The sequence below is a fragment of the Vibrio sp. KUL70 genome, assembly GCF_059725515.1.
In genome coordinates this window covers 519,044-634,386 of record NZ_AP045834.1, presented here as the reverse complement: position 1 = coordinate 634,386, position 115,343 = coordinate 519,044, and the positions used below count along the sequence as shown (strand labels likewise).

Below are 115,343 nucleotides of genomic sequence, written 5' to 3'. Positions count from 1 at the left end.
AAGAGCAAGATTCCCGACTACGCTCCTCCGTCGCAATCGGGGATGACGCTGCAACTAACCCATTCTCTACTCGTCATTCCAGAATCGAGGAACGAGATGTCTGAAATCTCCAACTACGTAAAACCCACTTACAAAAAAGGCCTCACCGTAGTGAAGCCTTGAGAATCGCTAACCCAATGCTTATTCAGCAGGACGTGGGCAAATTTCAGATTCAGGGAAGAAGAACTCAATCTCGCGCGCTGCCGATTCTGGGCTGTCGCTGCCATGAACTGAGTTGTAACGCATGCTAATCGCGTAATCAGCGCGGATAGTGCCGCACGCCGCTTCTTCTGGGTTTGTTTTGCCCATCAGTTCACGGTAACGAGCGATTGCGTTTTCACCTTCTAGTACTTGAACCATGATAGGACCAGAAGTCATGAACTCTTTTAGTGGGCCAAAGAATTCTTTGCCTTCGTGTTCTGCGTAAAAACCGCTCGCTTGCTCTTCTGTTAGGTGCACCATCTTAGCTGCAACGATTTGTAGGCCCGCTTTTTCAATGCGGTGGTAAATTTCGCCGATCAAGTTTCGTTTAACAGCATCTGGCTTAACAATTGAGAACGTTCTTTCTAGAGCCATAGGGGGTTCCTTCACTTCATTTTTGTTGTTATCTAAAACGACACCTGCCCTCATTAATTGAGTTTAGGTAACAATCAGGCAGCCAATAGCTGCCTGATTTTTATAATTATTTTGCTTGCTCGATAAGCAGGCGTGCCAGAGTGCGAACACCCATGCCGGTTGCGCCTGCGGCCCATTTATCACTTGGTGATTTACGGTATGTACCCGCACAGTCCATGTGTAGCCAGCCTTTCTTGTAATCATCAACGAAGTAAGACAAGAATGCCGCTGCAGTGCTTGCACCTGGTGTGTAATCTCCCGAGCTGATATTTGAAAGATCAGCAAAGTTTGATGGCAGCATACCTCGGTGGAAATCAGCAAGAGGAAGTGGCCATAGACCTTCTTTCTCTTGATTTGCTGCTGTTAGCGCTTGGTGAGACAGCTCATCATCAAAACTCATTAGTGCGTGGTAATCGTTGCCTAGAGCATTCTTCGCAGCACCAGTTAGCGTCGCACAGTCGATGATAAGCTCTGGGTTTTGCTCACTTGCGTACATCAGACCATCAGCCAGAACCAAGCGACCTTCTGCGTCGGTGTTCATGATCTCTACGGTAGTCCCATTTTTGTAGGTGATGATATCACCAAGCTTAAGAGCACGACCCGAGATCATGTTCTCTGCACAACATAAAATCAGCTTGATACGCTTATTTAAGCCGCGCTCGATTGCTAGACCTAGACCGCCAGTAATGGTTGCCGCGCCGCCCATATCGGCTTTCATCGCAGTCATGAATTGGCCAGGTTTGATGCTGTAGCCGCCTGAATCGAAAGTAATACCTTTACCAACTAGACATGCAAACACCGGTGCGTTTTCGTCGCCTGTTGGGTTGAAGTCGAGCTGTAACATTGCTGATGTACGCTCAGAACCACGACCGACAGCGTAGATGCCTTCCCAACCTTCCGTAAGCAGGTCTTTGTCTTTAACGATTTTCGCTTTTACTGTGCCTTCTGGCGCAATAGATTTGATGTATTCAGCAGCCATTGTTGCCAGTTGACGTGGTGCAACCTCTTCCGCTGTTTTGTTGATGATGTCACGAGTCCAATCTGTCGCACGGATACGAGCTTCTAACTCAGATTGGTCGGCTTCTGGTAGCTCGCCCCACTCTAGCGTGGTTTGTTTTTTAGGACCACGATAACCTTGGTGGAAAGCCCAAACGCTTTCCAAATCCCAACCTTCGCCTTGCAGTGAAATGAAAGCAATACCTTGTCCGTCAAGTTTGCGACCTGCGCGCTGGATTGCGCCTAGATCGTGGCCTCCTGCTAGGTGGATTGTTGCACCTGCTTCTGAAAACGAAAGGATAGCCTTATCTCCCCACTGAGGCTGGGCTGGCTCTTGACTTAAAAATACTGACATCTGTGTAGACATGATTTCTCCTTGTCTTTGAACCACGTTACCTTAGTGATTCAGATTATTTTTTGTTTGCGAACTGATGTTAGCATTATGTAGGAGTAAAATGTCATTTTGATAAAAAAACGGACCATAAGGTCCGCTTTTTTTAGTAAGAATTGTTAACTTGGCTGTGTTTTCAGAGAGCTTACCTCTATCTCCAAGTCAAAAATGAGTGTAGGACGTTAGTCCATCTCATCCATCCAGCATAGAATGATGGCTTCAAGGATCTTCTCATTCGAGTGATTTGGTTCATCATCGAAGTCTTCAAGATCTAATATCCATTGGTGCAGATCAGTAAAACGTACCGTTTTTGGATCCGTATCAGGGTATAAGTCGCATAGTTCAATCGCGATATCTCGCGAGTCAATCCACTTTAAGCTCATATCATTTCCTTATTAGTTAAAGGCACTAATGCACCTCTAATACACTGTTATTCTGCGCCAGTTTTACTAAAATTTTCGCCATGTGGCTTGAGTTTTAGTGATCTTCAGAAGCTAGGTTTAGCGTGTATTTTGGAATCTCTACCACGAGATCTTCGTCTGCAACTTTCGCCTGACAACCTAAACGAGATTCCATCTCTAGACCCCATGCTTTATCTAGCATGTCATCTTCAAGATCGTCGCTCTCTTCTAATGAATCGAAACCTTCACGAATCACAACGTGACACGTTGTACATGCACACGACTTTTCACACGCGTGCTCAATACCGATGCCTGCTTTTAGTGCAACATCAAGTACTGTCTCGCCAGTTTCTGCTTCTAGCACTGCGCCTTCTGGACATAGATCTTCGTGAGGTAAAACAATAATCTTTGGCATGTTTATCTATTCTCTAACTATTAAATATTATCGACTGACTGACCTGACAGTGCAGCACGAATTGATTTATCCATACGACGAGAAGCAAAGTCTTGGCTCGCTTTGTCTGTATTCTTAATCTCTAATTCAATGGCATCAGCGTCATCACCGTTACGCTTTTCGATCAGTGACTCAATCGCTTGCAGCAACTGTTGTTTCTCTTGCTCGTTAAGCAGCTCGTCGCCATCGGCTTGCATTGCTGCAATTAGACCTTCAATCACGCGATCCGCTTCTACACGCTGCTCAGCTAGTGCACGAGCTTGCATGTCTTCTTTCGCATATGTCATTGAATCTTTGAGCATACTAGCCACTTCATCATCACTTAGACCGTATGATGGCTTAACTTGGATTTCCGCTTGGACACCCGTGCTCTTTTCCATTGCTGTCACAGATAATAGACCGTCTGCATCCACTTGGTAAGTTACGCGGATATGCGCTGCGCCTGCCGCCATCGGAGGAATACCTTTAAGAGCAAAACGAGCGAGTGAGCGACAGTCATCAACCATCTCACGCTCACCTTGAACAGTATGCACCGTCATTGCCGTTTGACCATCTTTGAAGGTAGTAAACTCTTGAGCACGAGCGACAGGAATAGTGGTGTTACGAGGAATAATCTTCTCGACCAAACCACCCATAGTTTCGATACCCAGAGACAGTGGGATAACGTCCAATAACAGCATCTCAGCATCTGGCTTATTGCCCACTAGGATATCAGCTTGGATTGAAGCACCAATTGCAACCACTTCATCAGGGTTGATGCTTGTCAGTGGTGTGCGACCAAAGAAGTCACCGACCATTTCACGAACAAGCAGGGTACGAGTTGAACCACCAACCATAACAACTTCAAGTACTTCATCGGCGTCTACATCAGCATCTTTCAGCGCTCGACGACAAGACATCAATGTTTTCTTAACCAGTGGCTTGATGATGTCGTTAAACTCATCACGAGTCAGTGTGCCTTTCCAACCAAGGACTTCGACGTCAACTTGCTCATCTGCTGACAAACGAATTTTTGCGTCCGTTGCTGCGTCTAGCAGAATACGGTTCTGTTCAGCCGTCAGCTCAGTCAAACCCGCTTGCTGTTGGAAGTGATTCGCGACTAAATGGTCGAAATCATCGCCGCCCAGTGCTGAATCACCACCGGTTGCCAATACTTCGAATACACCTTTTGACAGACGCAGGATAGAGATGTCGAACGTACCACCACCTAAGTCATATACAGCAATCACACCTTCTTGACCTGAATCTAGGCCATAGGCAATCGCAGCAGCAGTCGGCTCATTCAAAAGACGAAGAACATGAAGACCAGCCAGTTGCGCCGCATCTTTTGTACCAGCGCGCTGCGCATCGTCGAAGTATGCTGGAACAGTAATGACAGCACCTGCAAGCTCACCACCGAGCGTAGACTCTGCACGCTGACCTAGAGCACGCAAGATATCAGCCGATACTTGAATTGGGTTCTTGGTACCTTGTTTCGTGCGAATAACTGGTAAGCCGTTCTCGCTCTCTTCAAATTGATATGGCAGTGATGGGTAACGCTGCTTAATATCTGCCAATGAACGACCAATCAGTCGCTTCACTGAAATGATGGTATTCTGTGGATCAGTCTGTGCACAGCCACGAGCTTCTACGCCAACAGTGTGTGAATCAGCTTGATAATGAACCACAGAAGGCAAAATTGAGCGGCCTTGAGCGTCTACTAAGGTCGTCGCTTCACCACTGCGAACCGAGGCAACAAGAGAGTTGGTGGTACCTAGATCGATACCCACAGCCAGCTTATGCTCATGCGGTGCTGAGCTTTGTCCTGGTTCTGCAATTTGAAGTAATGCCATGAGGATTCCTTTTGTCTAGTCGCTAGTCGAGCAGGTGATCTTCGACTTGCTCTATTTCTTTCTTGAGTTTTGCGATGAATTTCAGCTTACGAACAGTGTCAGCGGCTTCTTCCCATGCTGCTTGTTCTAGCTGTTGCTCGATCTGCGCAAGGTGTTGTTTGTACATTTTGCCAACTTTAGTATCGAAGTCGTACAACTCGTCAGCACCATCTGGACTTGCTGCGATATGCTCTAACTCCTCACGCAGCTCCATCTGCTCCATAAGGAACATAGGATCTTGCATGGTTTGCTGTTCACCACGGATATCAACGCCGTTTTGCACTAGCAAGTGCTCTGCGCGACTAATTGGGTTCTTAAGTACCTGATAAGCGTCATTGATTTGAGAAGCTTTTTGCACCGCTAGCAAGCGCTCACGCTCTGAGGCAGTCGCAAAGTTGTCTGGATGAAATTGACGCTGCAGATCTCTAAACTGAGAAGCAAGAAGGCTACCATCCAGTTGAAACTGAAGTGGTAGCCCAAATAATTCGAAATGATTCATGTAAAGGTGGTCCTAATTTTAGGCCCTGATGCAGAGCCTAATTGTACGTTGCTTACAATCGATGCGCTTACAATAAATGCTTAGCCATTGAAGCACTTATACATTAAAGCTCTCACCACAACCACACTCGCCTTTCGCATTTGGGTTGTTGAATTCAAAACCTTCGTTTAGGCCTTCTTTTACGTAATCAAGCTCAGTACCATCTAGATAAACTAAGCTTTTAGGATCAATGATGACCTTAACACCTGAGTGCTCAAATACTTGGTCTTCCTCGTTAAGCTCATCAACGAACTCAAGTACATATGCCATACCTGAACAGCCAGTGGTTTTTACGCCCAAACGTAGCCCGATACCCTTACCTCGGTTATCTAGGAATGCTTGAACTCGGCTTGCCGCCGTCTCTGTCATGGTGATGGCCATACTACAACCTTGTTTTAATAATTTGAGAACTCAGTGGGAGTGCAAGACGCACTCCCTAATACTACTATTTTTTTGCAACGATTCGCTACGGGGTACGATTAACGTTTCTTTTTGTAATCCGCAACGGCTGCTTTAATTGCATCTTCAGCAAGAATTGAACAGTGAACTTTCACTGGTGGAAGCTCTAGCTCTTCTGCAATTTCAGAGTTTTTGATTGCTGCTGCTTCATCGATGCTCTTACCTTTTACCCACTCAGTAACTAGTGAGCTAGACGCGATTGCACTACCACAACCGTATGTCTTGAATTTCGCATCTTCGATAATACCTTCTGGTGTTACCTTGATTTGCAGTTTCATTACGTCACCACATGCCGGTGCGCCAACCATGCCGCTACCTACATTTGGGTCTTCTTTATCAAACGAACCTACGTTACGTGGGTTTTCGTAGTGATCAATTACTTTTTCGCTATATGCCATGATAGTTACCTCGTATCCTCTATATCCGTGAGATTAGTGATGTGCCCACTCAACAGTGTCCAGATCAATCCCTTCTTTATACATATCCCATAGAGGAGACATGTCGCGTAATTTATTTACTGCTACACGAATCTGTGCGATTGCGTAGTCAACTTCTTCTTCCGTTGTGAAACGGCCGAATGAGAAACGTACTGAGCTGTGTGCCAGTTCATCGTTCAGACCAAGAGCACGTAGAACGTAAGATGGCTCTAGGCTTGCAGATGTACATGCAGAACCTGATGATACTGCTAGGTCTTTTAAAGACATAAGCAGAGACTCACCTTCAACGAAAGCGAAGCTCACGTTTAGGTTGTGCGGAACACGCTGGTCTAAGTCACCGTTTACCGTCACTGCTTCAAGGTCTTGAACACCTTTCAGTAGACGCTCACGTAACGCTAGTGCGTGGTCGTAATCTTTTTGCATGTCTTGTTTAGCGATAGCACACGCTTCACCCATGCCAACAATTTGGTGTGTCGCTAGTGTACCAGAGCGGAAACCACGCTCATGACCACCACCGTGCATTTGAGCTTCAAGGCGAATACGAGGCTTACGACGAACGTAAAGTGCACCGATACCTTTAGGGCCGTACATTTTGTGAGCTGAAAGTGAGATTAGGTCAACTTTAGTCTCTTGTACGTCTAGTGGAATTTTACCCGCAGACTGAGCCGCATCAACGTGGAAAATGATCTTGCGTGAGCGACATAGTTCGCCGATTGCATTGATATCTTGGATAACGCCGATTTCGTTGTTTACGTGCATGATAGAAACAAGCACTGTGTCTTCACGCATTGCAGCTTGTAGCTTGTCTAGATCGATGATGCCGTTTGATTCTGGCTCTAGGTAAGTTACCTCGTAGCCTTCGCGCTCAAGTTGGCGGCATGGATCAAGAACCGCTTTATGTTCGGTCTTACACGTAATCACGTGCTTACCTTTCTTCTCGTAAAAGTGCGCTGCACCTTTAATCGCAAGGTTGTCAGATTCTGTTGCGCCAGACGTGAAAACAATTTCACGCGGATCTGCATTCAGGAGATCGGCAATTTGCTCACGAGCATTATCTACTGACTCTTCTGCTTGCCAGCCGTAACGGTGTGAACGAGATGCTGGGTTACCGAAGTTACCGTCCATCGTCATACACTGAACCATTTTTTCAGCAACACGAGAATCAACTGGGCAAGTAGCTGAATAGTCAAAGTAAATAGGCAGTTTCATTTTCTACTCCAATGTAAAAACTGACCGCTTAAGTGCGGGCATTAGCACCGTGAGGTGCTGCACTAATCGTTGTAGTGCTCGTATTTTTATGTGCAAAACCATTATTAACCGCAAGATCGATATCTTGACGATCAGAAATTTCTAAGACTTCGTTATCTTTCATTAGCTCACCGAGCGTAATGTCATTTAAGAAGCTGCTGATTCGGGAGCTTAAGTCACGCCATAAAGTGTGAGTTAAACAACGACTACCACCTTGGCAATCTGCTCGACCGTGACACTTAGTCGCATCCACTGATTCGTCCACTGCTGCAATCACAGTTCCGACAGCGATATCGCCCGCTTCAGCACCCAAACGGTAACCACCACCTGGGCCGCGAACACTAGCGACTAAGCCAGCTTTGCGTAACTTAGAAAATAGTTGTTCTAAGTAAGATAACGAAATACCTTGGCGTTCAGAGATGTCAGCCAGAGGTACAGGACTTTTTTGCGAATGCAGTGCTACATCTAGCATAGCTGTGACCGCATATCTTCCTTTAGATGTAAGTTTCATATCACACCGTATCCACATTGTTTATGTGGTTGGAATTTTCCCATACCCGACCAAATTGGTCAAGTATTTAGTTGACTATTTTAGTCAGGTATTCATCCTTACGGAATTTATGGGTACTTACTCACCCTTTCGAGACTTCTCAACCGAAGTCAAAATACCACGTAATGTATTAATTTCTTGGATTTCAGGACGTGCACGACTAAACAGGCGACGAAGTTTATTCATCACCTGACCTGGTTTGTCCTTAGAGATGAATTGGGTATCCGTAATCACTTTTTCAAGGTGCTCGTAGAACATTTCGAGCTCTTCGTGACGTGGGTACTCATCTTCAGCTTGTGGAGGGTACTGGCTCGCCTCTTGATTTAGGTGGGCAACACGAACTTCATAGCTCAATGTCTGAACCGCCATCGCTAGGTTTAATGAGCTGTACTCTGGGTTAGCCGGAATACAAACATGATAGTGACACTTTTGTAGCTCATCATTCGTTAACCCCGTACGCTCACGACCAAAGATAAGCGCCACCGGGTGTTTTTTCCCTTCGATAGCGAACTTCTCACCACACTCACGCGGTTCAAGCATCGGCCACTCTAATGTGCGAGAACGAGCACTAGAGCCTACAACCAAACCGCAATCTTTCACCGCTTCTTCTAACGTTGATACGATGATCGCATTCTCTGCAATGTCACCAGCACCTGCTGCCAAAGCCATTGTTTGCTCATCGACTTCACACTGAGGATCCACCAATACTAATTGGCTTAAACCCATAACTTTCATCGCACGAGCGGCAGAGCCGATATTACCCGAGTGAGAAGTACCAACGAGAACGACTTTTACATTGTCTAACATGCTATATGACACCACTTTAAAAATAATCGCGAGATATTAACACATCGCAAAGTAAAATGGTCAGACCCTAACAGGAATGTGATTTCAAGAGTTCAAAAAATAACCACTTCCCTTTTGCAAAAACTTTGGTATACTCGCCGCCGCTTTAAATCGTTCTTTAACATCTTGTGGGAATCTCCATATGCATCCAATGCTAAACATTGCTATTCGCGCTGCGCGTAAAGCAGGCAATCACATTGCTAAATCTCTAGAAACAACTGATAAGATCGAAACATCTTTGAAAGGCAACAACGATTACGTTGTAAATATTGCTAAAGAAGCTGAATACATGATTATTGAAACAATCAAAGCTTCTTACCCAGAGCACAGCATTGTTTCAGAAGAGAACGGTCTTACTGAAGGTAAAGACTCTGATGTTCAATGGATCGTTGACCCACTAGATGGCACCAACAACTTCGTTAAAGGCTTCCCACACTTCGCAGTATCTATCGCTGTTCGCATGAACGGCCGTACTGAAGTAGCGTGTGTTTACGACCCAATGCTAAACGAGCTATTCACAGCTCAACGTGGCGCTGGTGCTCAACTAAACAACGCTCGTATGCGTGTAACTCAGCTGAAAGACCTACAAGGTTCTATCCTAGCTGCAGGTTTCCCATTCAAAGCTAAGCAACACTCTGAATCTTTCATGAAGATCATCTCTGGTCTATTCGTAGATTGTTCTGACTTCCGTCGTACTGGTTCTCCAGCACTAGACCTATGTTACCTAGCAGCTGGCCGTGTTGACGGTTACCTAGAGTTAGATCTAAAACCGTGGGATATGGCTGCTGGTGATCTAATTGCTCGTGAAGCAGGCGCAATCCTAACTGATTTCGCTGGCGGTACTGACTACATGAAGTCTGGTAACGTTGTTGCTTCAAGCGCACGCGGTGTTAAAGCAATTCTTAAACACGTTCGTGAGAATGCAAACGAAGGCATGCTGAAGTAATTTAAGCCTTACGTTGATAGCCTCTATAAAATTAAGAGCTAAAAGATTCAAAGCCTCGCAATTGCGGGGTTTTTTAGTATCTGTGGTTCAGGGATGCGAGATGCGAGATGCGAGATGCGAGATGCGAGATGCGAGATGCGAGATGCGAGATGCGAGCAGAATAGCGCTTATGACATTAAGTGCAACTCACTTCGACCTTAATTTGTATTGAGTTTTCCTACAAAATTCAGGCATAAAAAAACCGCTAGCTGACTAGCGGTTTTTCTGGTTTAGCGAAACGTATTAAGCCAAGGCCTAAGGCATTTCGTCAAACTCTTCGCCTTCTTTTTCCACTTGAGGTGGCATTAGGTGCTCACGCGTGATACCCAACTTCATCGCGAGTGCCGAAGCAACATAGATAGAAGAGTAAGTACCTACTGTGATACCCAGTAGAAGTGCTGTAGCGAAGCCGTGAATCATCGCACCACCCTGAACGAATAGAGCGATAACTACGAACAAGGTTGTACCAGAAGTGATCAATGTACGGCTCAGTGTTTGAGTGATTGAGCTGTTCAGTACTTCAGGCGCTTCGCCTTTACGCATCTTACGGAAGTTTTCACGGATACGGTCGAATACAACTATGGTATCGTTGAGTGAGTAACCGACAACCGTTAGCAAGGCCGCGACGATGGTCAAATCCACTTCGATTTGCATCAAAGAGAAAACACCCAGCGTGATAATAACGTCGTGCGCCAATGCGAGTACCGCACCGGCAGCTAAACGCCATTCAAATCGTACCGATACGTAGATCAAGATACAGATAAGAGAAACAAGGATAGCCAAGCCACCCGCTTCTGTTAGCTCATCACCTACGTTTGGACCAACGAACTCGATACGGCGCATTTCAACTTGCTCACCTGTACCTTGTTCGATAGCTGATAGGATCTGATTGCCTAGCGTTTCGCCCGCTACACCTTCACGTGGACGTAGACGAACCATAACATCACGAGCAGAACCGAAGTTCTGAACGGTCGCGTCACCAAAGCCTTTTGCCTCTAGTGCCGAACGGATGTTTTCAAGGTTCGCTGGTTGCTCAAAACCAACTTCAATCAGGGTACCGCCAGTAAAGTCTAGACCCCAGTTCAACGACTTGGTTGATAGAGTAAAGATGGCTGTACCAATCATTAAGATAGAAAGAACAAAAGCTACCTTTGACCAACGCATAAAGTCGATCAATTTGTCTGCTTTTAGAATCTGAAACATATTAATTCCTAGCCTTAGATCGACAGTTTGTTTACACGCTTACCGCCATACATTAGGTTCACGATACAACGTGTACCTACGATAGCTGTAAACATAGAGGTCAGAATACCGATAGACAGCGTTACCGCGAAGCCTTTAATCGCACCTGTACCAACAGCAAATAGAATGATTGCCGTTAGTAGCGTAGTGATGTTGGCATCGGCAATGGTGCTGAATGCGTTCGCATAACCTTGGTGAATCGCTTGTTGTGGGCTACGACCTTCACGTAGTTCTTCTCGAATACGTTCGAAAATAAGTACGTTCGCATCGACCGCCATACCGACCGTCAGTACGATACCGGCGATACCCGGTAGCGTCATCGTCGCACCTGGGATCATCGACATCACACCGATAATCAACACCAAGTTCGCCATTAGCGCTACGTTAGCAATCAAGCCAAAGCGACGGTAGTAAACAAGCGTAAATAGCATTACTGCAGCCATACCCCAGATCATCGCCATGATACCCATATCAATGTTCTGCTGACCCATAGATGGACCGATGGTACGTTCTTCAACAATCGAGATAGGTGCAATCAGAGCACCAGCACGTAGAAGAAGTGCAAGGTTGTGTGCTTCAGCAGCAGAATCGATACCCGTAATACGGAAGTTACGGCCTAGCGCAGATTGAATCGTTGCTTGGTTAATCACTTCTTCGTGCTTACTTAGAATCACTTTGCCTTCAGGTGTCTTACGACCGCTGTCTTTGTACTCTGCAAATACGGTTGCCATTAGCTTACCGATATTTTGACGAGAGAATGCAGACATCTTGCTACCACCTTCGCTGTCTAGCGAGATGTTAACTTGAGGACGACCATATTCATCAACACTTGAGCTTGCATCTGTAATGCTCGAACCGCCTAGGATAACGCGCTTCTTAAGAACAACAGGGCGACCATCACGGTCTTGCTTAATTTCGCTACCTGCTGGTGCACGACCTGCCGCAGCTGCAGCCAGATCCGCAGAGCTATCAACTTCACGGAATTCAAGCGTTGCCGTCGCGCCAAGAATCTCTTTTGCACGAGCAGTGTCTTGAACACCTGGTAGCTCAACTACGATACGGCTTGCGCCTTGACGTTGAACTAGCGGCTCAGCAACACCTAATTCGTTAACACGGTTACGAAGGATGGTGATGTTCTGCTCTACAGCGTAGTTACGGATCTCTTGCAGACGCGTTTCAGTAAAGTTAGCAATCAGAGAGAAACGACCGTTCGACTCAGAATCAACGAAAGTCATATCTGGGTGCAGAGACTCTAGCAACGTTTTCGCCGCTGCAAGTTGCTCCTCGTTACGTAGCAGTACTTCAACCGCATCTTTACCAGATGGACGAATTGCACGGTAACGGATTTTCTCTTCACGAAGTTCGCTACGGAACGCTTCTTCTTGTTGGCCTACCAGTTTTTCCATCGCAGCGTCCATATCCACTTCCATCAAGAAGTGAACACCACCACGTAGGTCAAGGCCAAGCTTCATTGGTGCCGCACCAATTGATTCAAGCCAGTCTGGAGTTGAAGCCGCTAAGTTTAAGGCAACGATAACATCTTCATTTAAAGCTTCAGTGATCACATCACGCGCACTGATTTGAGTATCGGTATCGTTAAAGCGTACAAGAATAGAACCGTTTTCTAGAGCAACGGATTTAGTAGGAAGGCTCTCGGCTTCAAGAGCTTTGGTGACAGTATCCAGCGTAGACATATCTACAGAGGCGCCACGCGCCCCTGTAACTTGAACTGCCGGATCTTCACCGTATAGATTTGGAAGTGCGTACAACGCAGCGATGGCAATGGTAAACATCACCATCAAGTACTTCCATAACGGATAACGGTTTAGCACAGCGAGGATCCTCTAGCTGTTTATAGAGATTTCAGAGTACCTTTTGGTAGCACTGCTGTAACGAAGTCTTTCTTGATCACTACTTCGTTGTTTGGGTTCAGTTCGATTGCAACGTAGTCATTGTCTTCAGCGATTTTAGTGATCTTACCGATCAGACCACCGCTTGTTAGAACTTCGTCACCTTTACCCATCGAAGCCATTAGGTTTTTGTGCTCTTTAACACGCTTAGCTTGTGGACGGTAGATCATGAAGTAGAAGATCACCGCGAACATACCTAGCATGATTAGCATTTCAAAACCGCCGCCAGCTGGCGCACCTTCTGCTGCTGCATGTGCTTGAGAAATAAACATTAAAACATCCTCTATTTATATTTTCGTAATTGTTTGTCTTATTGGGTTGCATCCCTTTATTTTCAAGCCCCATCCCTATGAATAGAGACGGGGCTCGCAAAAGAAATACTAAGATTCTTTACCTAGTGGTGGAACTTCACGTCCCATTCTTGCGTAGAACTCTTCCACAAACTCTTCAAAACGGTCTTCATCAATCGCTTTACGGATATCAGACATAACACGTTGATAGAAGCGCAGGTTGTGAATCGTGTTCAGGCGCGCCCCTAGGATTTCGTTACAACGGTCTAGATGATGTAGGTAAGACTTGCTGTAGTTCTTACAAGTGTAACAGTCACACTCTGAATCTAGTGGCGTTGTATCCGTTTTATGCTTCGCATTACGGATCTTGATCACACCTTCAGTCACAAATAGGTGACCGTTACGTGCATTTCGCGTTGGCATTACACAGTCAAACATGTCAATACCACGACGAACACCTTCAACTAGGTCTTCAGGTTTACCTACACCCATTAGGTAGCGTGGTTTGTCTTCTGGCAGTTGAGGACATGTGTGCTCAAGAATGCGGTGCATGTCTTCTTTTGGTTCGCCTACTGCTAGACCACCAACCGCGTAACCGTCGAAGCCAATTTCAGTTAGACCTTTAACAGAGATATCACGTAGGTCTTCGTACACACCACCTTGAACGATACCGAATAGTGAGTTCGGGTTTTCAAGTTTGTCGAAGTGGTTACGTGAACGTTCAGCCCAACGTAGAGACATCTCCATAGAGTCTTTCGCTTCTTTGTGTGTCGCAGGGTAAGGCGTACACTCATCGAAGATCATCACGATGTCTGAACCTAGATCTTTTTGGATTTCCATCGACTTTTCTGCGTCCATGAAGATCTTGTCACCGTTTACAGGGTTACGGAAGTGAACACCTTCTTCAGTGATTTTACGCATCGCACCTAAGCTGAATACTTGGAAGCCGCCTGAATCAGTAAGGATAGGACCTTGCCAGTTCATGAAATCGTGCAAATCACCGTGCATTTTCATGATTTCTTGACCAGGACGTAGCCATAGGTGGAATGTGTTCCCCAGTAGGATCTCAGCGCCTGTGTCTTTTACTTCTTCAGGAGTCATACCTTTTACAGTACCGTAAGTACCTACAGGCATGAATGCTGGTGTTTCAACGGTACCGCGTTCAAACTGAAGTTGACCACGACGTGCACCAGCGTTTGTTTTCTTAAGTTCGTATTTTAATTTCACGAAGCCTCCAATATGCCAGAGAAACAATCTGACTGTTAATTCAGAGCTTAAGTTCGCCTTAAGACTCTATGAGGAGCGGTCGCGGATTCCTTGCGAGAAAGAAGCTGATGTTCAACCTCTCTCCTAGCCTACTGCTAGCACCCGTAAATTCTATGTATATCGCTTATTACTGGCTAAAATTAGCTTGTTTTCTTATTGATGAACATCGCGTCACCGTAGCTGAAGAAGCGGTACTCGCTCTTTACAGCATGATCATAAGCACCCATCACGTTATCATAACCAGCAAAAGCACTCACCAGCATGATCAGCGTTGATTCAGGCAGGTGGAAGTTAGTGATCAGACAATCCACCAGCTGGTACTCATAGCCAGGGAAGATAAAGATCTCGGTATCGCCAAAGAATGGTACTAATTCCGTACCGTTTTTCAGAGCGTCTTGTGCCGCACTCTCAAGAGAGCGAACTGACGTAGTACCAACAGCGATGATACGGCCACCGCGAGCTTTAGTTGCCGCGATCGCATCAACAACTTCTTGTGGTACTTCAACATATTCAGCATGCATGTGGTGGTCGTTGATGTTGTCCACTTTCACTGGTTGGAATGTACCCGCACCAACGTGAAGCGTCACATAAGCAAACTCAACACCTTTAGCTTTCATGTCAGCCATTAGCTTGTCATCAAAGTGAAGACCCGCCGTTGGCGCAGCTACCGCACCCGGTTTCTCATTATAGACGGTCTGGTAACGCTCTTTATCAGCATCTTCATCTGGACGATCGATGTAAGGTGGCAGCGGCATATGACCAACGCTGTTCAAGATATCTAGAACGCTCTCTTCAGAAGTAAAACGAATCTCAAACAGTGCATCATGACGTGCGACCATCTCTGCTTCATATTCATCGTTCTCACCCAAGAACAACTGTGTACCTGGCTTTGGTGATTTTGAACAACGAACGTGTGCAAGAATGCTTTTCTCATCCAACATGCGCTCGACAAGCACCTCTAGTTTACCGCCTGAAGCCTTGCGGCCAAAAACACGTGCAGGGATAACTCGAGTATTGTTGAAGACGACTAAGTCACCTGGTTCAACCAAGTCTAGAACATCTTTAAATGAGCCATCATTTAGGTTACCCGTATTGCCATCTAGCTTTAATAGGCGGCTTGCTGTGCGCTCCTCTTGTGGGTAGCGAGCAATGAGTTCATCGGGTAGGTCAAAGTGAAAATCTGAAACTTGCATTTTTCTAGTCTTGTTTAGTTGGATGAGGTCAATTTAGTAGACGACACAAAGCGGCGACTAAATTTTTCGCAGTGGGCTAGTATAGGCACACGTGACGCAATAGCAAGGTTTTGAGTACTGGATTATTGTAAATAGGCGTAAAAATTCGACGTCAAATCTGACATAACTTTAACGATATTTGTTGCATAAAAGTCACTCAATAATGAGTTAGCTCTCAGATATTTGGGGGAGATAAATCTATAGTGGAAGTAGTAAAACGGAATAATAAGGAGGTCTGTATGATCAAGGTTGAAGACATGATGACTCGCAACCCTCATACCCTATTGCGCTCACACTCACTCGCTGATGCTAAACACACCATGGAAGCTTTGGATATACGGCATATTCCAGTCGTAGATGCAGACAGAAAACTGCTTGGTGTCGTGACTCAACGTGATGTCCTTGCCGCTCAAGAATCCAGCCTACAAAATATCCCTCAAGCTCAATCTTATACTCTCGCCACACCACTCAATGACATCATGCACAAGAACGTCATGTCAGTTGAACCGAGGGCAGGGCTCAAAGAGTCAGCTATTTATATGCAGAAACACAAGGTAGGTTGTTTACCTGTTTTAGAGCACGGTGAGTTAGTTGGCATCATCACAGACAGTGACTTCGTGACCATTGCGATCAATCTACTGGAGCTGCAAGAAGAGAGTGAACCTGAAGAGATTGAGGTGTAGTAAACGCTCTTTAAAGCGGGCTTATTGTCCAAATCGAATTCAACAAGCTTGATTCCGTTCGTCTCGCTCGGTGAATTTTGATAGATGACAGACAAAAAAATGAGCGGCTGGATTGGGCCGCTCGAAGGTCAGGGTTTCATGCGTTCCTGTAAACAGTAAGGAATCTTGTTATAGCTCGATCTGGTTTCCACTCTTATATAGGTAGGCGGCCTTCCTACTTTTTGCTTATTTCTTTGCTTATCACAGCACTCCTTGATTTCGCATTTTGCACTCTTGTACATATAAAAAGGTTTGGGCTTCATTTCGGGAAAATAACTTAAGGGCTAGGTGAAAGGGTACCTAATCCCTCAAGCTTGCCTGTGGCGTAAGGTATGTCTGCTTTGGTTTTTATGTAGCAAACATACTTCCCTGTTTCGACACTATCTCTATCAATCTAAATACGAGCCATAACGCTAAAAACGTTTGTAACTCAAAAACGACATTTTGCATCGACAAGCTGATTAATATTATGGGGGATTGCTCGTCGATGTATGTCTGCTCCATGCTGCTTTCGCTTATTACCATCTCCAAATTTGAAATCGATTACAAGTAAGCTACAGCTAGACATAAGTCTTAATCTTCATGCAGTTAATCTAACCCAAACCAAGGTAGAGCAAAAGGTCTAAAGTTAATGGAAAGTTAAATTCAAAGCTTTATATCGTTGTGATCTGAGTGGCTTTTTCACAGCTTACTCTTCGAGGATTTACGTAATTTTATTACGTTAAAAAGTTGAGCAACGCCCAGTTTAAAACAACTGTTTAATTTGAAGTAACCGTGAGATTACCGTTAATCTTCAACCACGGTTGAGCCTATGCATCAAGGAAGTTAAACAAGGAGCAAAAAGAAATGTGTAAAATTCATCGTGTGAAATTTCACAATTGAATGAAAGCTATCTAACAAACCTTCCATTATTTGCCGTTGAACAAAAGCATTTCAACAGAACAAAATACTAAAAAGCACACTAAATGCAGTGTGCTTTTATTTGAGCTATTAGGAAATTTGACTTAATACTTATTGCTATCGTGAATACAAAAAAGATTAAAGTAATTCCGACACCACTTCTGCCAACTGATTGAATGTGCTTACTCGTGAAGAACTAGGACGCCACACTAAACCAATGTGACGGTGGGCTTGTTGCCCCGGCGCATCGACCACCACCAAGTTCTGGTTCTCAATCAAACCATGATCAATCGCCATCTGAGGAATGAATGTTGTGCCTAAACCATTGGCGACCATTTGCACTAACGTGTGAAGGCTGGTTGCAGAAAACGGATTGATCTTCTCTTTATCAGTCAATTGACAAGCCGACACTGCATGCTCGGTTAAACAGTGCTCTTTTTCTAAAAGGAACACCGACTCATCCGGAAGATCGGCATATTTGATTGGCGTGCGAATCGCGTCCGCTTGATTACGACTGATGATCATTCGAAACGGATCACTGCCGACAATTTGGCTTTCCATTCCATCAATATCGACAGGCAAAGCTAGTATCAAGACGTCTAGCTCACCTTGACGTAACGCAGCCAACAAATTCGTAGTGGTATCTTCACGCAACAACATGTTCAATTCTGGGAAGCGAACATTAACCTCTTGAACGAGATTACATAAAAGAAAAGGGGCAATCGTCGGAATACAGCCCACTTTAAGCTGCCCCTGCATATCACCGCCTTGGCATAGTCGCCCTAGCTCAACCAAGTCTTGCCCTTTGGCTAGCAGCTCACGCCCATGCTCTACCACCTGTTCACCTGCATGAGTAAACACCAGTGGGCTCTTCTTATCTTTCTTTTCATATAGAGGACACCCGATCAACTCTTCAAGATTTTGTATACCTTTACTTAGAGTCGATTGACTCACGAAACAACGCTCAGCGGCATCGCCAAAGTGACGTGTTTCATGGAGTGTCACCAGATAGTGAAGTTGCTTAAGACTTGGCCATTTATTCATGAAATTACTTTGTAATATGAGTAAGATAATTTGGAGTCTACGCTTCCTAAACGGTCGATAGACTTGGAAAGGACAAAGAGAAGGTTTATCGTTTTTTTCGATTAACTCAATCTATTTAATTCGCTTTTTTCTATAGTACCGATTGTACTATAGTTTGTCGCGTAGAAACGGAGCCCAATCAAAGAAGTATTGGGCCAACTAATTTTTTAGGAGATTCCAAAATGGTACTAGTAGGTCGTCAAGCCCCTGACTTTACTGCAGCAGCTGTTCTAGGTAACGGTGAAATCGTTGATAACTTCAACTTCGCAGAGTTCACAAAAGGTAAGAAAGCGGTTGTTTTCTTCTACCCACTAGACTTCACATTCGTTTGTCCTTCAGAGCTTATCGCTTTCGACAACCGTCTAGAAGATTTCCAAGCTAAAGGCGTTGAAGTAATCGGTGTTTCTATCGATTCTCAATTCTCTCACAACGCATGGCGTAACACTGCTATCGCTGACGGCGGTATCGGTCAAGTTAAATACCCACTAGTTGCTGACGTTAAGCACGAAATCTGTAAAGCATACGACGTAGAGCACCCAGAAGCTGGCGTTGCTTTCCGTGGTTCTTTCCTAATCGACGCTGACGGTCTTGTACGTCACCAAGTAGTTAACGACCTACCACTAGGCCGTAACATCGACGAAATGCTACGCATGGTAGACGCACTAAACTTCCACGAGAAGAACGGTGAAGTTTGTCCTGCACAATGGGAAGAAGGCAAATCAGGTATGGACGCATCTCCAAAAGGTGTTGCAGCATTCCTATCTGAGCACGCAGACGACCTAAGCAAGTAATTACATTCTTAAGCCCGCGCTCAACTCGGGTGAATGGTTGGAAGCTCTCTTAGTAGCCAAAGGCACAAGAAGCGTAAAGCAATAGCACAAAGTGCAACGCCAATCAGTTAAGAAGTAAAGTCTTATTAAAAGCCCGAAGTTCATGCTTCGGGCTTTTGTTATATTGGCCAGGCACTTTCTTATCGACTCACCTCAAGCCTCTAAATTGAGGCAGTGGTTACTGAAAAGATTTACCCCTATTTCACTCTGATTCCCTCTACCCTTCCATTACTTTCAATTGCTATCATCCCGTTATCCCCTCTTCGGAATGAAAAAATGAAACCTGAATTAGAAGTATGTATCGATAATCTCGAGTCGCTTCACCTTGCTATCGAAGGTGGCGCTGATCGTATAGAACTTTGCTCATCTCTTGCTTTAGGCGGTCTAACCCCAAGTTTTGGCTTTATGAAAAAAGCAGCACAGCTATCTTCAATTCCTGTTTACGCAATGATCCGCCCAAGGCAAGGCGACTTCATCTTCGATGCAGAAGACATTGAATGCATGCTAGAAGATATTGAAGCGGCTGCTATAGCTGGGCTAACAGGTGTTGTTCTGGGTGTGACTCAGTCTAATGGCTGTTTGGATATGATTGCTTTGGCGAGATTGACCCAAAAGGCGAAAAACTTAAATCTCGGTATGACGCTTCACCGAGCAATTGATGTCTCTCCAGACTATAAGCTTGCTCTAGAACAAGCCATTCAACTTGGCTTTGAACGAGTACTGACTTCAGGGCTTGCGCCAACGGCCGAGGACGGAATAGAGATTTTAGATGATATGGTTAAGCTGGCTAAAGGTCGTATCGATATTATGGCTGGGGCTGGTGTTAATGCTGAAAACGCTTCACTTCTTTTACAAGCACCAAAGGTCAATGCACTACACCTATCGGGGAAAACCACCCGTCATAGCTTAATGAAGAGAACATCAGAAGCAAAAATGGGAAATCAGGATATCGATGACTACCTTATTCCTATCACTAGCTCAGATAAAATTAGAGCCGTAAAAAACGCTATCCGAAATCACAGTTAATGGTTTATCAAGAACGAAGTCAAAGGAGCCGACATGAACGTCTTCGACCATAACGAAACTGATATTCCTTATGACACCACGATTAACGTTAACCTTGGTGCCATTATGACTCTCTAGATCAAGAATTTAGATTATCAAACTACTTCAGTGCGTCATCTAGGCTTTGGTTTCCTAGATGGCGTACATCCTTTCCTTTCACAAAGTAGATGATGTACTCGCAAATGTTTTGGCATCGGTCACCAACACGCTCAATAGCGCGAGCTGACCACATCACCTGTAGAATATTCGGAATATTCTTCGGGTCTTCCATCATGTAGGTCATCAGCTGGCGAATCACCGCTTCATACTCTGCATCAAGCTTATCATCAAGTTTATGCACTTCTGCGGCGGCATCAACATCCATACGTGCAAAGGCATCGAGAACCTGATGCAACATCGCAATCGCATGACGACACAATGGTTCTAATGAAACATGAAACTTCTGATTTTTAGTTGAAGGGATATCAATTGCACCCTGCGCAATCTTAGAGGCAACATCACCGATACGCTCGAGGTCGGTAATGGTTTTTATGATCGCCATGATTAGGCGGAGATCTTTCGCCGTGGGTTGTCGCTTAGCAATGATTCGAGTACAGGCTTCATCGATCGAGACTTCCATCGCATTGACTTTATGATCATCACGGATCACTTTCTTAGCTAACTCGATATCGTCTTTGTGCAGAGCCTGCATGGCAAAAGAAAGCTGCTGCTCCACAAGGCCGCCCATAGTTAGAACATGAGTACGTATAGACTCAAGTTCAACGTTAAATTGTCCAGATATATGACGACCGAAATGCATGTCAGCTCCTAAATAATGGCCTGCTATGGGAACAGCAAGCTTAACCGTATCTTCCTGTAATGTAGTCTTCTGTTTGATTTTTCAATGGCGAAGTAAAGATTGAATCTGTATCTGAGTACTCGATCAACTTACCCATATGAATAAACGCGGTGTGGTCACTGACACGCGCTGCTTGTTGCATGTTGTGAGTCACAATCACTACCGTATATTGCGTTTTAAGATCGTTAATCAGCTCTTCAATCGTCAGAGTGGAGATAGGATCCAATGCAGACGTTGGTTCATCCAATAACAGAACTTCAGGCTCAATAGCCACTGCACGCGCAATCACCAAGCGCTGCTGTTGACCGCCAGAGAGACCAAATGCATTTTCATGCAACCTGTCTTTCACTTCATCCCATAAGGCTGCTGCACGTAAAGAGCGTTCAACCGCATCATCAAGATCACGGCTATTGCTCATACCTTGAAGGCGTAAGCCGTAAACCACGTTTTCATAGATCGATTTAGGGAAAGGGTTTGGCCTCTGAAAAACCATACCCACACGTCGGCGTAAGGTGGCCACGTCCACTTGAGGATCATAAACATTGTGACCATAAAGCTTCACTTTGCCAGACACTCGACACCCTTCCACCAAATCATTCATTCGGTTAATGCAGCGTAACAAGGTCGATTTACCACACCCAGAAGGCCCGATAAACGCCGTCACCTGCCCTTTTGGAATCTTCATTGAGATATCGTCGAGCGCTTGGCTCTCTTTATAATGAAGATTTAAGCTCTCAATCGAGATGGCTGTCTGTTCGTCCGTTAGGTTGTGAACATCAAGCGGGGCGTAATAACCCAAGGTTTCATTAATTGAAAACATCTAATCTTGTCCTAAGATTCGGTACTTCTCACGCAAGTTATTGCGAATATTAATCGCAGTCAGGTTTAACCCCACAATCACAGTAACGAGAAGAAACGATGTAGCGTACACCAAAGGTCTAGCTGCTTCTATGTTGGACGTTTGAAAGCCAACATCATAAATATGGAAACCCAAGTGCATAAACTTACGATCCAAATGAACGTACGGAAACTGCCCATCAACAGGGAGGCTTGAAGCCAGCTTCACCACCCCAACCAGCATTAACGGCGCAACTTCGCCAGCCGCACGAGCAATCGCCAAGATCAAACCTGTAATAATTGCTGGGCTTGCCATCGGCAGTACAATTCGCCACAAGGTTTCGAACTGTGTCGCCCCTAACGCTAACGAACCATGACGAACCGCGCTAGGAATTCGCGTCAAACCTTCTTCTGTCGTCACAATAACGACTGGCAATGTTAAAACCGCCAAAGTCAATGAAGACCATAAAAGCCCGGGTGTACCAAAGGTCGGAGCCGGTAAACGCTCAGCATAAAACAGCGTATCAATCGACCCACCAATGGTATAAACGAAGAAGCCCAAGCCAAATACACCGTAAACAATCGAAGGAACACCAGCCAAGTTGATTACCGCGATACGAATCAAGCGCGTGAGTGCATTGGTCTTTGCATATTCATGGAGGTAAATCGCAGCAATAACACCAAGAGGCATCACCACGATCGACATCAAGATAACCAACAAGACTGTGCCGAATATCGCAGGGAAAACACCCCCTTCAGAGTTCGACTCCCTTGGGTTATCCGACAAAAACTTCCAGATCTGTTTGAACCAGTGAGTGACTTTCTCAGCATAGTTCATCTGATTCGGATACCAGTAATCTAAGATATGGCTTAATGGAATCTCAACCTGCTGTCCCGTCATGTCTTCGACAACTAGGCTCTCTACGTTGAGCTGAGTTCTAAGCTGCTCTAAACGCAGTTCAGCATCATCCAGTTGTTGATTGAGTGCGCGTCGAGTATCTTCATAACTTTTCAAATAACTCTCACTGATTTTCTCATTCAGCTCCAGTTTGCGCTTTTCAAGCCTCAACTTCTCTAACTGCCAACTGATCCCACGGATCTCTTGATTTACAATCCGCGACGTCTCTTCACGAAGTACATCCGCAAACGCCAGCCCTTCTTCTAAAGACTGGTCAATATCAGTCACACTTGAGCCAGCCGCACTTTCAAAGCGAATTGGCTTACCAAAGAAGTAACCACCACGACTACGCTCTATCACTGCCCACCCTTCCGGCTCTGTTGGCTGCTGTAGATTGATATCTAGAATCGATACGAAATCTGCCGGATACAACTCACGATTCGCCACTTTGACGCTTAGGCGTTTCACTAAGCCCGTAGTAAGTTGCTGCTCAGATAGGTGCTCATGAGACTGGGGGATCTGAGCAATCGGAATGTATTTGTTCTCATAAAGTTGACCGATAAGGCGATCTGGCGAACCATTCAGTTCGACTTGTGACTGTGCTGAATCGTCAAGTTGCCATTGGTAGAGTGGTGCAGGCCAAAAGTACGTAAGCCCCTTCCAGCCGATTAACAGCATCAAACCAAGCACGGAAAGCATACTGATACTAACCGCACCACCGGTCAGCCAGATCCAAGGAGAACCTGACTTAACCCAGTTCAATAGAGATTTAAATTTATTGGCCATGAATACTATGCTGCCCCTTGAACACTATAACGCACGATACTTGTCGCGCAGTCGTTGTCTTACCCACTCAGCCATGAAGTTTACGGCGAAAGTGAAGACAAACAGCAGCAGCGCCGCTAAGAACAATAAACGGAAGTGAGAGCCACCTACTTCAGATTCAGGCAACTCAACCGCAATGGTTGCAGATAAGGTTCTCATCCCCTCTAGAATATTCCAATCCAAAATAGGCGTGTTACCTGTCGCCATCAGAACAATCATGGTTTCACCAACGGCACGCCCTAGCCCCATCATTATTGCAGAGAAAATACCAGGACTCGCAGTCAGCAACACAACATAAATCAGTGTTTGCCATGCGGTAGCTCCCAAAGCCAGCGATCCGTCAGAGAGATGCTTAGGCACAGAGAAGATCGCATCTTCCGCGATAGTAAATATGGTAGGAATAACAGCAAAGCCCATAGCAAAACCCACCACCAGCGCGTTTCTTTGATCAAAGCCAATACCGTATCCAGCAAGGAAAGTACGAATATCCCCGCCAAACAAAAGCGCCTCGATCTGACTGCCAAGAACAAACACGCCAACAATGGTAATCAGGAGTACAGGTATCAGGATCAGTGCGTGCCAACCATTCGAGAATCGACAGGTAAAGCTGTGAGGTAACAAGTACCAGACCAATCCCATTAACAGCGCACTTAACGGCAGTGCCACCATCAAGGAGAAGACTGCGGTGAGGTGTGTCTCGACAATAGGTGCAAACCATAAACCGGCCAAGAAGCCAATAATAACCGTTGGTAAAGCTTCCATCAGCTCAATCGTTGGTTTCACCACTCGACGCATTCTTGGAGACATAAAATACGCGGTATAAATCGCGCCCAACACCGCTATCGGTGTCGCAAAAAGCATCGCGAACAGCGCCGCTTTTATGGTACCGAAAGTGATCGGGATTAAACTGAATTTCTCTTCAAAGTCGTCATTCGCTGATGTCGACTGCCACACGTAAGCCGGTTCTGGGTAGCTTTCATACCACACCTTCTGCCAAAGCGATGAGAGTGAAATTTGAGGGTATTCATTATCGACCGCTGCCACTCGAATTTCATCATCAATTAAGGCAACTAAATGCAATTCGTTGGCAGACATCGCGGCCAACTCCGGCGACTTATTAAAAGCACGTTCAAACAGTGACAGTTTTTCACTGGTCGTGTAATGGCTTTGCAATGTGCCGTTTTTGTAAAAGCTATAGAAACCCTTGCGATAGGTGTCAGGAAGAATGAACTGCACTTCTTCTGCTAATTGGAAGTCTCGAATATGAGTGAGGCTGCGCTGCTTATCTTTCAGCACATCAAACCATTGAGACACCTGACCATCGTTATGGGTCACAAGCAGAGAGTAAGCACCAGACAGAAGATCAATCGTCTTCACCGCATGCTTTTCATCGCTCAAACTCAAATCCACCAGCTCCCGGACAGAGAAATGGTGCTCGTCAAGCGTGAGCACTGTCAGTTCAGAGCTGGCTCTCATGTAAAGTGTTTTGCCATCAGGCGTCATCAAGATCTGATCTTGTTGACTAAACTGAGTAGAGAGCCATTGACTCGCCTGCAGGCGATAGTTTCCTTGAAGATCAGATTGAAACCATTTCACCAACAAACGTTGATCGGTCAATTGAGCCGCGATGGTCAGTTGTGAACCATGACGAGAGAAAGCAAACTGCTCAATCTCAGCTCCGTTACTTCCTGTTGCTGGCAAGAAGCGTTCAATCGTGTTTAGGCGTTGGACTTTAGGTTCAGCAACACTGTTTGGTTTATAGAGTGGCGCACTGAATTTAGGCGAGAAAAAAGTGATATCACCACTTTTCGTAGCAAAAGCGAACCAGTTTTCTGCAGGCGTATTTCGAGCGAAAGCGATCGGAGTCTTAGTGATCTGCTCAGAAAAATAAGAGTCTGAGTTTTGCGTTACTAAGTCCCAAAACTGAACTTTACCTGAGTTTTCAATAGTAAAAGCGTGTTGACCATATTCATCAACTGAGAGCGCAACAGCGTTATTTACAGTGACAGACTTACGATTGTTACTCACTTGAATACCGGCATCAGAAAAGATGGGCAAGATAACCATCGCAAGGTAGATAAAGATAAGCACTAAAGCAGCTAGAACACTTACCCCGCCGCACGTCACAGAAAAACGGACAAGACGGTCTTTCAACCATCGTTTCTTGTCTTTTTCTTTCAGTGAAAATTGGCTAGGGGTCATCTTTATATCTACCTTTTTTGAGCTAATATCATAATATTTCGATTAGATGACAATTATATTACAGGTCACATTAAATAACTGAAACTAGTAGCAACTTTTGCATAAACTTTCAATTGCAATAATACCGTAACAAAATGAGCATACGCTGCTTATTTTTTATAATTTAAGCCCCAAAAAACACGTCAGTCAATCGAGGAGAGTCTTAATGAATGCGGAAAAACTCTACATAGAAAAAGAACTTAGCTGGCTCTCTTTTAATGAGAGGGTATTGCAAGAGTCCGCAGACAAACATGTTCCTTTGATAGAACGAGTCCGATTTTTGGGCATTTTTTCCAACAATTTAGATGAGTTTTACAAAGTTCGCTTTGCTGATGTCAAACGTCGAATCTTGATTAACCAAGAGCGTGGCATTAATGATAATTCAAAGCACCTCTTGGCAAAAATGCAAACCAAAGCGCTAAAACTCAATCAAAGGTTTGATGAACTCTACAATGAACTGATTCTAGAGATGGCGAGACGACGCATCTTCCTGGTCAACGAAACACAGCTTAATGAGTCGCAGATAAAGTGGATCCGAAAGTACTTTCGCAAAGAGATCCTGCCTCACATTACACCACTACTGATGACCGATGAAATTGATGTATTGCAATTTTTAAAAGATGAGTATGCGTATCTCACGGTTGAGTTAGAAAAAGATCAGCAATCGAGTTATGCCTTGATCGAAATACCAACCGATCATCTTCCTCGCTTCGTCAAAGTACCGGAACCGAAAGGTAAACGCCGTAAGACCATTATTCTGCTCGACAACATCATTCGTTACTGTATTGATGATCTTTTCAAGGGCTTTTTTGAATATGACAGCCTCAACTGCTACGCAATGAAAATGACTCGTGATGCAGAGTATGACCTTAGTTATGAAGTTGAACATAGCTTGCTAGAGCAGATGTCAGAAGGGGTTGCACAACGATTAAGTGCCATGCCAGTTCGCTTTGTGTATGAGCACACCATGCCTGAAAAGATGCTCCATTTTTTGTGCGAGAAGCTTGGCATGTCTAACTATGACAGCTTAATTCCAGGTGGGCGCTACCATAACTTTAAGGACTTTATTGCCTTCCCAAACATGGGGCGAGAGTACTTAGAGAACAAGCCTCTGCCACCAATGAAGTGTGCGGATTTCGATCATCACTATAATACTTTTGATGCGATCAAAGAGAAAGATATCCTGCTCTATTACCCTTATCACACCTTTGATCATATTACTGAATTAGTCCGCCAAGCGTCATTCGATCCTAAAGTGCTCAGCATTAAGATCAACGTCTATCGGGTAGCCAAAGATTCCAAGCTATTAAACTCGCTCATTGATGCCGTACACAACGGAAAAAACGTTACCGTAGTGGTTGAGCTACAAGCTCGCTTCGATGAAGAGGCCAACATTGAGTGGGCGAAGGTACTTACAGAAGCTGGCGTGCACGTTATCTTTGGTGCTCCGGGTTTGAAAATACACTCTAAGCTGATATTGATTAGCCGCCGAGAAGGAGAAGAGATTACTCGCTATGCACATGTCGGCACGGGCAACTTCCATGAAAAAAATGCACGCATCTACACAGACTTCTCTCTACTCACTGCCGATCAAGACTTGGCCAACGAAGTACGAAACGTGTTTGGTTATATCGAGAACCCCTACAGACCGGTGCGGTTTGACCATTTAATTGTTTCACCACAAAACTCGCGTAAAAAGCTCTATCGATTAATCGATGGTGAAATTTCAAATGCTAAAGAAGGCAAGAAAGCGCAGATCACCCTCAAAGTGAACAACCTCGTGGACAAAGGGCTAATCAATAAACTCTACGGTGCAAGCAGTGCTGGCGTGAAAATCCGTATGATTATTCGCGGTATGTGTTCTTTGGTTCCAGGCGTCGAAGGTATTAGTGAGAATATTGAAATCATTAGTATTATTGATCGCTTCCTTGAGCACCCTCGCGTCATTATCACTCACAATGATGGCGACCCTCAGGTTTACATCTCTTCCGCAGACTGGATGACTCGAAACATCGATCATCGTATCGAAGTCGCCGCACCGATCCGTGATGAACGTTTGAAACAACGTATTATTGATATTGTAAATATCCATTTTACCGATACAGTTAAAGCAAGGTGGATTGATAAAGAGATGAGCAACAATTACGTTCCACGCGGTAACCGTAAAAAAGTTCGCTCACAAATCGCCATCTACGACTACCTAAAACAGGTCGAAAAACACACTAGAAAAGCCAGGGAACCCAAGCCAGACGATGAGCAAAATTAACGATGCCTCCTCTAAACAGGAACCGAATATTCCGCTAGATACCCTCTCATTAGACGCGGTATCTGCGCCTGTTCGAAATGTCGCCGCCATAGACTTGGGTTCCAACAGTTTCCACATGGTGGTGGCTAAAGTCATTGGCCAAGAGTTGCAACTGGTTAGTCGCCACAAACAGCGCGTGCGTTTAGGTTCTGGCTTAGACAGTCAGTCCAACCTTAATAACAGCGCAATGGCGCGTGGTCTTGAGTGCTTAGCGATGTTTGCTGAGCGCTTACAAGGCTTTGAGTTAGACAACGTTCGTATCGCGGCAACTCATACCCTGCGACGAGCAAACAACGCTCACATCTTTATCAAAAGGGCGAGAGCGATTCTTCCCTTCCCGATCGAGGTAATACCGGGTCAGGAAGAAGCTCGTCTCATTTATCTTGGTGTCGCCCACACGCAACCTGAGTCCGACTCTAAGCTGGTGGTTGATATCGGAGGGGGCAGTACCGAATTAATCATTGGCGAAGGCTTTGAAGCCAAACTTGTCAACAGCAAGCAAATGGGCTGTGTGAGCTTTACTCATCGCTATTTCTCCAACAACAAACTCTCTTCAAAGAATTTCTCTAAAGCGATCATCGCTGCACAACAACGCCTCGAACCGCTAACGGCGTCATACAAGAAGCATGGTTGGGAAGTTGCTCTAGGCTCTTCGGGTACAATTAAAGCCATCAAGGAAGTGTTGATCGGTCTAGGGTATGAAGACGCAATCATTACCGAAAAGAGACTGGAACATCTTATCGATACTTTGTGCGAGCACAAGACCATTGAAGATATTGATATCAAAGGCTTAACCGTTGAACGTCAACCCGTGTTCGCTGCGGGTGTCGCCATTCTCACTGGTATCTTCAAAGCTCTATCAATCAAAGAGATGCACTTTTCAGATGGTGCACTTCGCGAAGGTCTTCTGTATGAAATGGAAGAGCGCTTTCAACGCTCAGATATTCGAATGCGAACCACTGAAAACTTAGCACTCAAGCATCAAGTCGACTTAGAACATGCAGCGAGAGTAAGAGGCCAAGCTTTAGAGTTCATCCATCAACTGCAAGACTCCCTTGGCATCAAGAAAAAGAGTCAGTTGTTTGATTTACTAAGCTGGAGCGCTCTCCTGCATGAAGTCGGTCTTAGCATAAGCTTTCAAGGGTTCCATCGCCATTCAGCCTACCTGTTAAAACACACTAATATGCCAGGCTTTAACAGCGAACAGCAGTCGGTGATGGCAACTTTGGCACGCTTCCAACGTAAGTCTTTAAAAATCCAGGAGATGCCCGATTTCAACCTGTTCAAAAAGAAACAGATCATCGGTTTAGTCCGAATTTTAAGGCTTGCGATTTTATTGAATGGGCAGCGTAATGATGCGCCGCTGTTAGATATAAAAATTGATCTCTTAGATAAAGACCATTGGAAACTGAGCTGCACTAACCCAGATTGGTTAGATGAGAATAAGCTGCTCGCTGCTGATTTAGCACAAGAGCAAGAGCTATGGGATCAAGCCGGTTGGCAGCTAAGTTTCAATAACCATAATTTCGACGATAATAGTGTCGATGATAATACCGAAGCCCAAACGTCATAAAACAGCGTGATTAAAGCCCAACTTTAGCTAGCTCTCGTTGGGCAAACTCTTTTGGAATCGCTACGTAGCCGTCCTTCTCAACTAATTCCTGTCCCTGCTTTGAGAACACAAAAGTTAAAAATTCCTGCTCTACTGGAGACAGAGGTTTCTCTGGATGCTTGTTCACATAAACGTAGAGGAAGCGAGACAATGGGTAGTTGCCATTAATGATGTTTTCACGCGTGGCATCGATGTAATCTTCACCTTGAGTCGCGACGGGAATCAGCTTAACGCCAGCCACTCTATAGCCAATACCTGAATAGCCTATCCCACTGATCGATGATGAGACCGACTGCACCACAGATGCGGAGCCCGGTTGTTCGTTTACACGATTTTTGAAATCACCACCGCATAACGCATTCATCTTAAAGTAACCATACGTCCCTGATACCGAGTTTCGCCCAAACAACTGAAATGGGTGCTTAGCCCAAGTTTCGGTAATGCCTAAGTCTTGCCAGGTTTTGTAAGATTGATTGGCACCACAGCGTAGCGTTTGAGAAAAGATCCCGTCAATCTGGCGAAAATTGAGCCCCTCAATAGGGTTGTCTCGATGAACAAAGATACCAATCGCATCTATAGCCACTTTAAGTGCGGTCGGCTTATAGCCATGCTCCCGCTCAAAAGCTTCAATCTCACGCAGGCGCATTGGCCGGCTCATTGGTCCTAAGTGTGCCGTGCGTTCAGTTAACGCTGGCGGTGCAGTCGATGAACCAGACGCTTGTACTTGCGCATTCACGTTTGGGTAATAAGTCTTGAACTCTTCCATCCAGAGTGTCGTCATTCCAGCTAAAGTATCAGAGCCTACAGACAGAAGACTTCCTGAAATACCATGAACTTTCTCATAGTCAGGCAGTGATTCAGTGGTTTGCTCGGAATGAACAATGCCACTCATGGTGAGAGTGGCAAGTAAAAGAGTAGAGACAGACAATTTTCTCATCGATTGACTCATTGAACAGTTAAACGGCTTGGTAGCGTAAAGGAGAAGCGGCTACCAACGCCAACTTCACTCTGTATTTCGAGATGTGAGTCGTGATGGCTAAGTGCATGCTTCACAATAGCGAGCCCAAGACCACTACCGCCGGTGTCCCTGGAGCGAGCTTTATCAACTCGATAGAAACGCTCGGTCAGTCTATGCAGATGCTGAGGCTCAATACCTTCACCGGTATCAGAGACATCTAAGCAGGCTCCTTGACTGGTTTGATACCAACGTACCTTTACCGTGGCACCCGCAGGAGTGTACTTCACCGCGTTATAAACGAGATTAGAGATGGCACTGCGCAGCTGGTCTTCATCAGCAAGGACGCGCAAACTCTTGTCGATGTCAAACTCCAGCTTATGCTCCTTGTCACCACTCAAGCTGGTCGCCTCTTTTTCAAGCACTTCTAACATTGCTGGGACGTTGACCACCTCATCCAACTCGTGCATTGGCGCTGCTTCAATCTTAGATAGCGTCAGCAGTTGATTCACGAGACTATTCATACGATTCAACTGTTCCGTCATCACGCCATGAGCTTTGCTCCACATCGGGCCGACAACCATATCTGGGTCTTCAGTCATCTCAAGGTAACCTTGCAGTACGGTCATTGGCGTACGCAGTTCATGAGAAACATTGGCAAAGAAGTTACGACGCATGCCCTCAAGCTGTTTAAGTTGAGTCACATCACGCACCACCATTAGGTGCTCGCCCTCAGTGTATGGCACGATACGTAACTCAAGCATACGCTCTACATTTAGAGGTGACGGCATCTCTAATGGTTCAGAGAAATCTTGTTTATTAAGGTACTTGATGAAATCTGGAGTACGAATCAGGTTCGAGATCGGCTGACCAGAATCATCCGGCCAACGAAAGCCCAGTAAGTACTGAGCGAGCTTGTTGCACCAAACAATGTTGCCTTCACTACGAAACACCACGACAGCATCAGGTAGAGATTCCGCACCATTTCTGAAACGGCGAATCAGATTGGTTAACTCTTTGCGCTTACGGCGCTGTCTCTGCTGCATGCGGTAGATACCGTTAAACAGAGACTCCCAATTTCCAGAGCCTGAAGGTGGCGTTAATCGCTTTTCATCCCACAACCACGCCGACAGACGCATTTGGTTATGAAGGTGCCATGCTAGCTGCAAAACGGTAGCTACCAACAGTAACCAAGGTAGGTAGCCAAATATCCAGCCAATAATAAACCAAGGTGCGTAAAAAAAAGCCAGCTCCCAAGCTAGCTTCTTCCAGGTTAACTTTTCAACCATTCAGGACTCCGTAAATCGAGCATCGCAGCCATAAATTAAGCTTTTGTAGAGAAGCGATAGCCAGCACCACGAACGGTTTGAATCAACTTATCGTGACCCGCCGCTTCAAGAGCTTTACGAAGACGACGAATATGAACATCCACAGTGCGGTCTTCTACGTACACGTTGGTCCCCCAAACGTTATTCAGTAACTGCTCACGGCTATATACTCGCTCTTGATGTGTCATAAAGAAGTGCAGCATCTTAAACTCTGTAGGTCCCATATCAACAGGGCCATCACTCGCGGTAACACGGTGAGACACAGGGTCAAGTTTTAGACCTTGTACGTCAATAACATCTTCCAGCGCCGTTGGAGTCACACGACGAATCACTGCTTTCAGACGAGCAACCAACTCTTTTGGTGAGAATGGTTTGGTGATGTAGTCATCAGCACCGACTTCTAAACCACGAACCTTATCTTCCTCTTCACCACGCGCTGTCAGCATTACCACAGGGATGTTGCGCGTTAGCTCTTCACGCTTCATATGCTTGATGAAATTAATACCGCTACCACCCGGTAGCATCCAATCTAGTAATACTAGATCTGGGAAAGGTTCACATAGCTTGTTCACCGCTGTATCGTAATCTTCAGCTTCTACTGCTTGGTAGCCTTTTTGTTCAAGCACAAAACACAACATCTCACGAATTGGTGCTTCATCCTCAACGACCAGAATCCTTCTCGACATAATTGAATAGCCTTTGTATTTAATCAACGCATTGCATTATCAGAGTTAATTATGACACTTTTGTGACCATTGAAAACAAATTTTAATATAACTGTCTCAATCGTTTCACTTTGGAAGTTTTGATACCGAATTAACGACAAATTCGTTCAAATCCCCTATGATGGACCACTTCTAAAAAGGTATGAGAAAAAGTATATGTGGTTTAAAAATTGCCTAGTGTATCGCTTCAATCGTGATATTGAGTTCAATGCAGACAAGCTAGAGAAACAGCTAGAAGAATTTCGCTTCACACCTTGCGGCAGCCAAGATAAACAAAAGTTTGGTTGGGTTCACGCTATGGGTAAGCACGGTGACATGATGACGCATGTCTCTGAAAACCGCATTCTGATTTGTGCAAAAAAAGAAGAGAAGATGCTACCCGCTTCAGTGATCAAAGAGACGTTGAACGCCAAAGTAGAAGCGCTTGAAATTGAATCAGGCCAACCCGTGAAGAAAAAAGAGAAAGACAGCATTAAAGAAGATATCATCATCGATCTTCTTCCGCGTGCTTTCAGCCGTAGTAACTTCACTTACGCTTTGATCATGCCAAAAGAAGGCTTCATTGTTGTTGATGCAAGCAGCTACAAAAAAGCAGAAGACGTGTTAGCTTTGCTGCGTAAAACAATGGGTAGCCTACCAGTTGTTCCTGCAATTCCTGAGCAAGCGATCGAAACAACACTAACCGAATGGGTTAAGTCAGGCGATACTCCTCAAGGCATTACGATGCTTGACGAAGCTGAGCTTAAATCAATCCAAGAAGACGGTGGTATTGTTCGAGTTAAGAAACAAGAGCTAGAAGCCGACGAGATTAAAAACCACATTGAAGCGAACAAGGTGGTAACCAAGCTGCTTATCAACTGGCAAGATCGCATTGAATTCATCCTGGCTGAAGACGGCAGTATCAAACGCCTGAAGTTCAGCGATGAACTTAAAGATGAGAACGACGATATTCCTCGTGAGGACCAAGCTGCACGCTTTGATGCAGATTTCTCATTACTATGTGGTGAGTTCAGCGTGTTCCTTCCGAACCTGTTCGAATCACTAGGTGGATTAACTCAACCGAACGCTTAATCAGTAACTTCAAAGCTCAGGTGCACCGTACCTGAGCTTATTTTCCCTACATTTCCCGCTGTATATTTACCCCTTCCCTCTCTTCTTAATATCATTGCTATCTTTAGGGCTATCAACCAAACTCATTTTAGCGTAAAATTTGCGCCCCTTTGATATCACTTGGTGGTATCAACCTGACTTGAGATCAGACTAGAGAACGAAGCAATGACAACACAAAAACCATTTGTACCTGAACTATTATCACCGGCAGGAAGCCTTAAAAACATGCGTTACGCATTCGCCTACGGCGCAGATGCAGTTTACGCGGGCCAGCCACGTTACAGCCTTCGCGTTCGTAACAATGAGTTCAACCACGAAAACCTACAAATCGGTATCGATGAAGCTCATGCTCAAGGCAAAAAGTTATATGTTGTATGTAACATTCAGCCACACAACTCTAAATTAAAAACGTTCATTCGCGACCTTAAGCCAGTTGTTGATATGGGCCCAGACGCTCTTATCATGTCTGATCCTGGTCTTATCATGATGGTTCGTGAAGCATTCCCTGAAATGCCAATCCACCTTTCAGTTCAAGCTAACGCTGTGAACTGGGCAACGGTAAAATTCTGGGCTACACAAGGCGTGGAGCGTGTCATCCTATCTCGTGAACTATCACTTGAAGAGATCGAAGAGATCCGCGAACACTGCCCTGAAACAGAACTAGAGATTTTTGTTCACGGTGCACTTTGCATGGCGTACTCTGGTCGTTGCCTACTTTCTGGTTACATGAATAAGCGCGACCCTAACCAAGGTACTTGCACTAACGCTTGTCGTTGGGAATACAAAACAGAAGCGGCAAAAGAAGACGAAAACGGTCAAATCGTTGAAGCAAACCCTACTGGTGTTGAGATTCAAGATGTTGAAGTTCAAGACGAACGTCCAGACAACACACTAGGTCTAGGTAAACCAACAGATGAAGTGGTTCTACTTTCAGAGTCACACAAGCCTGAAGAGAAAATGGCTGCGTTTGAAGATGAGCATGGTACTTACATCATGAACTCAAAAGACCTTCGAGCAATCCAGCACGTTGAACGTCTAACGAAGATGGGTGTTCACTCACTGAAAATCGAAGGCCGTACTAAGTCTTTCTACTACTGTGCTCGTACAGCACAAGTTTACCGCAAAGCGATCGATGACGCTGTCGCGGGCAAGCCATTTGATGAAAGCCTAATGGGTACACTAGAGAGCCTAGCGCACCGTGGCTACACTGAAGGCTTCCTACGTCGTCACACTCACGATACTTACCAGAACTACGAGTACGGTTACTCTATCTCTGATACTCAACAATTTGTTGGTGAATTCACAGGTAAACGCCGTGGCGACCTAGCGGAAGTAGAAGTGAAGAACAAATTCCTAGTAGGTGACAGCTTAGAAATGATGACGCCGAAAGGTAACGTTGTTTTCACACTAGAGATGATGGAAAACCGTAAGTCTGAAGCAGTTGAAGACGCGAAAGGTAACGGTCACTTTGTATTTATTCCTGTGCCAGCCGATCTAGACTTAGAGTACGGCTTGTTGATGCGTAACTTGAGCGAAGGCCAAGACACACGCAACGCATCAGGTAAGTAACTGTACTTAAAAGACTGAGAAGTAAGCAATGGCTCTGCTAATAACTGACAAGTGCATTAACTGTGATATGTGTGACCCTGAGTGCCCAAATGGTGCAATTACTATGGGTGATACGATCTTCGAGATCGATCCTGATCTCTGTACTGAATGTAAAGGTCACTACGAAAAGCCGACGTGTCAGTCTGTATGTCCGATTACAAAATGTATCATTACAGACCCGAATCACATCGAAACCGATGATCAACTTCTAGAGAAGTTCGTCATCATTCAAGGCCTCACCTAAAAATAAAAAGGTTCAACTTGGACTTAAGTTGAACCTTTTTTCTATCCGGATTTTTCTATCGGATAAATATTACAGAACAAATCTTTTTCGAATTGATACTCCAAGCGCTCTCTCCAATGGGATGTTTTGGAAACATGCACAAGATAAAAATTCTCTCTACTTGTGTCGGTTACGAAGGCCATCCCATACTGCATCAGCTCATAATGCACATCATTGATAAACCCGGGGTCTACGCGCTGTCTCCCTGTTAAGCTATTCAAATCTTCTCGCGTTAAAGAGACACCAGAAACCTCACTGCTAAATCTATGCCTTAACCACTCAGAAAACTCCTTCGCACAAATCATTGTCATGGTTTTTGTCCTCGAATTACATATCGACGGGTATCAAGACTCTAATTCTTATATACGACGTGTAAGTCCTATTTGTCACCCCAAAAACATTCTTGTTATGACCCAACTATGCCACTTCGACTCTGTTTTTGTTTTTGTCGGATTGTGAAAGATTAAATATCAAACGATATTCTTATTTACTCTCTACTCACTCTAGACAAAAGTGTGACATTTCTCCAGTTTCTGACGCTAATCAGAAACTGGTAATTTTGTTTGAGGTGCTCAATTAGCAATGACAGCTGAGCAATAAGTTGGCATCACCTTTTTTTTCTTTGGTTTTGATTTCACTATTTTCTTCAGTGGAGGTACAGGAATCTGTTTCGGCGCCCAACTCGCTAGCTCATAGCCACACCCATCCCCTTCCGGTGGCGCTTTTTGCTCGACGCAACGAGTCGCATCTTCAGGGCAATGTAGACGGACATGAAAATGCGAATGATGGCCCCACCAAGGTCTTATTTTTCCAAGCCAATTGCGCTCATCATTTTGTGCTGATTCTTGATCGCACAGTGTTTGCTTTATAACAGGGTGAACAAAGATACGGGCAACATTAGGATCTTTTGCCGCGTATCTAAGAACTTCAAAGTGATTATCTTGCCAGTTTGAGGTGCGTAACTTGTAGTTAGTTAAATCAACCACGCTTATCGGAGTGGGAACCGCAAGTTGATTCAAAGAGAGGTTTTTATTATTCAGCCTTAACCAGATGTCAATATCTAACCCTGTTTGATGACTCGAATGGCCTGAAGAAAATCGCCCCCCGCGAGGGAGTGAAATATCACCAATCATCAGTACTTGATTAAGGTTATCATTGACGGTCTTTCCAAGTGCTTCTACAAACCTAATCGCATCGGTATGGCCGTAGTATCGCTTTCTCTGAGGACGTATAACCTGGTAACCCACACCTTCTAGAGGTAACGCCTGTGCACCATCTAAGCACCCGTTAGCGTAGGAACCTATTGAGCTAGTTTGATTACTTGTAGGGCTATCCACCCCTTCCCATTGAGTTGGGATAGCTTGTGATGACGTACATAGTAAGAGCGATAGCAAACCACTCCCCCACTTCATTTGCATCCCTTACTCCTTTCACTACTCTTACCATAAAGTCAGCCCATGATTATGAGCATAGCTGAATATCATAAAAACAAAATCTAACAACGAACTTATACGAGCAAAATTGGGCTCAGAGATCCTTCTTTGTTGATAAGTAGGGAATAGATACGTGGTATTCAGTTCGTAATGGTAAGCGCCGATCTAAATTTATAGAGAGAGGGAGAGGTTTAATTGGAGTAACAGGATAGCTTCTATCACTTGGAGATAGCGATCTACCTCAGCACCAGAAAGTAAAAAGGCTCTAGTCTTTCGACTAGAGCCTTGGATATGGCAGGGGTGGAGAGAGTCGACTGGGCTGGCACTCCAGCTCCCAACACGCGCGCTTTTGGTAGTGGCAGAATCCGCAGCTCTTTTCTTCCGCCAAAGAAAAAGGCTCCAGTCTTTCGACTAGAGCCTTGGATATGGCAGGGGTGGAGAGATTCGAACTCCCAACACGCGGATTTGGAATCCGCTGCTCTGCCAATTGGAGCTACACCCCTGTAGTTGTTTTAAAGACTTAACTTTGTCTGAATAAGTGGCGGAGTGGACGGGACTCGAACCCGCGACCCCCGGCGTGACAGGCCGGTATTCTAACCAACTGAACTACCACTCCGCAGTGGTTTACTTGCTTTGAGCAAGTCTCCATACTTTTTGTCTTCACTTTTTCATAAAAAAGTGAAAATAAATAGGAGCCTGGCGATGTCCTACTCTCACATGGGGAAGCCCCACACTACCATCGGCGCTATTGCGTTTCACTTCTGAGTTCGGCATGGAATCAGGTGGGTCCACAACGCTATGGTCGCCAAGCAAATTCTTTTATTACTTTCAGCTTTTAAAAAGCTAAAGGTAAAATAATTCGGAAAGCTATTAAAAGTTCTTACTTAAACTCATTCAAGTGTTCTTGTTTGCCTCTGCTTTTTAAAGCAGAAACAACAGTTTTGAGTCCATCAAAACCCCTTGGGTGTTGTATGGTTAAGCCTCACGGGCAATTAGTACAGGTTAGCTCAACGCCTCACAGCGCTTACACACCCTGCCTATCAACGTTCTAGTCTTGAACAACCCTTTAGGACACTTAAAGTGCCAGGGAAGACTCATCTCAGGGCTCGCTTCCCGCTTAGATGCTTTCAGCGGTTATCGATTCCGAACTTAGCTACCGGGCAATGCCATTGGCATGACAACCCGAACACCAGAGGTTCGTCCACTCCGGTCCTCTCGTACTAGGAGCAGCCCCCTTCAATCTTCCAACGCCCACGGCAGATAGGGACCGAACTGTCTCACGACGTTCTAAACCCAGCTCGCGTACCACTTTAAATGGCGAACAGCCATACCCTTGGGACCGACTTCAGCCCCAGGATGTGATGAGCCGACATCGAGGTGCCAAACACCGCCGTCGATATGAACTCTTGGGCGGTATCAGCCTGTTATCCCCGGAGTACCTTTTATCCGTTGAGCGATGGCCCTTCCATTCAGAACCACCGGATCACTATGACCTGCTTTCGCACCTGCTCGAATTGTCATTCTCGCAGTCAAGCGGGCTTATGCCATTGCACTAACCTCACGATGTCCAACCGTGATTAGCCCACCTTCGTGCTCCTCCGTTACTCTTTGGGAGGAGACCGCCCCAGTCAAACTACCCACCAGGCACTGTCCGTAATCCCGATTCAGGGACCAACGTTAGAACATCAACACTACAAGGGTGGTATTTCAAGGACGACTCCACCACATCTAGCGACGCGCTTTCAAAGTCTCCCACCTATCCTACACATGTAGGGTCAATGTTCAGTGCCAAGCTGTAGTAAAGGTTCACGGGGTCTTTCCGTCTAGCCGCGGGTACACTGCATCTTCACAGCGATTTCAATTTCACTGAGTCTCGGGTGGAGACAGCGTGGCCATCATTACGCCATTCGTGCAGGTCGGAACTTACCCGACAAGGAATTTCGCTACCTTAGGACCGTTATAGTTACGGCCGCCGTTTACCGGGGCTTCGATCAAGAGCTTCGACCGAAGTCTAACCCCATCAATTAACCTTCCGGCACCGGGCAGGCGTCACACCGTATACGTCATCTTACGATTTTGCACAGTGCTGTGTTTTTAATAAACAGTTGCAGCCACCTGGTATCTGCGACTCTCGTCAGCTCCATCCGCGAGGGACTTCACCGATAAGAGCGTACCTTCTCCCGAAGTTACGGTACCATTTTGCCTAGTTCCTTCACCCGAGTTCTCTCAAGCGCCTTGGTATTCTCTACCCGACCACCTGTGTCGGTTTGGGGTACGATTCCTTACAATCTGAAGCTTAGAGGCTTTTCCTGGAAGCATGGCATCAATGACTTCACCACCGTAGTGGCTCGACATCGTATCTCAGCGTTAATGAAGAGCCGGATTTACCTAACTCTTCCGCCTACGTACTTGAACCTGGACAACCGTCGCCAGGCCCACCTAGCCTTCTCCGTCCCCCCATCGCAATTGTAAGAAGTACGGGAATATTAACCCGTTTCCCATCGACTACGCCTTTCGGCCTCGCCTTAGGGGTCGACTTACCCTGCCCCGATTAACGTTGGACAGGAACCCTTGGTCTTCCGGCGAGGGAGTTTTTCACTCCCTTTATCGTTACTCATGTCAGCATTCGCACTTCTGATACCTCCAGCAGCCCTTACAGACCACCTTCAACGGCTTACAGAACGCTCCCCTACCCCGCACACTAAAGTGTGCAGCCGCAGCTTCGGTGTATAGCTTAGCCCCGTTACATCTTCCGCGCAGGCCGACTCGACCAGTGAGCTATTACGCTTTCTTTAAATGATGGCTGCTTCTAAGCCAACATCCTGGCTGTCTGAGCCTTCCCACATCGTTTCCCACTTAGCTATACTTTGGGACCTTAGCTGGCGGTCTGGGTTGTTTCCCTCTCCACGACGGACGTTAGCACCCGCCGTGTGTCTCCCGGATAGTACTTACTGGTATTCGGAGTTTGCAAAGGGTTGGTAAGTCGGGATGACCCCCCTAGCCTTAACAGTGCTCTACCCCCAGTAGTATTCGTCCGAGGCGCTACCTAAATAGCTTTCGGGGAGAACCAGCTATCTCCAGGTTTGATTGGCCTTTCACCCCTAGCCACAAGTCATCCGCTAATTTTTCAACATTAGTCGGTTCGGTCCTCCAGTTGATGTTACTCAACCTTCAACCTGCCCATGGCTAGATCACCTGGTTTCGGGTCTATATCCAGAGACTGAACGCCCAGTTAAGACTCGGTTTCCCTACGGCTCCCCTAAACGGTTAACCTTGCCACTGAATATAAGTCGCTGACCCATTATACAAAAGGTACGCAGTCACACCACGAAGGTGCTCCTACTGCTTGTACGTACACGGTTTCAGGTTCTATTTCACTCCCCTCACAGGGGTTCTTTTCGCCTTTCCCTCACGGTACTGGTTCACTATCGGTCAGTCAGTAGTATTTAGCCTTGGAGGATGGTCCCCCCATATTCAGACAGGATATCACGTGTCCCACCCTACTCGATTTCACTGATTATGATGTGTCGGTTACGGGGCTATCACCCTTTATTGCGGCACTTTCCAGAGCCTTCACCTGCATCATTAAAAGCTTAAGGGCTAATCCAATTTCGCTCGCCGCTACTTTCGGAATCTCGGTTGATTTCTCTTCCTCGGGGTACTTAGATGTTTCAGTTCCCCCGGTTTGCCTCTTGTTGCTATGTATTCACAACAAGATACTTACTTATGTAAGTGGGTTTCCCCATTCGGAAATCCCAGACTCAAAAGGTTTTTACTACCTAATCTGGGCTTATCGCAAGTTAATACGTCCTTCATCGCCTCTGACTGCCAAGGCATCCACCGTGTACGCTTAGTCACTTAACCATACAACCCGAAGAAGTTTCGAGTTGATGACTTATTTGCTTTCACTTTTCAAAAGTGAAGACAAACGAGCAACCAAGGTTTTTGGTTGTAACAAGAAGGGTTAATTCTTATTACGTGTTTGCCGGACTCAATGGTGAATCAATGTAAACATTGATTCGAATACAAGACACTTGAATGTGTTTGTGTTGTGTTTATACCGTTCTTATTAACTAAGAAGGGATAAACATTGAGAACTTTTAAATTTGATTAACTTAATCACAGCCTTGAGCTGTTTGATTTCACTTTTCAAAGTGAAAACCAATTAAGTAATCAGTCAGCTTTCCAAATTGTTAAAGAGCTAATCACTTCTTAATGAAGTAACCATTTTTAAAGATTCTTAAGGAAGAACACTTAAAGATGGTGGAGCTAATCGGGATCGAACCGATGACCTCTTCGCTGCCAGCGAAGCGCTCTCCCAGCTGAGCTATAACCCCATCTGGAAAAGTATTTCCTTACTCTAACTTTCTAAACCGTATCAATCTGTGTGGACACTTATCGTGAATATCTTCGCATAAGGAGGTGATCCAGCCCCAGGTTCCCCTAGGGCTACCTTGTTACGACTTCACCCCAGTCATGAACCACAAAGTGGTGAGCGTCCTCCCGAAGGTTAAACTACCCACTTCTTTTGCAGCCCACTCCCATGGTGTGACGGGCGGTGTGTACAAGGCCCGGGAACGTATTCACCGTAGCATTCTGATCTACGATTACTAGCGATTCCGACTTCATGGAGTCGAGTTGCAGACTCCAATCCGGACTACGACGCACTTTTTGGGATTCGCTCACTCTCGCGAGTTGGCCGCCCTCTGTATGCGCCATTGTAGCACGTGTGTAGCCCTACTCGTAAGGGCCATGATGACTTGACGTCGTCCCCACCTTCCTCCGGTTTATCACCGGCAGTCTCCCTGGAGTTCCCACCCGAAGTGCTGGCAAACAAGGATAAGGGTTGCGCTCGTTGCGGGACTTAACCCAACATTTCACAACACGAGCTGACGACAGCCATGCAGCACCTGTCTCAGAGTTCCCGAAGGCACACCTGCGTCTCCGCTGGCTTCTCTGGATGTCAAGAGTAGGTAAGGTTCTTCGCGTTGCATCGAATTAAACCACATGCTCCACCGCTTGTGCGGGCCCCCGTCAATTCATTTGAGTTTTAATCTTGCGACCGTACTCCCCAGGCGGTCTACTTAACGCGTTAGCTCCGAAAGCCACGGCTCAAGGCCACAACCTCCAAGTAGACATCGTTTACGGCGTGGACTACCAGGGTATCTAATCCTGTTTGCTCCCCACGCTTTCGCATCTGAGTGTCAGTATCTGTCCAGGGGGCCGCCTTCGCCACTGGTATTCCTTCAGATCTCTACGCATTTCACCGCTACACCTGAAATTCTACCCCCCTCTACAGTACTCTAGTTTGCCAGTTTCAAATGCAGTTCCGAGGTTGAGCCCCGGGCTTTCACATCTGACTTAACAAACCACCTGCATGCGCTTTACGCCCAGTAATTCCGATTAACGCTCGCACCCTCCGTATTACCGCGGCTGCTGGCACGGAGTTAGCCGGTGCTTCTTCTGCAGCTAACGTCAAGAGATGCCGCTATTAACGACACCCCCTTCCTCACTGCTGAAAGTACTTTTACAACCCGAAGGCCTTCTTCATACACGCGGCATGGCTGCATCAGGCTTGCGCCCATTGTGCAATATTCCCCACTGCTGCCTCCCGTAGGAGTCTGGACCGTGTCTCAGTTCCAGTGTGGCTGATCATCCTCTCAGACCAGCTAGGGATCGTCGCCTTGGTGAGCCATTACCTCACCAACTAGCTAATCCCACCTAGGCATATCTTGACGCGAGAGGCCCGAAGGTCCCCCTCTTTGGCCCGTAGGCATTATGCGGTATTAGCCATCGTTTCCAATGGTTATCCCCCACATCAAGGCAATTTCCTAGGCATTACTCACCCGTCCGCCGCTCGACGCCGTTATCGTTCCCCGAAGGTTCAGATAACTCGTTTCCGCTCGACTTGCATGTGTTAGGCCTGCCGCCAGCGTTCAATCTGAGCCATGATCAAACTCTTCAATTTAAGATTTTGTGACTCAATGAATACTGATTACATTCTCTTTGCTTAATAAAAAGCTAAGTAATGTTGAATTGACTGTGCTAAGACCGAAGTCTTAATTGGTCACTCAGTTCATTGAAATCATTTTAATTCCGAAGAATCTGTTTGCCTTTGCTTTTAAAAGCGAAAACAAACTTAGTGATATTCATCAACGAGTGCCCACACAGATTGATAGGTTTAAATTGTTAAAGAGCTTACTTCTAAAGTTCCGCTTGGAGCCTCTCGAAGTGGACGGCCATTCTAGCGAATTAGCTTTCAGTGTCAAACACTTTTTATCGCTAATTTTTCAAAGCATCTTAAATGCTTAATACCGTCTTAATTGCTTTGTTCAAACCACTTGGTTATCCCTGACAACGGAGGCGCATTATAGAGACAAATCCCCACTGCACAAGAAAAAATTCCAAATAAAATCGCTTTTGCGAATCGTTCGAACACAAAGCAGACAAATCGCGCAAAATAAAAGCGAACCAAGCCGTTTTACTTGGTTCGCTCTTTAAATCGCTCTAGTTTTTATTGATGAGCAACGATTCGATCGTTATGGACTAACAGCTGAACTTTTTTGTCTGGATTCACTTTACCGGCCAATATCGCTTTCGCTAGCGGGTTTTCAACACTCTGCTGAATCGCTCGTTTCAATGGTCTTGCACCGTAAACTGGGTCAAAGCCAACTTGAGCAATCAACTCTAACGCTTTGTCTGAAACCTCAAGCTCATAACCGTTTTCTTCCATTCGCTTGCTCAGGTGTGTTAACTGAATAGAGGCAATCGACTTAATATGTTCTTGCCCTAGCGGGTGGAACACAACACTTTCATCAACACGGTTCAAAAACTCTGGTCTGAAATGCTTACTCACCACTTCCATTACTTCATTCTTAATTCCCTGGTAATCCAGAGCCGCGAAGTTCTCTTGAATTCTCGAAGAACCAAGGTTTGACGTCATAATAACGACTGTATTTCTGAAATCGACAGTTCGACCCTGTCCATCAGTAAGACGACCATCATCCAGTACCTGAAGTAGAATGTTGAAGACGTCCGGATGTGCCTTTTCCACTTCATCTAGTAAGATTACCGAATAAGGCTTACGTCTTACCGCTTCAGTTAAATAGCCACCTTCTTCATAGCCAACATAACCAGGAGGAGCACCAACTAAACGAGCTACCGAATGTTTTTCCATGAATTCAGACATATCAATCCGAACCATAGCATCGTCACTATCGAACATAAAACTCGCTAAGGTTTTACACAACTCTGTTTTACCAACACCAGTCGGACCCAAAAATAGGAATGAGCCAATTGGTTTGTTTGGGTCAGAAAGCCCAGCTCGACTGCGACGAATGGCATTGGCCACGACCTCTACGGCTTCAGTCTGACCAATAACGCGCTTATGAAGTACCGACTCCATTTGTAGTAACTTCTCTTTTTCAGCCTCGAGCATCTTCGAAACCGGAATACCCGTTTGCTTCGATAAAACTTCGGCGATTTCAGTATCCGTGACCTTGTTTTTTAAAAGTGTCATTTCTTGCATTTCTGCTTGAGTAGCAAGGTCTAACTGTTTTTCCAATTCGGGGATACGACCATACTGAAGTTCAGACATACGGTTTAGATCGCCTGCACGACGTGCAAAGTCCATATCCATGCGAGCCTGTTCTAGCTCTGACTTAATATGTTGGGTGCCAGATAGTGCCGCTTTTTCTGCATTCCACACTTCTTCCAACTCAGCAAATTCACGCTCTTTCTCAAGCAATTCATTTTCTAAAGTTTTAAGACGCTTTTCACTGGCATCATCATTCTCATTGGTCAGCGCTTGCTGTTCAATCTTAAGTTGAATAATTTTACGCTCCAGTTTATCCAGAGATTCTGGCTTGGAGTCGATCTGCATACGAATACTTGATGCCGCTTCATCAATGAGGTCGATAGCTTTGTCTGGCAGTTGGCGGTCTGATACGTATCGGTGTGACAGACTCGCTGCCGCAACAATCGCAGGATCAGTGATCTCAACATGATGGTGCAGTTCGTAACGCTCTTTTAGACCACGCAGGATTGCCACGGTATCTTCAACCGTTGGTTCATCCACCAGAACTTTTTGGAAGCGACGCTCCAATGCCGGGTCTTTCTCTATATATTGGCGGTACTCATCCAACGTAGTAGCACCAACACAGTGAAGTTCGCCGCGAGCCAAAGCCGGTTTGAGCATATTGCCCGCATCCATAGAGCCTTCGCCTTTACCGGCACCAACCATGGTATGAATCTCATCGATAAAGAGGATGACGTTACCCTCTTCTTTCGATAGCTCATTAAGAACCGATTTCAAGCGCTCCTCAAATTCACCACGATATTTAGCACCCGCTACAAGTGAGCCCATATCAAGAGACAGCACGCGACGACCACGTAGCCCTTCTGGCACTTCATTATTAATGATGCGCTGAGCGAGTCCTTCAACAATGGCCGTTTTACCCACACCAGGCTCACCGATAATCACCGGATTATTCTTAGTGCGACGTTGCAGCACTTGAATAGTGCGACGAATTTCGTCATCACGACCAATTACCGGATCGAGTTTACCTTGCTCCGCACGCTCGGTAAGGTCTATCGTAAACTTCTCCAAAGCTTGACGCTTATCTTCTGCATTTGGATCATCGACTTTCTGACCACCTCGGATCTGCTCAATAGCTTGAGACAGTTTTTGCTCGGTTAAACCAAGCTCTTTGAGCAAGTTGCCGAGCGGACCACGGTCTTCAATTGCTGCAAGTAGGAAGATCTCAGAAGAGATGTAGGTATCTTTCCGTTTTTGAGCGACCTTGTCACATAGGTTGAACAAAGTACCCATTGCACTTGATAACTGTACATCTCCCCCGATACCACTCACTTTTGGCACGCGATCAAGAATCTCACTCAATTTAGAGCGCAGCTGAACAACATCAATGTTCAACATGGTAAGCAGTGGACGAATCGCACTACCATCTTGGTTTAATAGCGACACCATTAGGTGTACGGGTTCAATGTATTGGTGATCACGACCTAATGCGAGAGACTGAGCATCAGATATCGCAATTTGAAATTTACTGGTGAATCGATCGAGACGCATTCCAACCTTCCTACTTTAGATATGTTTATCTTATGAATAGAAGATGGATACGGTATCGATTATTTTCAAGGGGAAGGAAGTGAACTATCACGCAGAAAGTTCACTGTTTTTGCGATTAATCTAGCCAGATGAAGGTGGCTTGACGCCCTGTTACTCCATCGCGGCGATAAGAGTAAAAATGATCAGGGTCAGCATAAGTACACAGATTACAATCAAACACTTGTGTCACTCCAACATTAGCAAGGCGTTGAGTTGCTAATTGAGACATATTCGCCAACCACTTCTGATTGTTTGGTGTGGCACGAAACGCCTGCTCTGCCTTTTTGTCAAAGCCAACAAAAGCATCCAAAACATCTTGGCCCACTTCGAAAGCCTCTTGACCAATAGCAGGCCCTAACCAAGCCAATAAAGGATTACTGTCATCAATATTAGTGAACTTAGCCACGGCGTTTTCGACAATCCCACCCGCTAAGCCGCGCCAACCAGCATGAACCGCAGCAACTTGAGTGCCCTTACTGTCCGTTAACAGCACTGGCAGACAGTCTGCCGTCATCGCAGATAACACAACACCTTGTTGAGTAGTAAAACTGCCATCTGCATCGAGAATCTTGGAAGTTGGCTCAAAGACTGAAACCACATCGGTTGAATGAGTCTGGTTAAGCCAAACAGGTGCACTCGGCATCTGAGTTTGTTGCTGTAACCAGTCTCGATTCTTATACACCAGATTAATGTCATCCCCAACGTGACTTCCCAAATTCAGACCTTGATACTGAGCCTGCGAAAAACCATCGACTCGAGTTGAGGCAAAGGCTTTGACATTATTAGGGGCGTTCCAATTCGGGATAATCATCGTCATGGTTAGATGTCGTCTTCTTTATTGTCTCGTGCGTCAACGCGCAGCGCTTCTGCCATTACAATCATATCTTGTGGAACAGGAGCATGGAACTCCATCTCTTCACCAGAGATTGGGTGTTCAAAACGAAGCATTACCGCGTGAAGCGCTTGACGATCAAATGAACGGATCATTTGTGTTAATTCTTCAGAGGCACCTTTAGGGATTCGAGCACGGCCACCATATGCCAAGTCACCTAAAAGCGGGTGCTGTAGGTAAGACATGTGTACACGGATTTGGTGAGTACGACCCGTTTCTAGACGTAGGCGAATACGCGTGTGCTCACGGAAGTGTTCAGCAACACGGTAGTGAGTGATCGCAGGTTTGCCCAACTCGTTCACTGCCATTAGCGTACGTTTAGTAGAGTGGCGACCAATCGGTTTTTCAACCATGCCACCTGCTGTCATTTTACCGATCGCAATCGCTTCGTATTCGCGAGTAATACGGCGCTTTGATAGCGCTCGAACTAGACGCGTTTGTGCTGGTACTGTTTTCGCCACCACCATTAGGCCTGTAGTGTCTTTATCAAGACGATGAACAATACCTGCACGCGGTACTTCTGCGATTTGTGGGTAATGGTGTAGGAGCGCGTTTAGCACGGTTCCATCCGGCGTACCTGCACCTGGGTGTACAACAAAATCGCGAGGTTTGTTGATCACCAATAAATCGTCATCTTCGTAAACGATATCCAAAGGAATATCTTGTGCTTCCCAGCGCTCTTCATCTTCAAGTTCAGCTTGTAAGATGATCTCTTCACCGCCCATAACCTTGATACGAGGTTTAGTAACAACTTCGCCATCCACTTGGATTTTGCCGTCAAGAAGCCACTCTTTAATGCGAGAGCGAGAAAAATCGGTAAAGAGTTCAGCAACAGCTTGGTCTAAACGTTGACCTAACTGGCTGCTTTTTACTGTGTCTGTTAATGTGATCTGCTGAGCCATATCGAACTTTTTTAAAAACCGTGAGACTAATACCCATTAGTATGGATAAAATAGATTAATTGCATCATTGTATCTGTTACTGGTTAGAAAGTAACGGAAGCGAACAAAATATTTAAATTCAAGGAATCGACGCCTGACATGAAACACCTCACTTTATCGGGTCTATTAGCTGTATCACTGTTAGTTGGTTGTAGTAGCAGTGAAGAGATCGTCCCAGATGTACCGCCATCGGTTCTCTATTCTGATGCACAAGAATCGCTACAAAGTGGTAGCTGGTTATCTGCGATTGAAAAACTAGAAGCGCTGGACTCGCGTTACCCATTCGGTGCGTACTCAGAACAAGTACAGCTAGACCTTATCTACGCTTACTACAAGAACGATGACCTAGCGCTAGGACTGGCGACCATTTCACGATTCTTACGTTTAAACCCAACGCATGAAAAGCAAGACTGGGTTTTATACATGCGCGGGTTAACGCACATGGCGCAAGACCGTAACTTCATGCACGATCTGTTCAATATCGATCGTAGCGACCGCGACCCTGAGCCGGTGAAACTCGCTTTTGCTGATTTTAAGAAGCTACTAGAGCGTTTCCCTGCAAGCCCTTACGCGGAAGATGCACAGAAACGTATGTTCGCGCTGAAAAACCGTTTAGCAGAGTATGACTTAGCAACGGCTGATTTCTATCTTCGTCGTGAGGCGTGGATTGCTGCAATCAACCGTACACAAGAGCTGCAGAAAACCTATCCAGATACCATTGCTGCACGTAAATCTTTAGAGATCCAGTTAGAAGCTTACAAGCAACTTGGTCTTGAAGATGCTGTAGCAAGAACGGAAAAGTTGATTGAGCTAAACCCTATTCCGTAGCCAACCTCCCGTATCTGTCTGATAGAAAAGCACACCTTATGTGGTGTGCTTTTTTTTGAACTGTGCATACCAACTGATGGTGATATTAGTAAGACGAAGGGCAAGTTCACTACTCCATGAATTTATCCATAAACACCAAAAAGCCGCTTGAGATCGTACTCAAGCGGCTTTTTAAATTTGACAGATTTTCGGGTAACAGCTTGGTGTGACATTAATCACAAAACAACACTGTTTAATTATTCGCCGCACACCTTTTAAGGGCTGTACGATTTCCCTAAAAACTGAAGTAATTTTTAGCGAACCCTTGGGTTCAATTTATCCTTTTTATTATTGAGAACAAGCATTTTTCTCGAAAAACATAACAATTTTTGCGTGAGATCACATTTGATTTCAATCTTAAAAAACCACCACCAAAACTAGATCCAGATCACATTCTTTCCCACCCAAAAACGTAATCTGGAGTTAACCCATGAGGGATACAACAGAGGAAAACTTCTATGAAAATGAATATCACTGGTAAGAATATTGACATCACCTCTGCAATCCGTGAGCACATTGAAAGTAAATTTAAGAAGTTAGAAAAATGGCAAGTAGACATCATCGGCTGCCAAGCAAGCTTTAGTGAAGAGCCTAACAAGAAGAAGAAATTTGAAGCGGTTATTACCGTACCGAAAGGCCAGCTTGTTGCTTCATCAATCCATGATGACCTATATGTTGCCGTTAATGAGGTGGAACAAAAATTAGAACGACAACTGAATAAGCTAAGACACAAACCTGAAGCTCGCCGAGCTGAAAAGCCTCAGATTGAAGAGCTAAAAGCTGAAGTAGAATAAGAGAAATAAAAGGATTCGAAGATAGCGCCAATACGGCGCTATTTTTTTGCTTGACGCTTTTCGTTCGCTTGCTTATTGTGTTTAAACATTCAAAAAACAAACCATTTTTATGCACACTCAAACTCTGTTTATTTTTGACTTCTTTTTCCTTCCGTAAATCGGAGGCTAAGTCGTTTTAGAAAAACAAGTCAAAAACGAACAGAAAGCCTCCCACTCAAGGGAGGCTTTTTTATAAGGACCCATTTATGACTGACCAACCCATTTCGCTTGATGAAATTCGCCTTCGCTTAAATGATCTTGATGATCAGCTTCTAAGCTTACTCTCTGAACGTCGCAAACTCAGTATTGAGGTGGCTAAAAGCAAAGTAGAGACATCAAAGCCAGTTCGAGATGCCGTTCGTGAACAACAGCTACTGGTGAAGCTGATCGGGAATGGAAAAGAGAAGTACGACCTAGATGCTCAGTACATCACTAAACTGTTTCATACCATCATCGAAGATTCAGTACTTCTTCAACAATCTTACTTGCAGAATCTTGCCAATCCACAGAGCCGTAAACCTTTGGCTCGTGTCGCGTTTCTGGGGTCAAAAGGGTCATACTCACACCTTGCAAGTCGTGAATACTTCAGTCGCCGTAACACTGAGCTAATCGAACTAAACTGCAATCACTTTAAAGAGGTCACGTCGACGGTCGAGTCTGGTCATGCTGACTACGGTGTACTTCCAATTGAAAACACCAGTTCAGGTTCTATCAACGAAGTATACGACCTACTTCAACACACAACGCTTTACATTGTGGGTGAACTATCACAACCGATTGAGCACTGCTTAGTTGCGAAAAAAGATATTCGTCTAGAAGACATCACAACCCTTTACTCTCACCCACAACCACATCAACAGTGCAGTGAGTTCTTGAGTCGTTTAAAAGGCGTGACTCTAGAGTCTTGCGCGAGCACAGCTGATGCAATGAAGAAGGTGAAAGAACTTGATGACGACACTGTCGCTGCGATCGGCAACTCCTCAAGCGGTAAGCTATATGGCCTTCAGCCAATTCAAGGCGATATTGCCAACCAAACCGAAAACCACACTCGCTTTATCGTAGTCGCGCGTAAGCCTGTTGAAGTATCAACTCAAATTCCAGCGAAAACGACTTTGATCATGTCAACCTCCCAAGAAGCGGGATCACTAGTCGAAACATTACTGATTCTACAACGCTACGGTATCAACATGACCAAGTTAGAATCACGTCCTATTATGGGTAACCCTTGGGAAGAGATGTTCTATGTGGATCTAGAGGCGCACTTGAACTCTGACAACATGCAGCAAGCAATTACCGAGCTGACGACTATTACGCGTCATTTGAAAGTATTGGGCTGCTATCCAAGCGAGAACATTAAAGCGACACAAGTTAAACTCCCGTAACCTGTGAACCAATGTTTGTTAACAGAAACTGGTTAATAAAAGACTTATCGAAATAAAAACTAGCATAAGTAACGGCCAACTTATTAGGTCTCTGGTACAGGAGTTATCAAGGTCAATCTATGATACTTCAGTGAGAACAAACAACAGAGCAAGTGAATAATCATGAAAACAGTCATTATCGCGTCACTCAACCCAGCGAAAATAAGCGCAGTGAAAAGTGCTTTTGAAGCGGCTTTCCCACAGCAAGAATTTGACTTCAAAGGCGTGAGCGTAGCAAGTGGCGTTGCTGATCAGCCTATGAGCAATCAAGAAACCTATCAAGGTGCGGTCAATCGTGTTCACAATGCAATTCAAGCTATTCCAGATAGCGACTTCTATGTTGGCTTAGAAGCCGGTATTGAAAACAATGTAACCTTTGCTTGGATGGTGATTGAATCAAACGGTCAACGCGGCGAATCCCGCTCTGCTAGCCTGATGCTACCGCCACAAGTTATTGAGAAACTTGCACACGCTAACGAGCTTGGTGATGTTATGGACGAGGTGTTTGGTACCGACAATATCAAACAGAAAGGAGGGGCTATTGGACTGCTTACCCACAATCAACTCACGCGCAGCTCGGTATACCATCAAGCACTGATCTTGGCTTTGATCCCATTTGTAAACCCGGAGCACTTCCCAAGAGATTAACCTGCCCATAAAGCGGAGGTTGTGACCCTGACAATCACCATAATAGAAAAGAAAGCAAAAACGCTAGCCGAGGCTAGCGTTTTTAGCTTGGACTGACGGATAAACGTTCTTATTTGAGCAACAACTGAGCAATCTCGTGCTTCTCTTGTTCCGATTTGGCTTTTAGCTCGTTGGAACCGCGCGTGATGGTTGCGACGCCCACTCCCAACATTTGACTAATTTGTCGCTGAGAAAGGTCGCCTTTCATCAGTTCACACAGAATATTTACACGAGCGACCAAGGCTTCGCGTTCATCAGGAGTCATCATCATGGTCAGTAGCAGCTCATGCTGATCATTTTCAGCGGCACTCTTGACTAAATCCATCAACTCTTGCCAATTACTGTACTCTGGTTGTGGTGCCATATCCCTACACTTATCTCTTGTTATCGTTCTATTAAAACAAAGGCAGACGCGCTGCGACTGCCTTTTAATGTATACCGAAACCCTATATTGAATCCAATTTAAATAAGTATTCCATCATTCACCGCCGATTTGAGTTAGACGGTTAGTATTTTGCATCACGCTCATGAGCCGCTAGGAACTGCCCTTGCTCACCCAAGATATCTCGATAATAGGTTTCGAACATCAAGATATTTTGTACGTAACCACGTGTCTCTTTGAACGGAATCATCTCGATAAAAGCAAACACATCCAGTTTGCCATCACTTCGAGATCGCCACTGTTTCACTCGGTGTGGGCCTGCATTGTAAGCGGCTAAGGCAAAGATGCGATTGTTGTCGTATTGATTCAGCAATCCATCAAGATAATGACTACCAATCTCGATATTTTTGCCAACGTTGTACAAGTCTTCACGCCCCTGATACTTCAGCTGGTACTTTTTAGCTGTGTATTTGGCCGTCGCTGGCATAATTTGCATGATTCCGCGCGCACCAACCGGGGATTTTGCCTCGCTATCCAATGCGCTCTCTTGACGCGCTAACGACATCAAAGTCACAGGGTCAATGTCATGCTTCTCAGCGTAGAAGTTGAACCACCACTTATGCGCGACAGGGAAACGCAGTTCCAAGTTATCCCACATTTTGGCAGAAATGCTCGCCGTAACAGTTAGGTGATTCCAACCTTGACGAGAGGCATACGCAGCCAGCATGGACTTCTGTTCTTTGCTTGAGTTAGCCAGCAACCAACGCCACTCACTCTTAGCCGCAGCAATTTTATCGCGTGTAATCAGTTCATCAATACGCACCAGAGCGGTCTCAAATGGCTTTACAACTTGCGAGTTATACGTCAATGACGACGTTTTATAGCGCACCGGTTCATTTAGTTGCTTGGCCGCAGCTACGCTGTAGAAATTACGCTGACCAAGGATATCAGTAAGTCGCTTAGTACCCTCAGTTTCTTGCCCCAATGCTAGCTCAGCTCTGCCGCGCCAGTACTGCCAACGAATCGAACTTTGATGTTTATCATCTAGCTTGCTAATCCAGTGCTGCAAACCAGCCCAATCTGCATGTTGAATCGCAAGGCGTGCACGGCGCTCTAACAACACTTGCTTAGAAGAGGTCTCTATTGCTTGATCTCGCCAAGCCATCATCTCTTCTGAATCGGTATTGATCAGGCGAAACGCCAAGTAATCAGCCAGTTGCTGAGTTTTCTCCTGTGAAAACTTCTGACCTTCAATCACTTTATCAAACGCCTTCTGTGCCGCCGTGGTATCTTTGCGTGCCAACTTCTGGAAAGCGAGCTCGGTCTGCTTTTGATAAAACTCGTTCACCTTGTGTTTTTTTGCAAAGCTCACCACCCCTTCAGGCTTACTGAACAGAGCTTTCATCTCCTTGCCTTGTTTGGCTGCCTTGTCGCTATCAAGCTGTTTAAGCAGATAGTTCATTAGCTTGCCGTTACGCTGTTCGAAAGCCAGCAACAGCCTATCAAGAATCAACTCATCACTGCGTAACCCCGCTTTATCCCAAGCTGAAAAAAGTGGGTCGCAGCTATCATCAACACCATTACCGCTCAACCATAACTGCTTCGCCCCCTTATAAGCCAAGTCATAATTTCCTTGCTCATAGTGTGCTCGGTAATAGATACACTGATACTTTTCACCGGAGGGTTCTTGAGTTTGAAATTCGAGAATCGTCGACCATTTTTTCTGCGACTCTAGTTCCGTTAAATAAGGCGCGCGAATACGGTTTGAGAATGGAAAAGCACGATTGTTCTCGATAAATGCATCAACCTCTTGTGGCGTTCGCTTGCCCAAGTCAATCATAAATGCACGATAGTCTGTGTATGGCGTTAGGGGGTATGTTCGAATTTTAGATCGCAGCTTGGCATAGAGCTCAATGTTACGATCATCCAATACGTCTTGTGCTTGGTCGTATATATCACGCTGCATTTCTAGCTCAGAAGCACGGCTCGCCTGAGCCTCAGGAGCCAATAGCATAGAAGGCAAAACTACTGATGCAGCAACAGCAATTTTTCTATTGAGAAATCGGAAAAACATTCGCTCTTTCCTTAGTGCGTGTTTGAATACGTGAAGGCTATTTACGCCTTACATCACATCAAATGTAAAGAGTTTGAGTGTAAATATTATTAAAGTTTAACACTCCACCTAAAAAGCATTTGAAATCTGCTTTTAGTGAGAATTTTGACAATTAAAAGCCAAGATTTATCCCTGAAAAGCCTTTTCATATCGGGGAGTAACATCTTTGGACGGATTGGTATAAAATAATCGTTTATTTTGAACAATAAGTAGGAACGATCGGCAATGGCTGAATACGTATATACCATGTCGCGAGTGAGCAAAATTGTGCCACCAAAGCGTCAAATTCTGAAAGACATCTCTCTAAGCTTTTTCCCTGGTGCCAAAATTGGTGTTTTAGGTCTGAATGGTGCAGGTAAATCAACACTGCTACGTATCATGGCCGGTATTGATACAGACATCGATGGTGAAGCTCGTCCACAGCCAGGTCTAAATGTAGGTTACCTACCTCAAGAGCCTGTTCTTGATGAATCTAAAACGGTTCGTGAGATCGTTGAAGAAGCGGTTGCAGACGTAGCAGGCGCAATGAAGCGCCTAGACGAAGTATATGCAGCTTACGCCGAACCAGACGCTGACTTCGATGCACTAGCAAAAGAGCAAGGTGAACTTGAATCTCTTATCCAAGCAAAAGACGGTCACAATCTAGAAAACGCTCTAGAGCGTGCAGCTGATGCACTTCGTCTACCTGAGTGGGATGCGAAAATCGAACACCTATCGGGTGGTGAGCGTCGTCGTGTTGCTATCTGCCGTCTACTTCTAGAGAAGCCAGACATGCTTCTACTAGACGAACCAACCAACCACCTGGATGCAGAATCTGTAGCGTGGCTTGAGCGTTTCCTTGTGGATTACAACGGTACTGTTGTGGCAATCACCCACGACCGTTACTTCCTAGATAACGCAGCAGGTTGGATCCTAGAACTTGACCGTGGTGAAGGTATTCCGTGGGAAGGTAACTACACATCTTGGCTAGAGCAAAAAGATGCGCGTCTGCAACAAGAGGCGTCTCAAGAGAAAGCTCGCCAGAAGACTATCGAAAAAGAACTTGAGTGGGTTCGTCAAAACCCGAAAGGTCGTCAGTCTAAATCTAAAGCGCGTATGGCTCGTTTTGAAGAACTGCAAAGCGGCGATCGTCAGAAGCGTAACGAAACTAACGAGCTATTCATCCCGCCAGGTGAGCGTCTAGGCGATAAAGTTATCGACGTGAAGAACCTAACTAAGTCTTTCGATGGCCGTGTTCTTATCGACGACCTATCATTCAGCATGCCTAAAGGTGCTATCGTTGGTATCATCGGTGCGAACGGTGCGGGTAAATCAACGCTATTCAAGATGCTAAGCGGCACTGAACAGCCTGATTCAGGTACGGTTGAGCTAGGTGAAACAGTGAAGCTGGCATCGGTTGACCAATTCCGTGACAGCATGGATGACACGAAGACGGTGTTCCAAGAGATCTCTGAAGGCGCTGATATCATCAAGATCAACAACTTCGAAATCCCAGCTCGTGCATACTGTTCTCGCTTCAACTTCAAAGGCTCAGACCAACAGAAGATCATCGGTGAGCTTTCTGGTGGTGAGCGTAACCGTGTTCATCTGGCTAAGCTGCTTAAGACGGGTGGTAACGTACTGCTTCTCGATGAGCCAACCAACGACCTTGATGTTGAAACACTGCGTGCACTAGAAGAAGCGCTACTAGAATTCCCTGGCTGTGCAATGGTTATCTCGCACGACCGTTGGTTCTTAGACCGTATCGCTACGCATATCATTGACTACCGTGATGAAGGTCAAGTTAACTTCTATGAAGGTAACTACAATGAGTACATGGAATGGCTGAAGAAGACGCTTGGTCCTGAAGCAGCTGAACCACACCGTATCAAATACAAGCGTGTAACTAAGTAAACTTCGCTTGTTACTTATTCTAAGGCCGCTCAACCAGCGGCCTTATATGATATGACACTCTAAACCGATAGATAAGGAAATATCTATGATAGAAAGGCGTCGATTTTCAAGGATCGTTTATCAAGTCGCTACCAGTTTAACCCAAGATACTTTAGTGGTTGATGGCACAATACAAGACTTGTCACTACAAGGCTTACTGATAGATTGTGAAAATCACCACCAATTAAACCATCACTTGCCTGTTCAAATTTGTTTTCAATTAACAGACAGTGATATCGACATTCAACTAGAAGCCTCTATTGTCTCTACCATCAATACCTCAGTGCGCTTACGCATAGAGCATTTAGATATTGATAGTATCAGCCATCTTAAGCGCCTTGTGGAGCTGAACGTTGGTGATGATGAGTTACTTTATCGAGAAATAGAACATCTAACAGATTTAGGCGAAGAGTCAGCGGAATAAAGTACGCTCTTCGAATTATTATTTAATACGTCATCATGTCTCAGAAAATTTCGATTACTGTTCCTTCGAGCCAAGGGGAGCAGACATTTTACTTTGGCCGCAAAGCTGTGCTTTTTTGCACCTCTGCAATCCTTTCAGTTCCTCTTTTAATTAGCGGTGCTATCTATCTACATTACGACGGTCAGCAGAAACTAACTGCATCCGAACAGCACGCCTCTGATCAGGCTCACGATGCACAGAAGCTGATCGAGACTTTGATTGTAGAGAAAGACAATATGGAGTTTATGTACGATGAGCAGATTGAAACCAATCACTCGTTGGCACAAGCTCTGACGGAAAAAGAAGGCACCATTCAACTGCTCGGTAAACGTGTCTTCGATGTCGAGTCGGTACTTGGCCTTGCTGATGAAGAACTGGTTAACGATGAGACCTCTCTTGAAGAGCGAATCGACGCTGCGGCCATCGACTCAGCAGTTCGCGCAACCATGTTCCGTTTAATCCCTAACGATAGTCCAATGGCTTATCAACGCATCTCTTCATCATACGGCAGCCGTATCAACCCGATTACAGGCAAGCGTCATACTCATACTGGTATCGACCTTACCTGTAAGCGCGGTGAAGATATTCTTGCTCCGGCTGACGGAGTGATTGAAACCGTGCGCCCAAGTAAGAAAGGCTTTGGTAACTTCCTGACCATGCGCCACTCTTTTGGCTTCATGAGCTCGTACGCTCATCTGCAGAAGTTTAAGGTTCGCAGCGGCCAATTTGTAAGTAAGGGTGATGTGATTGCAAGCTGTGGTAACTCAGGAAACTCAACAGGCCCACATCTGCATTACGAAGTACGCTTCTTGGGCCGCTCTTTGAACCCGCAATACTTGATGGACTGGACACCAGAAAACTTTAACTACGTATTTGATAAAGAGAAGAAGGTTAAGTGGGGACCGCTGGTTCAACTGATCGATAATGTCGTACGTCTTCAAATCAACCTGACGAACGTACCTTACATCAACTCATCGATTGAAACTGTATCAAGTGATGAAACCGAGACAAAGACAACACTGGCAACCAACTAACGTGTGATAGCTTTTGACCTACGGTGATCTTTTTACCTACAGTAGGACAAATACTCTTAACACAATGATAGTTAAACAAAAAAATAGCCACCTAAGTTAGGTGGCTATTTTTCTATCTATTCTTAACTCAATGTTATTGGAGCTAACTCTAGCGCAGGCTAGCCGCGATGAATCGAGTCATGGGCTTGCTTAAGAAGATTTTGACTCTCTTGCAAGAACTGCTGAGAGTAATCACCAAACCACTCGCTCACTTCATTAAAGCTTTCCACGAATTGAGCTTTATCTTTGCCTTCCAGAATCTTCAGGGCTTCACCAAAGCAGTGGTGGAAACGGCGAATCATCGCGATATTTTCGTCTGAAGAGAGAATAATATCCCCGTACAGGTTCGGGTCTTGAGCAAACAGACGGCCTACCATCGCAATCTCAAGGCGGTAGATAGGTGAACTCAGCTGAAGCAGACGATCAATGTTTGGATTCTCTTTGCTAAGGTGTAGGCCGTAAGCAAATGAAGTGAAGTGGCGCAGCGCTTGGATTAACGTCATACCGTGATCGTGTTCTTGAGCATCCATACTACACAGGCTTGCCCCCCAGATACCGAATTGCTCTAACAACCACTGGTAGCTTTCTTGACCGCGACCATCACTGTAAACAATCACCTGCTTTGCAAGGCTTGGGACATCTGGGCCGAACATTGGGTGTAGACCCACTACAGGGCCTTGATGAACCGCTAACATGCGTTGCAGTGGCTTAGACTTGATTGATGTTAAGTCACACAGAATACAGTCGCTTGGCAAATTGTTCAGCTTGTCAATTACACCTTCTGTCAGATGGATAGGCACAGTGACCACGACAAGACCAGCATCTTTCAGTAACTCATCAGCCTTGTCCCAGTCTTTGCTACCTAGTACTTTTACATCGTAGCCAGATAGCTTGAACATACGTCCAAATAGACCACCCAGCTGGCCATTACCACCGATAATAACAACTGAACGCAGCTCAGGGTTCAGACACTTAAAGCCAGAATCCTTCTCACTCGCGTACGACTCACGCATAGTACGACGCAGAATGTCTTCAATAAGCTGTGGCGGCACACCGAGTTTTTCAGCCTCTGCACGGCGAGATGCAAGCATCGCTGCCTCACGCTCAGGCACATAAATCGGTAAACCGTGCTCGCTTTTCACCTCACCTACTTTCTCAACCAGCGCCAAGCGTTGGGCAAGAAGCTCTAACATCTGTTTATCGACAACGTCAATTTGGTCGCGTAATTCGTTCAGTTCAACGGCCATTCTTCTTCCTTTCTAATCCTTAAGCCTCGATTGGTGCAGGTACTAGCCTTTTAGACGATTTTCCAAGAATGGGACTAGTTCCGTGTGTGCACGTTTTAATAGTGCCTCAGTTGAATCCCAATTGATACACGCGTCGGTAATTGAAACGCCGTATTTCATCTGATCGAGAGGAATGTCAGAAGATTGATTGCCCTCGTTAAGGTGGCTTTCAATCATCAAACCGATGATGGATTTGTTGCCTTCACGAATCTGATGGATTACGTCTTCAGCAACCAGCGGTTGACGACGGAAGTCTTTGCGAGAGTTAGCGTGACTACAATCCACCATAAGTGCAGCACCTAGACCTGCTTTTGATAGCTCTTCTTCACACTCATGCACCGATACAGAATCGTAGTTAGTCTGCTTACCACCACGAAGAATCACATGGCCATTTGGGTTACCTTGAGTTGTCAGTAACGCAACTTGACCTTCACGGCTGATACCCATGAAACGGTGACTTGAAGAGGCCGCTTGCATCGCGTTAATCGCAGTACCTAGGTTGCCATCAGTACCGTTTTTGAAGCCGATTGGCATAGATAGACCACTTGCCATCTCACGGTGAGTTTGAGATTCAGTCGTACGAGCACCGATCGCCGCCCAGCTAAATGTATCTGCTAGGTATTGCGGGCTGATTGGATCAAGCGCTTCAGTCGCTAATGGGATTTCCATCTCTGCCAGTTCAACCAGCAGTTCACGACCTACGTGAAGGCCATGCTCAATATCAAATGTGCCGTCTAGATGTGGGTCATTGATTAGACCTTTCCAACCAACGGTTGTACGCGGTTTTTCGAAGTACACGCGCATTACGATGTACAGTTGATCACTGAGCTCTTCAGAGAGTGCTTTCAGGCGTTTTGCGTACTCTTTAGCAGCTTCAACGTCATGAATCGAACAAGGACCACAAACCACTAGCATGCGGTGATCTTTTTTGTGGATGATGTTGGCGATAGTTTGACGAGACTCTTGAATAAAACGACGAGCATTATCACTCAGAGGTAATTTTGCTTTTAACTCGTCTGGAGTAATCAGTACCTGTTCGTCGATGATATTGACATTGCTTAATTCACTTTTCTGCATAACTCAACCTGTATTCTTTTATTTACACCCATGTGGTCCATATGGGCTAACAATCTTTAAAAACTAACATAACAGCTATAAAAACGATTGCAAGTGTAAATAATAAAAAACATCCGATGTAAATTAAAATTTACACAGTGGATTTTCAGGCAAAAAAATGAAAAAGAGTTAGAAATCAGTCTTTACAGATACAAAAAAGGCGATATTTCTCATATCGCCTTAACAAAACTTAAAAAGTGTCTATTTATTGCCCGTTATCTAAAACGCGCTTCATCTGCTCAGACGCCTCTTTCCATCGAACATCTGACTGTAGCGTTGAAAGGTCGAAAGTGTGTTTTTTCAATAAAGAGTGTGCCAGGGGAACACTTTGTATCTCTAGGTTATCTAAAGCCTCTATTTGTGCATCTCGTTTATTACACATCAACACCATGTTACATCCAGCATCCAAAGCGGCTTGCGCTCTTTGTGCCGGACCACCCATAATCGCCGCACCTTCCATCGTCAAATCATCAGAGAATACTAACCCTTTAAATCCAAGTTGTTTCCTCAACACCTCTTGTAACCAATAGTGTGAACCGCTGGCGGGCTTATCGTCATAGTGAGAAAAAACCACATGCGCAGGCATCATCGCATCCAAAATACCTGCCTCAATTTGAGCCTTAAAGATCGCCATGTCAGTTTCAAAGATATCTTCTCTTGGGTCGTAAGGTGTCTCTAGGTGAGAGTCTGCAATCACACCGCCATGGCCTGGGAAGTGTTTGCCCGTCGTAGCCATTCCGACGCTTTTCATCCCACGGATAAAGGCACTACTGTGACGAACAATAGTATCGATGTCCTCACCAAAGGCGCGATTGCCAATCGCTTTACACTGATGGCCTTTGTCCAATACCGGTGCGAAGCTCAAATCGATATCATGAGCCACTAGTTCTGCAGACATCAACCAACCAGCTTGCTCAGCCAATTGTTCACCGTTGTTGTGTTTGGCGAACTCTTGCGCCGCAGGAATAATTGAGAAACCATCACGAAAGCGTTGTACTCGGCCGCCTTCTTGATCGACACCTATGAGAATAGGTCGTTTAGCCGCTTTGCGGATCTCTTTGGTTAGTGCCGCTAGCTGCTTGCTGTCATGATAGTTACGAGCAAAAAAGATCAATCCACCCACGGTTGGGTGCTCAAGAATTTCTCTATCTTCAGCAGTGAGCTCGTAGCCTTCAACATCTACCCACAACGGTCCCATATTTATCCCTTACTAAGCCAAAATTGATAATCTTCACGAGGTTATTCCGTTTGAATTTGCATTACAATGTTTTTAATTCACGGTCAGAAGAGTTTAGGAATGGATCATAAAGAGCTATACATCGGGGTTATGTCTGGGACCAGTATGGACGGTATCGACACCGCTTTGGTCAGTATCGACGACCAGCAAATTAGGCTGATTGCCCACGACGAATTCCCTATGCCCGAAGAGACCAAAAAGAAGCTACTCGATGTCTGTATCGGCCAGCAAACTAATTTGATCGCGATAGGCGAACTCGACCGCCAGCTTGGTCATCTATTCGCGGATGCGGTTCTACAGCTACTATCAAAACACGATATCTGCGCCTCTCAAATCACCGCGATTGGCAACCATGGCCAAACCGTTTTCCACCAGCCTAGTGGAAATCACCCATTTACTATGCAGTTGGGTGATGCCAATATCATTGCAACTAAAACCAATATTGATGTTGTTGCCGATTTTCGTCGCAAAGACATGGCGTTGGGTGGGCAAGGAGCTCCTTTGGTACCCGCATTTCATCGCACCATATTTGAGGCAAAAGAGAGCAGCGTAGTAGTACTAAACATTGGTGGCATATCGAATATTTCAGTTCTTCAACCAAACAAGCCAACGTTGGGTTATGACACAGGCCCGGGCAACATGTTGATGGATGCTTGGGTACACAAGCACTGCGGTAAAAAGTATGATCAAGATGGGAAGTTTGCTCGCAGTGGCCAAGTAAATTCCGCCCTACTGAGTTCACTGCTTGAAGAAGCCTACCTTGCCGAACTACCACCGAAAAGCACAGGGCGAGAGCTGTTCAATCTGCCGTGGCTAGAAAACCAATTAAAGACATTGCCAGAAATATCGGGACCCGATGTACAGCGCACCCTTTGTGAGTACAGCGCCATCACCATAGCTAATGAAGTGGTGAAGCATCAATCTGGATCATCCCCTGCCCTATACGTATGTGGTGGAGGTGCCAGAAACCCTCTTTTAATGGAGCGCCTTGCTACGTTGCTACCCGATTGGCAAGTAAGTTCAACCTCCGCTAAAGGGGTCGATGCCGATTACATGGAGGCCATGGCATTTGCATGGCTCGCTCAACGTTATGTGCATAAGCTACCAAGCAACCTTCCCGAGGTAACAGGGGCTTCAAAAAGCGCTTCTCTGGGCGTGCTGTACCGCGCAAACTGACCATCAATAGAGATTAGATTTAAGGATATTTATGAGTAACGACGCTCTTATTTCAGCACTATCACACTTAGTCTCTGAGGGGAGAAACCCTGAAACCATGGATATAGATCTGCTCTCCTCTCTGGAAGTGGTAGAGAAGATCAACCAACAAGACAAACAGGTACCGCTCGCTATCGAGAGTGAGCTACCACAGATAGCCAACGCGGTTGACCATATCGCTCACGCCTTTCGCAATGGCGGTCGCCTTATCTACATGGGCGCTGGCACCAGTGGCCGACTCGGCGTACTCGACGCTTCAGAGTGTCCACCGACATTTGGCGTTTCCGACCAATTGGTCATTGGCCTGATTGCAGGCGGTCCAGAGGCGATATTAAAAGCGAAAGAGGGAGCAGAAGATTCACTCACACTTGGTGTCGAAGACCTTAAAGCCATTCACTTTAATGCCAAAGATGTCGTGGTCGGCATTGCTGCGAGTGGTCGCACGCCTTATGTGATTGGTGCACTCAAATACGCCAATGAGATTGGCGCGACCACAGTATCACTCTCTTGCAACCCTGACTCACCTATCGCTCAGTTGGCTAAAATTCCTATCAGCCCTGTGGTTGGCCCAGAGGCGCTCACTGGCTCGACCCGTCTCAAATCGGGCACCGCTCAAAAACTGGTACTCAACATGCTGACCACTGCCAGTATGATCCGCATTGGCAAAAGCTATCAAAACCTAATGGTGGATGTAAAAGCAACCAATGAGAAGCTAGTGGCGCGCGCTGCCCGTATTGTTATGCAAGCGACGGATTGCGACAAAGAGGTAGCAAGAGAAACGCTTGCAAAGACCAACTACGACGTGAAACTGGCAATTTTAATGATCCTCACCGGATTAGACTTAGAGGCCGCTAAACAGCAACTCAAGAACCAAGATGGTTTTCTTCGTAAAGCGGTTGAGCACAATCAATCTAACGAGTAACGCGTCAAGGTGTGCATCTATTAATTGAGTTCACATCGTCTCAAAGCAAAAAGCACCGACGAATCGGTGCTTTTTAATGCTAGCATACAGCTTAGTGATCGTTCGAGAACTCGTCCCAACCTCGTTGCCACTCCATACGAAAACGCTGCGCATCTTCCGTACCAGAACAAACGCCTTCATAAACCTGACCAGAAAGACCAATCTGATAAGCATGATTAGGGTTACAGTATTCGCTGACGCCTTGGTAGTAACCTTCGCTGTATGCGGCTTGGTCGACTGCGCCCAGCTTTGTCATCTCAGAATAGGAACGTTGAGTATGACCTTTTACACCATCGCGGTAGCCAATTTCTTGCCAGTTTCCCTCTGCCGCTAAGTCTTGCACGTTTGATGCACACCCTGTCATACCTAGAGCCATTAGCAAAGCTACGGTTACTTTCTTCATTTGAATCCCTTATCTTGTTATTATTCATTAGCTGCTATCACTAGCTGACGTATCTCGATTCTCCGCTTAACCCGCTAAAATGTCCACTGCTTCCCCTAGGTTACCGCTTAGTTCGAGACAAAACCACTTAACCTGACACCCAACCGCTTAACAAATCTGAAAACCACTCAATCAACCACAGCGCCACTTAAATCGCTATACGACCACTAACGACTTAAGCACAAGCTTCTCGCCAACCGCTCGCTTATTATCCACCCTGACTTAATTAATACATTCAGGGATAACAAATTATGATGTGGTTTCTAACCTGTGTTGCGGCACTTATTGGTGGCTACTTTCTTTATGGCACCTTCATTGAGAAAATATTCGGCATAAACGAAAAACGCCAAACTCCGGCTCATACAAAACAAGATGGTGTGGATTACGTTCCAATGTCGACACCTAAAGTTTACCTTGTTCAACTACTGAACATTGCAGGTGTAGGTCCAATCTTCGGCCCTATCATGGGTGCCCTATACGGCCCAGCAGCCATGCTATGGATCGTGCTAGGTTGTATTTTCGCAGGTGCCGTGCACGACTACTTCTCAGGTATGTTATCTATCCGTAATGGCGGTGCTTCGGTTCCAACCATCACTGGACGTTACCTAGGCAATGGCGCAAAACACTTTATGAATATCTTTGCCATTGTTCTACTGCTTCTAGTTGGCGTGGTATTCGTTTCTGCTCCAGCTGGCATGATCACTAACCTAGTGAACGACCAAACTGATTTCGCGATGTCTGCAACGACTATGGTTGTGGTTATCTTCGCTTACTACATCATTGCAACGATTGTCCCTGTTGATAAAATCATTGGTCGCTTCTACCCACTGTTCGGCGCACTGCTTATCTTCATGTCTGTTGGTCTAATCACAGCGATTGGCTTCTCTGATGAGCACCAAATCATGGGTGGATTTGAGATCAGCGACATGTTCACCAACATGAACCCGAATGACTTACCGCTGTGGCCTGCTCTATTCATCACTATCGCTTGTGGTGCTATCTCTGGCTTCCACGCAACTCAGTCTCCTCTAATGGCGCGTTGTATGGAAAATGAGAAGAACGGTCGCTTCGTATTCTACGGCGCAATGATTGGCGAAGGTATCATCGCTCTTATCTGGTGTGCTCTTGCACTATCGTTCTTCGGTTCAGTTGAGTCTCTATCTGAAGCTGTAGCAAATGGCGGTCCAGGCAACGTGGTATACAGCGCTTCATTTGGCCTACTGGGTGTATTTGGCGGTATCCTTGCTTTCCTAGGTGTAGTTATCCTACCTATCACTTCTGGTGACACTGCATTCCGTTCAAGCCGTCTTATCCTTGCTGAATATTTCAACATGGAACAGAAGACCCTACGTAACCGTCTACTGATGGCGCTACCACTGTTCGTTATCGGTGGTATCTTGACTCAAGTTGATTTCGGTATCATCTGGCGCTACTTCGGCTTCGCTAACCAATCAACCGCAGTAATGATGCTGTGGACAGCGTCAGCTTACCTACTACGTCACAACAAACTGCACTGGGTAACAACAGTTCCTGCAATCTTCATGACGTCTGTGTGTATCACATTCATCCTGAATAACAGTCAACTGGGCTTCGGTCTACCAATGCAAATCTCAACTATCGTTGGTGTGATTAGTGCTCTGGGTGTTGCAGCTTACGTGATTAAGATTTCAAAAGGCAAAGGCGAAACTGACCTTGCTGATGAAGAAAAAGAAGCAAAAGGCGTAACAAAAACAGCCTAGCTTATCGGGTGTTATCCCCTTCGCTTGCTCCACCTTAAATTAAGGTTGGAAACTCTACAAAGCCCATCCTAGTGATGGGCTTTGCGTTTCTGGGTAAATGACCTTTACACTATACCCATAACAAATGCTGTATTGATGACCGAGTCAATCAGCGCCTCACACCTCCGATACAGATACCTTAATAGTGGATATATGGAACTGATTCTCTCGTTACTTCAACAAACCTGTGTCTACTTGGTACTGGCCTATATGATCAGTAAGACACCGCTGATCCTGCCATTGCTGAGTATCTCTTCACGACTCAGTCATAAAATCAGTTGTTACATCCTGTTCTCACTGTTCTGTATTATGGGCACTTACTTTGGGTTGCAGATCAACGATGCGATCGCTAACACGCGAGCAATGGGCGCTGTCATGGGCGGTCTGTTCGGTGGACCTGTAGTTGGCTTTGCCGTCGGTTTCACTGGCGGGATTCATCGCTACAGCTTGGGTGGATTTACCGACCTTGCATGCGCGGTATCGACTACAGCTGAGGGGCTAATTGGTGGCTTACTGCATGTCTACCTAGTGCGAAAAAACAAAGCGAGTCAGCTGTTTAATCCGATGGTGGTGTTCTCTGTCACCCTATTTGCTGAAATCATGCAAATGCTGATTCTATTGGCGGTCGCTAAACCGTTCACCCAAGCCTATGCACTCGTTTCCGATATTGCAGCGCCAATGATCATCGCTAACTCGGTCGGGGCTGCGCTGTTCATGAGCATTATCCAAGATAGAAAAACCATCTTTGAAAAATACTCGGCGACCTTTTCACGCCGCGCACTGACTATTGCCGAACGCTCGGTTGGTATTCTTCATGGCGGCTTTAACTCAGACAACGCACAAAAAATTGTTCGTATTGTTTATGAAGAGACCAACGTTGGCGCAGTAGCGATAACCGACAGAGAGAAGATTCTCGCGTTTGTCGGTATTGGTGATGAACACCATATCCCTAACACCCCTATCTCTTCACAGAGTACACTGACAGCGATGGAGAAGAACGACATCATCTACTTAGATGGTAAAGAGAACCCATACCAGTGTTCCCTCTCCGCAGATTGTAAGTTGGGCTCTGCCCTGATTATCCCACTGCGTGCGGGGAATGAAGTTGTCGGAACCATCAAGCTCTATGAACCGAAACTGAAACTCTTTTCAACCATCAATATGTCGATGGGGGAAGGTATTGCTCAGTTGTTATCGAGTCAGATTCTGTTTAGTAACTACCAACAGCAGCAAACTTTGTTAACCCAGGCTGAAATCAAGTTACTCCATGCTCAGGTCAATCCACACTTCCTATTCAATGCTCTGAATACCATAAGTGCAGTCACAAGACGTGAACCAAATAAAGCGCGAGAGCTGATTCAGCATTTATCACACTTCTTTAGAAGCAACCTCAAACAGAACATCAACACCGTCAAATTGAAAGATGAGTTAGCGCATGTTAATGCTTACCTCACGATTGAGAAGGCGAGATTTACAGACCGCTTAGAGGTTGAATGGGATATAGACCCTCTTCTTTATGAGATCGAACTGCCAAGCTTTACCCTTCAGCCTCTGGTTGAAAACGCCATCAAACATGGGATATCTAACCTTCTTGAAGGGGGTAAAGTGAAGATCTACAGCGAACAGTATCAGGGTAACTACCGAGTCACGGTAGAAGATAATGCTGGCAGCTACCAGAAGCCAGATAGCGACCATGTCGGCTTAGGCATGGAGATAGTGAACAAGCGCTTAACCAATTTCTTTGGACAAGACTCTGCTCTAAAAATAGAATCTCAGCCACAGCAATTTACGCGCATGAGCTTTATCATTCCAAAAGAGCTGTAACACGCAACTCAGCATAGTAGCGTACACTGAAACAGTAGATTGGAAATTAAGGTATTGGGATGTTAAAGGCATTAGTCATAGATGATGAGCTGTTCGCTCGCGAAGAGTTGATTGAGTTGCTCACTGAAACAGAAAAAGTGGATGTGATAGGTCAAGCCAGTAACGCCATCGAAGGGCTAAAACAGATCAATCACCTCAAACCAGACGTTGTCTATTTAGATATCCAAATGCCACAGATCACCGGTATTGAACTGCTGAGTATGCTCGACCCTGAGAACATGCCTTACGTGGTGTTTGTTACTGCCTATGACCAGTATGCGATTCAGGCCTTTGAAGATAACGCCTTTGATTACCTGCTCAAACCGGTTGAACCATGCAGACTAAACAAGAGTGTCTCTCGCCTGTGCAAGGTGATTAAGCAGAGTCAACAACCGCCTGAACAAGACATCAATGCGATTGCACCATCGCGCCTGGAGCAGATTCCGTGTATCGGCCACAACCGTATTGTGATCATGGCAAGCCAAACGGTCGAATGCGCCTACTCCGATCTGAGTGGTGTTCACGTTCGCAGCGCCTCGCAAACCGCCTCGTCGCAACTGACACTAAAAGTCCTGGAAGAGAAAACCGATCTGATCCGTTGTCATCGACAATATTTGATCAATATAAAAGCGATCCAAGAGATCAAGCTTCTGGAAAACGGGCTTGCGGAAATCATCACTCTAACTGGCTTTGAGGTGCCCGTTAGCCGTCGCTATCTGAAAACGCTCAAAGAACAACTGGGGATTCATTAACCTTTTGGTTCAATACTCTTACCTTTTTCTTCAATCTACAGAAAACAGGATCAAAAAAGCCAACCGCAAAGGTTGGCTCTTTAGTGCAAAACGCTCGTCGAACGTGATGATTAATCAACTTGTTTAATCTGAAGCTCTTTTGGTACTTCGAAGAACATGTTCTCTTCACGACCTTGGATCTCTTCGATGCCTTCAGCACCTAACTCGCGAATACGATCTAGAATCTGATTAACCAGCTCTTCTGGCGCAGAAGCACCTGCGGTCACGCCGATTTTCTTCTTACCTTCAACCCACTCTGGTTGGATGTCTTCTGGACAATCCGTTAAGTAGCCTGGCGTACCCAATTTCTCAGCCAGCTCTTTTAAGCGTGTTGAGTTGGATGAGTTCTTAGAACCAACTACAATCACCACATCAACATCGTTCGCCATATCACGCACCGCATCTTGACGGTTTTGTGTTGCGTAGCAGATATCGTCTTTGCGTGGGCCTTGGATCTCAGGGAACACGCGACGCAGCTCTTCGATCACATCCGCAGTCTCATCAACAGACAGTGTCGTTTGGCTTACATAGTGAAGGTTGCTTGGATCTTTCACCACCAGCTTTTCAACATCTTCTGGCTTCTCAACCAAGTACATGCCACCCGTATCACTCGCGTATTGGCCCATGGTACCTTCAACTTCAGGGTGACCTGCGTGACCAATCAGAACCACTTCCATATTTTTACGGCTCGCACGAGCCACTTCCATATGTACTTTGGTTACCAGAGGACAAGTTGCATCAAAAACCGTTAGGTCGCGCTCTTTGGCCTCTTTACGAACCGCTTGAGAGACACCGTGAGCAGAAAAGATAACAATGTTGTCGTCTGGTACTTCATGAAGCTCTTCCACAAAAATCGCACCGCGCTGTTTCAAACCTTCAACAACAAAACGGTTATGCACCACTTCATGACGAACATAAATCGGTGGTTGATACAATTCCAATGCGCGTTCTACGATACTGATCGCTCGATCAACACCGGCACAAAAACCACGTGGGTTAGCTAACATTATTTTCATTTTATTGCTCAGTTCTTTTATTGCGAATCGCTTACAGCGCGGCCAAAGTCATTCTACAGTTCGCGTTTAGCGAAGCGGGCATTCTACAGGGAAGCGCAAAGACAGTGAAGCTTCGAATTGTTGGCAAAGATGAATCGCCGTCTATTCTACCGCTAAGATATTAACGTCAAACGTTACGTCTTGACCTGCTAGTGGGTGATTAAAGTCCACAGTCACAGAGTCGCCAGCAATATCAGTAATGATGCCTGGGATTTCCATGCCATCACGCCCAGAGAAGGCCATGATAGTGCCAACTTCAATCTCAGTATCGCCAGCAAAACGTGCGCGGTCCATGTGATGAACATTATCAGGATTCGGCAAACCGAACGCATCTTCTGCTTTTAAATCAATCGATTTTTGCGTGCCCGCTTCTAGTCCTATTAGGCACTGCTCAAAGTTCTCACTCAAGCTACCATCACCCATTACAAATTTAGCTGGCTTGCCCATGTTTTCAGTACTGTCAGCAACGGAACCGTCTTTCATCTTAATCGTAAAATGAAGTGTTACTGCTGAGTCATTCTTAATTGCTGTCACGTTACTTTCCTTGGGTTATATCAATTATTATTTTTCCTCACAGAGAATAAACAAAAAGCGCTGCCGGAATCAACCGACAGCGCTTAGGGCTATTACATTCTGTGAGTCATTAAGTGACTTTTAGAGCCTATTTGCTCTCATCTTTTTTGCGAAAACCATCAAGGATGATCATCGCAGCACCGATACAGATACCCATATCAGCAAGGTTAAATGCAGGCCAGTGGTATGTACCCCAGTAGAAGTCTAAGTAATCGACAACAAAACCGTGTACAACACGGTCAAATACATTACCTACCGCACCACCAATGATGATGGCATAAGCGATGTTATTCCACTTCTCTGTGGCCGGCAGTTTACTCATCCAGTAAGTCAGCATACCTGTAACGACAAACGCGATTCCGGTAAACAACCAACGTTGCCAGCCACCTTGATCACTCAAGAAACTGAATGCGGCGCCATAGTTATGTACGTACAAGAAGTTAAAAAATGGCAACACCTCAATACGGTTTGCCCAGCCGTAACCCATGTTGTCCATTACAAGCAACTTAATGCCAATGTCCGCAAGAAAGACCAATAAAGCCAGCCATAACCAACGTACGCCTGACTGTTTTAACGAAACTTCACTCATTTCTATTCCTAGTATTTACGAAGCGATTCCTTATTCACACTCTCGATTTGAGTCGTCATAAGTCACCAACTTGGTTAAACACGTTTCCCATAACTAAAAATAACCCCAGTTGATACTGGGGCTATGATTTTTACAAAAAGTTCAGTCTTTCTCTGAGTTGTTATGCGAATTTACGTACTTCACCTTGACCAGCAACGTTAGTCACACAACGGCCACACACTTTTTCGTGACCTTCGATTGTGCCAACGTCTGGCGTGTGGTGCCAACAACGGTCGCACTTCTCGTTCTCTGTCGCTGCAACTTCAACGAATAGACCATTAAGATCTGTCGCTTGTGCTGCATCGCTCTTCTCGCTCAGAGGCTTAACAACCGCTGCTGAAGTGAGAAGAACAAAACGTAGTTCGTCTTCTAGCTTGTTGATTTTCGCTGCTAGTGCATCGTCTGCGTATAGAGTCACTTCAGCTTGCAGTGCGCCACCGATGGTTTTCTCTTTACGAGCGTCTTCAAGAAGCTTGTTCACTGCGCCACGAACAGATTGGATTTCCGTCCAGAATTCGTTGCTTAGCTCTTCGCCTTCCGCTAGACCAAATAGACCTTCGAACCACTCACCAGTGAATACGAACTTGTCACGCTGCTCTCCCGTTGGTAACGAGCTTGGCATTTCGTTCCAGATTTCGTCTGCTGTGAACGACATGATAGGTGCCATCCAACGAACCAGAGCTTCTACGATGTAGTAAAGCGCAGTTTGACAGCTGCGTTGAGCGTGGCCGCCCTTCTTCGCTGTGTACTGACGGTCTTTAATTACGTCTAGGTAGAAAGAACCCATCTCGATAGAACAGAACTGCATTAGACGTTGAGTTACACCGTGAGTGTTGTACTCACCGTATGCTTTAACGATCTCTTCTTGTGCAGCTTGTGCGCGGCCTACAGCCCATCGGTCTAGTGCCACCATCTCTTCCGCTGGAACTAGGTCAGTTTCTGGGTTGAAACCGTTCAAGTTCGCTAGGAAGAAACGCGCTGTGTTACGAATACGACGGTAAGCATCTGCTGAACGCTTCAGGATCTCGTCAGAAACCGCTACTTCACCTGTGTAGTCTGTAGAAGCAACCCATAGACGCAAGATATCGGCACCTAGCTTGTTAGTTACATCTTTAGGTGCAACAACGTTACCGATAGACTTAGACATCTTACGGCCGTTACCATCCACTACGAAGCCGTGTGTTAGCACTTGCTTGTATGGCGCTTCGTCTTTCATCGCGATAGATGAAATTAGAGAAGATTGGAACCAACCACGGTGTTGGTCTGAACCTTCTAGGTATAGATCCGCTTTGTTGCCGTTGTACTCTTCACGAGCGTCAACAACTGAGTAGTGTGTGACACCTGAATCGAACCATACGTCCAGTGTATCGAGTACTTTCTCGTAATTGTCCGCTTCTTCGCCCAGTAGGTCAGAGATTTCTAGATCCCACCAAGCTTGAATACCCTTCTGCTCAACAAGTTGAGCGACCTGCTCGATAAGCTCAAGCGTGTTCGGGTGCAGTTCTGCTGTCTCTTTATGAACGAACAGAGCGATTGGCACACCCCAAGTACGTTGACGAGAGATACACCACTCAGGGCGACCTTCGATCATACCTTCGATACGGCTTTGACCCCACTCAGGCATCCACTCAACACCCTTGATTGACTCAAGAGCTTTCGCACGTAGGCCAGCTTGATCCATCGATACGAACCATTGTGGTGTCGCACGGAAGATGATTGGCGTTTTGTGTCTCCAGCAGTGTGGGTAGCTGTGTTCGTAAGCGTGGTGATGTAGTAGAGCACCTTTCTCTTTCAGTACTTCAAGTACAGAGTCGTTCGCTTTAAATACGTGTTGACCAGCAAATAGCTCAGTGTCAGGTAGGTAAACACCGTTTGAACCTACTGGGTTTGCTACTTCTAGACCGTACTTGTTACCAACCGCGAAGTCTTCTTGACCGTGGCCCGGTGCTGTATGAACTACACCTGTACCTGAATCCGTTGTTACGTGATCGCCAAGGATCGCAGGAACAGTGAAGTCGTAGAATGGGTGGTTGAACTGAGTTAGCTCAAGATCAGCGCCGCTTGCAAAACCTAGGTTATGGAAGTGCTCGATACCCGCACGATCCATTACGTCTTTAGCTAGCTCAGAAGCAACGATGATACGCTGTGCAGCTTGATCGCCATTCGCTTCTACTTGGATTAGAACGTATTCAAGATCATCACGTAGACATACTGCGCGGTTTGCAGGCAGAGTCCATGGTGTTGTAGTCCAGATAACGATAGAGATATCGCCTTGGCCTTCGTGACCTTCAGCTAGCTTGAACTTAGAAACTAGCGCAGCTTCATCAGCCGCAGTGAATTTCACGTCGATTGATGGAGAAACTTTGTCTTTGTACTCAACTTCCGCTTCCGCTAGAGCAGAACCACAGTCAGTACACCAGTGAACAGGTTTGAAACCTTTCAGTAGGTGGCCATTGTCTGCAATTTTACCTAGAGCACGGATGATGTTTGCTTCAGTGCCGAAGTCCATAGTGCGGTATGGCTTATCCCACTCGCCCATGATACCTAGACGTTTAAAGCTCTCTTTTTGACCTTCAACTTGGCCCGCAGCGTACTTACGACACTCTTCACGGAACTCAGAAGCAGAGATCTTCTGACCTGGTTTGCCTTTTTTCTTCTCAACCATCAGCTCGATTGGAAGACCGTGACAGTCCCAACCTGGGATGTATGGAGCATCAAAACCAGACAGAGTCTTAGATTTAATAATAATGTCTTTAAGAATCTTGTTTAGCGCGTGACCAATGTGAATATCGCCGTTCGCGTAAGGAGGGCCATCATGCAGTACGAAAGATTTTTTACCTTTCTTCGCTTTACGGATTTCGCCGTAAAGATCTTCTTTGTACCAACGCTTAAGCATTTCTGGCTCACGATTTGCCAGATTACCGCGCATTGGAAACCCTGTTTCAGGTAAGTTCAGGGTATCTTTATAATCACTCATCGATTCTTAATTCCGTTATATTGGGCGAAGTTAGACATTATGTTAATCGGTGGAATCAACCGATTAATTCTTTAGCTGACGCAGCCACACCCTTGCTGCTTCAGCATCCAATTCTATTTGATTCTTTAGTGCGTCGAACGATTCAAACTTTTTCTCGTCGCGCAGTTTATGCAAAAGACGTACTTCTAACTGTTTACCATATAAATTGGCTTTAAAGTCAAAAAAATGTACTTCTAGTTGCTGACGAACCCCATTTACCGTTGGTCGTTGTCCGATATTGGCAACACCACCGACAGGTGAACCATCGATGTCGACTGCTTCGACAACATACACCCCAGAGACTGGAGAGACACAACGTTTCAGTGGGATATTCGCCGTTGGGAAACCTATGGTTCTTCCCAATTTACGCCCATGAGAGACACGACCACTGATACTGTAGTCACGCCCTAACATGGCAGCGCTAGAGGCCAAATCGTCAACCGCCAGAGCATTGCGTATTTCCGTGCTACTTACACGTAGCTGGTTTAAGCAGTAGCTTTGGGTGCTCACCACCTCAAAACCGTACTTTTCACCCGCTTCTTTAAGCATAGCGAAATTGCCGGTGCGACCTTTACCGAAGCAAAAATCATCACCCACCACCAAAAACTTCACACCCAGTTTGTCCACCAGCAGATCTTTAATAAAAGCATCCGCCGATAGGTTCGCGAAGTAGTGGTTAAAGTTGACACACAATAAACGGCTAATATCCAGCTTACTCAGCTGCACGAACTTATCTCTTAAGCGAGTTAAACGTGCAGGGGCTTTGTCACGAGCAAACAGTTCCATGGGCTGAGGCTCAAACGTCATCACGACAGAGGGTAAGCCCAATACCGCAGCTTGTTTGGATACCTGGCTCAGTACTTCCTGATGTCCTAGATGTACACCATCAAAGTTGCCTATGGTTAATACACAGCCGTGATGCTGCGCTTTAATATTGTGAATGCCTCGGATTAGTTCCATTACGACCAGCTAAAATCTGTTATTTGCATCATTCATTGTGTGAAACCGACGGATTATATACTAATCAGTATTACTCTGTCGCTGCTTTTAAATGTTTTACTCGGATACCCAAAGCGAATACAGAGACAATATAAGCAAAGCCGCCAAGTGCAATCAAGCCAGTTAGCATAAGCGCTCGGTAACTAAAGCTCCACTCAAGCCATTGTTGCATACTCTCTAGCTGCCATAAAATCACAGCAACCATTGCGCCACCCGCAAGTAAAAGCTTTCCGCTAAAAACTAAAGTCGTTTTCGTTAACTGGTAAACGCCAGCTAAATGTAAGCCTCTATATAGCAGTGCCATATTGACAAAGGCTGACAGCGCGGTCGCAATCGCCAAACCTACATAACCATAGAAATAAGCAAAAATGGCATTAAACACCATATTGCTCACCATTGCGATAATACCGTACTTAACAGGCGTTTTTGTGTCTTGGCGTGAGTAATAACCCGGCGCCAGCACCTTAATCAACATAAAGTTTAATAGACCCGAAGCATACGCAACCAGTGACATCGACGCTTGTTCCACGTCATGAGGGCTAAATTCGCCACGCATGAACAACACCATCAGCATTGGCTTTGCTAAAACAATGAGGCCGAACATGGCAGGAATACCCAGCAGCAAAACCATGCGTATCCCCCAATCCATAGTATGAGCAAAACCTTCACCTTGGGCATCCACATGTTTACGAGAGAGTGCAGGCAGAATCACGGTCGCGATAGCAATTCCAAACAAACCCAATGGGAACTCTAACAGGCGGTCAGAGTAATAAAGCCAACTGATGGAGCCTGTGGCTAGGAAACTGGCAATAAAAGTATCAAACAGTAGATTGATTTGACTGACGGAAACACCAAACAGAGCGGGGATCATCAAAGTACGGATCTTAACAACACCAGGATCGCGCCAGCCCCACTTGGGCTTAACTAAAACGCTCTCTTTAATTAAAAAAGGTAGTTGGAACAGAAACTGAACCAAGCCGCCTAAAAAGACACCAATCGCCAATCCAATTTCAGGCTGTTCCAGATTCGGCGCAATGAAGAGCGCAGATCCTATGATCATGACGTTCAAGAACACTGGCGTAAAAGAAGAGACCGCAAATTTACCTAAGGTATTAAGAATCGCCCCAGATAAAGCAACGAAGGTAATGAACCATAAATAGGGAAAAGTGATTTTGAGCATCAAACTGGCTAACTCAAATTTATGAGCCGACGGACCACCATTGAGCCAATCGATAAACCAACCTGCACCAAATAGAGCGGTGATGACGCCAGAACCAATCACACCAACTAAAGTAACAATAGAAACCAATACCCCAAGCGTACCAGATACTCTCGCTATCAATTCGCGAGTTTTGTCTTTGTCTCCAGCAGCGTGGTATTCAGTCAGAACTGGTACGAAGGCTTGTGAGAAGGCGCCTTCAGCAAACAGACGACGCAGAAAATTAGGGATCTTATTGGCAAAGAAAAAGACGTCAGCACTGGCTCCTGCCCCCATCAAATTGGCAACGACAACGTCGCGCACAAGTCCCAATACACGGGAAACAAAAGTCATCGCACTTACTATCATGCCTGACTTTAATAGTCGTTTACTCACAAAAACCTCTGACACTGATTGATTAGTTCTAAGCGAGGATAAATACTATCCGATCGTTAGAAGCATATTTATTAGCATTGGTCTAAAAATGCTGTTAGAATCCCCGCCATCTTAACCGCGATAACCTTTCCATTCCAAAGTTTGTTTGGCTACGATTGGTTTTTGCACAAATCATTTGACAATTAAGCGCAAATGAGGGATAGTCCTCGCCCTTAAATTGTCACCGAACTAAGTTTTTGGGAGTTAGACCCTTGGCAAACAGTAAATCTGCTAAGAAGCGCGCTATCCAAGCTGAGAAACGTCGCCAGCACAACGCTAGCCGTCGTTCTATGATGCGCACTTACATGAAAAAAACTATCGCAGCTATCGCAGCTGGCGATAAAGAAGCTGCAACTGCTGCTTTCGTAGAAGTTACACCACTTCTAGACCGCATGGCGACTAAAGGCCTTATTCACAAGAATAAAGCTGCTCGTCATAAGTCTCGTTTCGCTGCTGCAATCAAAGCTCTTTAATAGATATTTGATTTCAAAGCAAAACGAAAAAAACCGGCCTTGGCCGGTTTTTTTATGTCTGGAATTTATGATTTTATTGGTCGTTATGACACACATCCATGTGTTTTGAAACTCGCAATCAATATCGCTCTACTTCTTACAGTAGATACCATGCAGTAACGTAATCATTGCTTTCACCTCTTTACTACTCAATGTGTAGTAAACCGTTTGAGCTTGTTTACGTGTTTCAACTAAACCATCTCGCCTTAGCCATGCTAAATGTTGCGACAAAGCCGATTGACTCAGTTCTAACATTTTGCACAACTCACCTACCGATAATTCGCTATCGTGTAATAGACACAAAATCTGTAGGCGGCGCTCATTCGCCATCGCTTTTAGCAATACGACGGCTTGTGCCGAGTTTTTCTCCATTTCTTTCAAGTTCATAGTCTGGCTCCCTACTACCTTCAACGCCAACTACGGGCTATCAGTACTATTTACGGCATATTGTAGAGTTATGATAATCGATATCAATTCATTAACAAACTAACTCACTCGAACAAATTACTAAAATCTGCGTCACATACATTTTTAACTGCCGGATGTTGGATCATCCTCTCAGCAAAAATGACATAGTACTCTTCTTTCAACTCTTCAATACCACCCAACATCTGTAGTGAGGTATCTTCTTCTACTTCAGATAAATAAAGTGTTGGTGCTAAGAAAATGGCATCGTGGTGATAACGCGCAAAGGCTTTCATTAATGCAGCATCATCAAATTCACCCAAGATGTCTGGCTTCAGGCCTTGTCTATCAAACCATTGCAAAACCTTGCGCCCCATCGAAGTACGGCTACCCGGTATTAATAGCTTTCTCTGTTCCAAGACCGCGGGAAAACTGACATTGTCGACCTTACCGGTACAGAAAAAGCTCATACCACTCTCACCTAGCTTCTTACTGAATAACCCCGGACTTTGGCTCGAGTCTACTGGACAGTCAGACAGGATCATATCAAGCTTATGTTGCGACAGCTGTTCCAATAGCATTTCGTGAGTCGATTCAAAACAGCGTAAATGAATGCTGTTATCTTCAGGGATCGTCGACATTAAGATCTTGCTGACGAGCCTTTTTGACAACGCATCTGCAACCCCCACATCAAACAGGATATTAGAATGTTGGCTGTAATTAACGATGTCCAACATCTCATAACTAAGACCAAACATACGGTCAGCGTATTTAAACACCAGTTGGCCTAGTTCTGTCGGCTCAACACTACGTCCATTTCGCTTAGTGAGCTTGCCATCCATTCGTTCTTCAAGAGCTTTAATTTGCCCGGTGACGGTTTGAGGCGTTAAGAAGAGCGCTTCAGCTGCTTTAGTGATTGAACCTTGCTTGCACACCATCCAGAAATAATAGAGGTGGTTGTAATTAAGATGCGACATGATGAAAGCCGTATTGAGTTGTATGACACTCTTTTATAGCAAATATGACACCTCACCTCAATTACTTCGGTTTTTACATCGTTAAAACGGAAAAAACATTGAATTTACCGAAATGTAAATATTCACACTGTCACATTAAATCGTAGAAAAGCGATTTTTTTTCAATTTTTTCATTCAAAAGCGCAATAAACAAAATAATAATAAAACTTAAAATACAACAACTTAAAACAACATAATCAGCTATAAAAATATTTAAACAGTAAATTATCACAAAAAAAAGCCGCACTAATAAAAATGTCATATTACTGAAATATTCGACCTCTAACATCACGCTCAGATTAACTAACAGACCAAACACAGACTTTAACGGTCCATGGAGAAAACATTATGAACCAAGCTACTACTGCAGCAGCGCCAATCTCGAGCACTACTCGCTGGCTACGCTGGGCTAACTTGGCATTCATGCTTTACCTACTACTTCTTTCTGTATCAATGGTAGGTACTGGCTTTAAATGGGCAACCGGCGAACAGGCAAAGGTTCTTTTTGAATTTGCTTCACACCCAGTTGCAGGCTTAATGATCGGCTTGGTTGCAACCGCACTTATCCAATCATCAAGCACCGTGACATCTATCATCGTTGGCTTAGTTGCGGGTGGTTTACCTGTTGAAGTAGCTATCCCTATGATCATGGGTGCAAACATCGGCACAACGGTAACTAACACGCTTGTAAGTCTTGGCCACGTTCGTTGTAAGGATGAATTTAAGCGTGCGTTTGCAAGTGCAACGATTCACGACTTCTTCAACCTACTTGCCGTAATGATCTTCCTACCGCTAGAGATGATGTTTGGCATTCTTGAGAAAGTATCTCACTGGCTGGTATCGCCAATGCTTGCAACTGGCGACATGAGCATGAAAGGCCTTAACTTCATCAAACCAATCACTAAACCGGTAGTGAGTGCAATCAAAGAACCACTATCTACATTCGGTGACACAGTAGGTGGCGTACTCCTTATCGTTCTTGGTATCGCAACTATCTTCGTTGCTATCACAGTGATGGGTAAACTAATGAAGAGCCTAATGGTAGGCCGCGCTCGTGAAATCCTAAAGAACGCTATCGGTCGTGGTCCTCTGCACGGTATCGCTTCTGGCTCAATCGTTACTGTTCTTGTTCAGTCTTCTTCTACGACAACAAGCTTGATGGTTCCGCTAGTAGGTTCAGGTGTTCTTAAAGTACGTGACGTTTACCCATTCACTCTAGGTGCTAACATCGGTACGTGTATCACAGCACTACTAGCAGCAACAGCAGTATCTGGTGAGTTCGCAGTATTCGCACTACAGATTGCTCTAGTACACCTAGTATTCAACATCATGGCAACAGTATTCATCTTTGGTATTCCGTTCCTACGTGAACTACCAGTTAAAGCAGCAGACCTGATTTCAGACATGGCTGTGAAGAACAAAGCAGTTGTAGCAGGTTACCTAATCGCTGTTTTCCTAGTGCTACCAGGTTCTATCCTAGCGCTAACTGCTTAAGCAAAAAGTCCATCGCATAATCAAAGCCCGCAACGAGAGTTGCGGGCTTTTTCTTTTTTAAGAGCAGATGAGAGATTCGAGTGAACGAGTGGCGAAGAGATAAAAGCAGATACAAAAAAGGCTGCACCATGACAGCCTTTCAAATCATTTTATAAGCGTATTATACCGAGAACGGGTACTTAATCGCTTCGTGACACTCGTAGCCTTCTACCCAGAAGTCGTCCAGTGTTACCCATGTTTCTAAATCTTCTAGAGACTTAATCTCAGGGTTAATGTGGAAGGTTGCTGGTGCGAGAGGTTCACGCTTCAACTGGATATCACGCATTAGTGCAAGCTGGTCTTCGTAGATGTGAGCATTGACTAGCTTGTGATAAGCCACACCCGGTTTCTTGCCAGTGATTTGCGCCATAATCGCTAGGAATACGTAAACCTGAACCATATTGAAGTTAAGGCCAAGTGGGACATCACAAGAGCGCTGAGTGCTGTTTAGATACAGAGTATCACCCAATAGAGAAAAGTGATGGCTGTACATACACGGACGAAGACAACCCATGTGGAATTCGCCAGGGTTGTAGAAATTTAGGATCTCACCACGGTCATCAACACCACGCGTTAAGTCATCAACAATCTTTTTTAGCTGATCGATGTGTCCGCCGTCTGGCTTTGCCCATGCACGACCTTGAACACCATAAACACGGCCCATGTCGTCTTCACCTTTACGGTGAGGGTTATTCAACCAAGCTTCATTAAGGTTTGCATTTGCATCCCATGTTTTGGTGCCCAGCTTACGAAAATCTTCAGCATTATCATAACCACGGATGTAACCAAGTAGCTCAGCAACTGCCGCTTTCCAAAAACTCTTACGTGTCGTCACAAGTGGGAACTGGTTGTTGCCAACATCGTAAGTCAGGTCTGCATTGATCACCGTTAGGCAGCGTTTGCCTGTACGCTCGTTTTCAATCCACGTGCCTTCATCAACGATTCGCTGACAGAGTTCTAAATACTGCTTCACACCAATTCCTTACTTCGTTTGTTTTGGGACTTCATCTTTGTAGTGACCGCGCTTGTATGCCCAAACCACCATAAGAACACCGATAATCACCATAGGTAGAGACAGGATTTGACCCATTGAGATAAATCCGCCAAACAGACCTAGGTGTGCATCTGGTTCACGTACATATTCTACTAAGAAGCGGAATGTACCATATCCAGCAAGGAACAGACCAGAAACTGAACCTAATGGGCGAGGCTTCTTAATAAACCAGTTCAAAATGAAGAACAGAACAATACCTTCAAGCGCCATTTCGTACAGTTGAGATGGGTGGCGAGGCAGTGGGCCTCCATTCGGGAAGACGACACCCCATGGCACATCCGTCACTCGGCCCCACAATTCGCTGTTCATGAAGTTACCTAAACGCCCCATACCCAAGCCAAACGGCACCAATGGCGCGATCATGTCGGCTACGCCAAAGAAGGTTCGACCGTTCTTTTTCGCATACCAGAACATTGCGGTAATAACACCTAGCAGACCACCGTGGAATGACATGCCGCCAGTCCATACTTTAAAGAGATACAGAGGATCCGCTAGGAAAAGGTCAAAATTGTAAAACAGCACGTAACCAACACGACCACCGATAACAACCCCCAAGAAACCAGCAAATAGTAAATCTGAGACTTGCTCGCGAGTCCAACCACTGTTTGGTTGGTCTGCACGGCGATTAGCTAGCCACATCGCAAACACAAAACCAACAAGGTACATCAAACCATACCAACGAACAGAAATTGGCCCTAGTTCAATCAGAACAGGATCGATATTGGGGAATTCGATAAAACCCTGAGACATATTTAGCTCTCTATCTAGAATAAAAGAATTAGCCAACGGCTAAGAGGAGTACACTACAGCAGCATGCTTGCGGCTATAAACATTAAAAAGACGGCGAACACTTTTTTTAATACAGGCGTTGGCAGTTGTGTTGCCAACTTAGCACCAGTGCGAGTGGTAAGTACCGAAGTACAAGAGATAGCCACTAACGCAGGCACATAAACGTAACCTAAACTATACGCAGGCAATGATTCAACCGACGAACCGTGCCAAATAAAACCAATCATACCCGAAATGGCAATCACGCAACCACAGACCGACGAAGAGCCGACCGCCTTACGCATCTCAACCCCATGATGATTCAGAAAAGGTACAGACAGTGAACCACCTCCAATTCCGGCTAAGCTGGAGATCACACCAATACCGCCACCGCATGCGACTGTTTTTGCTGGGTCCGGCATAGTCTTTTGGCTGTGAGAACGTATCGACAACAGCATTTGCATTGCCAGCAACAAAACAATGATGCCAAATACTTTAGGGAGATATTGAGATGGGATGGAATCGGCAATAAAAGAGCCCATAAAGCCGCCAACCACAACACCAGGCATCAACCACTTCACCACGAACATCTCAACATTACCAAGTTTCAAATGGTTCAACGCAGAAGAGCCAGAAGTGACAATAATGGTCGACAAAGAGGTTGCCAACGCCATTTGCATCGCAATCTCATGTGCAATACCCGCTTTAGGCAATAAGAACAACAATGCTGGGACGACCAACAAGCCTCCGCCAATGCCCAATAAGCCAGCCAATACACCAACAACGGCGCCAAGGCCCGCTAGCAATCCAATGAGTTCGTATGACACGTTTAATCCTATTTTTTACCTGCTCTGATAAAGCCGGCAAATTCACGCTGTTCGAAATAGGACAGCATCATACTATAGATGTCACTGCCGTACGGCTGCACGAGTGCATTATTTGCTAAATCTTGTAAATCACTCAATGAAGACTGACGTATCAGATATTTAATCCTTGCCACATTCGAGGTGTTCATACTCAAAGTTTGATAACCAAGACCGATCAATAGCAGTGCACCCATCGGGTCACCCGCTAACTCACCACAAATACACACCGGCAGTTGATACTGTTTACAAGTATCGTGAATCTGCTTGAGCGCCATGATCACTGCTGGATGCATAGATTCATAGACATCAGAGACACGAGAATTGTTCCGGTCAACCGCCAATAAATATTGAGTGAGATCGTTAGTACCAACTGAAACGAAATCAACACGGTCAGCAATCAATGGCAATAAGTAAAGCATTGAAGGGACTTCAAGCATGATCCCGATACGTGGCATACAAACACGATCATCAATCTCATACACCTCTTCGTACGCCTGCTTGATAAGCTTCAATGCATCATCAAGCTCACGCGCACCGGAGATCATGGGTAGAAGAATGCTAAGGTTTTGACTGCCACAGCTGGCTCTGAGCATAGCCCTTAGCTGAATAATAAAGATGTCTGGATGGTCGAGCGTGAATCGAATACCACGCCAGCCCAAGAAGGGGTTATCCTCTTCAATCGGAAAATAAGGTAGAGCTTTATCACCACCAATATCCAGCGTTCGCATCACAACCTGCTTGTCTGGATAACTCTCCAGCACCGATTGGTACTGTTTAACTTGTTCATCTTCTGAAGGAAAACGCTGTTGCAGAAGGAAAGATATCTCAGTTCGATACAGACCAACGCCATCAACGCCTTGATTGAGTGCAATGTTGGTATCAGCACTCAAGCCCGCATTAAGTAAAATCTCGACCTGGTGATCGTCTTGTGTTTTGGCGGGTAGGTGAATATCACGATTCACCATTGTCGAGAGCTCTGTCTCTTCGAGGATCAGCTCTCGATACTCTTTCAATAAGTTTTGAGTCGGCTCAATGAAAATCTCGCCACTATAGCCGTCAACAATGACCTGCTTACCGTTCACATTGGTAAGATTAAGAGTCACTCCCATTACCGATGGAATACCTAGAGCGCGTGATAAAATGGCAGCGTGAGAGTTCGCTGCACCTTCTAGCGAAATCACCGCCAGCAACTTCTCTTTCGGGATCGAAGCCAATACAGACGCTGTGAGCTCACGGACTACCAATACGATTGGCTTCTCTAAAGAGTGCTGCTCTTGTTCTGAATTGTGTAAGAAATAGAGTAGACGCTGTCCAAGCTCTCTAATATCTTGCGCTCGTTCACGTAGGTAGAGATCAGACATACGAGCAAAACGACTTGAGTAGCTCTCCACGACTTGTCTCAGTGCCCAATCGGCTTTATCCCCTTTTTGAACCTGTGCCTTGAGATCATTGCGCAACATCGGATCATTCAAAAGGTGGGTAAACAGGTCGAAGATCGCCAGAGCGTCTTTGTTGATATCACTGTCTAAACGCTTACGCATGCGCTTAAAGTCATTCAGTGCGTTTTCAACTGCGACCGCGAGCAGTTCATGTTCACGTTCGATATCAAGCGTTGAAGCAGGATACACATCGGTTAACTCTGGCTGGGTATTATCCCACCACAGCTCACCAATCGCCACTCCCGATGAGGCAGCGATCCCTTTAGTCGAAGGTTGATCTTGATGTTCCAACAACCACATACCTTGTGTTTGCGCATGCGCGACAATCACCGCTAATTGTGCAGACAAAGTAACGAGAAACGACTCCTCCATCTCACTGAATAAGCGTGGCGATTTTTGCTGGATGACCAGAACCCCAAGCACTTGCTTACGGTAGATAATCGGTGTTCCAAGAAAAGAGTGATAAACGTCTTCCCCAAGTTCTGGGAAAAACTTATAGGCAGGGTGCGCAGAAGCTTGCGCGAGGTTGATAGGTTCAGCACTGCGTTTAACCAAGCCGACTAAACCTTCGTCAAACCCAATATGGATACTGTTCCCTTCAAAAATGAGGCCTTGAGTTGCCATCAACTCAAGGCGCTGCATATCATTGTTGGCTAAATACACAGTACAGCACTCAGTCTGCATTGCGCTGCACGTCTCTTTTACTAAAATATCTAATGCGGTTGAGACATCTTCAACTCTAGATACGTGTTCAACTATTTCCCTTAGTTGACTGAGCATGCTTAACCTCTACGCTGTTTGCGTTTTCCTTTTGTTTTCCGCTCTTTAAATGGCATAGCTAAAGAAGCGAACTCTTTCATTGCACGGCGGTATACGTCTCGCTTGAAAGAAACAACTTGTCGAACAGGGTACCAGTAACTTACCCAACGCCAACCATCAAATTCAGGTGTACTTCCACGTTGCATGTTAATACGCGACTCATCGCAATCTAAACGCAGAAGAAACCACTTCTGTTTTTGTCCAATACAGACAGGTTTTGAATCCCATCGAACCAGTCGTTTGGGTAGCTTATAGCGTAACCAATGACGACTTGTTGCGACGATCTTTACATCCTTTTTGGTAAGGCCAACCTCTTCATATAACTCACGGTACATTGCCTGCTCCGGAGTTTCACCTTCATCGATTCCCCCTTGAGGGAATTGCCATGAATGTTGCCCGTATCGTTTAGCCCAGAAGACCTGACCATGGTTGTTACAGATTACAATACCAACGTTTAATCGGTAACCATCGCCATCTATCACTGGCCAACCTCTATTTAAATTTTTAATTACACTGATTTTTCCACATATCCCCAAGCGGAGCAAACTTCGTGACGTGATTAGGGCTATATTTATGAATAATTTCTTAAAACTGGATAACTTTTACTCACAAAATAGTTACCCACACAATAGTGAGACATAGACCACATTTATTCACCTTTTCTGTGAATAACTATGTGAAGAATTCACCGCAAACGTTTTTTTTAATCCATACTTTCATCAACAGCCCAAACCAACAACAATTAGACATAAAAAATAATACATAAAAATCAAATACTTAAATTAAATTAATCGCTAAACTAGAATTACATTTTTCAAATGATCTTTTGAAAACTCAACATGGTTAAAGATCAACCAGCCTTAGCTTTATCCACACTCATCATTCAAAGATTCAGTTTACACGCTATTTGGCAAGCATTTTATCCTCTCGAAACCCCTGTTTATTTATCCACTGGTTTGTTTTTATAGGATTTTAGACTCCTAGCCTGTGGATAACCGTAGAATTGATCTGTAAACCGCCACTATGATCGTTTATTAACCACACTGCATTTTCATTCGAATCTGATAAAATCGGCGTTTTACCAACTCGATGTGTTATGAAACCTGAACCACAAACTGAAGCGGAGCTGCTAGAGCGAGCCTACGCCATTGCCGGTATGACCTTTCAAGAACTGGCTGAGGAAGCTGAAATGACCATGCCTAAAGATCTGAAACGAGATAAAGGCTGGGTTGGACAGCTGTTGGAGTGGCACCTTGGTGCGCCAGCTGGGAGTAAACCAGAGCAGGACTTCGCACATTTGGGCATTGAGCTTAAGAGCATTCCGATCAGTTACAGTGGCAAGCCATTAGAGACCACCTTTGTCTGTGTTGCTCCTTTAATGGGCGTTCAAGGGCTGACTTGGGAAACCAGTCACGTTCGCAACAAATTATCCAAAGTGTTATGGATCCCAGTTGAGGGAGAGCGCGAGATCCCGTTGGCAGATCGTCACGTAGGATCACCACTGTTGTGGACGCCAAGCAGAGAAGAAGAAGAGATACTTCAAAGAGACTGGGAAGAACTGATGGAGTTGATCGTGTTAGGTAACGTTGAGCAGATCACCGCTCGTCACGGCGAAGCTCTACATCTGAGACCTAAAGCAGCACACAGCCGAGTCTTAACTGAGGCGTACGGCGCGAGTGGAAAGCCAATCAAGACCAAACCGCGCGGCTTCTATTTAAGAACTCAGTTTACTCATCAGCTTCTGACAAAACACTACGCTTGATAACGAGCAATTGTAACAACGACTTAATGTGGATTCAGCGCTAACTCTATATCGCAATAGCGTTGGCTTGGCTCACTACCAAACTCGTCATAAGTGTTGTGGAGGCGTAAATAGGCCTTATCGAAACCAAGCCTGAGGAGCTCCTCTTTGACCTGGTCCAGCGATCCAAAGTGTACTGGCTCTCCACCTTGCTTAACTGGCTCTAATTTATGCTTATATTCCACTGCTAATAGATACTCTGGGATATCAGAACACCCGATAACATACACCTTGGGTGTTCGATAAGAGTCTTTATGATCGCCATGCAACCACATATCTAGTTGATGCTTTTGCATACCTCACCTCCATCAATATCTTTAGCTTAGTAGAACTGACTTTGTTTGCTAAACAACCTCATAAAAAATATGAAAAGAGGAGCGTATTACCCCTCTTTTCAACGGTACTGATTCAGAGATCCCCCTCCGACACCATAACCAGCACCTATTTCTTTATCCTAGGGAGTGACAGGTGCCATCACTCCCTAGTATTACGTCGGTATTCGCGCACTTAAGACACGACGAAGATGGCGAACTCGGCGCTCGATAGTGACGGTTTCAGGCTCTGATAATCCGATTGGTCGTCCATCGACTTCTAGACCGATATCTTTTAGTAGATGTGGATTCTCCCAAGGAAGATCGTAGGCACTGCGGCGGACTTTCCGTTTCCAGACTCGCTCCTCGTGACGAAGATCGGCTCGGATAAGAACTGTGGCTAATTTTAGGTAAACTGAGTGACGCATAATATATTCTCCAGTAGTGGGATTAGACTGGGGAAAAATAGCGTGAAATAAGAGGTAGATATGTCTTAGCTGCTATTTTTCCGCAGCCAAGTATGGGTACGGATTAATTAGTTAGATTTATCTTGGGTGTTGCGATCGGCCATTACTGATAGACGTGGCATAGCAGCCACCAAGTCAGTGCTAGGATCGAACGACGCGCAAATGTGCTGAATAAAATCGAAATGTTTCATTTGCGCCTCCAAGCTAATTAATTAATCCAAAAAGATGTGATTTGAATGCTTCTGGCTTGTTAGCAAACCATTGCTTTCACGATTAAATTCTATCCAATCGAGAACATTATTCAACCACTAATCTGTTAACAATCTGAAAACAAAGCATTCACCCAAAATCCCAATTGCATATGATGTTGAGCATAAGATATTCACTATGATTATATAAATTTATAGAGCTTATCTCTGTTCATGCTTTTCAATCAGATAAAAAGCTTCGCCAAAAAAGCCAAAAGCCACGCAATGCGTGGCTCTCAAGTGGTGGTGTTTTCTAAATTATCCCTTCAGATATCAGATTATGCTTATTGAGCAGACGATACATAGTCGCTCGTGAAACTCCCAGCTCCTTCGCTGCTAGAGAAACCTGTCCTGCATGCGACTCTAAAACGACAATCAAAGCATCGCGCTCTGATCGCTCTCGAATACTTTTCAAACTGCGCTTCTCATCTTGCTGTTTTGGCAAATCAAGATGCTCTTCATCAATGATGATCGAATCAGACATCAGGACCACCCGCTTAATTTGATTCATCAACTCACGTACATTGCCCGGCCAGTGGTAGCGAGACAGTGCCGTGACCGCCGATTCTGAGAAGTTCTTAGCCTGTGCATTGAACTCTTTGGAGTAATCGTGCAAGAAGTGGTTTGCCAGAATTGGAATATCACTGACACGCTCTTTCAAGCTCGGAACATGTATTCGTAGTACATTGATGTAGTGATAAAGCTCCTCATTAAAATCGCCTTCAATCAAAGCCTTCTCTATATCTGAGGAGTTTGAAGCTAAAATACGTACATCAACAGAGCGCAGGCCTTTTGAAGTTTCAACCTTACCTTCTTGCAAAAACTTAAGCAGATTCACCTGCTGGTCTCTAGGCATAGCTAAAATATCGTTGAACAGAATCGTTCCACCATCCGCCTCTTCAAGCATGCATGGAGTATCCCCCACCTTACCGGCCAAGCCAAACAGTTCACTTTCGATTCTTGATTCAGGCAGCGCACGGCAGTTCACAGTCAAAAAAGGATGTTTTGCACGAGAAGAGTGTCTGTGAATAGAACGCGCAACCGTCTCTTTGCCTGATCCGCTGTCTCCTGAGATCAAGATACTAACGTCAGTCGGGCCAATTCGTTTGACTTGATCTCTCAGCCGTTTGACTGCAACAGAATCCCCCAGCAGCCCCATGTCACTGTTCAAACCATAATTTGGCCACACCTTCTTCTCAAGCTTTAACATGCCTAACTGGTGCCCTATCGTGCTAAGTAGCTGAGCATCTGGGATCGGAGTCGTGAAGAAGTCGATACAGAAGTTCACTATAAACTGGCAGATCGTGTCTGAACTTAGTTGTGATTCACGAATCAGAGCTAACCATCGTACCTGTTTGTTATTACTCACTAAATTAGCGACACCATTGAGACTGAACTCATCATGGCTTAGATCAACGATCCCAATACAAGGACCGGTTTCCGTAAAAAGTGCATCTGCCTTTCTTAGGTCCGCACACTGAGTGCATTGCCAACCCACTTGTTCTAATACAGATAACCAAGGCTCGTACGCACCACCAACGACGATAAGAGAGCCTGGTAAGGAATCCATCTTAAATTGAGTTCCCATCCTTCTTCCTTATTCAATTTTCTATTTATTTGGCCGAGTACCAACTATTGCTTTCCCTGTATATGGGAAATTCACTGCGCAAGCAAGTTCATATTCACGCCAAGGACGTTTAGTAGTGAGACTATCTTAGATTCTTCGTCTCAATAGTAAGACTATGTCACAAATAATGATTTTTCGAACTCAGAGTGCGGAGTAGGTAAGGTTTTGATACGCCTAGAAATAAAAAAGCTACCCGAAGGTAGCTTTTTAAGATTCGTGCTATATGCGAAAGCGAGAGATTACGCTTGTGGACGCATCGCCGGGAATAGAATCACGTCACGGATTGTGTGCGTGTTAGTAAACAGCATCGCTAGACGATCGATACCGATACCTTGACCTGCTGTTGGCGGTAGGCCGTGCTCAAGTGCTGTGATGTAGTCAGCATCGTAGTACATTGCTTCGTCATCACCTGCATCTTTCGCGTTCACTTGCGCTTTGAAACGCTCGTCTTGGTCTTGTGCATCGTTAAGCTCAGAGAAGCCGTTGGCTACTTCACGACCACCGATAAAGAACTCAAAGCGGTCTGTAAAGAACGGGTTGTCATCGCTACGGCGAGCTAGAGGAGAGATGTCCGCTGGGTAGCCAGTGATGAAGGTTGGTTGAATTAGCTGAGGCTCAGCCGTTTCACCAAAGATCTCTTCTAGAAGCTGGCCACATGTCCAGAACGTCTCTACTTCTACGTGTACAGATTTCGCGATTGCTACCATCTTTTCACGGTCTTGAAGGTCTGCTTCTGTTAGCGCTTGAATTTCAGCGTGCTCAGGGTTGTAGTGTTTGATCGCATCAAACATGCTCATACGCGCGTACTTACCACCAAACTCAACCGTTTCGTCACCGTAAGGCATAGAAGTCGAACCAAGAACGTCCATCGCTGCTGTGCTTAGCATCTCTTCAGTCAGATCCATCAGATCTTTGTAGTCAGAGTACGCTTGATAGAACTCCATCATTGTGAATTCTGGGTTGTGACGTGGCGATAGACCTTCGTTACGGAAGTTACGGTTGATCTCGAATACACGGTCAAAGCCACCTACAACTAGACGCTTTAGGTAAAGCTCAGGTGCAACACGTAGGTACATGTCGATGTCTAGTGCGTTGTGGTGAGTGATGAATGGACGTGCCGTCGCACCACCAGGGATCACGTGCATCATTGGCGTTTCAACTTCTAGGTAGCCTTTTGAGCTCATGAAGTTGCGGATTGAAGATACAAGCTTAGAGCGCACGATGAATGCGTTGCGAGAGTCTTCGTTCACGATTAGGTCAACGTAACGCTGACGGTAACGCATCTCTTGGTCAGTCAGACCGTGGAACTTCTCTGGAAGTGGACGAAGCGCTTTCGTTAGCAGCTCGTAAGACTCCATGTTCACGTAAAGGTCGCCTTTACCTGACTTGTGAAGTGCCCCTTTAACACCGATGATGTCACCGATATCTAGGCCTTGGTATTTCTCTTTAAGCTCTTTTTGAACATCTTTTGCAGCGTATGCTTGGATACGGCCAGATGTTTCTTGAATTGCTAGGAATGGACCACGCTTAGCCATTACACGGCCAGCGATTGCAACCACGTGATTTAGCTCTTCTAGCTCTTCTTTAGTCTTTTCACCGAATTCCGCTTGAAGGTCGCCAGCTAGGTGCTCACGACGGAAATCATTTGGGTGACCGTTTGCTTTGCAGCTCTTGCGGATATGATCCAGCTTCGCGCGACGCTCGGCGATCAGCTTGTTCTCTTCAGGTAAAGAGCCTTCTTGTGCGTTTTCGTTTTGAACAGCATCAGTCATTTTCGATGTATCCTGTCTTTCTTTATGAAAATTGTTTTTCGGTGAAAAGCTTACAGACCTGATTTCAGGCTAGCTTCGATAAATTTGTCTAGGTCGCCATCAAGAACCGCTTGAGTATTGCGGTTTTCAACGCCAGTACGTAGATCTTTGATGCGCGAGTCATCCAGTACGTAAGAGCGGATTTGGCTACCCCAACCGATGTCAGATTTAGCATCTTCGTTCGCTTGCTTCTCTGCGTTCTGTTTTTGAATCTCTAATTCAAACAGTTTTGCACGAAGCTGCTTCATCGCTTGGTCTTTGTTCTTATGCTGAGAACGGTCATTCTGACATTGCACCACGGTGTTAGTTGGAACGTGAGTAATACGAACCGCCGATTCCGTGGTGTTTACGTGTTGACCACCTGCACCAGATGCACGGTATACGTCAATACGCAGATCAGAAGGGTTAATATCGATATCAATGTTGTCATCAATCTCTGGGTAGATAAACGCAGAAGCAAATGACGTATGACGACGACCGCTTGAGTCAAATGGAGACTTACGAACTAGGCGGTGTACACCTGTTTCCGTACGTAGCCAACCATAAGCGTACTCACCTGAGATGCGAACCGTTGCCCCTTTCAGGCCAGCAACTTCACCCTCAGAAACTTCAATTACCTCGGTCTTGAAGCCTTTCGCTTCAGCCCAACGCAAGTACATGCGTAGCATCATTGAAGTCCAGTCTTGTGCTTCTGTACCACCCGAACCTGATTGTAGGTCGATGTAGCAGTCAGATGCGTCGTGATCGCCTGCGAACATACGACGGAACTCTAGCTTCTCTAGCTTAGCTTCTAGCTCAGCCAGTTCAGGTTCGATCTCGTCAAATGTCTCTTGGTCTTCTTCTTCAACCGCCAGCTCAAGTAGGCCTTCCACATCCTCAACACCTTGGTCAAGTTGGTCGATGGTCTCTACCACAGCTTCCAGTGATGCACGCTCTTTACCCAGTGCTTGCGCACGCTCAGGCTCGTTCCATACATCTGGTTGTTCTAGTTCTGCGTTTACTTCTTCTAGACGCTCTTGTTTAGCGTCATAGTCAAAGGTACCCCCTCAGGATATTTGTGCGCTCAGACACATCCTGCAGACGGTTTTTGATTGGATTGATTTCAAACATTTTAGCTCATCATTTATGAGTAGAATTTAACCGAAGAATTGTACTCAAAAGTGTGACGGAGATACAGAAATTTTTAGATAAGAAAGTCGAACAATCGCTGATGAATACGCAAAAGGAAATCAGCGAGATAAGAATGGCGTTAACATGAGGTTAAAAACAGCAATAACGCGCCCCAGAGGAGTTGGGGCACGTGCTCAATTTTGCTTTTAGCAGAAACGAATTGGTCGCTACTTCGCTTCGATATTGTCGATCATCAACTGCAGCGATTGATTGCCGCGGAACTCGTTGATATCGAGTTTATAGGCAAGGTGCACGGTGTTAACCGATGCGTCTGGCCAGCGACGCAAGTCGACATTAAAAGCAATACCATCAATCATCACATTGGTCGGGTGACCTTTGTAGAGTGGCTCCAGCATCAATTTCAGGTGCTTTTCACCAACTAGTTTTTGATGGAGCACTTTAAATTCGCCATCAAAGATAGGTTCTGGGAAGGCTTGTCCCCAAGGGCCACCAGCACGCAAAAACTCAGCAGTATGCATGGAAAACTCTTCAGGAAGCAGTTCTCCATCCGACAAGATGATGCCTTTGAGTGCCGTTTCACCAAGATCTTGTTTGACCGCTTCATCAAACAGTTTACTAAAGCGTTCAAAATCTTTTTCCATGATGGTTAAGCCTGCCGCCATTGCATGACCACCAAACTTCACGATCAGACCTGGGTTCTGCGTATCAATGCGATCCAGAGTATCACGCATGTGCAAGCCAGGAATCGAGCGACAAGAGCCTTTAATGCTGCCCTCTCCACCATCAGCAAACGCAATCACTGGGCGGTGATATTTATCTTTGATACGTGATGCCAAGATACCAATCACACCCTGGTGCCAATCGCGTTGGAACAGCGCCAAACCACACGGTAGGTCTGCTTCACCGAACTCTAAACGTTCACAGAAAGCGATTGCCTCTTGTTTCATCCCCTCTTCAATCTCTTTACGAGTTTGGTTGAGGCCATCCAACTCACTCGCCATACGACGCGCTGCGTGGATGTTGTTACTCATCAGCAGTTCCACACCAAATGACATGTCGTCAAGGCGTCCAGCCGCATTGATACGAGGCCCAAGAGCAAAACCGAAATCGGACGCGACCAGGCGACGAGCATCGCGTTTCGCCACTTCAATCAACGCCTGAATTCCCGGACGCGCCTTGCCTGCACGAATACGTTGTAGGCCTTGGTGTACCAAGATACGGTTATTCTCATCAAGAGGGACAACATCGGCTACCGTGCCAAGTGCTACGAGGTCAATCAGCTCCATAAGTTTCGGTTCAGCCATACCTTGCTGAGCAAACCAACCGAGCTTTCGCATGTGAACGCATAGCGCCATCATCAGGTAGAATGCAACACCAACTCCCGCCAATGCTTTTGAAGGGAACGCACAACTTTCTAAGTTTGGATTCACCATCGCATCCACCATCGGAAGCTCATGCCCCGGTAAGTGATGATCGGTGACCAATACATCTAAGCCTTTCTCTTTGGCAAAGCGTACTCCTTCAATCGATGAAACACCGTTATCCACGGTCATGATCACTTCTGCGCCAATCTCAATCGCCTGCTCAACCACTTCCGGGCTCAGACCATAGCCGTCTTCAAAACGGTTTGGCACCAAATAGTCAACGTTATTGCTGCCAAGCATACGCAGCGCCAACACAGAAAGTGCCGAGCTGGTCGCGCCATCCGCATCAAAGTCGCCAACCACAATAATACGTTTCCGCTGCTGAATAGCTTTGAATAGCAACTCAACTGCCGCATCAATGCCACCGAGCTTTTGGTACGAGTGCAAGCCTTTGGCTGCCGTCTCTAACTGAGCTGGACTATTAATTCCACGGCTCACATAGATTCGTTTAAGTAGCTCTGGCAAATCTGCAGGAAGAACGGAGGTATCGACTTCGGGGCGACGTTGTATCTCTATCATGACCTATTTGGCCCAAACCAAATTGGGCCATTCCTTATGTGTAAATTTGGATATGCGTACTGCTGAGCAGAATTATTGCTCTAAGCGTTGGATAAGTTGCGCAGGAGGCAGGTAGCCACTCACAAGCTCACCATTTGGTAAGAAGATTGCCGGTGTACCGCTGATACCAAGCTCGCGACCTAATTGGTACTGCTTAGCAATAATGGATTTGGTTGCCGACGTTGCTTTCGCAGAGTCTGGCATTTGACGATTCACTTTCGCATCGTGCATTGCTGCTTTTGGATCATCTGAGCCCCAAATCGCCGCCATCTGATTGGCAACTTGACCGGTTGCCCCCTGACGTGGGTAGGCCATGTAACGAACCGTAATACCTAAATCGTTATAACCCTGCATTTGACTGTGTAGGCGCACACAGTAGCCGCAGGTGATGTCCGTGAAGACCGTAATCGCGTATTTTTCATCATCCGCTTTGTATTCGATGGTCGAGTCAGCCATTTCTGCGATTTTCGCGGCGTTAATAGGAGCCTGACGCTCCGCTAATACGTCGCTGAATTTGCCATTTTCATCCAGTGAGTAAAGTGTACCTGCGATGAAGTGATCACCCGATGGAGACGAGAAAATGATACCGCTATTGGTTTGAACTTCGACTAACCCATCGATATCCGAAGGCACAACATCCATCACTTTGACGCCAATCTTCTCAAAACGCTGGGTCAAAGCCTTAATATCGTATTCTTGAGTGGGTGCAGCCTCTACTGCAGTCTTAACCTGCTCAACATTCTCTTCAGATGCGTTACAAGCAGTGATGAAAAAAGGCAGTGCCAATAGAGGAAGACGGCGTAATACGCTCATTAAGTTCACCTTAAAATAATTTGAATCTAAGCTCGTGGGTGGTGCTGAGCATGAATCTGCTTCAGTCTTTCCGTTGCCACGTGAGTATAAATTTGGGTTGTCGATAAGTCACTATGTCCCAATAACATCTGTACGACTCTGAGATCGGCACCATAGTTCAGTAAATGTGTTGCAAACGCATGCCTTAACACGTGCGGAGACAGCAGTTCCGTATCTATACCTGCGATAACCGCATAGTGCTTAATACGGTACCAAAAGGTTTGTCGGGTCATCTGCTTGGCACGTTTACTCGGGAAAACCACATCCGAACTATTTTCTCCAAGCAGTTGCGGACGGCCTTGCTCAATAAAAGTTTCTATCCAGTCTACCGCATTTTCACCCATTGGAACCAAGCGCTCTTTGCCCCCTTTACCAACCACTCGTACCACACCTTGTCTTAAGCTGATGTTCTCCATTGTCAGGCTGACCAGTTCAGTCACACGAAGACCGGTTGCGTATAAAAGCTCTAGCATCGCTTTATCTCTGAGCTCAATCGGGTCGTTCGGGTCTGGAGCATCAAGCAAGGCATCAACCTGCTCTTCACTGAGATCTTTGGGTAAGCGCTGAGGAAGCTTTGGGCTCACCAATAAAGCACTCGGGTCGTCAGCCCTTACCTTTTCTCGATGCAGGTATTGAAATAGGCGACGAATCGCCGACAACATACGAGCACGCGACGTCTGCTTAAAGTTCGCATCAACCAACCAGCTCTGATAATCCTGCAAACCGGATAAGCTAATGAAGTCCAAGCGGTAATTATTCTTTTCCATCCAATCAAGTAGCTTGGCAAGATCGGTGCGATAAGAGGTGAGCGTATTTTCTGAAAGCCCTCTCTCCATCCACATCGCATCTAAAAATTGTTCAACAAGACCATGATCGGCGTTCTGCCCTTGAGGCGACTGCATAGCTATTCTCATCATATTGGAAAATGTTTTGAGATTAAGCTACAGGCCTGATGAAAGCTATAAAAATTACGACTTGGGCGGATAATCGCTGCAATCGAATTCAATTTATGGTTAGAATTCGCCATCTCAAAATAAAAATCGAACACATGCTATGAAAATTGGACTGTTTTACGGCTCAACCACCTGCTACACAGAAATGGCTGCAGAAAAGATTCGCGGCATCATCGGCGAAGACTTAGTCGACATTCACAATGTAAAAGAGACGCCACTTTCATTAATGGCCGACTATGACCTGCTGCTACTGGGTATCTCGACTTGGGACTTTGGTGAAATCCAAGAAGATTGGAATGAAATCTGGGATGACCTAGCAACCACACCAGTAAAAGGCAAAATCGTGGCGCTGTTCGGACTGGGCGACCAAGAAGGTTATGGCGAATGGTTCCTTGATGCGATGGGTTTGTTGCACGACGAACTAAAAACCGTAGGCGCGGAGTTTGTCGGATACTGGCCAAACGACGACAGCTACACGTTCGAAGCATCAAAAGCACTAACAGAAGACCAATCACAATTTGTTGGTCTCGCTCTTGATGAAGACTCACAATACGAATTGAGCGATGAGCGAATCGCGGCTTGGGTTGAGCAGGTTCTGGTTGAGTACAGCGAAAAAATCTAACGCCTTAACTATTCAGCCTCCACTCTGAGTAATAAGTATCAAAACTCGCGAATACAAAAAGGCCCCGCTACTTGCCAGCAGCGGGGCCTTTTCTATTTAGATTCGAGTAGAGATTAAACTCTCTCTTGTGTCATTTCTGACGCTGTCGACTTACCTACAAAGAACATGCAGATAATGGCTGCAGCTGTTGGTAGTAACCAACCCATACCGATTTCAAACAGTGGCAGCATCTTCAGTGCTGATACATCTACACCCGCCACTTTCGCTGCATCGATAAGAGCGAACAGCAGTGACACTAATACCACAACGCGGTACGCCACTTTTGGATTAGGGAAACGGCTACGCAAGAATGTCAGTGCTACCAATGCAATTGCCACTGGGTAAAGTGCAAACAGCACAGGAACAGACAGAGAAATAAGCTGAGAAAGACCAACGTTCGCTACCGTAGCACAAGCAACACCGTTGATGATTACCCAAGTCTTGTAAGACAATGGTGTGAGCGAGCTGAAGTAATCAGAACACGCCGAGATCAGGCCAATAGCCGTAGTCAAACACGCTAATAGTACAATCACAGACAGAACAATCTGACCTGAAGGACCAAATAGAGATTGAACGTATTGGCTTAAGATCGTACCACCATTATCCGCCCCTGCAGCAACGGTTGCGCTTGTCGCTCCAAGGAAAAATAGAGAGATGTAAACGAACGCCAGACCCGCAGCAGCAATACAACCCGCGCTGATCAGGTACTTGGTTGTTGCCGCACGGTCAGAGATGCCTTTACTACGGATAGAATCCACAATCAGCATACCAAACATCAGTGAGGCAAAAGTATCCATGGTGTTGTAACCTTCAAGGAAACCTTTGGTTAGTGGTTGAGTGATGTATTCACCGTGAGCACCAAGAATGTCGCCCTGAGGGTTAACAAATACAGCAACCGCCAGGACAGCTAAGCCGACGAAAAGTGCAGGCGTTAGAACCTTACCAATCACGTCAATTAGCTTACCTTGAGACCATGAGAAGAACATGGCAACCACAAAAAAAGCGACAGAAAAGAATGTTAAGTGAGCTTGAGAGGCATCGATGAAGAACGGTTTCACCGCCATCTCATAAGCAACAAGGCCAGTACGTGGCGCAGCAAATGCAGGGCCAATGATAATGAAGATCAACACCGCCATAATGGTAGCCGCTTTCTTAGGAAGATCTTTGGTTAGATGATCCCAAGAGCCACCAGCAAGAGCGACAGCTACGATGGTGATTAACGGAAGACCAACCGCAGTCAGCAGAAAGCCGAACATCGCTGGCAGAAAATGATCACCAGCCAACTGGCCAGCTAGAGGTGGGAATATAATGTTACCCGCACCCAAGAAAAACGCAAAAAGCATAAAGCCCAATGCGATAACATCTGTTAGTTTTAGACTCTGTTTCACAGATAATCCTTAATTATACTTTTGAAATAATGTTGTGCTTGCGCGAATGTTACAGTGAAAAACTGCCATTCAATCGACAAAATAGTCGCGCATAATGACGAAACACTCGCTAAGCTGCAAGCCAACATAAGAAAACACCATATTAATTTGCGATTTTATGCTAAAAGCAGTTTATTCTACTAATTTTGAAAAAATACTCATAATTATAAGCTACTCATAAATTGCAACAATTCAAAACAAGTCAGCACAAAAGACCATACAAAAGATCAACATTAAAACTAGGTAGTTAAAAATTCCGGTACTTGCAGATTTATGAAACAAAAAACGCTAGAGACAAAAAGCTTTAATTTTAAACAGTTTTCTATTTATGGTGGGCAGACTGGAATGCCTGTCAGCACCGATGGCGTATTATTGGGTGCATGGACACAACTTGATCAACAACCAAAAGCTCTGGATATTGGTACTGGTACTGGTTTACTCACACTAATGCTGGCGCAGCGTTATCCTTCGGTAAGTCTCTCGGCAATCGATATCGATCCCGACGCCATTCATGCCGCAAAGATCAACTTCGACCACTCCCCTTGGAGCGATCGTCTACGGCTCTATTTTGGCAGTGTGTTAGAGGTTGAATTACCAGATCAGTTCGACGCTATCATCTGCAATCCACCCTACTTTAATTCCGGAGAGCAATCTGCACATAGCCAACGCGCTACCGCTCGTCATACTGCCAGCCTTGAGCACAAAGCACTGGCTGTTCGCTGCTATGAGCTAACCACAGAATCAGCCACTGCAAGCTTTATTCTACCGATGGTTGAAGGGGAGCAGTTTATCGAGATCGCCAGACAGAGTGGATGGCATCTATCGCGCCGACTGGATGTAAGAACCACCGCCAAAAAGCAGCCTACACGCCTTTTGTTTGAGCTATCTAAAGATCCCGATGTGCAACTCGACCACCAGCAGCTATTAATTCACGATCAAAATGGTTACAGCGAGGCGTTTATCGCGCTAACTCAAGATTTTTATCTCAAGATGTAGCAAATACCATGTGATCCTAATCACTAATGCTTCTATAATGGCCGACTACTCTTTTTTATCGTCTGCCAACGACGTGCAGACACATTTATTGCTTGTGGAGAAACAACAGTGATCAGAACCTTTGCAGAACTCGATCTAGAACAAGAGCTGCTTAAAGCAATCGACGAGATGGGCTACGAACGCCCAACACAGATACAAGCTGAAGCAATCCCACAAGCGTTAGATGGACGAGACGTTTTAGCTTCTGCACCGACAGGTACTGGTAAAACAGCTTCTTTTGTACTGCCAGCTTTGCAATACCTGCTCGACTTTCCACGTAAGAAAGCGGGCCCAGCACGTATGCTGATCCTAACGCCGACACGTGAGCTAGCAATGCAGATCGCAGACCAAGCTCGTGATCTTGCAAAATACACCAGCCTGAATATCTTCACCATTACTGGTGGTGTGATGTACCAAGAGCACGCGGACATCTTAGGCACGACTCAAGACATCGTTGTTGCGACTCCAGGCCGTCTGATGGAGTACATCGAAGCTGAACGCTTTGATTGTCGTGCTATCGAATGGCTGATTCTAGACGAAGCAGACCGTATGCTCGATATGGGCTTTGGCCCAGTTGTTGACCGTCTATCTGCAGAGTGTCGCTGGCGTAAACAGACGCTACTATTCTCGGCAACCCTAGAGGGTAAAGGCGTTGAGGGCTTCACTGAAGATCTACTAAACAACCCAGCAGAGATCGATGCCAAATCTTCCCTGCGTGAGCGTAAAAAGATCACTCAGTGGTACCACCGTGCAGACACAGCAGAGCACAAGCTGGATCTTCTTAAGCACATCATCACTGAACAAGCAGAGCGTACTATCGTGTTCCTAAAAACACGTGAGCGCCTAGCGGACCTTCGAGCTCAATTAGAGAGTGCCCAGATCCCATGTGCTTGGATTCAAGGTGAAATGCCACAAGATCGCCGTAACAATGCGATTGCTCGTTTCCGCGATGGCACTGTGAATGTACTACTGGCAACTGACGTAGCAGCTCGTGGTATCGACCTACCAGACGTGAGCCACGTAATTAACTACGACATGCCACGTACTGCTGATGTTTACCTGCACCGTATTGGCCGCACTGCTCGTGCTGGTAAGAAAGGTAATGCTATCTCGCTAATCGAAGCGCATGACCAACCAATGATTGAGCGTGTTGCACGCTACACCAAAGAGAGCATCAAAGAGCGCTTCATCGAAGGTATGCGTCCTACGCACAAAAAACCTGTCTTCAAAAAGAAGAAAAAGGTGAAGAAAGACGATAAGAAAGGCGCAGCTAAAAAAACCGCTAAGAAAAAGAAGAAGTAGTCGATTTGGGTCACTTGTTCGGTGACCTAACCCACTCTACAGAATAACAAAAGCCCCTGATAGCAACGCTGTCAGGGGCTTTTTAGTCATTGAAATAAAGCGAAGATTAGTTCTGCTCTTCGCGCTTGAACACTAACTCTTTTGCGTTCGACTCTTCTTCAACAAAGTAGTAGCCCGCAGTGTCAAACTGAGTCAGCTTTTCAATCGAATCAACACGGTTTTCAATGATGTAACGTGCCATCATGCCACGCGCCTTTTTCGCGTAGAAGCTGATCACCTTGTATTGGCCATTCTTACAGTCTTTAAATACTGGCGTGATCACCTGACCATCTAGGTTCTTTGGCTTCACTGCTTTGAAATATTCATTCGATGCAAGGTTGATAAGCACATTATCGCCCTGAGCGTTTAGCGTCTCATTGAGCTTGTCAGTGATCAGGTTGCCCCAGAACTGATAAAGGTTAGTACCACGAGCATTTGCCAAACGTGTGCCCATCTCTAAGCGGTAAGGCTGCATCAAATCCAACGGCTTAAGCAAACCATACAGGCCGGACAACATGCGTAGGTGCTTTTGTGCATATTCGAAATCCGCGTCCGTCAGAGTTTCCGCTTCAAGTCCGGTGTAAACATCGCCCTTAAACGCCAAAATCGCTTGGCGAGCATTCTCTTGAGTGAAGGTTTCGCTCCACTGCTCAAAACGCGCCACGTTAAGGCCGGCAATCTTATCGCTCACCTTCATTAGCGCCGAAACATCTGCAGGCGTTAGTTTACGGCACTCTTCAATCAGCTCGGCAGAGTGTTCAATAAACTCTGGTTGAGTAAACTGCTCGGTAGCCAATGGTGATTCATAATCTAATGTCTTTGCTGGTGATACGACAACTAACATAACTTTACCCTAATCGGTTATCTGACTTTATGCTTGATAGAGTATAGAAAAAACATCAATTTGTCTTTACGACTCTTCCTATTACTTCGATAGATAAACATCGATTTCACTAATATCCACACAGTAAAAAAGGCTAAGGTATCAACCTTAGCCTTTCAATTTGAGAAACGGTGAACGCTCTATATTGCTCAGAGCCGCATCACAAGATTACTTCTTGTTGCCGTCCCAAATACCATCCTCTAGCTGAGACTTAAGCTCTGGGAAATCGTTCGCATCAAACGTTGGAACTTTACCCGCGTCTAGTTGACGGTTGTAGTCTTTCGCAAGCTTAATCACGATACCTGATAGCAGGATAATCGCTACCAAGTTAACAATCGCCATTAGACCCATAGATACGTCAGCCAATGCCCATACTGTTGGCAATGTTGCCATTGAACCAAACATAACCATACCTAGAACGATAACACGGAAAAGCACTAGGCCTTTCTTGTTGTTGTGCTCAAGGAAGATTAGGTTTGTTTCAGCGTACGAGTAGTTGGCGATGATTGAAGTGAAAGCGAAGAAGAAGATCGCTACTGCTACAAAGATACCACCCCATGAACCTACTTGTGCTGTTAGTGCACGTTGAGTTAGTTCGATACCTGTTACTTCACCATGAGGAACGTACTCACCCGACATTAGGATGATCGCAACCGTTGCCGAACAGATAACGATGGTGTCCATGAACACACCTAGCATCTGCACATAACCTTGAGACGCAGGGTGCGGTGGGTAAGGTGTTGCTGATGCCGCTGCGTTAGGCGCAGAACCCATACCCGCTTCATTCGAGAATAGACCACGTTTAATACCGTTGATCATTGCTTGCGCGATTGCGTAGCCTAGACCACCAGCCGCTGCTTCTTGCAGACCGAATGCACTCTTGAAGATAAGAGCCAATACTTCTGGTACTCTCTCAATGTTTGCGAACATGATGAATAGCGCAATCGCAAGGTAAGCCAGCGCCATGATAGGTACAATAATTTCAGCAGTACGTGCGATCTTACGGATACCACCGAAGATAACGAATGCTGAGATAACCACAATCGCAACACCAGTGTAGCTACGCTCAAAGTCAAACGCGGTATTCATTGCGCTTGCGATCGCGTTTGCTTGTACCGCATTAAAAACAAGACCAAATGCAATGATTAGAAAGACAGAGAATAGAACCCCCATCCAACGCATTCCTAGACCTTTTTCCATGTAGTAAGCAGGGCCACCACGGTAGTTACCGTCGTTATCGCGCGTTTTGTACAGTTGAGCTAGCGTGCTCTCTGCAAACGACGTCGCCATACCTAGCATAGCAATGAGCCACATCCAGAAGATAGCACCTGGGCCACCAGCGGTTAGAGCAACTGCAACACCCGCCATGTTACCTGTACCAACACGAGCAGCAAGACTAGTACAAAGAGCTTGGAAAGATGAGATACCAGCGCTGTCTGCTTTACGGCTGTTCTTTAGAACAGAGAACATGTGGCCAAAATGGCGGAATTGAATGAAGCCTAGTCGTACGGTGAAGTAGATACCCACACCAACGAGCAAGTAAACTAAGATTGATCCCCAAAGAAGATCGTTCATTAAATTGATTAAATCTGTCACGTGAACCTCGTATTGAGTTTAAGCACTGATCATGCTTCCTAGCCTTCCTCTTGATCGCCTATGCTTCTGTCAATGTAGTGTCAGCATTCATTGTTATGTTCTTGCGGCGATTGAGAATGTAAATGTCGCTTCATGCATCCATTTTACGTATCAGTGTATTTTTGACGGGCGGATAATGCAGCGAGATTTGGCAAAAATCAATATGCACAATGTATTATATTAAAGTGACATTTCACTAAAAAGACACCTTTTATTAACACAAACCGCAACAACAACACCTCATAAAAGTCACATTATCGGGACATAAGCACAACAATGGACCCTATCTCACCTTATCCCGCACGAAACTCCATAAATTAACCGTCAGGCTAGGCTTTACAAGGTATAGTGAACAATCACCGTTTTTGGAAGTATCAAGTAAAACACCCACTCATCCTTTGGATACGTGTTTAGTTGCATTGTAACGAAAGGAGCATAAGCTTCGCACAATGAATTAACATTCGTAGAGAGTGAATTTAATCGTTTCCCTAAGTTTGTTTGCCTACTTTTTGAACACGAATATAGGCCGCATGTGTGATGGTAAGTCAAAAAACCACACGAAACCTTCATGAATATGAAACAAATGAGAAACAAATCAAAGTTATGGTGGCGTTAACTATGGTATTTAATGAGTCCGAAAGGACTATTCCCACGGAAGGAGATATAGCTTATGGATAACTTTCAATACGATGAAATCACAGAACTTGATCTACCTCGTGCAACACAGAAAGGGCGCTCAAAACCTCTAAAACGCAAGTGGCGTGAGATTGAGGAGATTAACGATCGTCGACGCCTTCAAAAAGAACTCATGGATATGAATCTTGGTCTAGATTTCGACCTCGACGACATTAAGCTTTAATAGACACGATAGATAAAATATAGGCACCCAACCGGGTGCCTTTTGTTTTGATACTACCAATATAGAGAGCTACACACACTCCTGTTCACTTTGACGAACTCGAGTGGCAAGCTGACGGTATTGGTCGGCAATCGTGTCACCGAATACAGGATCATCCTCTGGCTGTTGCCAAAGCTCTTCAACACTGCGCCAGTCTTGTACCGAAAAAGCCCCGACAATGATCGGTAAAATAACTTTCTCTTCATGCTCCATATGCTTTCGCTGCGCTTCAATAAATGCAGCGAGCTGATCAATAAACACCTGCTGAGGAACTACCGCATCTTGAAGAATCATCTCAACCACATCTAAGAAGTCAGCGGTCTTCTCCGCCAACAGCTGATGTTCAAGTTCCAGATCTTCGATGGCCTGCTGTTTACCGTAATGTTTTAAATAGTGACGATAGATAATGTCTTCTTTAGGATGATGCACTTTATCTGAGTGGTTCATTAAATAGTGCACCACTTCCGCCACTAAGCTGTAGTTTATCGCTCGCTCTTTCTGTAGAAGCTCAAGTTTTGTCTTTAAGATCATGAGCAGACGAGCCATGTAACCATGCTCTCTTCTTATCCTTTCAATCATCATAGTATTGCACTCCATTACACCTACTCTTTATAAGTGTATATGATGATAGGAGAGTTAGGTTTGACGCTGCTCAGAAAACCATCAACTTAGACTTCGAAAGGTAAACGCCAGTCAATCACAGACAAATTTTGAGACTTCAATAGTTCATTAGTTCGAGAAAAGTGCTTACAGCCAAAAAAGCCGCGTCGTGCAGAAAGCGGCGATGGGTGTGGAGCGTTCAAGACAAAATGCTTACTCTCGTCAATAGCTTGCCCTTTCTTCTGGGCATGCGCGCCCCACAATAAAAAGATAATCGGCTCATTGCGTTCATTAAGCTGCGCAATGATATGATCGGTAAACGTCTCCCAGCCACATTTAGCATGCGAGTGCGCCTTGCCCTCTTCTACAGTGAGTACAGTATTGAGCATCAACACGCCCTGCTTTGCCCATGACGCTAGATAGCCGTGTGTTGGTGGCACAAAGCCCTCAATATCATCAGCAAGCTCTTTATACATATTACGCAGAGAAGGGGGAATCTTAACGCCCGGCAATACAGAAAACGCCAGACCATGTGCCTGTTGAGCACCGTGATAGGGATCTTGCCCTAGAATCACCACACGCACATCCTCAAAGGGCGTCATATCAAAGGCGCTGAATACCTGATCTTGGGGTGGATAGATGACCTTACCATCTCGTCTTTGCTTTTCTACAAAGTCGTTGATGTGCTGAAAGTAAGCTTGGCTCTGTTGCTGACGAATAATCTCTTGCCAAGTCTGCGACGAACTCATTGAATTGCTCCCGAACGATGTCACTCAGTAACGCTAGTAAATGACACAAGCGAGTTGCTCAGATAAAAATAGCGGTATGAGTGATAACTGTGACTGTAAAGCCTAGTTATACCTCATACCGCTATTAATAGACATCATTGTCCAAATTCGCAGATAGAGATTCATCGATACTCACAGCAGAATAAAAAGAAGGGAATCACGATTGACCTTTCTGAGGCGTTCGATGATGACCGTGACTGTGAATATGACGATTTGGCGTCGGCAAACGTGGGGTCGCATGGATCGTCGAAACATGAAGATTAGCTTTAGGTGTGTAAGTGGTCGAATACATAATGGCACCCTCCTCTATTACATAGTGAAATACATATTCATTAAACACTATGAAAGAAAGGTGCCAACAACCTCATTTAGCCACAGTTTTTTTAAGGTTTACTGTACTCAATGATCACTCTGCGTTCACAGACGCGTGGTGATACATTCTAAGTTGTTGAATTTCCTCTTTCCAAATCGAAGAATCGATCGTTTCTAGGATCAGCGGCATATTATCAAAGCGCGGATCACTCGCGATATACTCGAAACACGCCCAACCAATTTCACCTTGTCCTAGCGAATGGTGTCGATCGACACGACTTGCGAACTCAGCTTTTGAATCATTGATGTGCATTGCTCTTAGATAGTGCATACCAACAATACGATCGAACTCAGCAAAGGTCGCTTCACAGGCTTCCTTGGTTCTCAGGTCGTAACCGGCTGTGAAGGTGTGGCAAGTATCTAAACAAACACCCACTCGAGCTTTATCTTCAACTTGATCGATGATTTCCGCTAGATGCTCAAACTTCCAACCTAAATTAGTCCCTTGCCCAGACGTATTTTCAATCACAGCGATCACATTGGGCACCGCGCGATGAGCAATATTGATAGACTCCGAGATGCGCGCCAAACAGTCACTTTCAGACATTTTCTTTAAATGACTCCCAGGATGGAAATTAAGTAGCGTCAGACCAAGTTGGTTACAACGCTCCATCTCATCAATAAACGCCGCGCGAGACTTTTCGAGCTTCTCCTCTTCTGGGGCACCTAGGTTAATCAAATAAGAATCGTGAGGAAGAATGTGCTCCGCGCCAAAACCCAACATCTTGCAGTTGGCTTTGAATGCACTGATGGTTTTGGGCTCCAATGGCTTTGCCGCCCACTGCCTCTGATTCTTAGTAAATAGCGCAAATGCGTTGGCACCAATTTCACGTGCGCGCATCGGAGCTTGATCGACACCTCCAGCCGCAGAAACATGAGCACCGATGAATTTTTGGCGAGAGTTTGAGGTATTTTTCGCTAGAGAATTACTGTTTGTCATTAAATCACTTCACACTTACAGAATGACGGATAAATACTTGTTTATATCCACATCAGTTCAATAAAAGCACTATTTTTGTAGTAAATTTACAACAAAAATTTCCGTTAAATATTTTTTATAGTTTAAAATATTTTGTAACTACATTGTTTTCAAAGCTTTTATTGATTTAACTCAAAATAATCACCATTAAAAAATTAAGGTTTTTGGTTGTTTTTTGACTTAAATCAATATTAAGCTAATTAAAAATAGGTATATATAAGCCAGCTCAACAAAATTCGAAAGTTAACACCATAAATCAAACCACATTCAGTGGACTAGGAGATAGTGATGATCCAAGGTATTCAAATTACTAAAGCAGCAAACGACGAACTACTTAACTCAATCTGGCTACTAGATAGCGAAAAGAACGAAGCGCGTTGTGTTGCAGCAACTGCTGGTTTCGAAGCTGACCAAGTTATCCCAGCTGCTGATCTAGGTGAGTACGAGAGCCGTGAAGTTGCAATCGAAACTGCACCTCGCATTGAAGGTGGTCAACACCTAAACGTAAACGTTCTTAAGCGCGAAACGCTAGAAGACGCAGTTGCTCACCCAGAGAACTACCCTCAGCTAACTATCCGTGTATCGGGCTACGCTGTACGTTTCAACTCGCTAACGACTGAACAGCAACGTGATGTTATCGCACGTACGTTCACTGAGTCTCTATAATTTAGAGCTTAAGCGTAACCAAATTTAAAAAGCTTGGTCATTAGTGACCAAGCTTTTTTTATGTCTATCATACTGAGTTTCGGTGGCGTGCTTTCTCGTACTGAGCCTAGAAACACTAAAAAATGCATACCTTCTCCTCGTATCCATAGCCAATAAAAAAGGTGAATACCCATGGCACTCACCTTTTCGTTTAATCTAACAAAACCGTCATTGGTTTGTCATTGTCATACTCTTATCAGAATTGGCGTATTCAGAACTATGGCTGAACTCGACGCAATACTTCTTTAAGAGCATCAAAGTCATTCGCAAGGTCTTCAGACAGCAGCTCCATCGCAGCGTGTTTCGCTAGCGGACCTGGTAGATCGATGTCTGAACCTAGAATGTCATCAACCACTTCTTTGAATTTAGCCGGGTGAGCCGTACATAAGAACAAGCCTGTTTCACCCTCTTGCAGCTGCTCGTCTAGTAGACGATAAGCGATAGCACCATGTGGCTCACATAGGTAGCCTTGTGCTTTTAGGTCACGTACTGATTCTGCGCTCTGCTCATCAGATACTTTACCTTTACCCAGTGTATCCAAGCCCCAACCTTTCAGTTGGCAAAGCTCTTCGATACGAGGCCAATTGTTTGGTTGGCTCACATCCATTGCGTTTGATGTGGTTGCAACAGTCGGCTTTGGAGCCCACTCGCCCGTTTCTAGGTAACGTGGCACTGTGTCATTTTCATTGGTCGCAGCGATGAAACGCTTCACTGGTAGGCCTAACGCTTTTGCCAATAGACCTGCAGTTAGGTTACCGAAGTTACCGCTTGGTACTGAAACCACTAAGTTTTCACGCTGCTCTTTAGTCAGCTGAGAAGCCGCTTCGAAGTAGTAACAGATCTGCGCCATTAGACGACTGATGTTGATAGAGTTCGCTGAGTTCAGACCGATCTCTTCACGCAGTGCTGCGTCATCAAATGCTTGCTTAACCAGTGCCTGACACGCATCGAAGTCACCGTCGATAGCAACAGTATGGATGTTTTTACCTAGTGTACAGAACAGCTTCTCTTGCAGTGGGCTGATCTTGCCTTTCGGGTAAAGAATCACAACGTTGATGTCTTCCATACCGTAGAACGCGTGCGCAACGGCTGCGCCCGTATCACCTGATGTCGCCGTGAGGATGGTGATCTTGCCGCCGTCTGAAACAGCTGCCAGAGATTGCGCCATAAAGCGGCCACCAAAATCTTTAAACGCCAGCGTTGGACCATGGAACAGCTCAAGTGCGTAAACACCATCTTTCACTTGGTTGATAGGTGCAGGGAATTGGAATGCTGCATCTACCATTTGATCGATCTGCTCTTTTGGCAGTTCATCACCAATCAGTGCCGATAGGATCTTTGCGCTACGAGGGACAAAGTCCTCTGCAAGTAGTGCATCGATATCATCAAACTTTGGTAGCTCTGATGGAAAAAATAGACCTTGGTTACGACCTAGACCTTGGCGAACGGCTTGGCCAAAAGAGACTTGTTCATCATTTTCTTTGATGTTGTACAGCTTCATAACTCACTTCCTGTAACGATCGAGCCTTGCTTGTCCAAACGACAAACATGGACGAATCCTTCTTCATTTTGTACGTAATTTTGTTCTAGCCAGCGTGCAACACGCTCAGCGACATCTTTTTCTTTGCAAATGCTAAATAAGGTCGGACCGCTGCCGGAGATTCCCGTTGCAAGCGCTCCCGCTGACAACGCGTATTTACGAGCGCCAACAAAACCTGGTAGCAGTTTCTCACGATATGGTTCTGCGATCACGTCTTTGATCATTTTTGCAGCAAGCTCTGGCTGACCAGAGTGGCAAGCGTGAATAAAGCCAGCAAGGTGACGACCATGAGCAATGATATCTTGACGACGGTATTGAGATGGTAGGATCTCTCGCGCTTCCGCCGTCGATACCTTAATCCCCGGATACGCCATTACCCAGTACCAATCATCAAAGCAAGGCACCTCTTGACTGATAATACCCAGCTCTTCCAGCATCAATTGCACGCCACCAAGGTAACATGGAGCCACGTTATCGTAGTGAACGCCACCTGAAATCTTGCCTTCCATTTCCCCCATCAGCGCAAGCAATTCAGTTTCGTCTAGCGGCTGACCATGGAAACGGTTCAAGGCATCCAGTGCGGCAACAATCGAACATGCACTTGAACCCAAACCAGAGCCAATCGGCATGTTCTTTTCAAGCGTCATCTCTAGTGGTTTAAGAGCAACACCCTTCTTATCGATTTCACGAGCAAACACTGTCCAACAGTCGTAAACAATGTTCTCTTTTGCTTCTGTTGGCAGTTTAGAAACAAAGCTGCCTGCCGTTTTTAGAGAGAATGGTTCATCACCTGCTTTAACCATCACTCGGTCACCAAGCAGTGTGCCATCGATAGGCGACACAGCTGCACCAAGGACATCAAAACCAACGCTGACGTTACCGATTGAAGCTGGAGCGTAAACTACAACATCCATATCACTTGAACTCATTCTTATACTCCTAATTTCCAGCCAAGGGTACGCATTACATCAGAGAATACACCTGCTGCTGTTACCTCAGTACCCGCACCGTAACCACGCAATACTAGTGGGATTGGTTGGTAGTAACGACTGTAGAATGCCAGCGCGTTCTCACCATCTTTAATCTTGAACATTGGGTCATCGCCATCAACTGCAGCGATGCGCACCTTACATTTACCATCGGCAATTTCGCCGACATAACGCAGCACTTTGCCTTCTTCAGCCGCTTTTGCTGACTGCTCTTGGAAGTAAGCATCCGCTTCTGGTAGACGCGCCATGAACTCTTCTACGCTACCTGAATCATCAAAACCTGGTGGCAGTGCTTGGTCAACTTCTACGTCTTCAAGCTCTAATGCCATACCTGCTTCACGCGCCAAGATAAGTAGCTTACGCGCCACATCCATGCCCGATAGATCATCACGTGGGTCAGGTTCTGTAAAGCCGTTATCTTTCGCAATATTGGTTGCTTGGCTCAGAGTCATACCTTCATCAAGCTTACCGAAGATGTAAGATAGAGAGCCCGATAGGATGCCGTTAAATTTCTCAAGTTCATCACCCGCAGAGATAAGGTTCTGCAAGTTCTCGATAACCGGAAGGCCAGCACCGACCGTTGTCTCGTACATCAGCTTACGACGTGAGTTTCGTGCAACCTCACGAAGTTGATGGTAGTACGCCATGCTTGCTGTGTTTGCTTTCTTATTCGGTGTAACAACGTGGAAGCCTGCTGCTAGGAAATCGGCATACTGATTTGCAATCGCTTCACTCGACGTACAATCAACCAGTACTGGGTTGATGATGTGGTTACGCTGAACCAAAGCCGCAATTCGAGGAAGACTGAACTCTTCGGTTGCACTGTTCATGCGATCACGCCAGTGCTCCAGTGGTAGACCTTCACTATCAAGCAGTAGACCTTTACTGTTTGCTAAACCACATACGCGGATAACAATGCCTTTCTCTGCCAATTTACCTTGCTGACGCTTGATCTGATCCACCAGCTCGCCACCAACGCCGCCAACACCGACAACGAAGACATCAAGGAAGTGCTTAGAGTTGAATAGATTTTCGTGACACGCTTTGATCGCCTCAGAGATTTTATCTTCAGGAATCACTGCTGAGATTGCTCGCTCAGAAGAGCCTTGTGCGATCGCCACGATGTTTACGTTCACTTCTGCCAGTGAAGAGAAGAATTGAGAAGCAACACCGCGTGAAGTACGCATGCCGTCACCAACCAGTGTTACGATAGCTACGTCATCCATGAACTCTACTGGCTCAAGTAGGCCATCTTTCAGTTCAAGTTCAAACGCTTCAGACAACACTTGTTGTGCTTTCTGCTTATCTGCAGACTCGATACAGAAGCTGATGCTGTACTCAGATGATGATTGAGTAATAAGAACGATTGAAACGCCGGCTGAAGACATTGCACCGAATACGCGGCTCGCCATGCCAACCATGCCCTTCATACCTGGGCCTGAAACGTTAACCATTGTTAAGTCACTAAGCGTAGTGATGCCTTTGATCGCTAGGTTGTCTTCACCGGTGTCTTGACCAATCAGAGTGCCCGCACCTTGAGGGTTAAAGCTGTTTTTAATCAAGCAAGGAATATGGAACTGAGCAATCGGTGCGATGGTTTTCGGGTGAAGAACAGAAGCACCAAAGTATGAAAGCTCCATCGCTTCTTGGTAGCTCAATGACTTAAGAAGACGAGCATCATCAACAAGGCGAGGGTCACAGTTATAAACGCCGTCTACATCAGTCCAGATCTCACAACAATCAGCACGCAGACACGCTGCCAATACCGCTGCTGAGTAGTCAGAACCATTTCGACCCAGCGTAACTAATTCACCTTTGTCATTGCCGGCAGTAAAGCCAGGCATGATGTTAACGTGTCCTTGAGGAAGAGGATTTTGACGGAAGTTCTGTGTAGAGACATCAACATCAACCATCGCCTCTAGATGATCGCCTTTCGCATACAGATACTGAACCGGGTCGATGAGATTCGCTGGCTGACCTTTTGCTTCTAATACAGCCTTCATCAGCTGGATGGAGATACGCTCACCTTTGCTGATGATGCGTGCGTTTACATGATTAGGACACATGCCTAATAGATCAATACCATTTACAAACTGACGCAGTTGAGTCAGTGATGTATCAACTTGCTCTTGGAACGCCGAGCCGTCTAAGCCCGGAACCAACGCTTTAATATCAGAAAATAGAGCTAAAAAAGAGGACTCTATCTCTTTAATTTGAGATTCCGCTTCACCATGTTTAAGTGCCGATTCAATCACCGCAACCAACTTGTTTGTTGTTTTTCCCGGTGCAGATAGCACGACCGCTAGCTCTTCTTGCTGGGCATTATTAGCAATGATATCCGCCGCTCTCAAAAAACGATCGGCGTCCGCTAATGATGAACCTCCAAACTTTAAAACTCGCATCCCTTCCTCTCCATAAGTCATAAAAATGGTATAAAAAAAGGCCTGTATCTTGTGGGATACAGGCCTTTATTTGTAAATCCGTTAGTTAGCAGCCTGCCCCAACAATTGTAATGTCGGTAATAATAATGGTTGTGGTCATTACTAGGTGGCTTGAGTGCTGCATATTCAATTCTCTGCGTTTGCTTATCTCTACGTGTATCAAGTTTTGCTACAGCTCGTCAATGAAAAGTTACTTTTTTTTCGCATTCACGACATTTTTCATAGTAAGACGTTATTTAGAGCAGAAAGTAGCCATGAAATACAAGGCATAAAAAATGAGTAGAGTTTGCTTCAGATCGCAAAAGCAACTAATTGCTTATCCAATTCGAACAAAAAGGTATGTAGTTCGTACAGTCAACCACCAAGATCTGTGCTTTAATTAGACAGCAAACGTATATAACAAATAATAACGACTTCAGGAGTGGAAAGTGAAAAGATTACTATTTCTTTTAACCTTTGCTGTACCTGTTGTTTGTAACGCGAGCTCGTTGCCTCTATTGCCGAGCCAACTCGACACCTCGGCACACAAGTTTTTTATCTCAAGCCAAAGTTCAACCAATGAATCCTTCGATGTTTGGAAAGTCGACAGCGGCTATTCATACTCGGTATTCAAGAACGTCGACCTGTTCGTGGGTGCTCGTATCAATAGCGATGCTCTAAAACATGAGAATGGATTTCTCAGTGGCGTAAGCTATCAACTGAGCGATCGTATCTCTTTCAACAGTACTCTGCATACCTACAGCAGTGAAGAGAATGCCGAACAAGGAAAAGAAAAGTCGATTGCTGCTGAGGTGACCAGTCGCGTCCAACTGACCGATAACCTAGACCTACATGCCACCCTAGATTACGAAGAGTGGCAGCAAGGAGTGGAAGTTGGGATTGGTTTCCGCTTTTAAACGATTTCTGCTTCTAGGCAACTCCAACTTCCAAACCTTCTCTCGTTTTCGCTTTAAAACCGCTAGCTACGAGTTAATCAGCAGCTCTGAAGAGAGGAGCGCTCCATTCCAATCCGCATAGATGTAGTCGCCTGGCTGAATCAATTGATTATGAATAGTGAGTGTCACATTCACTTGACCACTGCCACGTTTCTCGGTTTTGAACGGTGAAGATCCTAGAGCTTGCACGCCAAGATCCATCTGCGACATTATACCGACATCACGGATAGCGCCATTGACGATCACGCCTTCCCAACCATTCTCTATCGCCAGTATAGCAAGTTGATCACCTAGTAAGGCTTTTTGGCAGGAGCCGTTTCCATCGACCACCAATACCTTGCCTTTTCCGTCACCCTCTAACACATCACGAACCTTAGAATTATCGTGATAGCAACGCACTGTTACAATTTCCCCCCAGAACGCAGCTCGCTGGCCGTAGTTTTGTAAAGGGAGATTAAGTAGCGTCACTTTGCTTTCGAACTCATCACATAAGTCCGGTGTTATATCGTGCATATATCCTCCATGAGCGAGACAGGCAGCCCATACCGCGAGTCCCATGCTTAAAGTAAAAATAAATCCTTTGTTTTCAATACGTCTATAATTAAGAGACAGCTTATCGCTTCCTTGGTGCCACAGCCTACTATAGAAGTAGTCAAGTGTGACTATGAAAGCAAAATATACGAGCCAGTTCGAATAGCCATTCCATATTTATGGCTATTTAATCATTTATAGTGTTGATTAAACAGTAACTCATACTAATCAAGTTTTATACCAGACAGCAATTGATATAAATCAACAAAGTGAATGGAATTAACATTATCGCGTTGTTAGCATGCTGTTAACATTATAGAATCCTCAACAATCACTAACAGAATGATTAAAAGGCGTACTGGATCTACGTTATTGGCAATACTTCAAGGAAGGCAGACAGCTGGAAGTAAGTGTATTTTTGAAAACTTTGAGTTATCATCAAAATTACATTACCTGTATGTTATGTTTTTGCCTAGAATTTATTCTATTAGCACAGTTTCGTCACAAATTTAGGTACCGCCAAAATGCAAACCCCGCAGATTCTTATCGTAGAAGATGAGCAAGTAACTCGTAACACTCTTAAGAGTATTTTTGAAGCAGAGGGATATGCTGTTTTTGAGGCTAGCGACGGTGAAGAGATGCACCAAGTGCTGTCTGACAACCAAGTGAACCTTGTTATCATGGACATCAACTTACCTGGTAAGAACGGCCTTCTGCTTGCTCGTGAACTACGTGAGCAAGCAAACGTTGCGCTAATGTTCTTGACTGGTCGTGATAATGAAGTAGACAAAATCCTTGGTCTAGAAATTGGTGCAGATGATTACATCACTAAGCCTTTTAACCCTCGTGAACTGACTATCCGTGCACGCAACCTTCTGAACCGCTCGATGAGCACAAGCACGGTTCAAGAAGAGAAGCGCAGCGTTGAAAAGTACGAATTCAACGGTTGGGTTTTGGATATCAACAGCCGCTCTCTAGTAAGCCCAGATGGCGAAGGCTACAAGCTGCCTCGCTCTGAGTTCCGTGCTCTACTGCACTTCTGTGAGAACCCAGGCAAGATTCAAACTCGTGCTGACCTTCTTAAAAAGATGACTGGCCGTGAGCTTAAGCCACATGACCGTACAGTAGACGTAACTATCCGTCGTATTCGTAAGCACTTTGAATCTGTATCAGGCACGCCAGAGATCATTGCTACGATTCACGGTGAAGGCTACCGCTTCTGTGGTGATCTAGAAGACTAATTCACACCATCGTAGTGAATAGAATAGAAAAAGGGAGAATGCTCGGCATCCTCCC

99 protein-coding genes, 3 tRNA genes, 3 rRNA genes and 2 other annotated features are annotated in these 115,343 nt (G+C 45.4%); of the genes, 31 read left to right on the top strand and 74 right to left on the bottom strand.

Annotated elements, in window-relative coordinates:
• Positions 1-180: 180 nt before the first annotated feature.
• From ndk to trmJ, 11 genes are all read right to left on the bottom strand, one after another.
• Positions 181-615, bottom strand: a complete 435-nt coding sequence (gene ndk, locus AC6I7V_RS02810) for a nucleoside-diphosphate kinase (RefSeq protein ID WP_261882622.1) — start codon at positions 613-615, stop codon at positions 181-183.
• 106 nt (positions 616-721) lie between these two features.
• Entirely contained in the window at positions 722-2,017 is a 1,296-nt protein-coding gene (pepB, locus tag AC6I7V_RS02805; protein WP_255231379.1) for an aminopeptidase PepB, read from the bottom strand.
• A gap of 206 nt (positions 2,018-2,223) precedes the next feature.
• On the bottom strand, positions 2,224-2,424 hold the full coding sequence (gene iscX / locus AC6I7V_RS02800) for a Fe-S cluster assembly protein IscX (protein ID WP_032551310.1): 201 nt from the start codon (positions 2,422-2,424) through the stop codon (positions 2,224-2,226).
• Positions 2,425-2,518: 94 nt separating this feature from the next.
• Complete coding sequence (gene fdx / locus AC6I7V_RS02795) at positions 2,519-2,857, bottom strand: ISC system 2Fe-2S type ferredoxin (protein ID WP_032551309.1); 339 nt, start codon at positions 2,855-2,857, stop codon at positions 2,519-2,521.
• 20 nt (positions 2,858-2,877) lie between these two features.
• Positions 2,878-4,728 (bottom strand): Fe-S protein assembly chaperone HscA, encoded by a 1,851-nt coding sequence (gene hscA / locus AC6I7V_RS02790; protein ID WP_498011285.1) that lies wholly within the window; start codon positions 4,726-4,728, stop codon positions 2,878-2,880.
• A 22-nt stretch (positions 4,729-4,750) separates the two neighbouring features.
• Positions 4,751-5,266, bottom strand: a complete 516-nt coding sequence (gene hscB / locus AC6I7V_RS02785) for a co-chaperone HscB (protein ID WP_255231382.1) — start codon at positions 5,264-5,266, stop codon at positions 4,751-4,753.
• Positions 5,267-5,362: 96 nt separating this feature from the next.
• Positions 5,363-5,686, bottom strand: a complete 324-nt coding sequence (gene iscA, locus AC6I7V_RS02780; protein ID WP_032551305.1) for an iron-sulfur cluster assembly protein IscA — start codon at positions 5,684-5,686, stop codon at positions 5,363-5,365.
• A 98-nt stretch (positions 5,687-5,784) separates the two neighbouring features.
• Positions 5,785-6,162, bottom strand: a complete 378-nt coding sequence (gene iscU / locus AC6I7V_RS02775; RefSeq protein WP_032551304.1) for a Fe-S cluster assembly scaffold IscU — start codon at positions 6,160-6,162, stop codon at positions 5,785-5,787.
• A 33-nt stretch (positions 6,163-6,195) separates the two neighbouring features.
• Positions 6,196-7,410, bottom strand: coding sequence for an IscS subfamily cysteine desulfurase (locus AC6I7V_RS02770; protein ID WP_032551302.1), 1,215 nt, complete (start codon positions 7,408-7,410; stop codon positions 6,196-6,198).
• Between the two features lie 28 nt (positions 7,411-7,438).
• Positions 7,439-7,960, bottom strand: coding sequence for a Fe-S cluster assembly transcriptional regulator IscR (gene iscR / locus AC6I7V_RS02765; protein WP_255231383.1), 522 nt, complete (start codon positions 7,958-7,960; stop codon positions 7,439-7,441).
• 117 nt (positions 7,961-8,077) lie between these two features.
• Complete coding sequence (trmJ, locus tag AC6I7V_RS02760; protein ID WP_255231384.1) at positions 8,078-8,806, bottom strand: tRNA (cytosine(32)/uridine(32)-2'-O)-methyltransferase TrmJ; 729 nt, start codon at positions 8,804-8,806, stop codon at positions 8,078-8,080.
• Between the two features lie 181 nt (positions 8,807-8,987).
• On the opposite strand from trmJ, the gene suhB reads away from it, so the two are divergent.
• Positions 8,988-9,791, top strand: coding sequence for an inositol-1-monophosphatase (gene suhB / locus AC6I7V_RS02755; protein WP_032551298.1), 804 nt, complete (start codon positions 8,988-8,990; stop codon positions 9,789-9,791).
• Between the two features lie 294 nt (positions 9,792-10,085).
• Here the strand turns inward: suhB and secF are convergent, their stop codons facing one another.
• From secF to queA, 5 genes are all read right to left on the bottom strand, one after another.
• A complete protein-coding gene (gene secF, locus AC6I7V_RS02750) occupies positions 10,086-11,033 on the bottom strand; it encodes a protein translocase subunit SecF (RefSeq protein WP_032551294.1) in 948 nt (315 codons plus the stop codon).
• A gap of 14 nt (positions 11,034-11,047) precedes the next feature.
• On the bottom strand, positions 11,048-12,904 hold the full coding sequence (gene secD / locus AC6I7V_RS02745) for a protein translocase subunit SecD (RefSeq protein WP_255231385.1): 1,857 nt from the start codon (positions 12,902-12,904) through the stop codon (positions 11,048-11,050).
• Between the two features lie 20 nt (positions 12,905-12,924).
• Positions 12,925-13,254: a preprotein translocase subunit YajC gene (gene yajC, locus AC6I7V_RS02740; RefSeq protein WP_032551291.1), complete on the bottom strand. Its 330-nt coding sequence runs from the start codon at positions 13,252-13,254 to the stop codon at positions 12,925-12,927.
• A 108-nt stretch (positions 13,255-13,362) separates the two neighbouring features.
• On the bottom strand, positions 13,363-14,499 hold the full coding sequence (gene tgt / locus AC6I7V_RS02735; protein WP_255231386.1) for a tRNA guanosine(34) transglycosylase Tgt: 1,137 nt from the start codon (positions 14,497-14,499) through the stop codon (positions 13,363-13,365).
• A gap of 179 nt (positions 14,500-14,678) precedes the next feature.
• Positions 14,679-15,731: a tRNA preQ1(34) S-adenosylmethionine ribosyltransferase-isomerase QueA gene (queA, locus tag AC6I7V_RS02730; RefSeq protein WP_255231387.1), complete on the bottom strand. Its 1,053-nt coding sequence runs from the start codon at positions 15,729-15,731 to the stop codon at positions 14,679-14,681.
• 278 nt (positions 15,732-16,009) lie between these two features.
• Between queA and AC6I7V_RS02725 the strand changes: the two genes are divergently transcribed.
• On the top strand, positions 16,010-16,453 hold the full coding sequence (locus AC6I7V_RS02725) for a CBS domain-containing protein (protein ID WP_255231388.1): 444 nt from the start codon (positions 16,010-16,012) through the stop codon (positions 16,451-16,453).
• Between the two features lie 1,077 nt (positions 16,454-17,530).
• Here AC6I7V_RS02725 and AC6I7V_RS02720 read toward each other — a convergent pair.
• A complete protein-coding gene (locus AC6I7V_RS02720; protein ID WP_239842326.1) occupies positions 17,531-18,436 on the bottom strand; it encodes a hydrogen peroxide-inducible genes activator in 906 nt (301 codons plus the stop codon).
• 221 nt (positions 18,437-18,657) lie between these two features.
• Between AC6I7V_RS02720 and AC6I7V_RS02715 the strand changes: the two genes are divergently transcribed.
• Both AC6I7V_RS02715 and AC6I7V_RS02710 read left to right on the top strand, forming a co-directional pair.
• A complete protein-coding gene (locus AC6I7V_RS02715; protein WP_004740353.1) occupies positions 18,658-19,266 on the top strand; it encodes a peroxiredoxin C in 609 nt (202 codons plus the stop codon).
• A gap of 315 nt (positions 19,267-19,581) precedes the next feature.
• Positions 19,582-20,331, top strand: a complete 750-nt coding sequence (locus AC6I7V_RS02710) for a copper homeostasis protein CutC (RefSeq protein WP_498011284.1) — start codon at positions 19,582-19,584, stop codon at positions 20,329-20,331.
• A 139-nt stretch (positions 20,332-20,470) separates the two neighbouring features.
• On the opposite strand, the gene phoU is transcribed toward AC6I7V_RS02710, so the two are convergent.
• Genes phoU through AC6I7V_RS02690 form a run of 4 tightly spaced genes read right to left on the bottom strand, consistent with a single transcriptional unit; the run spans position 20,471 to position 25,970 of the window.
• Positions 20,471-21,169 (bottom strand): phosphate signaling complex protein PhoU, encoded by a 699-nt coding sequence (phoU, locus tag AC6I7V_RS02705; RefSeq protein WP_032551280.1) that lies wholly within the window; start codon positions 21,167-21,169, stop codon positions 20,471-20,473.
• A 40-nt stretch (positions 21,170-21,209) separates the two neighbouring features.
• Positions 21,210-22,028 (bottom strand): phosphate ABC transporter ATP-binding protein PstB, encoded by an 819-nt coding sequence (gene pstB, locus AC6I7V_RS02700; protein WP_255231390.1) that lies wholly within the window; start codon positions 22,026-22,028, stop codon positions 21,210-21,212.
• Complete coding sequence (pstA, locus tag AC6I7V_RS02695) at positions 22,029-23,729, bottom strand: phosphate ABC transporter permease PstA (protein ID WP_261882616.1); 1,701 nt, start codon at positions 23,727-23,729, stop codon at positions 22,029-22,031.
• A 24-nt stretch (positions 23,730-23,753) separates the two neighbouring features.
• On the bottom strand, positions 23,754-25,970 hold the full coding sequence (locus AC6I7V_RS02690; RefSeq protein WP_498011283.1) for an ABC transporter permease subunit: 2,217 nt from the start codon (positions 25,968-25,970) through the stop codon (positions 23,754-23,756).
• Between the two features lie 205 nt (positions 25,971-26,175).
• Between AC6I7V_RS02690 and ppk1 the strand changes: the two genes are divergently transcribed.
• Together ppk1 and AC6I7V_RS02680 are read left to right on the top strand one after the other, a co-directional pair.
• The gene (gene ppk1 / locus AC6I7V_RS02685; RefSeq protein WP_261882615.1) at positions 26,176-28,275 is read left to right on the top strand and encodes a polyphosphate kinase 1; all 2,100 of its coding nucleotides are present in this window, start codon (positions 26,176-26,178) and stop codon (positions 28,273-28,275) included.
• A 115-nt stretch (positions 28,276-28,390) separates the two neighbouring features.
• Positions 28,391-29,887: a Ppx/GppA phosphatase family protein gene (locus AC6I7V_RS02680; RefSeq protein ID WP_498011637.1), complete on the top strand. Its 1,497-nt coding sequence runs from the start codon at positions 28,391-28,393 to the stop codon at positions 29,885-29,887.
• 10 nt (positions 29,888-29,897) lie between these two features.
• Here the strand turns inward: AC6I7V_RS02680 and AC6I7V_RS02675 are convergent, their stop codons facing one another.
• Genes AC6I7V_RS02675 through phoB form a run of 3 tightly spaced genes read right to left on the bottom strand, consistent with a single transcriptional unit; the run spans position 29,898 to position 32,895 of the window.
• The gene (locus AC6I7V_RS02675) at positions 29,898-30,818 is read right to left on the bottom strand and encodes a PstS family phosphate ABC transporter substrate-binding protein (RefSeq protein WP_498011636.1); all 921 of its coding nucleotides are present in this window, start codon (positions 30,816-30,818) and stop codon (positions 29,898-29,900) included.
• Positions 30,819-30,871: 53 nt separating this feature from the next.
• A complete protein-coding gene (phoR, locus tag AC6I7V_RS02670) occupies positions 30,872-32,170 on the bottom strand; it encodes a phosphate regulon sensor histidine kinase PhoR (protein ID WP_498011282.1) in 1,299 nt (432 codons plus the stop codon).
• 35 nt (positions 32,171-32,205) lie between these two features.
• Positions 32,206-32,895 carry a phosphate regulon transcriptional regulator PhoB gene (gene phoB / locus AC6I7V_RS02665; protein ID WP_032551271.1) on the bottom strand — a complete coding sequence of 230 codons (690 nt, stop codon included), beginning with the start codon at positions 32,893-32,895 and terminating at the stop codon, positions 32,206-32,208.
• Between the two features lie 195 nt (positions 32,896-33,090).
• On the opposite strand from phoB, the gene rdgC reads away from it, so the two are divergent.
• The 3 genes from rdgC to AC6I7V_RS02650 all read left to right on the top strand — a co-directional run bounded on the left by rdgC (position 33,091) and on the right by AC6I7V_RS02650 (position 35,896).
• Positions 33,091-34,005 carry a recombination-associated protein RdgC gene (gene rdgC / locus AC6I7V_RS02660; protein ID WP_255231397.1) on the top strand — a complete coding sequence of 305 codons (915 nt, stop codon included), beginning with the start codon at positions 33,091-33,093 and terminating at the stop codon, positions 34,003-34,005.
• A 204-nt stretch (positions 34,006-34,209) separates the two neighbouring features.
• Entirely contained in the window at positions 34,210-35,613 is a 1,404-nt protein-coding gene (gene trhP, locus AC6I7V_RS02655; RefSeq protein ID WP_061033314.1) for a prephenate-dependent tRNA uridine(34) hydroxylase TrhP, read from the top strand.
• A 28-nt stretch (positions 35,614-35,641) separates the two neighbouring features.
• Positions 35,642-35,896, top strand: coding sequence for a YfhL family 4Fe-4S dicluster ferredoxin (locus tag AC6I7V_RS02650; RefSeq protein WP_032551266.1), 255 nt, complete (start codon positions 35,642-35,644; stop codon positions 35,894-35,896).
• Positions 35,897-35,937: 41 nt separating this feature from the next.
• Here the strand turns inward: AC6I7V_RS02650 and AC6I7V_RS02645 are convergent, their stop codons facing one another.
• The 11 genes from AC6I7V_RS02645 to rluD form a co-directional block, all read right to left on the bottom strand.
• Positions 35,938-36,246 (bottom strand): hypothetical protein, encoded by a 309-nt coding sequence (locus AC6I7V_RS02645; protein ID WP_255231398.1) that lies wholly within the window; start codon positions 36,244-36,246, stop codon positions 35,938-35,940.
• A gap of 261 nt (positions 36,247-36,507) precedes the next feature.
• Positions 36,508-37,347, bottom strand: a complete 840-nt coding sequence (mepA, locus tag AC6I7V_RS02640) for a penicillin-insensitive murein endopeptidase (RefSeq protein ID WP_498011635.1) — start codon at positions 37,345-37,347, stop codon at positions 36,508-36,510.
• 447 nt (positions 37,348-37,794) lie between these two features.
• A tRNA-Trp gene (locus tag AC6I7V_RS02635) sits at positions 37,795-37,871 on the bottom strand.
• A gap of 36 nt (positions 37,872-37,907) precedes the next feature.
• Positions 37,908-37,984, bottom strand: a tRNA-Asp gene (locus tag AC6I7V_RS02630).
• Positions 37,985-38,062: 78 nt separating this feature from the next.
• Positions 38,063-38,178: ribosomal RNA gene (gene rrf, locus AC6I7V_RS02625) — 5S ribosomal RNA — on the bottom strand.
• A gap of 161 nt (positions 38,179-38,339) precedes the next feature.
• Positions 38,340-41,232 (bottom strand): 23S ribosomal RNA (locus AC6I7V_RS02620).
• A 397-nt stretch (positions 41,233-41,629) separates the two neighbouring features.
• Positions 41,630-41,705 (bottom strand) — tRNA-Ala (locus AC6I7V_RS02615).
• A 78-nt stretch (positions 41,706-41,783) separates the two neighbouring features.
• Positions 41,784-43,336, bottom strand: a 16S ribosomal RNA gene (locus AC6I7V_RS02610).
• Together the 16S, 23S and 5S rRNA genes with 3 tRNA genes alongside form the textbook arrangement of a ribosomal RNA operon.
• A gap of 546 nt (positions 43,337-43,882) precedes the next feature.
• On the bottom strand, positions 43,883-46,456 hold the full coding sequence (gene clpB, locus AC6I7V_RS02605; RefSeq protein WP_255231400.1) for an ATP-dependent chaperone ClpB: 2,574 nt from the start codon (positions 46,454-46,456) through the stop codon (positions 43,883-43,885).
• Positions 46,457-46,571: 115 nt separating this feature from the next.
• The gene (pgeF, locus tag AC6I7V_RS02600) at positions 46,572-47,312 is read right to left on the bottom strand and encodes a peptidoglycan editing factor PgeF (RefSeq protein WP_498011281.1); all 741 of its coding nucleotides are present in this window, start codon (positions 47,310-47,312) and stop codon (positions 46,572-46,574) included.
• Positions 47,313-47,314: 2 nt separating this feature from the next.
• Entirely contained in the window at positions 47,315-48,289 is a 975-nt protein-coding gene (gene rluD, locus AC6I7V_RS02595) for a 23S rRNA pseudouridine(1911/1915/1917) synthase RluD (protein WP_032553205.1), read from the bottom strand.
• A gap of 138 nt (positions 48,290-48,427) precedes the next feature.
• Between rluD and AC6I7V_RS02590 the strand changes: the two genes are divergently transcribed.
• The 4 genes from AC6I7V_RS02590 (at position 48,428) to yjjX (ending at position 52,097) form a co-directional block, all read left to right on the top strand.
• Positions 48,428-49,156, top strand: a complete 729-nt coding sequence (locus AC6I7V_RS02590; RefSeq protein ID WP_255231402.1) for an outer membrane protein assembly factor BamD — start codon at positions 48,428-48,430, stop codon at positions 49,154-49,156.
• 497 nt (positions 49,157-49,653) lie between these two features.
• A complete protein-coding gene (hpf, locus tag AC6I7V_RS02585; protein ID WP_498011280.1) occupies positions 49,654-49,989 on the top strand; it encodes a ribosome hibernation-promoting factor, HPF/YfiA family in 336 nt (111 codons plus the stop codon).
• A gap of 111 nt (positions 49,990-50,100) precedes the next feature.
• Positions 50,101-50,222, top strand: a sequence feature (Phe leader region).
• 12 nt (positions 50,223-50,234) lie between these two features.
• Positions 50,235-51,410: a prephenate dehydratase gene (gene pheA / locus AC6I7V_RS02580; RefSeq protein WP_498011279.1), complete on the top strand. Its 1,176-nt coding sequence runs from the start codon at positions 50,235-50,237 to the stop codon at positions 51,408-51,410.
• 162 nt (positions 51,411-51,572) lie between these two features.
• Positions 51,573-52,097, top strand: a complete 525-nt coding sequence (yjjX, locus tag AC6I7V_RS02575; RefSeq protein WP_498011278.1) for an inosine/xanthosine triphosphatase — start codon at positions 51,573-51,575, stop codon at positions 52,095-52,097.
• Positions 52,098-52,206: 109 nt separating this feature from the next.
• Here the strand turns inward: yjjX and trpR are convergent, their stop codons facing one another.
• Together trpR and sltY are read right to left on the bottom strand one after the other, a co-directional pair.
• Positions 52,207-52,500, bottom strand: coding sequence for a trp operon repressor (gene trpR, locus AC6I7V_RS02570; RefSeq protein WP_255231406.1), 294 nt, complete (start codon positions 52,498-52,500; stop codon positions 52,207-52,209).
• Positions 52,501-52,642: 142 nt separating this feature from the next.
• A complete protein-coding gene (gene sltY, locus AC6I7V_RS02565; RefSeq protein WP_498011277.1) occupies positions 52,643-54,592 on the bottom strand; it encodes a murein transglycosylase in 1,950 nt (649 codons plus the stop codon).
• Between the two features lie 264 nt (positions 54,593-54,856).
• On the opposite strand from sltY, the gene ettA reads away from it, so the two are divergent.
• The 3 genes from ettA to AC6I7V_RS02550 all read left to right on the top strand — a co-directional run bounded on the left by ettA (position 54,857) and on the right by AC6I7V_RS02550 (position 58,060).
• Positions 54,857-56,524 (top strand): energy-dependent translational throttle protein EttA, encoded by a 1,668-nt coding sequence (gene ettA / locus AC6I7V_RS02560; RefSeq protein WP_255231408.1) that lies wholly within the window; start codon positions 54,857-54,859, stop codon positions 56,522-56,524.
• A gap of 85 nt (positions 56,525-56,609) precedes the next feature.
• Positions 56,610-56,987 (top strand): PilZ domain-containing protein, encoded by a 378-nt coding sequence (locus AC6I7V_RS02555; protein ID WP_261882606.1) that lies wholly within the window; start codon positions 56,610-56,612, stop codon positions 56,985-56,987.
• Between the two features lie 35 nt (positions 56,988-57,022).
• Positions 57,023-58,060, top strand: a complete 1,038-nt coding sequence (locus AC6I7V_RS02550; protein WP_255231410.1) for a M23 family metallopeptidase — start codon at positions 57,023-57,025, stop codon at positions 58,058-58,060.
• 158 nt (positions 58,061-58,218) lie between these two features.
• On the opposite strand, the gene tyrA is transcribed toward AC6I7V_RS02550, so the two are convergent.
• From tyrA to nagZ, 3 genes are all read right to left on the bottom strand, one after another.
• Entirely contained in the window at positions 58,219-59,346 is a 1,128-nt protein-coding gene (gene tyrA, locus AC6I7V_RS02545) for a bifunctional chorismate mutase/prephenate dehydrogenase (RefSeq protein ID WP_498011276.1), read from the bottom strand.
• A 42-nt stretch (positions 59,347-59,388) separates the two neighbouring features.
• The gene (locus AC6I7V_RS02540; protein ID WP_150895798.1) at positions 59,389-60,462 is read right to left on the bottom strand and encodes a 3-deoxy-7-phosphoheptulonate synthase; all 1,074 of its coding nucleotides are present in this window, start codon (positions 60,460-60,462) and stop codon (positions 59,389-59,391) included.
• Between the two features lie 244 nt (positions 60,463-60,706).
• Entirely contained in the window at positions 60,707-61,699 is a 993-nt protein-coding gene (gene nagZ / locus AC6I7V_RS02535; protein WP_255231412.1) for a beta-N-acetylhexosaminidase, read from the bottom strand.
• Between the two features lie 99 nt (positions 61,700-61,798).
• Between nagZ and AC6I7V_RS02530 the strand changes: the two genes are divergently transcribed.
• Both AC6I7V_RS02530 and murQ read left to right on the top strand, forming a co-directional pair.
• Positions 61,799-62,914 carry an anhydro-N-acetylmuramic acid kinase gene (locus tag AC6I7V_RS02530; RefSeq protein ID WP_498011275.1) on the top strand — a complete coding sequence of 372 codons (1,116 nt, stop codon included), beginning with the start codon at positions 61,799-61,801 and terminating at the stop codon, positions 62,912-62,914.
• Positions 62,915-62,945: 31 nt separating this feature from the next.
• Positions 62,946-63,875, top strand: coding sequence for an N-acetylmuramic acid 6-phosphate etherase (gene murQ / locus AC6I7V_RS02525; protein ID WP_498011274.1), 930 nt, complete (start codon positions 62,946-62,948; stop codon positions 63,873-63,875).
• A gap of 91 nt (positions 63,876-63,966) precedes the next feature.
• Here the strand turns inward: murQ and AC6I7V_RS02520 are convergent, their stop codons facing one another.
• Positions 63,967-64,317 carry a DUF2799 domain-containing protein gene (locus tag AC6I7V_RS02520; RefSeq protein ID WP_255231415.1) on the bottom strand — a complete coding sequence of 117 codons (351 nt, stop codon included), beginning with the start codon at positions 64,315-64,317 and terminating at the stop codon, positions 63,967-63,969.
• 290 nt (positions 64,318-64,607) lie between these two features.
• On the opposite strand from AC6I7V_RS02520, the gene AC6I7V_RS02515 reads away from it, so the two are divergent.
• From AC6I7V_RS02515 to btsR, 3 genes are all read left to right on the top strand, one after another.
• Entirely contained in the window at positions 64,608-66,095 is a 1,488-nt protein-coding gene (locus AC6I7V_RS02515) for a carbon starvation CstA family protein (protein ID WP_498011273.1), read from the top strand.
• A 192-nt stretch (positions 66,096-66,287) separates the two neighbouring features.
• Complete coding sequence (locus AC6I7V_RS02510) at positions 66,288-67,958, top strand: LytS/YhcK type 5TM receptor domain-containing protein (RefSeq protein ID WP_498011272.1); 1,671 nt, start codon at positions 66,288-66,290, stop codon at positions 67,956-67,958.
• A gap of 59 nt (positions 67,959-68,017) precedes the next feature.
• The gene (gene btsR / locus AC6I7V_RS02505) at positions 68,018-68,749 is read left to right on the top strand and encodes a two-component system response regulator BtsR (RefSeq protein WP_498011271.1); all 732 of its coding nucleotides are present in this window, start codon (positions 68,018-68,020) and stop codon (positions 68,747-68,749) included.
• 110 nt (positions 68,750-68,859) lie between these two features.
• On the opposite strand, the gene ispH is transcribed toward btsR, so the two are convergent.
• The 6 genes from ispH to murJ all read right to left on the bottom strand — a co-directional run bounded on the left by ispH (position 68,860) and on the right by murJ (position 76,653).
• Positions 68,860-69,816 carry a 4-hydroxy-3-methylbut-2-enyl diphosphate reductase gene (gene ispH, locus AC6I7V_RS02500; RefSeq protein ID WP_255231768.1) on the bottom strand — a complete coding sequence of 319 codons (957 nt, stop codon included), beginning with the start codon at positions 69,814-69,816 and terminating at the stop codon, positions 68,860-68,862.
• 129 nt (positions 69,817-69,945) lie between these two features.
• Positions 69,946-70,377 (bottom strand): FKBP-type peptidyl-prolyl cis-trans isomerase, encoded by a 432-nt coding sequence (gene fkpB, locus AC6I7V_RS02495; RefSeq protein WP_498011270.1) that lies wholly within the window; start codon positions 70,375-70,377, stop codon positions 69,946-69,948.
• Positions 70,378-70,504: 127 nt separating this feature from the next.
• Complete coding sequence (gene lspA, locus AC6I7V_RS02490; RefSeq protein WP_261882598.1) at positions 70,505-71,005, bottom strand: signal peptidase II; 501 nt, start codon at positions 71,003-71,005, stop codon at positions 70,505-70,507.
• A gap of 160 nt (positions 71,006-71,165) precedes the next feature.
• Positions 71,166-74,021 (bottom strand): isoleucine--tRNA ligase, encoded by a 2,856-nt coding sequence (gene ileS, locus AC6I7V_RS02485; RefSeq protein ID WP_498011269.1) that lies wholly within the window; start codon positions 74,019-74,021, stop codon positions 71,166-71,168.
• Positions 74,022-74,084: 63 nt separating this feature from the next.
• Positions 74,085-75,020 (bottom strand): bifunctional riboflavin kinase/FAD synthetase, encoded by a 936-nt coding sequence (gene ribF, locus AC6I7V_RS02480; RefSeq protein WP_255231420.1) that lies wholly within the window; start codon positions 75,018-75,020, stop codon positions 74,085-74,087.
• Positions 75,021-75,090: 70 nt separating this feature from the next.
• On the bottom strand, positions 75,091-76,653 hold the full coding sequence (murJ, locus tag AC6I7V_RS02475) for a murein biosynthesis integral membrane protein MurJ (protein WP_498011268.1): 1,563 nt from the start codon (positions 76,651-76,653) through the stop codon (positions 75,091-75,093).
• Positions 76,654-76,904: 251 nt separating this feature from the next.
• On the opposite strand from murJ, the gene rpsT reads away from it, so the two are divergent.
• Positions 76,905-77,165, top strand: coding sequence for a 30S ribosomal protein S20 (gene rpsT, locus AC6I7V_RS02470; RefSeq protein ID WP_032553178.1), 261 nt, complete (start codon positions 76,905-76,907; stop codon positions 77,163-77,165).
• A gap of 129 nt (positions 77,166-77,294) precedes the next feature.
• Here rpsT and AC6I7V_RS02465 read toward each other — a convergent pair whose 3' ends face one another.
• Together AC6I7V_RS02465 and nhaR are read right to left on the bottom strand one after the other, a co-directional pair.
• Positions 77,295-77,591 (bottom strand): ArsR/SmtB family transcription factor, encoded by a 297-nt coding sequence (locus tag AC6I7V_RS02465; protein WP_255231422.1) that lies wholly within the window; start codon positions 77,589-77,591, stop codon positions 77,295-77,297.
• 104 nt (positions 77,592-77,695) lie between these two features.
• A complete protein-coding gene (gene nhaR, locus AC6I7V_RS02460) occupies positions 77,696-78,586 on the bottom strand; it encodes a transcriptional activator NhaR (protein WP_239841542.1) in 891 nt (296 codons plus the stop codon).
• 387 nt (positions 78,587-78,973) lie between these two features.
• Between nhaR and AC6I7V_RS02455 the strand changes: the two genes are divergently transcribed.
• Complete coding sequence (locus AC6I7V_RS02455; RefSeq protein WP_032553175.1) at positions 78,974-80,119, top strand: Na/Pi symporter; 1,146 nt, start codon at positions 78,974-78,976, stop codon at positions 80,117-80,119.
• Between the two features lie 160 nt (positions 80,120-80,279).
• Here the strand turns inward: AC6I7V_RS02455 and AC6I7V_RS02450 are convergent, their stop codons facing one another.
• From AC6I7V_RS02450 to rppH, 5 genes are read right to left on the bottom strand one after another with little or no spacing between them, the layout of a single operon-like run.
• Positions 80,280-81,131: a thymidylate synthase gene (locus AC6I7V_RS02450; RefSeq protein ID WP_498011267.1), complete on the bottom strand. Its 852-nt coding sequence runs from the start codon at positions 81,129-81,131 to the stop codon at positions 80,280-80,282.
• A 9-nt stretch (positions 81,132-81,140) separates the two neighbouring features.
• The gene (lgt, locus tag AC6I7V_RS02445) at positions 81,141-81,962 is read right to left on the bottom strand and encodes a prolipoprotein diacylglyceryl transferase (RefSeq protein WP_498011266.1); all 822 of its coding nucleotides are present in this window, start codon (positions 81,960-81,962) and stop codon (positions 81,141-81,143) included.
• Between the two features lie 53 nt (positions 81,963-82,015).
• Positions 82,016-82,807 carry a sulfite exporter TauE/SafE family protein gene (locus AC6I7V_RS02440; RefSeq protein ID WP_255231426.1) on the bottom strand — a complete coding sequence of 264 codons (792 nt, stop codon included), beginning with the start codon at positions 82,805-82,807 and terminating at the stop codon, positions 82,016-82,018.
• 8 nt (positions 82,808-82,815) lie between these two features.
• The gene (gene ptsP / locus AC6I7V_RS02435; protein ID WP_498011265.1) at positions 82,816-85,065 is read right to left on the bottom strand and encodes a phosphoenolpyruvate--protein phosphotransferase; all 2,250 of its coding nucleotides are present in this window, start codon (positions 85,063-85,065) and stop codon (positions 82,816-82,818) included.
• 2 nt (positions 85,066-85,067) lie between these two features.
• Positions 85,068-85,586: an RNA pyrophosphohydrolase gene (rppH, locus tag AC6I7V_RS02430; protein WP_239841548.1), complete on the bottom strand. Its 519-nt coding sequence runs from the start codon at positions 85,584-85,586 to the stop codon at positions 85,068-85,070.
• Between the two features lie 614 nt (positions 85,587-86,200).
• Between rppH and mutH the strand changes: the two genes are divergently transcribed.
• Positions 86,201-86,866 carry a DNA mismatch repair endonuclease MutH gene (gene mutH, locus AC6I7V_RS02425; protein WP_255231428.1) on the top strand — a complete coding sequence of 222 codons (666 nt, stop codon included), beginning with the start codon at positions 86,201-86,203 and terminating at the stop codon, positions 86,864-86,866.
• A 23-nt stretch (positions 86,867-86,889) separates the two neighbouring features.
• Here the strand turns inward: mutH and AC6I7V_RS02420 are convergent, their stop codons facing one another.
• From AC6I7V_RS02420 to xerD, 9 genes are all read right to left on the bottom strand, one after another.
• The gene (locus AC6I7V_RS02420; protein WP_032553168.1) at positions 86,890-87,201 is read right to left on the bottom strand and encodes a DUF6482 family protein; all 312 of its coding nucleotides are present in this window, start codon (positions 87,199-87,201) and stop codon (positions 86,890-86,892) included.
• Between the two features lie 191 nt (positions 87,202-87,392).
• Complete coding sequence (locus tag AC6I7V_RS02415) at positions 87,393-87,644, bottom strand: DUF1127 domain-containing protein (protein WP_255231429.1); 252 nt, start codon at positions 87,642-87,644, stop codon at positions 87,393-87,395.
• A 107-nt stretch (positions 87,645-87,751) separates the two neighbouring features.
• A complete protein-coding gene (locus tag AC6I7V_RS02410; protein ID WP_261882591.1) occupies positions 87,752-87,874 on the bottom strand; it encodes a hypothetical protein in 123 nt (40 codons plus the stop codon).
• Positions 87,875-88,184: 310 nt separating this feature from the next.
• Positions 88,185-89,519, bottom strand: a complete 1,335-nt coding sequence (gene vpsR / locus AC6I7V_RS02405; protein ID WP_261882590.1) for a cyclic-di-GMP-binding transcriptional regulator VpsR — start codon at positions 89,517-89,519, stop codon at positions 88,185-88,187.
• 278 nt (positions 89,520-89,797) lie between these two features.
• The gene (gene lysS / locus AC6I7V_RS02400; protein ID WP_255231432.1) at positions 89,798-91,330 is read right to left on the bottom strand and encodes a lysine--tRNA ligase; all 1,533 of its coding nucleotides are present in this window, start codon (positions 91,328-91,330) and stop codon (positions 89,798-89,800) included.
• Positions 91,331-91,380: 50 nt separating this feature from the next.
• Positions 91,381-92,479 (bottom strand): peptide chain release factor 2 gene (gene prfB / locus AC6I7V_RS02395; RefSeq protein ID WP_150895812.1). Its coding sequence is split into 2 segments (ribosomal slippage): positions 91,381-92,403 and positions 92,405-92,479, totalling 1,098 coding nucleotides; the frame shifts between segments, so codons are not numbered across the junction.
• Positions 92,480-92,706: 227 nt separating this feature from the next.
• A complete protein-coding gene (gene recJ / locus AC6I7V_RS02390) occupies positions 92,707-94,443 on the bottom strand; it encodes a single-stranded-DNA-specific exonuclease RecJ (RefSeq protein WP_498011264.1) in 1,737 nt (578 codons plus the stop codon).
• Between the two features lie 72 nt (positions 94,444-94,515).
• The gene (locus tag AC6I7V_RS02385) at positions 94,516-95,295 is read right to left on the bottom strand and encodes a thioredoxin fold domain-containing protein (protein ID WP_255231433.1); all 780 of its coding nucleotides are present in this window, start codon (positions 95,293-95,295) and stop codon (positions 94,516-94,518) included.
• Positions 95,296-95,321: 26 nt separating this feature from the next.
• Positions 95,322-96,236 (bottom strand): site-specific tyrosine recombinase XerD, encoded by a 915-nt coding sequence (xerD, locus tag AC6I7V_RS02380; RefSeq protein ID WP_255231434.1) that lies wholly within the window; start codon positions 96,234-96,236, stop codon positions 95,322-95,324.
• Positions 96,237-96,387: 151 nt separating this feature from the next.
• Here xerD and fldB point away from each other — a divergent pair, with 151 nt between their 5' ends.
• On the top strand, positions 96,388-96,909 hold the full coding sequence (gene fldB, locus AC6I7V_RS02375) for a flavodoxin FldB (protein WP_255231435.1): 522 nt from the start codon (positions 96,388-96,390) through the stop codon (positions 96,907-96,909).
• Between the two features lie 113 nt (positions 96,910-97,022).
• Here the strand turns inward: fldB and brnQ are convergent, their stop codons facing one another.
• Positions 97,023-98,336: a branched-chain amino acid transport system II carrier protein gene (gene brnQ / locus AC6I7V_RS02370; RefSeq protein ID WP_261882587.1), complete on the bottom strand. Its 1,314-nt coding sequence runs from the start codon at positions 98,334-98,336 to the stop codon at positions 97,023-97,025.
• 312 nt (positions 98,337-98,648) lie between these two features.
• On the opposite strand from brnQ, the gene AC6I7V_RS02365 reads away from it, so the two are divergent.
• Together AC6I7V_RS02365 and srmB are read left to right on the top strand one after the other, a co-directional pair.
• Positions 98,649-99,371 (top strand): tRNA1(Val) (adenine(37)-N6)-methyltransferase, encoded by a 723-nt coding sequence (locus tag AC6I7V_RS02365; RefSeq protein WP_498011263.1) that lies wholly within the window; start codon positions 98,649-98,651, stop codon positions 99,369-99,371.
• 108 nt (positions 99,372-99,479) lie between these two features.
• Positions 99,480-100,712, top strand: coding sequence for an ATP-dependent RNA helicase SrmB (gene srmB / locus AC6I7V_RS02360; RefSeq protein WP_498011262.1), 1,233 nt, complete (start codon positions 99,480-99,482; stop codon positions 100,710-100,712).
• 106 nt (positions 100,713-100,818) lie between these two features.
• Here the strand turns inward: srmB and yaaA are convergent, their stop codons facing one another.
• Both yaaA and AC6I7V_RS02350 read right to left on the bottom strand, forming a co-directional pair.
• Positions 100,819-101,595, bottom strand: a complete 777-nt coding sequence (gene yaaA, locus AC6I7V_RS02355) for a peroxide stress protein YaaA (protein WP_150870961.1) — start codon at positions 101,593-101,595, stop codon at positions 100,819-100,821.
• A gap of 207 nt (positions 101,596-101,802) precedes the next feature.
• Positions 101,803-103,230: an alanine/glycine:cation symporter family protein gene (locus AC6I7V_RS02350; protein ID WP_255231439.1), complete on the bottom strand. Its 1,428-nt coding sequence runs from the start codon at positions 103,228-103,230 to the stop codon at positions 101,803-101,805.
• Between the two features lie 709 nt (positions 103,231-103,939).
• Between AC6I7V_RS02350 and AC6I7V_RS02345 the strand changes: the two genes are divergently transcribed.
• Positions 103,940-104,128, top strand: coding sequence for a DUF3545 family protein (locus tag AC6I7V_RS02345; protein ID WP_032553153.1), 189 nt, complete (start codon positions 103,940-103,942; stop codon positions 104,126-104,128).
• Between the two features lie 69 nt (positions 104,129-104,197).
• Here AC6I7V_RS02345 and AC6I7V_RS02340 read toward each other — a convergent pair whose 3' ends face one another.
• The 4 genes from AC6I7V_RS02340 to nfo all read right to left on the bottom strand — a co-directional run bounded on the left by AC6I7V_RS02340 (position 104,198) and on the right by nfo (position 106,867).
• Positions 104,198-104,749, bottom strand: a complete 552-nt coding sequence (locus tag AC6I7V_RS02340) for a hemerythrin domain-containing protein (protein WP_498011634.1) — start codon at positions 104,747-104,749, stop codon at positions 104,198-104,200.
• A gap of 86 nt (positions 104,750-104,835) precedes the next feature.
• On the bottom strand, positions 104,836-105,516 hold the full coding sequence (ung, locus tag AC6I7V_RS02335; protein WP_255231441.1) for a uracil-DNA glycosylase: 681 nt from the start codon (positions 105,514-105,516) through the stop codon (positions 104,836-104,838).
• A 196-nt stretch (positions 105,517-105,712) separates the two neighbouring features.
• A complete protein-coding gene (locus AC6I7V_RS02330) occupies positions 105,713-105,847 on the bottom strand; it encodes a hypothetical protein (protein ID WP_263641665.1) in 135 nt (44 codons plus the stop codon).
• Positions 105,848-105,961: 114 nt separating this feature from the next.
• Complete coding sequence (nfo, locus tag AC6I7V_RS02325) at positions 105,962-106,867, bottom strand: deoxyribonuclease IV (protein WP_498011261.1); 906 nt, start codon at positions 106,865-106,867, stop codon at positions 105,962-105,964.
• Between the two features lie 327 nt (positions 106,868-107,194).
• Between nfo and grcA the strand changes: the two genes are divergently transcribed.
• Complete coding sequence (grcA, locus tag AC6I7V_RS02320; RefSeq protein ID WP_150895821.1) at positions 107,195-107,572, top strand: autonomous glycyl radical cofactor GrcA; 378 nt, start codon at positions 107,195-107,197, stop codon at positions 107,570-107,572.
• A gap of 256 nt (positions 107,573-107,828) precedes the next feature.
• On the opposite strand, the gene thrC is transcribed toward grcA, so the two are convergent.
• The 3 genes from thrC to thrA are packed head-to-tail and all read right to left on the bottom strand — an operon-like array spanning position 107,829 to position 112,542.
• Positions 107,829-109,112: a threonine synthase gene (gene thrC / locus AC6I7V_RS02315; RefSeq protein WP_255231443.1), complete on the bottom strand. Its 1,284-nt coding sequence runs from the start codon at positions 109,110-109,112 to the stop codon at positions 107,829-107,831.
• Positions 109,109-110,065, bottom strand: a complete 957-nt coding sequence (gene thrB / locus AC6I7V_RS02310; RefSeq protein ID WP_498011633.1) for a homoserine kinase — start codon at positions 110,063-110,065, stop codon at positions 109,109-109,111. Before thrB ends, thrC begins: the two co-directional genes overlap by 4 nt.
• A gap of 17 nt (positions 110,066-110,082) precedes the next feature.
• Positions 110,083-112,542, bottom strand: coding sequence for a bifunctional aspartate kinase/homoserine dehydrogenase I (gene thrA, locus AC6I7V_RS02305; protein WP_498011260.1), 2,460 nt, complete (start codon positions 112,540-112,542; stop codon positions 110,083-110,085).
• A gap of 31 nt (positions 112,543-112,573) precedes the next feature.
• Positions 112,574-112,689, bottom strand: a sequence feature (Thr leader region).
• 320 nt (positions 112,690-113,009) lie between these two features.
• On the opposite strand from thrA, the gene AC6I7V_RS02300 reads away from it, so the two are divergent.
• Positions 113,010-113,477, top strand: coding sequence for a ribonuclease regulator (locus tag AC6I7V_RS02300; protein ID WP_255231445.1), 468 nt, complete (start codon positions 113,010-113,012; stop codon positions 113,475-113,477).
• 66 nt (positions 113,478-113,543) lie between these two features.
• Here AC6I7V_RS02300 and AC6I7V_RS02295 read toward each other — a convergent pair whose 3' ends face one another.
• A complete protein-coding gene (locus AC6I7V_RS02295) occupies positions 113,544-114,029 on the bottom strand; it encodes a putative 4-hydroxy-4-methyl-2-oxoglutarate aldolase (protein ID WP_498011259.1) in 486 nt (161 codons plus the stop codon).
• Between the two features lie 542 nt (positions 114,030-114,571).
• Here AC6I7V_RS02295 and arcA point away from each other — a divergent pair.
• On the top strand, positions 114,572-115,288 hold the full coding sequence (gene arcA, locus AC6I7V_RS02290; RefSeq protein ID WP_255231447.1) for a two-component system response regulator ArcA: 717 nt from the start codon (positions 114,572-114,574) through the stop codon (positions 115,286-115,288).
• The last annotated feature ends 55 nt before the right edge of the window (positions 115,289-115,343 follow it).

Excerpts from the sequence above, each read along its gene's own strand:
- ndk (WP_261882622.1), bottom strand. The coding sequence starts at position 615 with ATGGCTCTAGAAAGAACGTTCTCAATTGTTAAGCCAGATGCTGTTAAA.
- pepB (WP_255231379.1), bottom strand. The coding sequence starts at position 2,017 with ATGTCTACACAGATGTCAGTATTTTTAAGTCAAGAGCCAGCCCAGCCT.
- iscX (WP_032551310.1), bottom strand. The coding sequence starts at position 2,424 with ATGAGCTTAAAGTGGATTGACTCGCGAGATATCGCGATTGAACTATGC.
- fdx (WP_032551309.1), bottom strand. The coding sequence starts at position 2,857 with ATGCCAAAGATTATTGTTTTACCTCACGAAGATCTATGTCCAGAAGGC.
- hscA (WP_498011285.1), bottom strand. The coding sequence starts at position 4,728 with ATGGCATTACTTCAAATTGCAGAACCAGGACAAAGCTCAGCACCGCAT.
- hscB (WP_255231382.1), bottom strand. The coding sequence starts at position 5,266 with ATGAATCATTTCGAATTATTTGGGCTACCACTTCAGTTTCAACTGGAT.
- iscA (WP_032551305.1), bottom strand. The coding sequence starts at position 5,686 with ATGGCCATCACCATGACAGAGACGGCGGCAAGCCGAGTTCAAGCATTC.
- iscU (WP_032551304.1), bottom strand. The coding sequence starts at position 6,162 with ATGGCATATAGCGAAAAAGTAATTGATCACTACGAAAACCCACGTAAC.
- AC6I7V_RS02770 (WP_032551302.1), bottom strand. The coding sequence starts at position 7,410 with ATGAAACTGCCTATTTACTTTGACTATTCAGCTACTTGCCCAGTTGAT.
- iscR (WP_255231383.1), bottom strand. The coding sequence starts at position 7,960 with ATGAAACTTACATCTAAAGGAAGATATGCGGTCACAGCTATGCTAGAT.
- trmJ (WP_255231384.1), bottom strand. The coding sequence starts at position 8,806 with ATGTTAGACAATGTAAAAGTCGTTCTCGTTGGTACTTCTCACTCGGGT.
- suhB (WP_032551298.1), top strand. The coding sequence starts at position 8,988 with ATGCATCCAATGCTAAACATTGCTATTCGCGCTGCGCGTAAAGCAGGC.
- secF (WP_032551294.1), bottom strand. The coding sequence starts at position 11,033 with ATGTTTCAGATTCTAAAAGCAGACAAATTGATCGACTTTATGCGTTGG.
- yajC (WP_032551291.1), bottom strand. The coding sequence starts at position 13,254 with ATGTTTATTTCTCAAGCACATGCAGCAGCAGAAGGTGCGCCAGCTGGC.
- queA (WP_255231387.1), bottom strand. The coding sequence starts at position 15,731 with ATGCAAGTTTCAGATTTTCACTTTGACCTACCCGATGAACTCATTGCT.
- AC6I7V_RS02725 (WP_255231388.1), top strand. The coding sequence starts at position 16,010 with ATGATCAAGGTTGAAGACATGATGACTCGCAACCCTCATACCCTATTG.
- AC6I7V_RS02720 (WP_239842326.1), bottom strand. The coding sequence starts at position 18,436 with ATGAATAAATGGCCAAGTCTTAAGCAACTTCACTATCTGGTGACACTC.
- AC6I7V_RS02715 (WP_004740353.1), top strand. The coding sequence starts at position 18,658 with ATGGTACTAGTAGGTCGTCAAGCCCCTGACTTTACTGCAGCAGCTGTT.
- AC6I7V_RS02710 (WP_498011284.1), top strand. The coding sequence starts at position 19,582 with ATGAAACCTGAATTAGAAGTATGTATCGATAATCTCGAGTCGCTTCAC.
- phoU (WP_032551280.1), bottom strand. The coding sequence starts at position 21,169 with ATGCATTTCGGTCGTCATATATCTGGACAATTTAACGTTGAACTTGAG.
- pstB (WP_255231390.1), bottom strand. The coding sequence starts at position 22,028 with ATGTTTTCAATTAATGAAACCTTGGGTTATTACGCCCCGCTTGATGTT.
- pstA (WP_261882616.1), bottom strand. The coding sequence starts at position 23,729 with ATGGCCAATAAATTTAAATCTCTATTGAACTGGGTTAAGTCAGGTTCT.
- AC6I7V_RS02690 (WP_498011283.1), bottom strand. The coding sequence starts at position 25,970 with ATGACCCCTAGCCAATTTTCACTGAAAGAAAAAGACAAGAAACGATGG.
- ppk1 (WP_261882615.1), top strand. The coding sequence starts at position 26,176 with ATGAATGCGGAAAAACTCTACATAGAAAAAGAACTTAGCTGGCTCTCT.
- AC6I7V_RS02680 (WP_498011637.1), top strand. The coding sequence starts at position 28,391 with ATGGTGGTGGCTAAAGTCATTGGCCAAGAGTTGCAACTGGTTAGTCGC.
- AC6I7V_RS02675 (WP_498011636.1), bottom strand. The coding sequence starts at position 30,818 with ATGAGTGGCATTGTTCATTCCGAGCAAACCACTGAATCACTGCCTGAC.
- phoR (WP_498011282.1), bottom strand. The coding sequence starts at position 32,170 with ATGGTTGAAAAGTTAACCTGGAAGAAGCTAGCTTGGGAGCTGGCTTTT.
- phoB (WP_032551271.1), bottom strand. The coding sequence starts at position 32,895 with ATGTCGAGAAGGATTCTGGTCGTTGAGGATGAAGCACCAATTCGTGAG.
- rdgC (WP_255231397.1), top strand. The coding sequence starts at position 33,091 with ATGTGGTTTAAAAATTGCCTAGTGTATCGCTTCAATCGTGATATTGAG.
- trhP (WP_061033314.1), top strand. The coding sequence starts at position 34,210 with ATGACAACACAAAAACCATTTGTACCTGAACTATTATCACCGGCAGGA.
- AC6I7V_RS02650 (WP_032551266.1), top strand. The coding sequence starts at position 35,642 with ATGGCTCTGCTAATAACTGACAAGTGCATTAACTGTGATATGTGTGAC.
- AC6I7V_RS02645 (WP_255231398.1), bottom strand. The coding sequence starts at position 36,246 with ATGACAATGATTTGTGCGAAGGAGTTTTCTGAGTGGTTAAGGCATAGA.
- mepA (WP_498011635.1), bottom strand. The coding sequence starts at position 37,347 with ATGAAGTGGGGGAGTGGTTTGCTATCGCTCTTACTATGTACGTCATCA.
- clpB (WP_255231400.1), bottom strand. The coding sequence starts at position 46,456 with ATGCGTCTCGATCGATTCACCAGTAAATTTCAAATTGCGATATCTGAT.
- pgeF (WP_498011281.1), bottom strand. The coding sequence starts at position 47,312 with ATGACGATGATTATCCCGAATTGGAACGCCCCTAATAATGTCAAAGCC.
- rluD (WP_032553205.1), bottom strand. The coding sequence starts at position 48,289 with ATGGCTCAGCAGATCACATTAACAGACACAGTAAAAAGCAGCCAGTTA.
- AC6I7V_RS02590 (WP_255231402.1), top strand. The coding sequence starts at position 48,428 with ATGAAACACCTCACTTTATCGGGTCTATTAGCTGTATCACTGTTAGTT.
- hpf (WP_498011280.1), top strand. The coding sequence starts at position 49,654 with ATGAAAATGAATATCACTGGTAAGAATATTGACATCACCTCTGCAATC.
- pheA (WP_498011279.1), top strand. The coding sequence starts at position 50,235 with ATGACTGACCAACCCATTTCGCTTGATGAAATTCGCCTTCGCTTAAAT.
- yjjX (WP_498011278.1), top strand. The coding sequence starts at position 51,573 with ATGAAAACAGTCATTATCGCGTCACTCAACCCAGCGAAAATAAGCGCA.
- trpR (WP_255231406.1), bottom strand. The coding sequence starts at position 52,500 with ATGGCACCACAACCAGAGTACAGTAATTGGCAAGAGTTGATGGATTTA.
- sltY (WP_498011277.1), bottom strand. The coding sequence starts at position 54,592 with ATGTTTTTCCGATTTCTCAATAGAAAAATTGCTGTTGCTGCATCAGTA.
- ettA (WP_255231408.1), top strand. The coding sequence starts at position 54,857 with ATGGCTGAATACGTATATACCATGTCGCGAGTGAGCAAAATTGTGCCA.
- AC6I7V_RS02555 (WP_261882606.1), top strand. The coding sequence starts at position 56,610 with ATGATAGAAAGGCGTCGATTTTCAAGGATCGTTTATCAAGTCGCTACC.
- AC6I7V_RS02550 (WP_255231410.1), top strand. The coding sequence starts at position 57,023 with ATGTCTCAGAAAATTTCGATTACTGTTCCTTCGAGCCAAGGGGAGCAG.
- tyrA (WP_498011276.1), bottom strand. The coding sequence starts at position 59,346 with ATGGCCGTTGAACTGAACGAATTACGCGACCAAATTGACGTTGTCGAT.
- AC6I7V_RS02540 (WP_150895798.1), bottom strand. The coding sequence starts at position 60,462 with ATGCAGAAAAGTGAATTAAGCAATGTCAATATCATCGACGAACAGGTA.
- nagZ (WP_255231412.1), bottom strand. The coding sequence starts at position 61,699 with ATGGGACCGTTGTGGGTAGATGTTGAAGGCTACGAGCTCACTGCTGAA.
- AC6I7V_RS02530 (WP_498011275.1), top strand. The coding sequence starts at position 61,799 with ATGGATCATAAAGAGCTATACATCGGGGTTATGTCTGGGACCAGTATG.
- murQ (WP_498011274.1), top strand. The coding sequence starts at position 62,946 with ATGAGTAACGACGCTCTTATTTCAGCACTATCACACTTAGTCTCTGAG.
- AC6I7V_RS02520 (WP_255231415.1), bottom strand. The coding sequence starts at position 64,317 with ATGAAGAAAGTAACCGTAGCTTTGCTAATGGCTCTAGGTATGACAGGG.
- AC6I7V_RS02515 (WP_498011273.1), top strand. The coding sequence starts at position 64,608 with ATGATGTGGTTTCTAACCTGTGTTGCGGCACTTATTGGTGGCTACTTT.
- AC6I7V_RS02510 (WP_498011272.1), top strand. The coding sequence starts at position 66,288 with ATGGAACTGATTCTCTCGTTACTTCAACAAACCTGTGTCTACTTGGTA.
- btsR (WP_498011271.1), top strand. The coding sequence starts at position 68,018 with ATGTTAAAGGCATTAGTCATAGATGATGAGCTGTTCGCTCGCGAAGAG.
- lspA (WP_261882598.1), bottom strand. The coding sequence starts at position 71,005 with ATGAGTGAAGTTTCGTTAAAACAGTCAGGCGTACGTTGGTTATGGCTG.
- ileS (WP_498011269.1), bottom strand. The coding sequence starts at position 74,021 with ATGAGTGATTATAAAGATACCCTGAACTTACCTGAAACAGGGTTTCCA.
- ribF (WP_255231420.1), bottom strand. The coding sequence starts at position 75,020 with ATGGAACTAATCCGAGGCATTCACAATATTAAAGCGCAGCATCACGGC.
- AC6I7V_RS02465 (WP_255231422.1), bottom strand. The coding sequence starts at position 77,591 with ATGAACTTGAAAGAAATGGAGAAAAACTCGGCACAAGCCGTCGTATTG.
- nhaR (WP_239841542.1), bottom strand. The coding sequence starts at position 78,586 with ATGTCGCATCTTAATTACAACCACCTCTATTATTTCTGGATGGTGTGC.
- AC6I7V_RS02455 (WP_032553175.1), top strand. The coding sequence starts at position 78,974 with ATGAACCAAGCTACTACTGCAGCAGCGCCAATCTCGAGCACTACTCGC.
- lgt (WP_498011266.1), bottom strand. The coding sequence starts at position 81,962 with ATGTCTCAGGGTTTTATCGAATTCCCCAATATCGATCCTGTTCTGATT.
- ptsP (WP_498011265.1), bottom strand. The coding sequence starts at position 85,065 with ATGCTCAGTCAACTAAGGGAAATAGTTGAACACGTATCTAGAGTTGAA.
- mutH (WP_255231428.1), top strand. The coding sequence starts at position 86,201 with ATGAAACCTGAACCACAAACTGAAGCGGAGCTGCTAGAGCGAGCCTAC.
- AC6I7V_RS02420 (WP_032553168.1), bottom strand. The coding sequence starts at position 87,201 with ATGCAAAAGCATCAACTAGATATGTGGTTGCATGGCGATCATAAAGAC.
- AC6I7V_RS02415 (WP_255231429.1), bottom strand. The coding sequence starts at position 87,644 with ATGCGTCACTCAGTTTACCTAAAATTAGCCACAGTTCTTATCCGAGCC.
- AC6I7V_RS02410 (WP_261882591.1), bottom strand. The coding sequence starts at position 87,874 with ATGAAACATTTCGATTTTATTCAGCACATTTGCGCGTCGTTCGATCCT.
- vpsR (WP_261882590.1), bottom strand. The coding sequence starts at position 89,519 with ATGGGAACTCAATTTAAGATGGATTCCTTACCAGGCTCTCTTATCGTC.
- lysS (WP_255231432.1), bottom strand. The coding sequence starts at position 91,330 with ATGACTGATGCTGTTCAAAACGAAAACGCACAAGAAGGCTCTTTACCT.
- recJ (WP_498011264.1), bottom strand. The coding sequence starts at position 94,443 with ATGATAGAGATACAACGTCGCCCCGAAGTCGATACCTCCGTTCTTCCT.
- AC6I7V_RS02385 (WP_255231433.1), bottom strand. The coding sequence starts at position 95,295 with ATGAGCGTATTACGCCGTCTTCCTCTATTGGCACTGCCTTTTTTCATC.
- xerD (WP_255231434.1), bottom strand. The coding sequence starts at position 96,236 with ATGCAGTCGCCTCAAGGGCAGAACGCCGATCATGGTCTTGTTGAACAA.
- fldB (WP_255231435.1), top strand. The coding sequence starts at position 96,388 with ATGAAAATTGGACTGTTTTACGGCTCAACCACCTGCTACACAGAAATG.
- AC6I7V_RS02365 (WP_498011263.1), top strand. The coding sequence starts at position 98,649 with ATGAAACAAAAAACGCTAGAGACAAAAAGCTTTAATTTTAAACAGTTT.
- yaaA (WP_150870961.1), bottom strand. The coding sequence starts at position 101,595 with ATGTTAGTTGTCGTATCACCAGCAAAGACATTAGATTATGAATCACCA.
- AC6I7V_RS02345 (WP_032553153.1), top strand. The coding sequence starts at position 103,940 with ATGGATAACTTTCAATACGATGAAATCACAGAACTTGATCTACCTCGT.
- AC6I7V_RS02340 (WP_498011634.1), bottom strand. The coding sequence starts at position 104,749 with ATGATGATTGAAAGGATAAGAAGAGAGCATGGTTACATGGCTCGTCTG.
- ung (WP_255231441.1), bottom strand. The coding sequence starts at position 105,516 with ATGAGTTCGTCGCAGACTTGGCAAGAGATTATTCGTCAGCAACAGAGC.
- AC6I7V_RS02330 (WP_263641665.1), bottom strand. The coding sequence starts at position 105,847 with ATGTATTCGACCACTTACACACCTAAAGCTAATCTTCATGTTTCGACG.
- nfo (WP_498011261.1), bottom strand. The coding sequence starts at position 106,867 with ATGACAAACAGTAATTCTCTAGCGAAAAATACCTCAAACTCTCGCCAA.
- grcA (WP_150895821.1), top strand. The coding sequence starts at position 107,195 with ATGATCCAAGGTATTCAAATTACTAAAGCAGCAAACGACGAACTACTT.
- thrC (WP_255231443.1), bottom strand. The coding sequence starts at position 109,112 with ATGAAGCTGTACAACATCAAAGAAAATGATGAACAAGTCTCTTTTGGC.
- thrB (WP_498011633.1), bottom strand. The coding sequence starts at position 110,065 with ATGGATGTTGTAGTTTACGCTCCAGCTTCAATCGGTAACGTCAGCGTT.
- thrA (WP_498011260.1), bottom strand. The coding sequence starts at position 112,542 with ATGCGAGTTTTAAAGTTTGGAGGTTCATCATTAGCGGACGCCGATCGT.
- AC6I7V_RS02295 (WP_498011259.1), bottom strand. The coding sequence starts at position 114,029 with ATGCACGATATAACACCGGACTTATGTGATGAGTTCGAAAGCAAAGTG.
- arcA (WP_255231447.1), top strand. The coding sequence starts at position 114,572 with ATGCAAACCCCGCAGATTCTTATCGTAGAAGATGAGCAAGTAACTCGT.